Below are 115,343 nucleotides of genomic sequence, written 5' to 3'. Positions count from 1 at the left end.
GTCAAATATGAATCCTTTTTTATGCATTTGTTTCTGAAAATTCTTATTGTTGAAATGAGATTGCGCTTTTATTTGTAATCAATAGGTTACAAAGTCCGGCAATTATTAAACTAATTCCAGCAGTAGTCATAGCATTGATAGGTTTATCCCCCAAAAGTCCAGACACAAAATTAACACCTCCAACTGCTGCAATAATTTGTGGAATAACAATAAACATATTGAAAATCCCCATAAACATTCCCATTTTTTTTGGGTCTACAGAGCTAGATAACATTGCATAAGGCATAGATAAAATACTTCCCCAAGCGAAACCTATAAGAACAAAACACCATTTTAAATTTTCTGGAGACGAAAAATACATCATAATAAATCCAAGACCGCCAATTATCAATGAAACCATATGGACATACTTTCTATTGATATTTCTCTTAGATGTATAAAAAACTAATAGTAGCGCAAAAACCATTGATGATAGACCATATACTCCCATCGCCGAACCTACTAAATTTGATGACTTTTGAAACGCAGTATTAGCCACATCAAATGCCTCAGCTTCTACAACATTAGTCATATCATAAAGAGACTGAACTGGAGCAGGTGTATTAAACACATGTTCGGTCAAGGCTGGATTAGCCAAACTCCACATTGTAAAAAAAGCAAACCACGAAAAAAATTGAATAATTCCAAGTTTTTTCATTGTTAGTGGCATTTTTCCAATATTGTTTAATATGTCTGGAATAAATTGATTCTTCTTTGCCTTCTCTCTTTCGAATTCTTCCATATCTTCTGGAGGATATTCCGAAGTTGTAAAAATGGTATATAGAATACTAATCAAAAAGACAAATGCTCCTATTGCAAATGCCACCTTAACCGAATCAGGAATTACTCCAGAATCTGCAGAATCACTAACTCCCATTTGTGATACCATCCACGGCAAATTACTTGCAATCCAAGTACCAATACCAATAATTAAAGTTTGAACTACAAAACCATACGTTCTTTGTGATTCAGTGAGTTTATCTGCCACCAAAGCCCTAAATGGTTCCATGGAAATATTAATTGAAGCATCTAAGACCCAAAGGAATCCAGCTGCCATCCATAACGCGGACGAATATGGAACAAAAAATAAAGCTAAAGAACTCAAAATTGCTCCAATTAAAAAATAAGGTCGACGACGTCCTAATCTTGAATGCCAAGTTCGGTCACTCATGTAACCAATAATAGGTTGAACTAGCAAACCTGTTAAAGGTGCAGCAATCCACAATAACGGAATAGAATGCTCATCAGCACCTAGGGTTTGAAATATTCGAGACATAAAGCCTCCTTGTAATGCAAAACCAAATTGGATTCCTAAGAAACCAAAACTCATGTTCCAGATTTCCCAAAAACCTAGCGTGCGCTTTTTCATAATAGTATGTTTAAATTAATACTATTGACAAGCGATAAAACTTATCAAAACTTAAATGTAGAAGTGAAAATATAAGTTCTGATTAGGTTGTAAATATAGTAAAGTTTTTAAATAATCAATGTTAAAACTATTTTTTGGTCGATTCTCTTTCAATCAATTCGGTCTCAATAACAACAGTTTCATACACCTCTTCCTCCTCTTCATCGGTCTCTTCCAATTCTAATCTATTGATTAATAAATCTGCCGCTTTTTCTCCAATTTCTTGACCATGTTGACTCACCGTTGTTAAGCTTGGTGTTGAGTGTTTAGATAGCACACCATCAGTAAAACTAATTACTTGTAGCGATTTCGGGATTTCTAACCCAAGTTTTCTAGCTACTTTAATTGCTGTAACCGCATAGAGTTCATTTACGGCAAAAACACCATCAATAGATTTATTTGATTTAAATAATAATTCAATCTCTTTTTCTAATTTATCTAAATCTTCATCTGACAAAAGTTTATCTTCAATTTTTAAAATCAATGATCCTTTAGGATGAATTTTATGATCTTCTAAGGCTTCTAAATACCCTTGAGTTCTTAATTTCCCTACACTAACATAATCTCTAGTAGTAATAATAGCAATGTTTTTACAGCCATTATCGATTAGCTTTTTAACAGCCTTCTTTGCGCCTTTTACATCATCAACAATAACCTTGTCACATGGCATATCGTTCACCACACGATCAAACATCACTATTGGCATGCCTTGGTTGATCGTTTCTGTGAAATGGTGATAATCTTGTTGTTGCAAAGTTTCTTTTGAAATTGATAATATAAATCCATCTATGCTTCCATTAGCAAGCATTTGCATGTTAATCACTTCTTTATCAAACGATTCATTAGACAATCCAACAATAACATTATAACCTCGTTTATTAGCTACTAACTCAATCCCAGTAATTACTTTTGAGAAAAAATGATGTACAATTTCAGGAATTATAATACCTATTGTCTTCGTTTTTCTATTCTTTAAACTAAGTGCAATATTATTCGGCCTGTAGTTATATAGTTTAGCAAATGCCTGAACTTTTTGACGTGTATCCTCACTAATTTCAATACTATTTCTTAGTGCTTTTGATACCGTAGAAATTGAAACATCCAGTTCTTTGGCAATTTGTTTTAGGGTTACTTTTCGTCTCATTAATTAGGTGTATTACGAATGTTTTGTTGTTTAAATAACAAAGGTTAAAACTAAACAATCATTTGCGATTTTGATGAAAAATTAATATTTTAAAATTCCGAAGTTGACAAAAAATGTAACTTTTTATTATCGAAACCCTAATTTAAGCTCAATTTAAGCATACGACTGTTAAAATTTAAAAAGTTTTTAACACGAAAACGTTTGCGTTGCCCAAATACAAAGGGATTACAAAAAATACACATAAATTTTACATAGATTTAACCCAGAAGTGAAAATATAATCAAATTTAACTAAAGCAACTAACTTTAAAAATATTTTATGAAGACATTTTTAAATAGCTTATTGTTACTCGTTTTTTTAATACCTGCGACGATTTTTGGTCAAACCACAGTCACAGGTGTAGTAACAGATGAAGCTAACGCATTACCGCTTCCTGGAGTTAATATTCTTATTAAAGGAACAACAACAGGAGCATCTACCGATTTTGATGGTAATTATTCTATCATAGCAAATGAAGGCGATATCATCGTATTCTCTTATTTAGGATATGCTACCAAAGAGGTAACGTTCACTGGACAAACACCTCTAAATGTTAGTCTTGCAGAAGATGCCGGGCAATTAGATGAAATTGTCTTAATTGGTTACGGTACAACAACAAGAAAAGATGCAACAGGTTCTCTTGAATCTGTTACTGCTGAAGATTTTACTAAAGGTAATATCGTAACTCCAGAGAACTTATTACAAGGACGTGTAGCTGGTGTTACAGTAAATACTAGTGGAGCTCCAGGTTCTGGATCTGAAATTAAAATTAGAGGTGGATCCTCTATCAATGCAACCAACAATCCTTTAATTATTATTGATGGATTACCAATAGCCACTGAAGGTGTTGGGGGCTCTAGAGGTATTTTAGCTAGTATCAATCCTAACGATATTGAGTCGTTCACTGTATTAAAAGACGCCTCTGCAACAGCTATTTATGGTTCTAGAGCATCAAATGGTGTAATTATCATTGTGACTAAAAAAGGAAAGTCAAACTTTAGTGCAGATTATGATGTGCAATTTACGTTTGGTAGTATAGATGAACAAGTAGACGTATTTTCTGCTGACGCCTTTAGAGATCTAGTAAACTCACAAAACTTACCTGAAGCATTTAGCTCACAATTAGGTAACGCAAATACGGATTGGCAAGATGCAATTTTTAGAGAAACTGTTTCTGCTATTCATAATGTAACTTTAAGAGGCTCTCTATTTGATGTGTTACCAGCACGTTTCTCATTTGGTGTCACTAATCAAGAAGGAGCTCTTTTAACATCTAAATTCAATAGACGTAACTTATCGGTAGCCTTAAACCCAACATTATTTGATAATCATTTGAAGGTTAGTGTTAACGCTAATTTAGCATTTGAAGATAGTAGATTTGGTGACTCTGGGCAAATTGGTGCTGCATTACGTTACGACCCAACACAGCCTATCTATGACCCAAGTTCCCCATTTGGAGGTTTCTATCAACATAGAGACGGAAATACTTTAGCTAGCGGAACAACAAACCCTGTTGCCTCTCTAATACAAACGAACAATCAAGGTGATGCTAATAGGTTTTTTGGAAATATAAACTTGGATTATAAGTTTCATTTCTTACCAGAATTAAGAGCAGTCCTAAATTTAGGTTTTGATCAAACAGATGGTAGAACTGATAATTTTTCTCAGTTTGCAACTAATGATGATATTACTGCAAATATTTCTAACAGTTTTCAAACCAGAAAAAATCAATCTCTCGATGGTTATTTAAATTATAAGAAAACATTTGGAGACATTGGCACAGATTTCACTGCAGGTTATTCTTACCAAAGGTTTACGAATAATGGTCGCTTTTCTGGAAACACCTTAGATCCATTAAGTATTGGTGACACTTTTGCCGACCCTGATGTTGTTTTAATAGGCTTTTTTGGTAGAGCTAATTTTTCATTCTTCGACAAATACTTAGCGACATTTACCTATAGACGAGATGGAACTTCTCGTTTTAGTAAAGACAATCAATTTGGTAACTTTTATGCTGGTGCCTTGGCATGGCAACTTAGTGATGAAGATTTCTTAAAAGATTCTGAAACGATTTCTAACTTAAAATTAAGAGCCAGTTATGGTATTACTGGACAACAAGAAATTGGAGAACGTGATTTATTCTTAAGTCGATACAGAGCTGGAAATGAAAACTCTCAATTTCAGTTTGGAAACAGTGTTATTAGATCTCTAATTCCATCAGAAATTAATCCAGATTTAAAATGGGAAGAAACAAAAACCATTGAACTAGGATTAGATTACGGATTATTTGACAACAGAATTAATGGTAGTATCAATGTATTCCAAAAGGATTCTGAAGATTTATTATTTAATGCTCCTGTTCCTGATGGATCAAACTTCTCAAACAGTATTGTACAAAACATTGGTAACTTAAGAATTCAAGGTTTAGAATTTACAACTAATGTTGACGTGATTAGAAAAGAAGATTTTAACTTAAACTTCAATTTTAATGCTACATTTTTAGATAGAGAGATGACAGAATTAGCATTTGGTCAAGACGTAACTACAGGTGGAATTGCTGGTGGTACTGGAAACTTCATTCAATTATTTAGAGAAGGAGAAGCACCAAATGCATTTTATGTATTTAAGCAATTAAGAGATGCACAAGGCAATTATATTGAAGGTGCTTATGTAGATGTAAATGGCGACAATATCATTAATGATGAAGATCGTACCCTTAAAGCTAGTCCAGACCCAGATGTTATTTTAGGGTTTCAAACTAATTTAGAATATAAAAATTTCGACTTTGCTTTTAACTTGAGAGCAAACATAGGAAACTATGTATATAACAATGTTAATTCTGCAAGAGCTCAATACGATTTATTGCAAGATAATTCCGTTTTAGGAAACATCCCAACTTCAGTATTAGAAACAAATTTCCAAACCACATCTGATGTAATTGTCTCTGATGTCTATGTCGAAAATGCTTCTTTTTTAAAGATGGATAACATTACTCTTGGATATACATTTGGAAACCTATCAAACGTAATAAAATCAGTAAGAGTTTGGGGTGGTATTCAAAATGTGTTTACAATTACAGAATACAGTGGATTAGACCCAGAAGTATTTAATGGAATTGACAATACTATTTACCCTAGACCTCGCAATATATTAATTGGTGCTAATATCAAATTTTAAGACTATGAAAAACAAAATTAAAAACATTAGTGTCCTAGCATTGTTAATGGTATTTGCATTTGTATCATGTACAGATGATTTAAATATCACACCAAATGATGATGACACCTTATTAGGCGAAGAACTTTTTGAAGACGAAGGTGCCTACAGACAAGTCATTGCTGGAGTTTATGCTAATCTTGCCTTAACTGGTACAGAAGGCGCTGGAAACTCTAACATTGAAGGTATTGATGCTGGTACGAGCCAGTTTGGTCGTGTACTATTATACATGCAAACTTTAGCTGCAGATCAAATGATTTGGTCTTATGAAAATGATCCTGGAACTCGAGAACTTCAAAGAAATATTTGGACTGCTCAAAATCCGTTAATCTTAGGAATGTTTAGTAGAACGCATCTAACTATTGCCTTAGCCAATAATTTCTTAAGAGAAACGACTGATGAAAAATTAAACAGTAGAAATGTATCTGAGTCTGTTCGTGCAGATATTGTAGAATATCGCGCCGAGGCAAGATTGCTTCGAGCTTTATCATATTATTATATGATGGATCTCTTTGGTAAAGCCAATTTCGGAACAGAAGCTGATCCTGTAAATGCTGTATTGCCTGTTGCAGATAGAGCACAGTTATTTACATTTATTGAAGACGAATTATTAGCCATCGAATCTGTTTTAGTGCCAGCTGGAGATAACGAATATGGTAGAGCAGATAGAGGTGTTGCACAAATGATTCTTGCAAAAATTTATTTAAATGCAGAAATCTATATTGGACAAGACAGATATGCAGATTGCTTAAACTATTGCCAACAATTATTAGATTCTGGTTATAGTTTAGCTGATGATTACAGAGATAATTTCTTAGCAGACAATAATACAAATTCAGCTATAAATGAAATCATTTTCCCAATCATTTCCGATGGGTTTACTACACAAAACTTTGGTCCAACAACCGTTATGGTCAATGGCGAAGTAGGTAGTTTTGAAGCTAATGGTGCATCTTTAGGTGTATCTGATGGCGGTTGGGGCGGTGCCCTTAGAGTTCGTAGAGAATTTGCCGAATTATGGCAAGGTGGTGATTTCATTGATGATGATAGAAACACAATAATCTCACAAGATCGACCAATTGGTATTGTAGATATTTCTGATAGAGACACGGGCTACATTATTACTAAATATGCAAATATTACATCAAATGGAACTCCTGGAATTGACCAAACGTTTGTTGATGTTGATTTTCCATTATTTAGATTGGCAGACGTGCATTTAATGTATGCTGAAGCACACCTTAGAGGTAATGCTGGTTCATTAGATACTGCTATTGACTTAGTTAACGACCTAAGAACACGTGCTAATAATCCTAATTTAATTTCTAGTGATGAACTTACTTTAGATTTCATTTTAGATGAACGCTCTAGAGAATTACACTGGGAAGCGCATAGACGACAAGATTTAATTCGTTTTGGACTATATACTGGTGGAAACTATAACTGGGCTTGGAAAGGAAATGGAAGTAATGGAATTGCGATTCCATCTAACTTTAATTTATATCCAATTCCTAATTTAAGTTTGTCATCAAATCCTAATCTTACTCAAAACCCAGGATACTAAAACATAACACAATGAAAAACATATTAAAATTTAAAGTTGTATTAATTGCTGTTTTATCTTTAGGTATTTTCACGACCTCTTGTGAAGATGATACTTCTGAATTTACAGCAACAGAAACACAACCAATAACACTTTCTGAACTTCCAATCACAATGATTGAGTTAGATGCCTCTAACCCTGGCAACCCAGCCATTACATTCAATTGGAACGAAGCAGATTACGGACAACAAGCTTCAGAAAATTATGCGGTGCTTGTATCTTCAGATGAAGCATTTACTAACCCAATATTAGCAACCTCAGTTGTTGGAACGACGTCTGCGACCTTATCGGTAAGTGAATTAAATGGAGCAGCTGGAGCAGCTGGATTACCACCTTTTGCATTTAATACCTTATATGCTAAAGTTGAAAGTTCAATTGGAACTCAAAATGGATTACCTGTAAGTTCTAACACGATTAATTTTATGGTTCAACCCTACTTCAACTATGTATTTGAAGATTTCTATTTGGTTGGAAATGGAACATTAGCAGATTGGAATAATAACAATAATAACCCTCCTTTATTTAGAGGCGCTGAAAATGGGAATCTATATACGTATACTGGTTTCTTCACCAAAGGTGGTGGAGGTGAAGGTGATGGCCGTTTTAAACTTTTAGAAACTAGAGGACAGTGGCAGCCACAATGGGGAACTGATTACCCAGATGGTAGCGACCCTATCGAATCATCTGGTAATATCGCTGGTAATCCCGGAACGCAAGACAGTGATCCTGGTCGATTTGGTGTTACTGCAGATGGATACTATACATTCTCTATCGACTTTTCGTCTAACACATATATGGTAAGTCCATTTAATGATGCTGGTGCTTCCACATTTACTGGAATGACATTACAAGGTTCTGGGGTTGGATCTGATACTGCTTTTACGCAATCTAGTTTTGATACTCATCTATGGTACATCACAAGTGTAAACCTTCAACCAGGAGATTTACAAATCATGACCAATACTGGATCTACTTGGGCTGGATCTACATCATTTTCTGGTGTAGCTACTGAAGGCGGAGGAAATATTCCTGTTGTTGTTCAAGATGACTATGAAGTTTGGTTCAACGACTTAACTGGAGATTATATTATGATCCCTCTTAACTTATAAAAATTAACACTATGAAAATCAATAAAATCAGTGCGTTCATATTAAGCTTGTTCTTAGTATTAGTAGCGTGCGAAACTGAAGAAAGTATTGATATTACATCACCTGAAGCTTCATTTACACTTTTGGAGCCATCAATTTCTAATATCAACTTAAATTACAATTTACCAGATAATGAAGCTTTCACTATCGTTTGGAATGATCAATTATCTACTGGAGGGAATTATATGATTGAATTATCTCCAGACACCTTGTTTGAAAATCCAACTGTAATTGGTTCGTCTACAACAGATAGATTTACAATGACAGTTGCTGAATTCAATAATGCTGTTTTAGGAGCCGGAGCTGATGCCTTTGAGCCATTCACTGTATTTATGAGAGTTGTGTCGGGTGCAAACATTACTAATAGCGTGAGCTTTAGTGTATCTTCTTATTCTGAAGCAGTACCAGTTATCTCTAATCCTGATAGCACATTCTCTTTAGTATTACTTGAAACCACGCCAACTGATGAAGCCATTAATGTGACTTGGGACGATCCAGATTTTGGAGACAACAGTTCTGTTGATGTCATATATGAAGTACAATTTGCTGAAGCAGGAACTGACTTTGCTGGTGCAGTAACTGTTGGTGCTACTGGTATGTCTTTCTCTAGTACTCATGAAGATTTTAACATCACAGTTCTTGATGCTGGTCTTACCGCTGAAGAAGCTGGAGATTTAGATTTCAGAGTCAAAGCTACTATTGAAATGGAAGCTGGCAACTTAGAACGTTTTTCTGATGCCGTTACAATTTCTGTAACACCTTATAGTATTGAATTAGCACCTATATTATATGTTGTTGGTGCTGGTGCTGTAGATGCTGGTTGGTCTTGGGATACGCCAATTGAATTGCCATTACAAGGCACAAAATACTCTGGAAATATTAACTTAATTAATGATGCATTTAGATTCTTTACTGTGAATAATGATTGGGGATCTGGAAGAAATTATCCTTTTTATGAGTCAGCAGGTTATACTATAGATTCTAACTTAGCTAATGCTATGGATGGTGATAGTAATTTCCAATTTGTTGGAACTCCAGGAGAATACTTTATTGAAATAGATACAGACGCAAAAACAATCACATTAGGACCTCCAGTTATTGGACCTAACTGTAACTTCGATCAATTATGGTTGGTAGGAGCTGGTATTGTTGATGCTGGTTGGTCTTGGGACACACCTGTTGCATTACCTTGTACTGGAAATGGAACTTATTCAGGTAACGTAGCATTAACAAATGATGCCTTCAGATTCTTCTCTGTAAATAACGATTGGGGAACAGGAACAAACTATCCAACATACGAAGGAAATGGTTACACTATTGATTCTAATTTTAACGATGCTATGGATGGTGATAATAATTTCTTCTTCAATGGAACACCTGGAACATACTTCCTAACGGTTGATGACATTAATAAGACCATTACTTTAGGTCCTGAACAACTACAATGTGATTTTGAACAATTATGGTTAGTAGGCGCAGGAGTTGTAGATGCTGGTTGGTCTTGGGACACACCTGTTGCTTTACCATGTACAGGGGCTGGTGTATACTCTGGATCTGTAGCATTAACAAATGATGCTTTTAGATTCTTTACCGTAAATAATGATTGGGGAACTGGAATCAATTACCCAACATATGAGAATGATGGTTACACTATTGATTCTGATTTAATCAATGCTATGGATGGGGATAGTAACTTCTTCTTTAATGGCACACCAGGCACTTATACAGTTACAGTAGATACTGGTAACTTAACAATTACTGTAGAATAACGAATAATTTTCAAATCAAAGGCTATGTGTAACGCATAGCCTTTTTTTTCAAAAAACAATCATATTGCTATGAAAAAAATTTTACTCAGCTTAATAGCGCTTGTCTCAATACATTCATTTGCACAAGTGACACTTGATGTTGGTGCAATAGAAGTAGATCAGCCTGTTACAATTACCTTAGATACCAATAGTTCTGACACCAATTGCAATGGATTTAATAATCCTACAAATGTTTATATGCATTCAGGAATTGGTGATAATTCAAATGCCTTTGGGTTTAGTGTTATTGGTAATTGGGGGCAGGATGATGGCGTTGGTCAAATGACCTCAAATGGAGATGGAACATACAGTATCACAATTACACCTCAAGCCTATTATGGCCTTACCCAAATGGAAGCAGATGCTGCCACTCAAATTGGTATGGTGTTCAGAAATGAAGACGGAACTCAAGAATTAAAGGCCGATGGTTGTAATGATTTTATTTTTCCTATTGGAAGTGTACTAATTAATATTTCTCAACCTTCAAGCGATATTGTTGTTATTAATTCTGGAGACGATTTATCTATAAGTGCTACCATAATTTTTCAAGGTGGAACCACAGTTCAAGGAAGTTTTGAAATATTTTATAATGATGTTTCTGTAGCAACTGGATCTTGTGGCTTCCCTGCTTGTAATTCGACAATTACTAATATTACTGAAAGTGGAACTGTGAAATTTGTAGGTACTCCTCCAGGTGGTGGCACCGAAACTGGTGAAGCTAGTTTTGAGGTTGTAGTTGCTCCAACAGTAACTGTCGAAGACCTACCTTCTGGAATGGAAGACGGCATTAATTATGGTGTAGATGCAACCAAAGCTACCTTGGTACTCACTGCTCCTAATAAAGATTTTATTCAAGTTGCAGGAAGCTTTAATAATTATACGCCAACAAATGCTCATGTCATGAAGCGTGATGGTTCTACAGGAAAATACTGGATTGAATTGACAGGGTTAACTCCAGGTCAAATTGAAACGTATCAATATTGGGTATATGATACCAACCCGATATCAAATTCTCCTTCATTAGTAAAAACCGCAGACCCTTTTTCGACTTTAGTGTTATCTCCTTTTGATGATCCATTTATTCCATCATCTAGTTATCCTAATTTACCTGCATATCCGGCGGGTCAAGAACGTGAAGTGACTGTACTTCAAACAGGACAAACGCCTTATCCTTGGCAAGTAACTAATTTCCAAAAACCAAAGAAAGAAGACTTAATTGTATATGAGGTTTTGGTAAGAGATTTTGACGCCAATAGAAATTATCAAGATTTAATTGATAGAATTGATTATTTCAAAAACCTAAATATAAACGCCATTCAATTAATGCCAGTAATGGAATTTGATGGTAATGAAACATGGGGTTACAATACATCGTTTCATATGGCATTAGATAAATACTATGGTACTCCTGATAAATTTAAAGAGTTTATTGATCTGTGTCATCAAAATGGTATCGCTGTAATTTTGGATATCGCACTAAACCATGTCACTGGAAGAAATCCTTTAGTGAGAATGTGGATGGATGATCCCGATAACGATGGTTGGGGTGGACCTTCGTCTGAGAACCCTTACTTAAATACTGTGGCTCAGCATGCCTATAGTGTGTTTAATGATTTTAATCATCAAAGTACCTTAACTCAAGATTATACCAAACGAGTAATTCGTCAATGGATTGAAGAATTTAAAATTGACGGTTTCCGATGGGATCTAACCAAAGGGTTCACACAAAATTGCGGACCAGGTTCTGCTGGTAATTGTACAGACGTTTACCAACAAGATCGAGTTGATGTACTCCAATCTTATGCTGACTACTCTTGGTCATTAGATGAAACCCATCATGTTATTTTTGAACATTTAGGAACTGATGGTGAAGAACAGCAATGGGCAAACTACCGTATTGGCGAAACTGTCCCTAAAGGGATTATGATGTGGGGTAAAATGACAAATGAATACACAGATTTGGCACAAGGATTTAGCAACAATATTAATCGAATGGGACATGTTAGCCGAAACTTTAATGCACCACGATTAATGGGATACCCTGAAAGTCATGATGAAGAACGTATGATGTTTGAAAGTGTTGAATTTGGAAATAATTCTACAGGATCTCATAATGTAAGAGATTTAAATACAGCGCTATCAAGAATGTCTGCTATTGGAGCTGTTAGCTTAACCATTCCTGGACCAAAAATGCTTTGGCACTTTTCGTCTCTTGGTATGGATGATTCCATTTGGACATGTAGTGATGGTAATGTAGATATTGGAAATGATGGTTGTAAATTAGATACTAAACCTCAGCCTCAGTGGAGTGAAAACTGGCTAGGAGATGCTAATAGAAAACAAATTTATGATGATTGGGCTCGTTTAATTGCCTTAAAAATTAATGAGCCTGTTTTTGAAGGTGATTACGCTATTACCTCTGGAAATCTAACACCTAGAATTGATGTATTTGACACCTCAATTCCTACAACAGACTTAAGAAATGTTATTGTTTTGGCAAATTTTGATGTCGTTGACCAAACTATTAATACAAGTTTTCCAACTGGCGGAACTTGGTATGACCTTATGGACAATACTGGCAGCACAACATATAGTGCCTCAACAATAAATATTCCTGCTGGGCAGTTTAGAATTTTTGGAAACCAACCTGCTACATTAAGCACTAATGTTTTTAATGCGAATTCGACCTTTAATATTTATCCTAATCCTGTAAACACCTCATTTAAAACCAACAAAACTATTAGTAGTTTGCAAATTTTTGATATTACAGGAAAACTGGTAAAATCGTTCAATGGAGATTTTACTGAAGCTGACACTTATGATATTTCAGATTTAACACAGAGTATCTATCTCGTTAAAATTGAAAACTCAAATGGTCATACTTTTACTTCGAAGCTTATTAAACTTTAATATAGATTAATTAGTGATTTGAATTAGCCCGAACCTCCTTGAAAAACAAGGAGGTTTTTTTAAAGCCATAAAAAAGCCTCTCAAATTGAGAGGCTTTTTTTGTACAGGCGGCGAGACTCGAACTCGCACACCTCGCGGCACTAGATCCTAAGTCTAGCGTGTCTACCAATTCCACCACGCCTGCAACTTTCCATTTCATAATGGGATGCAAATATAAACAATACTTTCAATATTCAAATAACTTTAATTGGGAAAAAATACATGTCATTTTTGTACTTTTGAAAGAACTAAAAATCAAACTCCAATGCAACACATTCAATCTTACATTGAAAACCATAAAGACCGCTTTTTAAATGAGCTAATAGAACTTTTAAAAATCCCATCAGTAAGTGCAGATCCTGCTTTTAAAGATCATGTCTTTCAAACTGCTGATGAAATTAAAGATAGCTTACTTAAAGCGGGTTGTGATCATGTGGAAATTTGCCAAACTGAGGGCTTTCCAATTGTATACGGAGAAAAAATAATTGATGAAAACCTTCCAACAGTTTTGGTCTATGGGCATTACGACGTACAACCTGCAGATCCTTTAGAATTATGGACCTCACCTCCTTATGAGCCTGTTGTTAAAAAAACAGATATTCATCCAGAAGGTGCGATTTTTGCTCGAGGTGCTTGTGATGATAAAGGGCAAATGTATATGCATGTAAAAGCCATGGAGTTTATGACTTCTACCAATCAATTACCATGTAATGTAAAATTTATGATTGAAGGTGAAGAGGAAGTTGGAAGTGTTAACTTATCAAAATTTGTAAAAACAAATCAAGAGAAACTTAAAAATGATGTCATTTTAATTTCGGATACAGGAATGATTGCCCAAGATGTCCCGTCAATTACGACCGGTTTACGTGGATTAAGTTATGTTGAAGTTGAAGTTACGGGACCAAATCGTGACTTACACTCTGGATTATATGGTGGTGCAGTTGCCAATCCTATAAATATTTTGACAAAGATGATCGCTTCATTGCATGATGAAAATAATCATATTACAATACCAGGGTTTTATGATAAGGTTGAAAATCTTTCGGATGCCGAAAGACAAGAAATGGCTAAAGCTCCTTTCTCACTTGAAAATTATAAAAAGGCATTAGACATTGATGCTGTCTATGGAGAAAAAGGGTACACGACAAATGAGCGTAACTCCATACGTCCTACTCTAGATGTGAATGGTATTTGGGGTGGCTATATTGGTGAAGGTGCTAAAACTGTTATTGCAAGTCAGGCTTTTGCAAAAATATCGATGCGTTTAGTACCAAATCAAGATTGGGAAGAGATTACCGAATTATTTAAAACACATTTTGAGAGCATTGCTCCTGCAAGTGTAAAAGTAAAAGTAACTCCACATCATGGCGGACAAGGCTACGTAACACCTATTGATAGCATTGGCTACAAAGCAGCATCAATGGCTTATAGCGAAACCTTTGGCAAACCCCCTATTCCACAGAGAAGTGGAGGTAGTATTCCAATAGTTTCTCTTTTTGAACAAGAATTAAAAAGCAAAACAATATTAATGGGGTTTGGCTTAAACAGTGATGCCATTCATTCTCCTAATGAGCATTTTGGTGTTTGGAATTACTTTAAAGGTATTGAAACTATTCCTTTATTTTATAAATACTTTACTGAGTTAAGTAAATAAATGTTGTTATCTCAGGAATATAAAGCGCAGTGGAGTTTATTGAGTAAATTCTTCTTTAGGGTAGTATTCACATACATTGTGCTGTATATCATCTTGATGTTTATTAGTCACTTTTTAGAAGCTCCATTTAGATGGATTGGTAAATCAATACTTAATATTAATTATGACTATGATGTTAGTGGATTTGGAAGTGGAGATCATACTTATGCTTATATAACACTTTTTGTAAATGCCTTATTAACACCTATAATTGTTAGCATATGGACATTTATAGATAAAAAACGTCAAAGTTATAACCAAGCATTGTATTGGTTTTTAATTTTTTTAAGGGTTGTTCTTATACTATTTATGTTCCTTTATGGATCTGTAAAAATCTATCAAATTCAGTTCCCTCAACCAAGTTTAGTACGCTTATTACAACCCCTTGGAGAGTTTTCTCCGATGGGATTAGCATGGACATATATGGGTTATTCGGAGGGGTTTAATATGTTTACAGGATTCATGGAAATACTGGGTGGACTATTACTAATTCCGAGACGTACTCAAACTATTGGAGCTTTTATTGTAATGGGAGTAATGACCCATGTAGCTGTTATGAACTTTATGTTTGATATTCCAGTAAAACTACTATCAACACATTTAGTAGTAATGGCTGGTATAATTTTTATAACCGATTATAAACGATTTACGAATGTCTTTTTTAAAAACAAGAGTACCGAAGCAATAAACTATTATCACCCAATAAAAGACCGCACCTATTTTAAAGCTATTTTTTGGCTAAAAACAATAGCACTGGCTTTCATAATTGTTGGAGTTTGTATCACAGGTTATATATCTGAAAGAAATCTAGGACATAAAAGAGAAAAACCATTTTTATATGGGATTTGGGAGGTTTCTCAATTCATAAAAAACAAAGATACTATTCCACCTTTGATTACAGATTATAAAAGATGGCGTTATTTTGTTTTAGATCATAAAGGTAAGGTTGTGATAAAAGCCATGAGTGACAAAAAATATGCTTATGATATTTCAATAGATTCTACTTCTCAACAAATAAAGCTATATCGCGAACTTTCAGAATTTCATGATTTTAATTTTAAATACAAACATCCCAATTCTAATTATCTTGAACTTGAAGGCACTCTGCAAGGCGATAAACTAAAAATCATTTTAAGCAGAAAAGACCTAAATAATTTCAATTTGATATCCAGAGGATTTAATTGGATAAATGAGCGACCTTATAATAGATAAAGTAGCTTACTCCTTTACAATTTTGTAAGCTCCACTTTTTTCTGAAGATATTAAGTTTAAAAAGTAAACACCTTGTGGTAAGGCTTTAATGTTTAATACCGTTGAACTTTCCGAAGTTATTGTATTTAAAACCAATTTACCTGAGACATCATATAACTTAATCTCAATATTTTTTATAGACTCGTTAACTTCTATAAAAAGATCAGATTGTACAGGGTTTGGAAAAATATTAATATCATCATCTAAAAAATTATCTAAACCTAAAGTATTAAATCGGATACACTCACTACGTTCTGTGCAATTCCCGGAGGTCACCTCTACTGCATAATTACCATTTGATGGTGGTATAAAAGATTGACTTGTTGCACCAGAAATTGCAGTATTAGTAGTGCAATTAAACCATTGATATGATGCTGAAGACTCATTAGACATCAAAGTTGTTGTTGTTACTGTAAGCGTATTATCTACAGCAACCAATCCGCCTTTAGTCGTCATAAAACCTGCAACCAATTTCACAATTTCATGATAGTAGGGTAAGTCTAGTGTAGACACACGATCCCCAGAAGTATGATAAAAAGGTGTTTGGTCATCTGTTTCCCAAGACTCACCTATTAAAATGGCTGAAATAGCATCAGAAGTACCATTACCAGCAAACCAAAAGCTTGCATGATCACTAAATGTGGTTCCTGGATTGACTACAATAGCATTTAAATCAAACACATAGGCATTTAAAACCGCTAACATATCGTCTTTCAGTTCGGCTGAATTAGCTATATTTCTATAATCTATATCAAAATCGTTATCTCCTGGTGTACCAGGATTGTTTCCATCATAACCTACCATATCCATATTGACTACGCCGAGTATATTGTCACCATTGGCTGCAGCTAAATTGGCATAAAATTCTGAGCCTCTTAATCCAATTTCCTCCTCATCCCATAATGCGTATACGATGGTATTATCCAAACATTGCTCAGATAAAATTCTCGCTATTTCTAAAACAGCTCCAGTACCTGTTACATTATCATCCGCACAATAATCATCTACTGAGTCATAATGTGCACAAACAATATAAATATTATTGGGGTTGGTTTTACCAACTTGAGTAGCGATAATGTTACGACCATTGGTATTAAATGATTGACTTGTAACCGTAATATTATTTAGGGCTTGAAATCGTTCAACTAGATAATCTCCAGCTAATTCATTGTTTGCTTCTTGCCTATTAAGAATCGTCACCATATTCCCATTCACTGTAGTTGTTTGTTCTCCTGAAAATTCATTCAGTGTTAAGGTTAATGCATCAATATCAACTTGATTAATAATATCTTGAACAGTCTGCGCGTAAGAAAAAATAGTACACAAAAAGACACATACTAAAGTAGATCTAACCGTTTTCATAGTAGGCAATTTTTCAATTGGTTTTTATCAAATATAGTGGATTTTAGTAAAATAGGTCTCTAAGCTATTTGCAATTTCAATTTTTTTATTCTACATTTGTAGAGTTAATTCTAAAAGCGTAGAACAATGCAATTATCAAAAACCGAAGAACAACTCATGCAACATCTTTGGAAGTTAGAAAAAGCTTTTATGAAAGACTTACTAGAAGCTTATCCAGAGCCAAAGCCTGCAACTACAACGGTTGCAACTTTATTAAAACGCATGATCAACAAAGGTTTTGTAGCTTATAAACTCTATGGGAAGTCTCGTGAATATTATCCTTTAGTAAAAAAGAAAGATTATTTCTCGAAACATGTAAATGCTTTAATTAAAACATTTTTTAATGATAGTGCGTCGCAATTCGCTTCCTTTTTCACTAAAGAAACAGATTTAACTAAAGAAGAATTAGAGGCCTTAAAAACTTTAATCGATAAGGAAATAAAAAATAAATAGTTATGCTTATCTACATCTTAAATTTTAGCGCATGCTTAGCCATATTTATGCTCTTCTATAAGTTAATTTTAGAACAGTCAAGCATACATCAATTTAAACGTTTTTATTTATTAAGTAGTGTTATTTTAGCACTTATCATCCCGTCAATAACTTTAGTAGAGTATATAGATCCTATAATGACAAACCCACTGGATTTAAGTACTATACCAACTTTAGATACAATTGAATCATTACCTAAAGAAACGCCATTAGATTTTTTATTAAATATTTTATGGAGTATTTATAGTATAGGCGCCTTGCTTTTTTTAATAAAATTTGGCTTCAATTTATATCGGATCATTTCAAGAATACAAAATAACCCTAAGCAAAAATCAGAGCATTTTATTAATGTCTTAGTAGAAAACTTAAAGATTCCACATACCTTTTTTAGTTTCATTTTTTTGAACAAAAAAAAGTTTGAGCATAATACAATTCCTCAAGAAATATTACTTCATGAACAAACACATGCTAAACAAAAGCACAGTATTGACATCTTAATTTTAGAAATCTTACAAATCCTGTTCTGGTTTAACCCACTAGTCTATTTACTAAAAAAAGACATTAAACTAAATCATGAGTTTTTAGCAGATCAAGCAGTACTGAATAGTGGAATTCAACCTGCAACATATCAAACAATGTTATTAGCTTATTCATCAAAAGCACCTGATCAACAGTTAGCAAATGCTATTAATTATTCATCCATCAAAAAACGATTTACAATTATGAAAACACAAACACCAAAACAATCCGTTTGGGTTAGAACTTTATTTCTACTCCCATTAGTTGCCATCCTTTTTTACAGTTTTACACAACGAGAAGAGGTCATTAAAGAAGATACTCCAACACCTCAACAGGCAACATACACTAGTGAGGGCATCTCAGACGAATTAATGTCTGAATACAATAGTTTTATGATGACATATAAATCAACTAATATCGTAGATGGTTCCAAATATGATAGAATCGTATCTATTTATAATATGATGTCTAAGTTACAGCAATCTACTGTTGAAAAGTATCCAGAAACCCCAAACATTGACTTATCACAAATACAAGGAAAAGTACCATCTCAAAAAGAGTTTGATTCATGGAAAAACAATACAGAATATGCGATTTGGATAGATGGAGAACACGTTTCAAATGCCAAACTCAATTCATTAACACCTAATGATATTGCCTATTACTCTGGAAGCTTTGTTCATAAAAATGCGAGAAGTAAAACATTTCCACAATCACATCAGTTTAAATTATATACTATTGAAGGCTTTAAGAAAACATTTCAATTGTCAAAAGTAATGAAATACCACCTACTTACAAAACGCTATTCAGACGCTATACAAGAGTATTTAAAAGGAAGTCAAACAGATAATTCTGAGTTAAAACTACAAAAAGAGCATATTGATCGCGTTTATAATTCTTTTACCAAGAAAGAGTTAAAACAGCATAAAATCTTACCTGCACCTCCAATTCCGGCTCAAAAAAAACAAAAAGGAGCTACCGCTAAACAAGTGGCCGAGTATAATAAATTAGCCAAATATTATAACGACAATTTAGATCGCAAACATATTACTATTAAAATGAAAGATGTTGAACGTCTAAAATATTTATATGGAATTATGTCAAAACCACAACAGAAAAATGCTGAACCTTTCCCTGATTTTCCGAATCCACCTCCTCCTCCACCAGCTCCAGTTTCAATAGAAGTGGTAGAAACCAAAGATGTACCTCCACCACCTCCAATTTCGGAGAATGCAACATTAAAAGAAAAAGAAAAATATAAAAAGGCCATAAAAAATTATAAAACCAAAGCTAAAGCAAAAGTCTCCAAACATAAAAATGAAAAGGGAGAACTTATCGAAATTGTTGAAGTGGTTGAAGTTCCACCACCACCGCCACCTCCTCCACCACGAATGCCATTAGACTTTATAATTGATATGGCGAAAGTGAACGCCAACTTTTATTATGAAGGAAAAAAAGTATCTTCAGATAAGGCTATTGAATTGATAAAAAGCAACAAAGACCTTAATATTGAGTCTAAAAACTCAAATGAAAAGCAGCCAGATGTTTACATTACAAAAGCTCCAATTATTAAAGAGACTAAAACAAAGCAAAATTAGTAATCAAGAGAAATATTCAATGTAACTTCCATCAAATATTGACATTCAATCTTTAAAAATTAAAAGCCTCAATTATTGAGGCTTTTACCATATAGGTAAATCTACGTGGTATAGTTTATGGGTAAAAAACTTCTGAAAATGCTCTAAAATGAATGGTATATTTAAATTATTAACTAGACCAATCACCAATGAAGGCATCAGATAAACCTAAACTAAGAATCGTTCAATCACTGCTCTTTTTTATTGTTTTAGCAATCAATTTGACTATGTGTCAAGCAGCCGAAGCTCAAGAAAACAATCAAGCTCTAAAAGAACATTCATATCCGTTTGTTAATAACATCATTTAAACAAAAAGCTCTTTTCTGTTAAAAAATGTAACAAAGTGAGTGATTTAGCGTTCTAATAGGCAACCAATCAAAAAACACTCATCATGTTAAAAAAATTCTTCATCATCTGTTCTGGATCAGACACAGACATTCTCAACAATTGTGCAATAGGCGAACAAAATAAATATGCTGGTATTGGAGCTACTGTTTTTTTCACAGCAGTTATGGCATTTATAGCCTGTAGTTATGCTCTTTATACCGTATTTGACAATATCTATACAGCATTAGGGTTTGGCTTTGTTTGGGGGTTATTAATATTCAACTTAGATCGTTTTATTGTATCTACTATTAAAAAAAGAAACAATATTATCGACGAAATTATACAAGCATCTCCTCGTTTAATTCTAGCTGTGATTATTGCCATTGTAATATCTAAGCCATTAGAGCTTAAAATCTTTGAAAAGGAAATTAATCAAGTGTTACTAGAACAAAAAAATGATTTAACATTAGCAAATCAAAATCAAATTGCCGAACAATTTACACCTAATGTTCTAGCGTTAGAAGAGACTATTTCTAATTTACAATCTGAGATTATCACTAAAGAAGCTGAAGTGAATGCACTTTATGATATTTATATTTCCGAAGCTGAAGGTACAGCTGGAACACAATTATTAGGAAAAGGTCCTGTTTATAAAGAAAAAAGAGAAAAACACGATGCCGCTCTTGCCGAGTTACAGCAATTGAAATCAGATAATAAAGCCAAAATTACAGCTACTGAAGCACAAATAAACCAATTAAAATCTGATTATGATACTCAAGTAAGCGCTTCGCAACCAATTATTGATGGATTTGATGGTTTGATGGCAAGAGTAAATGCCCTTGGAGAATTACCTTGGTTACCATCATTTTTTATTCTACTATTATTTTTAGCGGTTGAAACATCTCCAATTTTTGCAAAACTTTTGTCTCCTAAAGGAGAATATGATTACAAGTTAGAAGATGCTGAAACAGCTGTTAAAACATGGGTTGAACAAAAAGTGAGCGAACGTAAGATTCTTTTAAAAACTGATCAAACACTCAATAACAAAATCTACAGTGATATTGCAGAAGAAGACGAGCTATATGCTTATAAGCGTAAAAAAGCACGCGAACTCATGCAACTGCAAGCTGATGCTTTTTTTAAACATCAAAAAAATGCCTTATAATAATCAATATTAAACCAATATTTATGCTGCTACTTCTTTGGTCTTAAAATGGTTGTATATATTCCCATGACCAAGACCAATAATAGATAAGCGTTTATTTTTAACCAAAGCCTCATTATGTAATTGTGCAATAGCACTAACCCCATAACGATCGATACTGGTTAATTGCTCTATGCTTACTGTTATTGCATTAGCGCTTTCAAAAACATTTCTGAATTCTTTCTTAAACACATGAAGATTGTGTCTATCTAATACTCCTTTTACTTTAAAGAAGTTATTTGCTTGTGTAATTTCTAGGTTCATAATAATTCGATTTAGGATTATGTAATAACTCTATTTTGCTATTAATCAATATTATGATGTTATAAATATCTAAAATATAAAAGGCAATCTATTATATAATCGATTAAATGTATAATTGGTTGGTTTTAGATTATAAACTGACTTTTTTAATCGATAAACAACACATTTCGAATAGGTTGCGCGCACCAAAATTGTATGATATTATATAATTTTCTAAATAAGGATAGCTAAAAAGTGTTTCTAGATTAATAGACTTCTAGACCATTATCAATTATTTAATAATAGTTATTTTTACTTGACATTACTATTTTACGAGAATGAGAAAAAGAGGTTCCACATTGTTACACGTTCCAATTAAACAAAATAACTTAATTTATCTTATAAGTTGTCTGATATTTTTGAGTTGCACTCAAGAACATATTATAAAAAAAGAGTACTTAAAATTGAGTAAAAACATACTCGATTATCATATTACTCCAAAAGATTCTACTGATAAATCTGGTTTAATGTTCTCTGACAAAGGAGCATGGTTTGCTTATGGTATGCAAAAAAATGACAATAGTAGTGTTGGGTTTTCTGGACCATTTTTAATGACGCAACAAAATGGTATTTGGGCTAGTAGCTCATTATCAAAATTACATCTTTCATTTGGGCCACAAAACACATCTTTAGTTAATTATACTAAAGACTTAGTCGAACAAAATAGTTATGCAAGTCATTTAGAACAACTTTTTAGAAATGACACTATTCAATTAAAACAAGAACTGCTTTTTTTATCGGGTCATACTGTACTTCAGCGCACGACCATTCAAAACACATCAAAATCAACTATAGAAATTCATCCTTCAATCTTTGGTGACATTTATGATGTTGGAATAAAATTCAATAAAGGCAGTAATTATATTAAACTACTTTCTGAACATTCTCAAGCAACAGGTTATATTAAAACAAAAAATGAGGTAGAGCACATAGAAATTTTAGACAATAAAAAAAGGTATTCAATCCAATTACAAGAACTAAAACTAAAACCCAATGAATCTAAAGATATTATAATTTCTCACACGTTTATATTCCCAGAATATTCTTGGGATGCTGAAAAAACACAACTAGAAAAAGCTAATTTTGATGCTATCTTACACTCATTAAAGTCTCAAAAAGACTTAGAGTTGGCTTCTTTAATAGATCAAAAAAATCAAACTTTCCACGACGACAAATATGCAAGAGTATTAGCGAAAGCTTATATGACTTTACAAAACAATTGGCGGATTCCTGCTGGAGAAATAAAACACGAAGGATTATTCCCTAGCTATCATTACAAATGGTTCAATGGGTTTTGGTCTTGGGATTCGTGGAAGCATGCTGTAGGTTTATCATATTATAATACCAACTTAGCAAAAGCTCAGATAAAATTAATGTTTGAGTTTCAGAATGAAGATGGATTTGTCGCCGATTGTGTGTTTAGAGACACGCTTATTGAAAAACACAATTATAGAGATACAAAACCACCGCTTTCAACATGGGCTGTTTTAAAAATTTACAAAAAAGATAATGACATATCCTTTGTTAAAGAATTATATCCTAAGTTAAAAAAATATCATAATTGGTGGTATCAAAAACGTGATCACGACAAAGATGGTTTATGTGAATATGGCTCAACTGATGGTAGCCTAATAGCAGCAAAATGGGAAAGTGGAATGGATAATGCTATTCGGTTTGATTTTTCAGAAATCTTAAAAAATGATGATGGTGCTTATTCTTTAAACCAAGAAAGTGTTGACTTAAATGCCTATCTCTATGCAGAAAAACTATATTTAGCCGAACTAGCTTTAGCATTGCAAAATCATGACGATTATAACATATTCTCAACTGATGCAAAAACCTTAAAAACAAAAATTCAATCTCAATTTTATGACAACCATGATGGATGGTTTTATGATACAAGTATTGATGGAACACAATTTATAAAAGGAGAAGGAAGTGAAGGATGGACAGCACTTTGGGCTAATGCAGCTTCACAAAAACAAGCTGAAAATATAAAAACAAAGATGATGAATCCTAAAAAATTCTTCACTAAAGTTCCATTTCAAACCATGAGTGCCGATCACCAAAAATTTGACCCATTAAAAGGGTATTGGCGAGGTCCAAATTGGTTAGATCAAGCGTATTTAGGTGTAAAAGGTTTGCGAAATTATGGATTCCACAACGAGGCCGATTTAGCTACAAAACAAATTCTTGAAGGCGCTCAAGGATTATTAAAAAAAGGGCCTTCTATTAGAGAAAATTATCATCCATTGACTGGAGAAGGCTTGCATGCTCAAAATTTTAGTTGGAGCGCTGCCCATACTATCATGTTATTGCTTGAAGATTAGTTAAACTAAAAACGTCTATCTGGATGAAATGAATTCAAATCGAGTGAAGGTTTCATGTCAGAAATGACTTCAGAAACGAGTTTCCCTGTAGCCGTAGCCATGCTCCACCCCATCATAGCATGACCTGTGGCTATAGTTAAATTATCACATCTTTCTGACCTTCCGATATATGGCAACCCATCTGGAGATACTGGTCGTAAACCAGCTGCCGCATTAGATTTCTCTTCAGAATTCACTCTAATTTCTGGATAGTATTTTGTAACAGCTTGAGCAATAGCTTCGACTCTAACCGGATTGATATCATGGTTAATACCCGCAATTTCCATTGTTCCTGCAAATCTTGTAAAACCATTCATTGGTGTTACAGCTACTTTTGATTCGGCTAAAATGGCTGGTATAGAAATTCCTGTGTTTCTGGTAGAATTCATTCGATACCCTTTACCTGCTTGAAGTAAAAGCTTTAATCTTATTTTTTTACTTAATATATGCGACCACGAGCCAGCAGCTAAAACAAATTCATCAGCTTTTAAAGCTTGTGAACTAGTTTTAATGGCTGAAATGTGTCGATTTGAAACTTCTAAATCTTCAACTTTTTCATTTTTTAAGAATTTAACTCCGTTTGTTGTTAAATAGGTTTTCATTTCGTCCATAAACTCATGAGGTGTTGTATGAGAGTCACATTCATAATAGGTTGCTCCTTTGATATTCATAGTCACATTTGGTTCTAATGCCTTAATATCTTTTATACTCAATACCCTTGCGGCTAATCCTTCCTGAGTAGCCAAATTAACTGTCTTAATTTCTTCATCTAGCATCTTTTCAGTTTGACATAACATGAACAATCCTTTTTTCTCATATTGAAATGTAAAAGATTCATCACGTTTAATATCATCGTACAATTCTTGGCTTAAGACTGCAATAGATTTGATGGCTGGAATTGCTTTAGAGACATGATTTAAATTACACGATTTATTAAACGCCCAAACCCATCTTAGGAAATCGGGTTCTAGTCGAGGTTTAATATATAATGGACTCGAACGATCAAACATCCATTTGATGCCTTTTTTCATGACACCTGGAGCCGATAACGGAATGATATGACTTGGCGACAAATAACCTGCATTGACGTAAGACGCTCCAAAATCCATATTAGATTGATCGACAATTGTGACATCATGCCCAGCTTTTTGAAGATAATAAGCAGAGCACAACCCGATGACTCCTCCTCCTATAACGGCTACTTTTTTATTCATTTATTCCCAATTAAAATTCCAAATTGGTGTATCACCTCTTAAATGTTCTATAAAATAATTCCATCGCTTTTTAGTAAAGTATTTCCTATAATCACCCTGATAACCATGACGCTGGCTTGGAAAAATAACTAAGTCAAAATCTTTATCGGCTTTGATTAGGGCTTCGGCCAACTTAAAAGTGGCAGAAGGGTTTACATTATCGTCCAAGCTTCCATGAGTTAATAATAGTTTCCCTTTTAGTTTATGCGCATTAGTTATATTAGAGACTTCATGATAGGTAGAATCTACAGGCCATCCTTGATACATTTCTGGCCACCATGCTTTTTCCATTCTAAAATCATGATCTGCAGAGCTAGCGACCCCTACTTTATACGTTTCTGGAAACGCGAACATAGCTCTCCCTGTATCATAACCTCCTGCTGAATGCCCGAAAATTCCAACTTTATCTCCATCAATCCAACTATACTTATCACTTAAAAATTTTATTGCTCGCACATGATCTTCAAGGTTATTTCCCATATTTTTATAGGAGTGGTTTAGAAATTCTTTAGAACGACCAGCAGTACCCAAACCATCTACCATCATTACAATAAATCCAAGTTCTGCAAGTGCTTGGTTCCACAAAATTCCTGTATATCGATTAGGAAATACTTGAGTGTGAGGTCCTGTGTAGGTATGATCTATTATTGGGTAAGATTTGTTTGGGTCAAAGTTGGTGGGTTTCCATAGAGCACCATAAATTGTGGTTTTTTCATCTTTTGCTGTTAGACTAAATACTTCAGGAGCTTGCCACCCAGTTGAACTAATTTCGGATATATCTGCTTGAGTTAATCCTGTAATTATTTTTCCAGTCGCTGCTTCTCGTAATACTGTTTTAGTAGGAATGTTAACTGTAGAATAGTTATCTACAAAATACTTTCCGCCTTCAGAAAAACTCACTTGATGGTTTACAGGATCTGGGGTTAACAAGGTTTCTTTACCATCAAAATCAACTTTATACAATTGCTGATAGTAAGGGTTATTATTTTCTTCTTTTCCTGATGCTAAAAAATAAATGATTTCATTTTTTTCATCTGAATGAACAACTTCATTAATATAATAATTGCCTTGAGTTAGCGCTTTGGTATTTCCAGTTTTTAAATCGACTATATACAATTGACGCCAACCACTTCGCTGCGATAAAAAAATCACTTTTTGTTTTTTGTCAAACGTTCTGTGCCAGAAATTGTCAATATTAGTATCGCTAGTTTCTTCAATTATTATTTTTTCTGTTCCGTTGTTTAAATCTACTAACTTAAGATATCCCTTTTGATAACCACGCTCTGGGTAATCTGCCAATAATTTTCCAGACTCTTCTAACCACTCAGTACGAACAGAATTAATATGTGCGCCCTTTGGCAACTTTGTTTTAATCTCTTTTTTAGATTCTACATTGTAAAACGCTGGTTCTATATACACCATAGTTGTATCGCCTGGAGAACCACGATAATAGGATAATAATTTTGGTCTATAAAGGGAATCAATACTATAATCTAAAAGATACATTTTTTCTGCATTTCTAGTATCAACAATGGAAGCTCCAATCCATTTAGAATCTTTACTCCACTGAACACCAAACCGCCTTGGACGCTCACCGTTTTCACCTTCCATTTTATCATACCAGCCGTACCATGAGGCATATTCATAACCTTTTTCACCTTTAGTACTTAGTTGGTATTCTTCTTTATTTTCTGTAGATTTTATAAATAGATTATAATCTCTTGTAAAAGCAATCCATTTACCATCTGGGGATTTGCTTTCGAATTTATTTTCCTCTTCCTTTTTTTTTCCCTCTAGTTCAGATAATGCATAAGATTGTATATCTAGAGTATATAATTTATTATTTACTTTTATAGACAAATTCTCGTCTTCAGTTTTCTCTATATTAGAAATCGAAAGGTCATTTGGCTTAATATCTTTCTCTAAAAGTGTACCCAAAGCACCAGCTAGCTTATCTTGGTTAAATAAAGGTTTAACCTTAAAATCTGAAAAAGACACCGTCTTATATGCCTTTCCTTTTTTGGAATAATCAATAAACCAAAGCCCCGATTTATCTTTAAACCAATGTACCGTTGTATGAAGATTATACACCTTTTTATTATTGCTATTATCATACATAAAACTGACAGCACGTTTATAGTCTTCTTTTGTTATTTCTTGTGCAGTTATTATTCCTATTGAAAGAACGGAGGCAATTAGTAAAGCATAAAATCGTTTCATATTTCTTGTTTTAAATATTTCTTATCACCATTAAGATTGCTAATTAATTTAGAAATAATTTGAATTTTTAACTTCAAATTACCTGAAAACCATAAGCGTAGGGATCATCTTCAGGGTCTATAGTTATTATATTTTGCCCATATATTTTTGCCCAACCTTGAATGCTTGGTATAATCGCTTTAATACCATCTAAAGAAGTGACTTCTTCTACACGACCAATAAACTTAGAACCAATAAAACTTTCATGAATATACGGGTCTCCAATGTTTAATTTTCCTTTGGCATGCAATTGCGCCAAACGTGCCGAAGTCCCTGTACCACACGGACTTCGATCTATAGCTTTATCTCCATAAAACACAGCGTTTCTTCCTGAAGACGATTGATCTAAGGGATTACCAGTCCAAAGCATGTGCGTCACATCTCTGATCGTCTCATTTTCAGGGTGAACAAATTGATTTGGAAACGTATCATTTATTTTGTCTCTAAGAATTTGAGAATACCTAATTATCTCACTTGCCGTATAATCTTGTATTCCAGAAAAGTTATCTTGAGGGTCTACTATAGCATAAAAATTTCCGCCATAGGCCACATCAAAAGTAATGCGTCCTAAATCTGGGCAATCTATAGACAAATCTTGAGCAGCCAAATAGCTTTTTACATTAGTAAGCTTAACCCAATCCACCTTTTCTCCAGTTTGCTGGTAATCTATGTTTACCAAGCCTGCAGGAGCTTCCATTTTAATTTTTCCAGGTGTTTTAGGCCTTATTAAACCTTCTTCAATAGCGATTGTAATTGTTCCAATAGTTCCATGTCCACACATTGGCAAGCAACCAGAAGTTTCGATAAACAAAATAGCAAAATCATGTTCTGGATTATGGGGAGGATACAAAATGCTGCCACTCATCATATCATGGCCTCGAGGTTCAAACATGAGTCCTTTTCTAATCCAATCGTATCGTTCAAGAAAGTCCTGACGCTTTTCACTCATAGTTTCGCCTATGAGTTCTGGCCCGCCTTCTTTTATAACTCTAACAGGATTCCCACAAGTATGGGCATCTATACAAACAAATGTTGATTTACTCATTAGTTTTTGAATATTAAAAAAATACCTATAGGCAATAAAAACATACTACCAATAAAAAAAAGTATAAATCGTAATCTATTAACCATTGGATAAAATCTATGAATTAAAATTATTGGTGGGTTGTCTTTACTATATTGTTCTACTAATTTATACTTTGAATGATGTGTTTTAAGGTATTTATATTCTGAAATAATCATTTTAATGGAACATGATCTATCTATCACAAACTTGAAGATATTATTATAGAACTTTTGCTGATATCTATTTTTTAATTTTAAATGCTCAATTGGTTCGAACTCTACATTTAAGTTGTTTTTTAGATCATTCAACACAACCATTTCTTTGGTTATTTGACCATGATTTACACCTTCAACACTAATAACATAATCTCCTTCGATGTCTATGCTAAAAGACGTTTCAATTGTGTTTGATATATTAATTGGAGAAATTCTATTGTATTTGTTATATGACTTAATTGTAAGTCCTAAACATAGAACTCCAATTAAAACATATATCACCCCAACAACTAATGTCATTAATCCTTATTTTTTAAAATATAGTTATTCACTCGTTTTTCAAGAATTGACAAGGTCACGGTTCCTTGCTCTAATATAACTTCATGAAATGCTCTTATGTCAAAATTAGGCCCTAACTCTACTTCTGCTTTTTTTCGAAGTTCTCTAATTTTTAATTCCCCAATTTTATAGGATAATGCTTGTCCTGGCCAAGAAATATAGCGATCAGTTTCAGTATTAATTTCATGCAGAGATAATGCTGTATTTGACGACATATAATCTACAACTTGTTGTCGGGTCCATCCTTTTGCATGTATTCCAGTATCAACCACCAATCTACAAGCACGCCACATTTCATAGGTGAGTTTACCAAATTGCTCATAAGGTGTTCTATACATGCCCATTTCATCGGCTAAAAATTCTGAGTATAAACCCCAACCTTCACCGTAAGCTGATAGATATAAATTTCTTCTAAACTGTGGAATACTATCTCCTAATTCGTTATTTAAGCTCCCTTGAAGATGATGTCCAGGCACAGCTTCATGAACTGTTAGTGCAGGCAAGGTATACAAGGTTCTACTTGGTAAATCATAAGTATTTACCCAATAGTAACCAGGCTCTGTACTTTCTTTGGAGGTTCCAACATAACGTCCACCTGTATATTTAGGTGCAATGGCATCAGGAACAGGTGCAACACCATAGGGTTTTCTTGGTAAAGTTTTGAAAAAACGTGGTAATTGAGCATCTGCGCGTTTGGCCATATCTCTAGCAATCATCAATAGTTGCTCAGGTGTTTTAGCGTAAAACTGTTCATCTGTTCTTAAAAAATGAAAGAAGTCAGCAAAACTACCCTTAAAGTTCAAATCTGAGATGATCTGTTCCATTTCAGCTTTAATTCGTGCAACTTCTTTAAGACCTATTTGATGTATATCATCTGCTGTGTATTGTGTACTTGTAGTATAAAAATTAATTCGATCTTGATAATACGCTTTTCCATTAGGAGTTTCAGAAACACCCAAAGTGGTTCTTGTTTTTGGCAAATATTCTGTTTCAAAAAAAGCTTTTATTCGCTTAAATTGAGGAGTAACATTAGTCTCTATGGCTTCTTTAGCAGCTGCTAATATTGAGTCTTTTTGAGTTTGAGTTATATCTGAAGGTAAATTCTTAAATGGAGAATAATAATAACTATCTTCAAAATTTTCGACGATATTATCATCATAGGTAGACTCGTATCCTTTGAAAATAACTAAAGGCTGTGATACTCCTTTTTCTAAACCTTCACGGAGGTTTACTAAGTGTTGATCAACAAATATAGGAATAGCATTCAGCGTATTTAAATAATTTTTAACCTGAGCATAGTCATTTAAAGGACGTACTTCATAAGTTAAATTACTATGAAATCCAGTGTCAGACAGTAACGGGTTTAAATACTGTTCGAACTCATAATAGTTAATCTGATCTTGTAATACAAATTTCAAAAGTTCTGCTGAAATTTGATCTGTTTCACTTAAATCCTCTATTTTAATTTGAGCAAGCTCATCTAGCTTTTCTTGAGCAAACTCAGCTTGAGACTTATAGTATTCTTTAGTGAAAAGACCCAAAGGATATGAATTTCTATCATATCCTTCGTTGTCTTGATAGCTATTAATTATTTGGATTAAATCTTTTGGTTTGTCTTCAGATTTTTCTTTTTCACATCCAAAAATAAATAGCATTACTATTAGTATAGGGACTATCTTATCATATTTCATATAACATTATGTGTTTGTTTATTATCTACCAGCCTAGAAATCCCTAATGGATTTTCATTTTTAAGCGCGTCAGGCAGTAATTCATTTGGCCAATCTTGATAACTAAATGGTCGTACCCAACGTTTAATGGAATGAATACCAACAGCAGTGAAACGACTATCAGTTGACGACGGATATGGTCCTCCATGTACCATTGACGGACACACCTCAACGCCTGTAGGAACACCATTATAAATGATACGACCAACTCTATTTTGCAACGCTGAAATCACTTCTTCATAATTTGAAGCTTCATTGGGTTCGGCAATAACAGTTCCTGTAAGCTGTCCTTCTAAATTTGAAATTACTAGTGCTAGTTGTTCTTTATTGTCGCATTGCACTACCATTGAAAATGGCCCAAATACTTCTTGATGAAGCGACGTGTTTTCCAAAAATGCTTTACCATCAACCGTTGTAATTGCTTGCCTTGCATAATTGGTTTGTACCTCAGACGTATAGTCCATCACCACTGACAAATCTGAATGCGCAATCACTTTAGCCTTATTCGTTTCATAAGCACCTGCAATATTTGGGTGCAACATACACATAGGTTCAATAGTCTTAATATTTTCAGACAGTTGGCTTATAAAATTATTTAAAGCTTCACTTTTAATCCCTAAAATTAAACCGGGATTTGTACAAAACTGACCTGTTCCTAAAGTAATCGAATTCGCATAAGTTTTAGCCAAAGCACTTCCTCTATTCTCTAAAGCATTTGGTAACATCACTACAGGATTAATACTTCCCATTTCAGCAAATACAGGAATTGGCTCTTCTCGCTGTGACGCCAAATCATATAGAGCGCGACCTCCTCTTATACTACCAGTAAAACCGACAGCTTTTACTCGAGGATCTTTGACCAGTTGCGTCCCTACTTCTATTCCGCTACTGTTTAGATTAGAAAACACACCATTAGGCATTCCAGTTTTTTCGGCAGCTTTTATAATGGCAGAAGCCACCAATTCTCCAGTTCCAGCATGCATTGGATGTGATTTTACAATTACAGGGCAGCCTGCAGCTAAAGCCGCAGCGGTATCTCCACCTGCCGTAGAGTATGCTAAAGGAAAATTGCTAGCACCAAATACCACAACAGGACCTAAAGGGACCATCAATTTCCGAATATCAGATTTAGGCATCGGCACTCTTTCAGGTTGAGCGGTATCAATTGTTGCTTCTACCCAAGAGCCCTCAGCCACTAATTCAGCAAAAGATCTCAATTGCCCAACCGTTCGACCTCGTTCACCTTTGGCTCTACCTTCCGGCAATCCAGTTTCAGAACAATAGGTTTTAATAAGTTCATCATCGAGTGCTAGAATTTCATCGGCTATAGCATTTAGAAATTGAGCTTTATCTTCTCCAGAATAGTTTTTATAGCGATGAAAAGCGCGATCTGCGATGATGCATGCCATTTCTATCTCACTAGAGGACGCTTCAATAAACGTATTTGAATTATCTATGTTAAGTTGTGGATTACATGTTTTAAAGGTAACATTTCCTTTATCTGACAATGCATTTCCGATATAATTTTTTCCTGTTATCATTTGTTAAGTATTCGTTTTTGATGGGCTTCAATATCTACTGGTTTATGAACAATTTGGGTTGATACTGGATATTTTTCTAATAGCGTTTCTGGTCGGATTGGTCGTTTTTCAAATCCACCTCCACAGTTAGGACAAACCTGCTGTAAAACAGTATCCACACAATGCTTACAATAAGTACACTCGAATGTACAAATCATTGCGTCTTCCGAATCAAAGGGCAAAAGCTTATTGCAATGCTCGCATGTTGGTCTAATTTCTAACATTTAACTATTATTAAACAAGCTCAGATTGGCGTCGCAAACTTTTATAATCAGGCAAAGTTGGTCTACTTTTTAACCCATCTTCTATGACTTTAAGTACCTGTTTACGCTCTTCGCCATGAAGAGGCAAACGAGGTGCACGTACATTTTCGGTACCAATTTTAGTTGCAACTTCTGCCAATTTAATATTCTGTACTAATTTAGAATTTATATCTAACTCTAGCAATGGTAAAAACCACCTATAGATATTTAAGGCTTCTTGAATACGTCCAGCTTTTTGAAGTTCATAAATAGCTACTGTTTCAGCAGGGAACGCACATACTAAACCAGCAATCCAACCATCTGCTCCCATTAACAAACTTTCTAATGCTAAAGTATCTACTCCAGTCATAATTTTTAAGCGATCTCCAAAACGATTTTTAATACGTGTAACGTTAGAGATATCTCTGGTAGATTCTTTTACAGCTTCAATATTATCACACTTTAAAAGTTCTTCGAACATATCTAAAGTAACTTCAACTTTATAATCTACTGGGTTGTTATACACCATTATTGGTAATGACGTATTGTTTGCAACTGCTTTGAAATATTCTACAGTTTCTCTATCACCAGATTTGTAGCGCATTGGTGGCAACATCATCAATCCCTTTGCACCATCGTCTTCAGCTTTTTGAGCAGCTTCAATAGCTCCTTTGGTTGTTTGTTCTGCAATATTAATTAATACTGGAACTTTACCTTTAACTATATCAACAGTTGTAGTTGTAAGTGTTCGCTTTTCAGAGTCACTTAACGTACTGGCTTCTCCTAAAGTACCTCCTAATACAATTCCATGAACACCAGCATTTAACTGGGCATTGATATTAAGTTCGAAATTTTTTAAATCTAACCTATCGTCGTCTGTAAATTTTGTGGTTACAGCTGGCATGACGCCTTTCCATTGTATGCTCATAAATTTTATTTTTTGATACTGTAAAACTAACTTGTATTCTCAATATTGAATAATGGCTATTTATCCAATATTGATACTATATTATTCATTAATATAAAAATTACACTTTATTAGAATAGTATTTGCACATAAATATAAGATAACTTAACTTCGGATTCATGAAAGTATTACCTTTTAAAATACCAAAACCAGATTTTGATGCTTTGATTTTTCAGGAAGACAAAGCCACTTTCTTTTTTGATAAATTACACCAACATGAAGAAATTCAATTGAGTTTAATTCTAGAAGGTGAAGGCACCTTAATTGTTGGTGATACGATTAATTATTATGAAAAAGGCGATGTTTTAGTAATTGGAAGTAACCTACCACATGTCTTTAAAAGCGATATCTCTAGTTATAACATATCCCATATGTTGACTCTTTTTTTTACCAAAAACTCATTTGGAGAACAGTTTTTCAATCTTGAAGAATTAAAAACTCTCAAATCTTTTTTTAAGCGTGCTAAACAAGGATTTAAAGTGACATCTCATAAAAAGACAATAACACCAATATTTCAACATTTAGAAGAATCATCTAAACTAGAACGTTTTATTTCGCTTTTAGAATTACTCAAACTATTATCTAAGTGCAGTTATGAGAGTTTATCCTCTTTTATTTACGATAAAACATATACAGATATTGAAGGAAAGCGCATGCGAGATGTATTTGAATACACCATGAATCATTACAATGAACAGATTAGTCTATCAGCTATTTCTGATGTAGCCAATATGACCAAAAATGCCTTTTGCAAGTATTTTAAAAAGCGAACAAATAAAACCTATATCACTTTTTTAAATGAATTACGCATCGAACATGCATGTAAGCTATTATCAACTAATAAAGATTTATCTATAGCTGAAATTGCTGAATTAACAGGTTTTCAGAATATTTCAAACTTCAATAGACAGTTCAAAACAATAAAGCAGATGAGTCCGTCAAACTTTAGAGTTTCTTGACATATTGGGTAATGATAACAATATGTTGGCCATCGACTTTTCCTTCGATATATTCTTCATTTTCATGATCTAAACGAATATTTCTAACGGCAGTACCTTGCTTTGCAACCATACTTGACCCCTTGACTTTAAGGTCTTTGATGAGCACCACAGCATCTCCAGATTGTAGGATGACACCATTAGAATCGCGATGTATAATTTTAGAAGATTCTTCCTCATGCTCACCAGTTGCTCTTGCTAATGCCAGTGCTTCATCATCGAGATACATCATATCTAACAAATCTTGTGGCCAGCCTTCATTACGTAATCTTTGAAGCATACGCCAAGCCATAATTTGAACCGCTACGTGTTCACTCCACATACTATCATTGAGACACCTCCAATGATTCAGATCCATGTCTGTTTCACCTTCAATTTGATCATGACAAAAACCACAAACCAATACATCATTAGCTACATTTTCGTTTAATGATGGTGGAATGGTATATTGTTTTAAGTCCTGATTAGAAGCGCATAATTCGCATGAATTGTTACTGCGTTCTTGAAGGGTTTGTAGTACGCTCATTTATCTTTTTTTGCAATGATAAGGAAAATTAAATTGACGACTATTCTAAAAGTGAATCGCGCATTTTTTTTGTCATTTTTTTAACGACCATGTCATAAGAATGGTCAATTAATTCCATGATTAATTTTGGAGGCAAATCACCTTGATGCAAATACACACTGTTCCATTGTTTCTTATGCATATGATATCCTGGCTGAATACTACTATACTCTGTTCGGAGTTCCTGAGCATAATCTGGATCACACTTAAGGTTAATAAAGGCATTACCTTCTTCCCATTTTTTAAGCGATGCTAAAGCGAACATTTTACCTAGTACTTTAAACACGAGAGTGTCTTCATCAAATGGAAAATGTTCGGTGACTGCTTTTTTACTCAAGCAATACTCTCTGTATTGTTCTATATTCATAATAGTATACGTTCCATTAGCTTTTCTGGACACTTCAAATGAGTATACCCAAATTGTTTATATAAGCCGTGAGCATCCGAAGTTTTGAGCATCCATATCTTACAAGATTGTAATTTAGGACACTTATGAATCGTTTCCACCAATTGCTTTGAATAACCTTTTGCTCTATACTCAGGTAATATAAATACATCCATAAGGTAGGCAAACACAACATAATCTGTTGCAACTCTAGCGAATCCAATTTGCTTATCACCCTTATAAACCCCAAAACATAAGCTATGCTCTATTGATGTTTTCACTTGATCAAATGTACGTCCTTTAGCCCAATAGGCATCTTTTAAAAACTCATGAATCAAGTTTATGTTTAACCGATTTTTATCTGTGGAAACTTCAATCACTCTTCAAGTTGTTTTGGTGCAGTGTCTTCAATTTTCAAAGCAGAATAATCTAATTTCCAACCAATAGTTTCAACAATACTTTCAATAAGCAATACTGAATCCAAAGCTTCACGTTTGGCAATTTCATACAAACCACTTTCAGGGACTTTATTCATAATATGGAGCTTAGCTTCGTTGTGGAGCTCGGTTAAATCAGACGCTTCAAATTTGTTAAACATCCCATCAGATTTATCGTAGTAATTTAAATTCGTTTCAATACTCAACACCTCAGGTTGAGGAAAGTGAAACAACTTTACCGTTTTTGTTTTGAGATCAGAATCCATTTGAATCTTAGACAAGTCAAAACCAACATGTGCTTTAGCATTGATGACAACGAGCGCTTTCTTTTTACTTGTAATTAATTTTAAGAATCGTTCTTTGACATCTTCATAATGGTAAATCTCAGCAAAATCACCTTCAACTGTAATAAATTTACAAACTTTCTTAATCTTGTCTAATAAAATTACGGATTGTGAGTTGGTTTGTTTTTTTAATCTGAATTGTTTGATTAGCGTCACTATACCTAGTGTCACTAATATGCTCAAAATGATTATAAAAAATGTTTCCATAGTTAGTTATTTGTATTCAATTTTAAGTATTCAGAAAACAGTATTCAAATTTTAAGCCAGAATCTAAATCTATATCATTTCCAAATAAAAATTTAAACTATTTTCATTCTAAAACCTTGTATAATACAGGCTTACTAGGTGATGCATCATTTTCAAAAGGCGCAATTTGAAGGTTTAAAAAATACTCGCCATCCTCAACATGATTTGGTACATAAATTAATTCTGTAATCGTTGCATCTTTTCGAAGTTTGCCATGAATATTCCAAAAGGCTTTATGACCTCTTAACTCTCCTCCATCTTCTTCCCTATCTATACTAGGCAAATCGACTAACAAGTGCTTAATCCCTTTTTTTACTAGGAACTGGATGGCATCTTCTTTAAAATAGGTCCAATTTGTATTAGAATATTGTTGTGATAATTTATCTGTTAAATTAGGCATTGTTCGTATCACAATGGCATCTCTCTTTTTATTACCAAGTGCAAATTGCAGTTGAGCTTTAGAGATTACAGTATCATCTTGAAACTCCTCTGGAGCTACTGTAACAACTTCAGCTAAAAAGAAAAACTGTTTTAAATTTTTATTTATAGAATGTACTTCTTCAGTAATATGTCCTACACATTCGGTATGTGTACCATGAGCATGTGGATTAAAATGTATGTTGCGAAAATTAACAGCAGCACCTTCAGATACACTAATAATATCGTTATCAAACCTAACGGCTTCAATTTTTGGCTCGTCAATATACCATGCGTTCACATTAGATTTTGAAGCTCTCATCGGTATTGAGATATCTAAAGGTTGTTTTAAGTCTATTTGTAATTTCCTAGAATTATACTGAATGGTGGTTAGCATTATAAATTGAGTTTAAATAAATCTGAAGCTATACCGTCACTCAAAAATTTACCTTTTTTTGTAACCAATAGCTTTTCATCATCAATATACAATAATTGTTGATTTATAAAAGGCTTGGCTTGCAGTAAAAGATAATCTTTAAAGTTAGCTCCAAAGTCATTTGCAACTTTTTTAAGAGAGACACCCCAAATGGTTCGTAATCCAGTCATTACATATTCATTGTATTTATCTGTGGTCGTCAAAGTTTCAGTTTCTAAAGGCAATATATCATCTTGAATAGATTTAATATAAATTGAATTATTACTCACATTCCAACTGCGCTCATTTCCGTTAAAAGAATGTGCTGAAGGACCTATTCCTATATATGGTTTACCTTTCCAATAGGCCGAATTATTTTTACTGAAGTAAGTTTTCTTTCCAAAATTTGATAATTCATAGTGTACAAAATCATGATGCTCTAAAGTCTCTACCAAGATATGAAATTGCTCCTGTGCCAAATCATCATCTACCTTATCAATTAGCCCTTTTTTGATGAAATTTTCTAAGGCAGTTTTTGGTTCAACGGTTAAGGCATAACTGGAAATATGTGGGATATTATAACTTAATACTGTTTCAATGTTTTGTTTCCACTGCTCATGTGTTAATCCGGGAATACCATAAATTAAATCGATTGAAATATTATCAAAGTATTGTATTGCTTCTTCTAAGCATGCTTTAGCTTCTTTTCCATTATGCGCGCGATTCATAAGCTTTAAATCGGCTTCAAAAAAGGATTGAATACCAATTGACAGACGGTTTATACCAATAGCTCGATATTGCTTGAATATTGAATGATCAGACATCTCGACTCCGCTCAGTGTGACACTATCATTTTGCACAATAGTATGTATAAGATCATCTGGATTAGCTTCTAGTGTAATTTCTGGAACTTCGGAAACCTTATAATGTTCATAAACCACATCAATGATACATTTTAACTCCTCAATAGTTAATAAAGATGGTGTCCCTCCACCAAAGTAGATGGTGTTTACAGTTGTGTCTTCAAACTCTGTTTTTCGAAGTTGTAATTCTTTAGTTAATGCCTGGATAAGCTCGTCTTTCTTTTTTAAAGATGTAGAAAAGTGAAAATCACAATAATGACAAGCCTGTTTACAAAATGGTATATGAATGTAAATGCCGCTCACTTTTTAACACGATCTTCATTTTGTTTGACAAAGGCGCTCCAGCCAGAATAACTTTTACCAACATCAACGCGGCCTTGATTATAGAAATGACAAACCGCAGCTGCTAAACCATCCATAGAATCTAGGTTTTTGGGTAAAGTTTTTAAATTTAAAAGGCTCTGAAGCATTTTGGCAACTTGTTCTTTACTCGCATTACCGTTTCCAGTAATGGCCATTTTTATTTTTTTAGGCGCATATTCCGTAATGGGAACTTCACGTGATAATCCGGCAGCCATAGCAACACCTTGTGCTCTGCCAAGCTTAAGCATACTTTGTACATTTTTTCCAAAGAAAGGAGCTTCAATTGCAATTTCATCGGGATGATGTGTATCTATAAGTTCTGTAGTACGTTCAAAAATGAGTTTTAATTTAAGGTAATGGTCAGAATATTTTTTGAGATCTAATTCATTAAGCTGAAGAAAGGACATCTTTTTTCCTACTATTTTAATAAGCCCAAATCCCATAATTGTGGTTCCTGGATCAATGCCTAATATGATTTTTTCGCTATTCATTAATCGCAATATTGGCATCCACTAATTGAGAATGTTAGTCCGAAAGATATGGTTAAAAGATTTCCGTTAAATGACCCAAAGCCTTCGGTTACTGGGTCAAAATCCTTTCCAAAGCCTAAAATATAAGAAGTATCCATAAAAGCAGACATGCGTTGCGTAATACCATAATGAATTTCTAATCCAGTCATGAGGTTAAAAAAGGAGGTTTTATTTCCTCCAAAATTACCCAAAGGTTTCACAAAAGAATAGCCTGGCCCAGCATGTGCAACTAGTCCTATTCGCTGTGGCAAAAACGAAATAGATTCGGTAGGGTCATATACGATTTGGGCATTTAATCGTGTGTAATTAGCTTTGAACTCTATCGACGCATCATCACTTGAAAATCGGTTATAGCCAAAATCTAATTTGGCTCCCAATTGAGGTTTAAACATATGCTGAATTCCAAGATTAACCGTTGGGAAATTTACCGACTTAGACTGAAACCCTTCAACAAATCCAGATTGTGACGGACTGTTTACGCCTAAGGCAATTTGGGCTTTCCATTTATTGGTGTCTCTTTGAGCATAAGTATTTACAAAGCATGTTAATGCTAATAATAAAATGCTAAACTTTTGAAGTCTATAATTTGAGGTCATAACAATATATTAGTTATTTTGGGGCATGCATTTTGGCAGCCTTCCTTACAAAACTAAACAATTCTTTTTTGTACTTATTAAATTAAGTATCGTTGTGGGTGCTTTTTATTTTATATATCGGAAATTGGTTACTAATGAAGATTTAGATTTTCATCAATTTTGGTCTTTTTTAAGAGACAACAACACATTTTCTCCAAAAAACATTAGTTTTTTATTCATTTTAAGCATATTCAACTGGTTTTTTGAAATTATAAAATGGAAAGTATTGGTAGCTTATATCAAAACGATTTCATTTAAAAATGCTATGGAGCAAAGTTTAGGCTCTTTAACCGCTTCTCTAATTACACCAAATCGCATTGGAGAATATGGAGCTAAAGCTGTTTATTATAATGCCGCTAAACGTAAACCAATAATGCTCCTTAATTTGTTAGGTAATATAAATCAAATGGGAGTTACAATACTATTTGGCTGTATAGGCCTATGGCTAATGCACTCAAAATATGATCTCAATATTAATTATTACAAGGTATCTCGATTTTTAATACTTATTGTCGTCGTGGGTATTTTTACACTATTTGGTGTGAAGCAGAATAAATTCCGAATAAAGGGATTTTCGATTGAAAAGTTAAAGTCCTTTTTTAAAAACTTGCCGAATAGAATTCACATTTCAGTCTTTTTACTATCGCTATTGCGCTACTTCATATTTTCATTTCAGTTTTACTACTTGCTTGGTCTTTTTGGCATAACTGTGAGTTATTACAATGCTATGATTGTCATCATCTCAATGTATCTATTAGCATCGATAATTCCATCTATTTTTATATTTGATGTCGTTATCAAAGGAAGTGTTGCCGTTTATTTATTTTCTTTGGTTGGAGTTAATGAATTTACTACACTAAGTGTTATTAGTATTATGTGGCTGTTAAATGTTGTAATCCCGAGTGTTTTTGGGAGCTATTATGTGTTAAACTTTAACTATCAAAAAACAGAAAATTAATGCTCATTATTATTTTAATCATAAGTTCGGTATACCTTATTTTAATAGGAAGCCTAGTATTTGGATTTGATAAGATTACCGAGTTTCAGTTAACCGATTCAGCTCCAAAAACACACTTTTCTATTATCATTCCTTTTAGAAATGAAAGTCATAATTTATCAACATTATTGAGTTCTATAGCTCAATTACATTACCCTAAATCACTATTCGAAATCATTTTTGTGAATGATGACTCTACTGATGATTCAGTAAAAAAAATCACATCAGTATTGATTGACACTCATAAACTAAATAATATTTCGATTACAGATAACATTCGCCAAACTAATTCGCCAAAGAAAGATGCTATAACAACGGCAATTTCTCTAGCAAAATATGACTGGATAGTAACCACAGATGCAGATTGCGAATTACCAAAATATTGGTTGGATGTATATGATAGCTATTGCTTAAAAAATAATTGCAATATGTTAGTTGCACCAGTAACATTTAAACTAGCAAATTCTTTTTTTCAACGCTTTCAATTGTTAGATATACTAAGCTTACAAGGGGCTACTATTGGTGGTTTTGGAATTAAAAAACCGTTTTTATGTAATGGTGCTAATCTCGCCTATAAAAAAGAAATTTTTCAAGTCATTAAGGGATATGATGGCAATTCAGATATCGCAAGTGGTGACGATATTTTTCTTTTAGAAAAGGTTCTTATACATAACAAAGACAGTGTTCAATATGTAAAAAACAATCATGCTATTGTATTTACAAATCCTCAACCAAACTTTATAAATTTAAAAGAGCAGCGCGTTCGATGGGCCGCGAAAACCACAAGTTACAACAATGCTTTTGGGAAATTAGTTGGTTTTATAGTGTTACTAATGAATGCGCTTTTAATTTGTTTGCCATTGCTTTATGTACTTCACATTATCAATTCAAAAACTTTAATATATACTTTCGCTATAAAGTTTTTAATCGATTTTTTGCTTTTGTTTAAAAGCTCTCGTTTTTTTAATCAAGACCAATATCTTCCATCATTTTTGTTTTCTAGTTTTATATATCCACTTTTTAGTGTTTATATTGCTTTTATTGCAATGTTCAAGGGCTATAAATGGAAAGGAAGAGTGTATAACAAATAGGCTTTTCATTTATTTTTGTTAGATTTACCTAAACTGAAACCCATATCGTAATGCGAAAAATTATCTGTTTATTTTGTCTTTTGTTAAGTTGTTCTTTTTTAGAAGCACAAGACACCTACGTTATTAATGGTGAGGCTCTTCAACTTAAAAAAGAAGTTGATGGAAAACTTGATTTGTTTTGGAATATTATTGACGGCAAGTATCGCTATTTTGTAAAAGCAGAAACTAGCCCAATTATGGAACTTACTAACACAAAAAAAGATGGCAAGTATCAGGAAGAATATAAAGATTTATTGAATGAATTAACTAATGGCTCTCTATCTACCAAACGTCTAAACTTAACGCTTTTTAGCTTGAAAGAATTTATAGACAGTTATAATAGTTCTATTGATAGTAATTATGTATCTGTCGCTAAACGCAATAAATTATTGTTCAGAGCTGGTGTCTTTGGAGGACTTACTAATAGTCCGTTTATTACAAATCCGGATAATTTAACGACACCATTTTTTGGTGGCGAGCTTGAAGTATTGGATGTCGATCAAATATCAAGACACGCTGCTTTTTTGCAACTCAAACATGTCGTTGAACAAGATGAATTACAATATTCTACAACCGAAATTGCTTTAGGGTATCGTTTTCGAGTTATCAATCAAGCTAAGTTTAGTCTCTACGGAAACATGAAATTTGCTACGCTCAACTTTTCTAATGCTATAGTAGTTACAGATAATAATGGTACAATAACCACAGAAGAATTTAACGAAACTGCTTTTGACGTGCCATTTATTTTTGGTGTAGGTGCAGATATTAGAGTCTCAGAAAATAGTTTTATAACACTTGCCTACAACGAACTATTTGCTTTACTTCTTGATAATCAAGGTAATTTTTCAACCGATTTTTCGATAGGTTACAAGTTTAATTTATAATGAGATTATCAAATTATAAAACTAATAATCCAGTATTTTCAGGCTATTTTTGGAACGGTTCAAAATCATCTGCAAAACGAATGACCGTTACTGGCATTTTTATAAAATCTTTGGGATGTATTTTGGTCATTGCAGGAATCACTGCTTATTTATGGAAACTCAATGAAGAAGGCATGTCACTCAAATGGTTTACATTAGGTGGAATGCTTGCTGCAATTATTATTAGTGTTGTAATTTCCGTTAGGCATCATTGGGCTCCTTTTTTAGTGCCATTATACACCATTGCCAAAGGACTTTTTCTCGGTGGATTTTCAGCCTTTGCCCATAGAAATTATCCCGAATTACCATATCAAGCCATTGGTGTAACCATTGTGACTTTTTTCGTAATGCTACTTCTCTATCAAACTCGAATAATCATCGTTACAAAAAAGCTTCGTAGTGTTATTATCACATCTGCAGTAAGTATATTTGTGGTATATATAATATCATGGATTTTAGGTTTTTTCGGAATCAAAACTTATATATGGGGAACGTCATGGTTTGCAATTATTTTTAATTGTATTGCTGCTATAGTAGCGTCGTTTTCTCTTTTACTCGACTTTGATTATATAGAACGATTTAAAAATCGCGCACCGAAATGGAAAGAATGGCTGGCTACTTGGGGCCTTTTAGCTACACTCATTTGGTTATATGTAGAAACACTACGGTTAATGCAAAAATTAGCGATTCGGTTTTAACTTCGACTGACCGGTTTCGATTACCACAATCACCAACCTTATTCAATTTTGATAATTACTGGCAGGACAAATTCTGTTTTTACTTGCTGACTTCGTTTTATTGCTGGGTAAATTTTAGGCAAAGACGATAAACTATGTCGCAATAAACTATCTATTTGAGGAATTACAGCTTTAGTTTTTTCTTTGCTTACAATATCATTTATAGAAAATTGACCTTGATTATCAATTGAGATTTTAAGCTTAATAGTATCATTAATTTCTTCTGAAACCACAATTTGGTGTTGGGCAAGATTTTCATTTAAAATGCCGCGTAAGGTGTTTTCAAAACAGATTTTTTTGTTCTCTTTTCCACTAGTAGATTCGCAGGATTTAAAGGATGGATATTCATCGACATCTTTCCAATTAAAAGTTTGTAGTTCTTCTTCAAGAATATCCTCTGAATAGACTTTTTGCTTATCGAAATAATCGCAAGAACTTACAAAAACAAAAACAATGAAAAGATAAAAGCGGTTCATTAGGCTATAACTGATACCGAAAAGTACAATTTTTTTAAATATAAAAAGCCTTTAGTCTTGTGCCTTTAAAAATTTCTCCTCTTTTAATTCTGAAATACGTCCTTTAGCAAAGCGTGCATAAAAACTCTCAGGATACTTTTTGATAAAATCTTCATAGAGTGTAATCTTAGTATCTATATCTGCATAATATTTGTCTTTGGTAGAAATAATAAAAAATTCAGATCTCATATTATCTGGCTTCTCTTTTAAAGACTTCTGAAACATCTTAATGGCCTGATCGTGTTTATTTTGCATGTTTAAAATCACTCCTAATTTTTGATATTCTTCATCAAGTGGAACATCCTTCATGGTGATAGCTTGTTTGACATATTTTTCTGCATTAACATAATCTCTTAACTGCTGATAATACAAGCCAATCATATACACGCTATTACTATCATAAGGATTATATTTTAAAACTAAATTACGTTGTTCAATAGCAAGTTCATAATCATAATTATCTGCATGACAAATGCTTAATTTTTCATGAATAAATTCTGATGATTCACCCAAATCTATTAACTTTTGAAACCAATCTCGAGCCTTAGTATAATACTCTTGCAAAAAGAAACTTTGAGCTTTCAAGCTTATCAATTCTACATTATTAGGGTAGCTTTCAAGGCCTTTATCTATATATTTTTCAGCTTGAGCATGTAAACGTTTTTTCAAAAAATGTTTTGCAATTTTATAAATCGCTTTCTGATGAGTTTGATCTAAATCATATGCAGACCTGAACCTATTAATTGCTGTAGAATCTTTCATCCGCTCCATAGCCAAGCCCATTTCATAATGATAATTAGGGTTGCGATAGTCAATATTCATTAAATTATTAAACGCCTCGATAGATGCTTCAAATTTTTTAGTCTTAGACAGTAACTTCGCATAATCATAAAGTACCAAAGCATCTTTAGGGTGCGCAGTAACACTTAGCTTATAATAGTTTAAAGCCAAGTCATAATTACCTATCGCCACGTAGGCTTTTGCAATTTTGGCATAGACTTCGGTTTGCTCTTCTAATGTTTTATAGGTGTTGATAGCTTTAGTATAATTACCATTGACATATAAGCTATCTGCCTGATTTAAAACCGAAAATTGGGCCTCAGTTTTATTTACAAAGCATAAGACTATTAGTACACTAAGTATTCGCATTTAGTTTTTCTTGTCGTTATTTGATGGATTTGCAATTTGAAAGATTATTGGCAACGAATAATTAACAATAACAGGTTTACCATTCATTTCACCTGGTGAAAACTCAGGAAGGCTATTAATAACTCTTAAAGCTTCTTTTTCCAAATCAGGATGTGGTGCTCTAGCTCTGGCTCCAGTAACATGCCCTTCTTTATCAACTTTAAAAAGCACATTAATACGTTGCCTACCTTCTAATCCTAATTTGGTAGCCAAATCGATATTAAAACTCTTATTCACATACATAGAAATAAACTTACTAAAACACGCTTTTGACTCTTTCTCTGTTGTCATATTATTACAGGTTTCTGTTCCAGGAGCTCTATCTAAAGCCATAAATGGTACTTCATCTGCATTTTTAAACTTCTCCTTGAGTTCTTGTACTCGTTCAGTACTTAGAGGATTAGATGTTTTTTTGCTATCAGTTTTTCCTTGTACTTGGAATACAATAGGTAAACTATATGGTACAACTACTGCTTTCCCTTTATGTTTACCTGGTACAAATTGAGGCAAGGATTCTACGACTCTTTTTGCTTCTAATTCTAATTTCGGGTGAGGTGCTCTTGCTCTTACACCTGTAACATACCCTTGTTTATCAATTTTAAAGGCTACCATGATACGTTGTTTACCTGTTAGACTCAGACTATCGGCAATACTCGTATTGAAATGTTTATTGACATGCTTAGAAATTTGCTCACTAACACATTTCTTACGATCTACATTAATTTGGAGACCTTCACACGATTTATAAACCGGAACTTGATCAACCACAGCAAATGGCACTTCAACTTTTTCTAAGACACTTGTTTCAGTGGTTACCTCAACTTTATCATTCTTCTTTTTAAATATTGAACATGAAGTATACACTAACATTCCTAATAATAATGGTACAATAATTAAGTACTTTGATAGGTTAATTTTTTGTGATCTTGATTTACTCAGCATAACGATTCTTTTTTTGATTAATGATTGTTTAAAAAACGGATTTACAAATGAAAACTGTTGCGTATCAAAAACTTGTGATAATAAATTATCATAGTATTTTGAGGTATCATGATATTTAATTGCTTTTGCATCTGCGATATATTCATGTAGGGTTGCAATTCTGTTTTGATATAGATAAACTAACGGATTGAACCAAAATACAATTCGAAGCATTTCAAAAAGCAACAAATCTAAGCTGTGCTTTTGTTGTACATGAACCATTTCATGTTTTAAAATCGATTCTTTTTCATTTGCTTTGAGTTGTTCTCCCAAAAACACATAATTGAAAAATGAAAATGCTTTAGTGCTATTATTTAGTGTAACAATGTGCACATTAGCATTCCACTGCTTTTTAGATTTAGAGACTAACAATAGTAATTTGGAAATTTTAAGAACGAGCATTGTCAATGCAATACATACGCCTAAAAAGAATATTATAGTCCAGATTGAAATAGAATCCTCACCTAGAAAAACTGCCGGTTGCATTATACTATCCAAACTCAAAGTATTACCACTTTCCGAAGTACTTCCAATGAAAACTTCAGGAAGCGTTATACCTAAATCTAATGTCACAACCTGTTCAAACCATTCAATTTTTATAAAAGGTATTATAAATGAAACTATAGCTGTACCTAATAGATAGACTCTATTTAAATTAAAGAACGTTTCTTTTCGAAATAAAACGTCATAAATCACTAAAAATAATAATTGAAATGCTATGACTTGTATGATATAATGTTCCATAACTACTCTTTCGTTTTGTTAATATCCTTCATAATGGCTTCCATATCTTTTAAATCGACATCATTTTTCTTAACAAAAAATGACACCATACTTTTAAAAGATCCTTGAAAGTAATTATCTACCAAGTTATTTATAGATTGATTACTATAATCTTGCTTTTTAACAAGAGGAAAATAGAGATGACCTTTCCCTTGTTTTTCATAATCTACAAACCCTTTATTTTCTAGTATTCTTACAATCGTAGAGACTGTATTATATGCTGGTTTAGGCTCTGGAAGTACGTCAATAATCTCTTTGACATTAGCCTTTTCTAGTTGCCATAAAATCTGCATGATTTCTTCTTCGGCTTTTGTGAGTTGTTTCATTTCTTCCTACTTATTGTTTTAATATTGTTAGAGGTGCATTCACAAACTCACTAATACAACCAAATATTAAACTTTGAGTCTGTGAATGATTCACCTGTTTTTTTAGTACTATTCAGTTCCTAACCAGAACATTAAATTTCTAATAAAATCAATATTGTTTGGTGCATCATCAGAATTAAATCCTATTGAAAATGTACCATCATTATTTGTAACTTGTTGAGCTGTAAATTGAGCTGCTTCTCCAAAAACTGATAATTTTCCTTTACCAAAATCCATGATAGCACCTTGATAACTATCTGTTAAATCTTTAGCTTGAGTTTGGTCATCAAATTGCCAAGCAATCTGTGGCTGTAAGCACTCATCTCCTTTTAAGAACTTTAAAATTCCAATAGCATTTGGCGGTATTTGAAAAGAAGACCCTGTAAATGTGGTTATACTTTGTATTGAGTTTCCTATTGAACCGTTAGTTAATTGGGAAGGAATAAGTCGCTTATTCTCTTCGGAAAAAATATCTGGTTGATTGCCTTCTTTAGTCAATTGTGCAAATCCGTCACAAAAGTCAAAACCGAATGCATTAGCCAAACTATTCGTAGCTCCAGAAAATGGCATGTGATCAGCAATAATTAAAAGCCTACCTCCTTGAGTAACCCAAGTCTTCAAACGCTTAATTTCTTCGGCTTTAAAGGCATCATAAATAGGCTGTTGCCAATTACCGATGTTTTTAGAATTCAAGGCATTAGAAATAACGAGTATATCTGTTGTATTTAAATTTTCATAATCCTTTAAGGACTTAACACGATACCCATCTTTTTCCAAAAGTGAGCAAAACGGTTTAAATCGACCAGCCTTAGTATGAAAGTTATGATGCAATTCGTCAATATAGACAGTTGGTCCATTACCCAATTTAAAGTTTGGATTTTTAATTTCTGGCACTAAACTTATGGTATCTGCTACTTGTTGAGAAAAACAGGCAAAAGAAATCCACAAAATACAACTACAGCATATGTGTTTAATATAAGACGAGAACATAAAATTATATTTTAAGCAATCAAATATAACTAAAAGTTTAGTTTAAACTAAATTTTTAGTTTAAAAATGTAACAATCTTACTATTTTTTCGTCTTACTAATAGAATTTTAATTTTATTTAATGGACATATTTTTAGTCGTATTAGCTGCATTTTTTATGGTGTTAGGCATCATAGGTAGCTTTCTTCCTGTTTTACCAGGACCTTTAACCAGTTGGGTAGGGTTACTCATTTTCCATTTGGCAGATGTTGTACCAATGAACTGGACATTTTTAATCATCACATTTATTTTTGCCTTAGCTATTTGGATACTAGATTATATTATCCCAGCTATGGGTACCAAACGCTTTGGAGGCACAAAAGCAGGAATGATAGGTACCTCTGTTGGACTTATAATTGGTTTACTCTCTCCTATTCCAGGTGGTATCATTATTGGTCCGTTTTTAGGAGCTCTTATTGGAGAACTTATCAATAAAAGTGAATTTGACAAAGCACTTAAAGCTGCATTTGGATCTTTTTTAGGATTTATTGCATCAACTTTTATCAAGTTTTTTGTCGCTGTAATATTTCTAGGTTTCTTTATCGTGAAGTTTTTTGAATACAAACAAGTATTATTCTAAATCAAGTTTAAAAACAATACAACAAAGAAAAACCTAAAGCCTGTTGAGGAGCTTTAGGTTTCAATTCTTTGCTATTAATTCAACAAATTACTTAGAGGGATTAATTAATTTTGTTGACACTTCAAATATATTTATTGTTAATAACTTTTTGTTACGGAAAAACCGTAGACTTGATGCGGAAAAACCGTAGTTTCCATAAACTACAAGGGTTACAGCTTGTTACATAAATGAAAAAAAACGCAATTTTAACAGTATTTTTTTAGAGAAAGCCTTTTTTTCTAGCTTCACTTATCAACGATTCATCTTTTCCGTCGGAAATAGAGAATAAAATTTTAAGCTGTTTTTTTCGTTTTTCTATTGCACTCATAGACAAATCGATATACTCTGTAAGACTTCTAGTCTTAATCCCTTGAGATAATAAATGAAGAATTTTGCGATTAATTTCATCTACATAGATTTCATTAATCACCGATTTGTTTAAAAAGTTACTTACAGTACTACTATAGTATGGAGGATCGATTAAAATATGATGAAAAGCTTCGGCCAACTCACTAGATGTTAAATCACTTTTAATTAAAAATCCATCAGGATTTATTTCTTTTACAATACTATGAATTCTATACGACTCATTAAACATTGTTAAAATAATGACTTTAGCATCAGGTAAAATATTACGTGAAATCTTGGCTAAATCTTCCCCAGAAGTAATTTTCCCATCGGAAGAAGCAGGCAAACTAATATCAAAAAAACAAACATCGTAAGGTATGCCATTAGCAGCTTTCTGCATTAATAAATTGGCAGCATCACACGTATTAGCAGTATCAATAACTAAGGTTTGGTTATCCTTCTTAGTAGCCATTAATGTATTTTGATAGCCTTCGATAATGATTGGATGATCATCAACCATTAAAATTCGAATTTCTTGCATGATATTAATTTTTATAAGGTATAGCAATGCTAACCTCTGTCCCTTCTTTTAGTGTAGAGTTAAATATGGCCTCACCATGAACTTCATTAACTCTAGAATTTATGTTTTTAAGGCCAATTCCTTTTTTACTTTTATTGACATCAAACCCGTCTCCATCATCAATTATCAACAAGCAAATTACATTATTTTTTAGTTGAATACTAATTTTTACGCTGTTTGCATTAGCATGTTTGTAAATATTTTGAAGTGATTCTTGTATAATCCTGTAAATGTTGATTTTAGTTTTATTAGGTACACCTTCCCAATTAATATCATCAGTATAATCAAAAGACGATTTAAGCTGATATGCCTTAGTTTGTTTTTCAATAAGTTCAGAAACAATATCCATAAAACCAGAACCTGAGACAAAATCGGTATTTAAATCGTGAGAAATCTTGCGAATATCATTCTCAATCGTCATGAGTTCTTTGATGTATGATGATCTACTTTGCATAGCTTCTTTTCCTTCTGAAAAGTTTAAGCTATCCAAACTGAGTCGTGTCCCAAATAATCGTCCTAAAACACCATCGTGAAGTTCTTCGGAAATTCGTTTTTTCTCATTCGCTCTAGCCTCATCAACTTTATCTTGCTGAGATAACATGAGGTTATAAATTTCTTCATTAGCTTTTTGTTGATCTTGCTCAAATTGTAATTCTTTATTTCTGGCACGTTGCGTGATAATGATATAAAGAAAAAATAAAGTCACCAATAACGCCGCAGAGATGATGAGTAGCCACATTTTTTGTTGTGAAATACGCTCATTCTCTGCTTCTAATTCATCCGTTTCTAGCTGGATACGAGCAAATTTATTTCTTACATTACGTTCAATAGTTAATAAACTATCTTTTAATTTTATATGTTCTTTTAGATAAGCCTTCCCCTCTTCACCTTGTTTTAATTCTGATAATAGTATTAACGACTCTAATAGCAAATCGTTCATTTCTATCTCTCTTGAAATATTATAAGTTTCTTTTGCAAATTTTATAGCTTCATTTTTATCACCTAACTGTTGATAAAATTTAGACATACTAACTGTAACACCAACTTTAGTTACTGGGTCATCTAAACTATCACATATTTTATAGGCTCTTTCGAAAAAATGTTCGATTTTATTAATATCCTTATCATCATTAATAAATCGTGTATAGGCCAAATTTTCTAATATTAATGCATAAAAAGTTGGATCCTCTTCAAATAAATTTTTCTTATTTAGCATATTCTCCCATAGAGAAATGGAAGTGCTTAAATCTCCTATTTCCCTGTATACTAAAGCCTGATTATTAATAGAATATAGCTTATTGTACACTCCATCTTTCATTTCATTACCAATATTAACAGCTTTTTTATGGTAATCTAAAGACTTGTCATAATTTTTCAAATCAAATGAATTAAGTCCTATCAGGTTGTAAAGAATCCATAAATCATCTAGAACATCTTCGCTTCTAGGAAGTTTCTTTAAGACCTCTATTGCTTTGATGGCATTGTCCTCTGAACCAATAAAATCATTCTCAATTTGCTGTATTGTGGCAATATTAATTAGTACTGACGATAATTTCCGCTCAGCCTGTATTTTATCATAAATTTCGACAGCATTAGAATAGTAGTAATATGCGCTATCATTTTGTTGTTGTGCATGATGATAATAACCTAAATTATAATTCACACTTGCGATTGATAGCGAATCGCTTATTTTTTTTGCTAATTCTAAGTTATCAAGATTCAGATTCCTATACGTTTTGAAATCATTTGTCATCATATAGAAAAATGACAAATTTTTATTACTCATCAAAATGGTAGAATCTACACCTAAGACATTTGAAAGCTCACTTGCTTTCTGAGCATATAAAAAACGTTCATGCAGAGAAAGGTTTGTATTTGCCGAATATTCTCTAAGTTTAATAATACTATCAATAGTTGTTGTTCGAGAATTATTCTGAGCAGTAATTAAAAAGCAACTGCAAAAGGTAAAAAAACAAACAAGTATAACTCTCAAAATAAAAATAGATTAACAATATAAAATCAAATTTAGAATAATTTATTTTATCTATTGGAATATCTATTTATTAAAACAAGAAAACCTCTATTCTATTAAGAATAAAGGCATCTAGTATTATTTCTAATCTAGTATTATTTCTGTTAGTGTCTTATCCGTTTTGAGTTGGCACTTTCAACTTTGCTTTTTTGTGAGCAATAAGGTTAACATCTGTCGAATTAGGGTCTTTTTTATCTGTTTTTACAGCATCGCTGCTTAATCCAGAAACAGTTAACATCAATACAGCCAATAGTAGGAACGTAATTTTTAGAGCTTTCATAATTTAATCAATTTTAGGGATTTATAGTTTCAATTTTAATTTGTTAATCATAAAACAGCATCAAAAAATGCCAATCGAGGGAAGAATGGATTATTAACGTTTTGGCATAACTATGCCTATAAAAATTGAGGGAAATCTAAATACCAAAACGGTATTTACATCTAAAATGGATTAATAAAATTCCTTGATAAGTGATTTTAGGGGCTCAAGAAGGACTTCAAACATACTACAATTTATGCGATAAACAAAAAAATATACGATTAAATGTGTTTTTTTATCGTTGAAATGCATTTATTATCATCTTTGTTCATTACCTGTTGATAAGTATGATAGATTTAACTTCTTCAAATAGTTATAAAACAAAAAAGCATCCCGATTTTCAATTAAGAAAAAAGGAAAGCTTCTCATCGGTAAGATCTCAAATAGTATTGAGCGTCTTACAACTCTCAGGTTTCCCTGAGAACAACACAACTATCGTCGTTGCAAAAAAAAGCTCCAATCTCTTGAAGCTCTTTGCAATTTTGCGGTCTGGACGGGACTCGAACCCGCGACCTTCGCCGTGACAGGGCGACATTCTAACCAACTGAACTACCAGACCGTTGCTTAATTGCGAGGGCAAATATACATTCGATTTTTAATATCACAAACAATTTTGAACAATTTTTGACAAAAAACTTCAAATAAATTTTTGTCGCTCTACCATATAGGTTGTTAAAATTTTATCAAAGGGTTTATTAATATCAGCCTCTACATATTTAATTTGATATTGACCACATTTTAATCGAATACTCTTAAAGTAATCATCTACAGCACTTTCGTAGCCTTCTTTAATCGTATCTGGATATAAATTAATGTATTCATTCGTTTCTACATCAATAAAACGTTTAGGTGTATTATCAAAATCAAACTTTACTTCTTTAGCTTTATCTATTACATGAAATAATACCACTTCATGCTTATTATATTTTAAATGACGTAGGGCTTCAAATAGCTTTACATCATCTGTAGACGTTTGAAACATATCTGTAAAAAAGAATATCAATGATCGCCTATGCATATTTTCGGCGATTTGATGTAAATAGGTATACGTCTCTGTTTGCTTGTTCAATTGTTTTGAAATGACCATTTTTCCTAATTGACCTAGCAACATCTGGTGATGACGTTCACTCCCTTTCTCAGGAGCATAATAATCGTAAGCATCACTATAAATACTTAAGCCTACAGCATCTCGTTGCTTTTTTAAAATATGCATCAATGATGCCGAAGCTAGGGCAGAAAATGCAATCTTATTTAAATTGGAAATATTGAAATCCCTTAGCTCGGGGTAATGCATCGAACTACTGTTATCCACAATAAGATGACACCTCAAATTGGTTTCATCATCATAACGCTTAGTGTACAGTTTATCTGTCTTTGCGTATAACTTCCAATCAATGTGCCTCGTACTTTCTCCTTGATTGTAAATCTTGTGTTCGGCAAACTCTGCTGAGAATCCGTGAAACGGACTCTTATGCATTCCAGCTATAAAACCTTCAACTACTTGCTTTGCTAGTAGTTCTAAATTTTTAAAGCCTCCTGCTTTATTAAGTTCTGCCTGTAAGTTCATCAATTTACTTTAGAATACCATCGACAATACCGTAAGCTTTAGACTCCTCTGCTCCCATCCAATGGTCACGATTAAAATCTTTCATCACCTTGTCAACATCCTGACCACAATTATCTGCTAATATTTGAGCACTTAACTCTTTAGTTTTTATAATTTCTTGAGCCGTAATTTCAATATCGCTCGCTTGTCCTCGTGCTCCTCCACTTGGTTGGTGAATCATTACTCTCGCATGTGGCTGAATAAATCGCTTACCTTTAGTCCCTACAGACAGTAAAATAGACCCCATTGAAGCTGCTAATCCTGTACAAATTGTCGATACGTCACTGTTTAAAGACTTTATACAATCATACATCGCAAATCCGGAGGTAACATAACCTCCAGGGCTATTAATATATAACTGAATATCTTTCGTTTCTAAAGCATCTAAGTATAATAATCGATCAATGACATGTTTGGCCGAATCGTCATCTACCATTCCCCAAAGAAACACTTTACGATCTTCTAATAATCTACTATCAATTTTATCTTGCGTTTTTGCTGTATCGCTCATAGTATCATTTAATTTTGATTAAAAATAAAAAAAGGTTTACCATAATGGCAAACCTTTTATCATTTCTTTTAGAATATATCTTATAATAAAGAATCGATAGCTTCAGCATAAGCAGCTTTAGGAGCTACACCTACTTGACGTCCAACAACTTCTCCGTTTTGAAAAATCAAAACCGTTGGGATGTTTCGTACACCATATTTAGCAGCAAATTCTTGATTTGCATCTACATCTACTTTACCAACAACAGCTTTACCGTCGTATTCTGTACTGATCTCATCAATGATTGGCCCAACCATTCTACATGGCCCACACCAAGCAGCCCAAAAATCAACCATAACTGGCTTATCACTATTTAATACTGTTTCTTCAAATGTTGCATCTGTTATTTCTAATGCCATAATTATATTATCTATGTGTTTAACTTCGTTTTTTTGTAATACACAAAATTAGTCAAAAATTTTGCCAAACCTTACAAACGCAGTATTTGTTTTGATTATATAGTTATAGATTCATTATATACCCTTTATTTGGGCGTAACCCTTTTCCGCTATAGCTCCAAACGGTCAGGCTTTTCGTTATATCTTTTTTTACAAAAAAAGGATGTCACTACAATCCTTTACGCAAAACAGCTTGCTCAATACGCAACCAAAAAGTTGCTTATTGAATATATTTACACTACATTAGCAACCCAAAAGTTGCATATTAATCAAAAAACGAATATAACATGAAAGACAAAATCTCAAAAGAAAAAGTATTTAATCATCCTATCGACAAAGTATGGGACGCTATTACAAAAGCAGAAGAAATTTCAGCTTGGTTCATTCAAGCCGACTTTAAAGCAGAAAAGGGTTATCAGTATCTTTTTACGTCTGAACCAAACGAAAAAGGCTGTACAACCATTAGCGGAATCGTTAAAGAAGCTAATCCTTATGTATTAGTCTATACTTGGATAGTTGCAGACACCGAAATTGAAACCACAGTCACCTGGAAACTCGAGTCAGTTTCAGAAGGTACAAAACTGTATTTAGAGCATTCAGGTATTTCAAACTATGCTGGAGATACGGCAGTTGCTATGTTTGAAAGTTTTAATGGCGGATGGGACAACTGTATCAACGAATTAATTGCTTATTTAAAACAAGAAGTAAATGCAAGATAGAATAACCACCTTATTTAAAGCTGTTTCAGACCCAACTAGGCGTGAGATTTTTCACGCCTTAGTGATTGCAACATCAGCATTGTCAATCACACAAATATCAAATCAATTTGATATGAGTAGACAAGGAGTTACTAAACACATCAAAACTTTGGAAAATGCTGGACTAGTACAGCTCGATCGTCAAGGTCGTGAACGCTTTTGTAATGCCAATGCTAAACCTTTACAAGAATTGAATACGTGGATCAAATTTTATGAGCAATTTTGGGATGATTCTCTAGATAGCTTAAGTGATTATTTAGATAATAAAGCAATTTAAGAATTTGCAATATCGTATACTCATATTTTAACTAAAGTTTCAGTTAATTCAATTTATACATCACATTATTGTTTTCCAATTCGTTAAGCAATTCTTGTGATATCTTGACTTTCTGCTTACGACTAGGCATATTCAATTTTATCTTATCATCATTATCATAAATGATAAAATTTAAGGCTTTTTCTCCCTGATGTAATCTAAATAAATCTTGAAGAATAGCAATACGTTGTTCTTCCAAATCTCTAATATTTAATTGTATCGACAACTTTCTAGCATATGCATCCATCACATCATGCAACAATTGAAAACTATTAAATTGTAATCTAGGATCACTCTTTTTACCTGTATCACGATTCACCCAACCTTCTCTTATAAACGTTTTGACATAGACAAAACTATTTTTTACTAAGAAATGTCGAAACTTTAAATACTCTTCTCCAAAGATTCTAAACTCATAGCTATCGGTATAGTCTTCAACCATAAATAAAGCCCATCCTTTACCTTGTTTACTTACTCGATGCTGTATATCTGTAACTACACCTCCAAAAGTAATTTCGCGATTCACATAGTTTTCTAACTCATTAAAAAGCGCTAGACTTCCATTACAAAAAGTTTTCATTTCCACTTTAAAATCATCTAAAGGATGTCCAGAAATATAAACTCCAACAACTTCTTTTTCTTGTGCGAGTTTTTCCATGGTTCCCCATTCTTCACATGGCGGGACGATAGGCTCTGCAATTTGAACGTCGCTCGTAGCACCAAACAAGCTTACCTGAGCTGAATTCTCATTTTCCTGATGTTTGGCTCCATATTTTATCGCTTTCTCTAAAAAGGTAATGCCATCACCTTCATCATGAAAATATTGTGCTCTGTGTGTATCTCCAAATCCGTCAAAACCACCAGCCAAAGCTAAATTTTCAAAGGCTTTTTTATTAGCTGCTCGTAAATCAATCCGTTTAGCCAAATCAAAAATAGATTTATAATGACCATCTTCTTTTCGGTTAGCAACAATCGTTTTAACGGCTCCATGTCCTACACCTTTTATTGCTCCCATTCCAAAACGCACAGCACCATCTTGATTTACAGAAAACTTATAATAGGATTCATTCACATCTGGCCCCAAAACAGCTAAACGCATACGTTTGCATTCTTCCATAAAAAAGGTCACTTGCTTAATGTCATTCATATTATTAGACAATACAGCTGCCATATATTCAGCAGGATAATGAGCCTTCAAATACGCTGTTTGATAAGCAATCCAAGCATAGCAAGTTGAATGCGATTTATTAAATGCATAACTCGCAAAGGCTTCCCAATCTTTCCATACTTTTTCTAAAACTTTTGCATCATGCCCATTTGCACTCGCCTGTTCTATAAATTTAGGTTTCATTTTGTCAAGTACAGCAATCTGCTTTTTTCCCATTGCTTTTCTCAAAACATCGGCTTCACCTTTAGTGAAATCAGCTAGCTTTTGGGACAGTAACATCACCTGCTCTTGGTAGACTGTAATTCCGTAGGTCTCTTTTAAGTACTCTTCCATTGCAGGAAGATCATAATCTATCTCTTCATCACCATGTTTACGACGTACAAAACTTGGAATATATTCCATAGGACCTGGACGATAGAGTGCGTTCATAGCAATCAAATCTTCAAAAACCGTAGGCTTTAAATCGCGAAGATGTTTTTGCATTCCAGGAGATTCATATTGAAATACACCTACTGTTTCTCCTCTTTGGAATAAAGCATAAGTATCTTCATCATCTAAAGGAAAACTTTCTGGATCTAGTTCAATACCATGTTTAGCTTTCACAATTTTAACTGTATCCTTTATTAAGGTTAAGGTTTTTAGTCCTAAGAAATCCATTTTGAGCAGTCCAGCATCTTCAACTACAGAGTTATCAAACTGAGTAACGTATAAATCGGAGTCCTTAGCTGTTGCAACAGGAACAAATTTGGTGATATCATCTGGTGTAATAATCACACCACAAGCATGAATACCTGTATTTCGAACAGAGCCTTCGAGTGTTCTTGCTAAGTTAACTGTTTCAGATTCTAAATCGTCACCATCAGCTATATTTAGTAGTTGGTTGACTTTTTCCAAATCTTCAGCCCTAAACTTCTTACCTAGTTGTTTTTCATCAAGACCAAAAATCTTATTCAATTTTGACATAGTCGGAATCAACTTTGCAATACGATCAGCATCAAACAGTGGTAAATCTAAAACTCTAGCAGTATCACGAATAGAAGACTTTGCAGCCATGGTTCCATAAGTAATAATTTGCGCTACTTGATTAGCACCATACTTTTCTATTACATAATCCATCACACGACTACGGCCTTCGTCATCAAAATCGATATCAATATCTGGCATACTAATACGATCTGGGTTTAGAAAACGCTCAAAAAGCAAATCGTACTTTAAAGGATCAATATTGGTAATCCACAAGCAATAGGCTACAACCGAGCCTGCTGCCGAACCACGACCTGGTCCAACAGACACATCCATATTACGAGCTTCACGAATAAAATCTTCAACAATTAAGAAATATCCAGGATAGCCAGTATTTTCAATAACGCTAAGCTCAAAATCTAAGCGTTCAATAATCTCATCGGAAAGCTCGCCATAACGTTTTTTAGCACCTTCAAAGGTTAAGTGTTTTAGATAGGCATTCTCGCCTCGTTTTCCTCCATCGGCTAAATCAGCATCATCTTTAAATTGATCGGGAATATCAAAAGCAGGTAATAAGACATCTCTTGCTAATTGAAACGCTTCTACCTTATCAACGACTTCTTGAATATTTGTAATTGCCTCTGGTATATCCCGAAATAAGGCTTTCATTTCTTCAGAGGATTTAAAATAATATTCTTGATTTGGTAGTCCATAACGATAGCCTCTCCCACGACCAATAGGCGTAGCTTGTTTCTCTCCATCTTTTACACACAATAAAATATCATGTGCATTTGCATCCTCTTGCTTACAATAATAAGTGTTATTTGTCGCTACAATCTTTACATCATGCTTTTGAGCTAATTTTATCAGTACTGGATTAACACGATTTTCATCTTCTTGATTGTGTCTCATCAATTCAATGTATAAATCATCTCCAAAAGTACTTTTCCACCAAATCAAGGCTTCTTCAGCTTGATTCTCCCCTACATTCAATACTTTACTTGGAACTTCACCGTAAAGATTGCCAGTTAAACAAATCAAATCCTCTTTATAGGTTTCAATAAGTGTTTTATCAATTCTTGGTAGATAATAAAATCCATCTACAAAGGCATGAGATGATAGTTTAGCCAAGTTATGATAACCTTTTTTATTTTTGGCAATCAACACTATTTGATAGCCATTATCTTTTCTGGTTTTATCAGTATGATCTTCACAAACAAAAAACTCACAGCCAATGATGGGTTTTATTTCTTTTAAGTCTAAAGTTTCTCCTTGCTCTTTGGCTTCGGCAAGTTTAGCTTTAACTGATTTATTATGATTATTTACGGCTTTTACAAAATGAAAAGCTCCCATCATATTCGCATGGTCAGTTAACGCAACAGCAGGCATTTGATGTTTGGCAGCTACGTCAACTAAATCTGAAATACTAATTGTTGATTGTAACACCGAAAATTGAGAGTGGTTATGTAAATGCACAAAATCAACATCGACAAGACCAGAGATATTTTGTTTGATTTCTGCTTCGGAAATCTCATTTGTTTGGAGCTTTTGAAGACGTTCATTAATCTTCGCACTTTCCTTTTTTAAATTAATATGTTTTAAGCCAATAAGCTGAATCGGTTGTGGATTATTCTCATTAAAATTTTGAAAATAATCAGGCTCAACATCTAATTGTTCATTAGTATACTCTCCTAAACGAATCAATTCAAAAAAGCAGCGTGTCGTTGCTTCTACATCGGCTGTAGCATTATGTGCCTCTGCAAAAGGTGTATTGAATAAAAATTGATGAAGTTCTGTTAAAGTTGGTAATTTAAATCGTCCTCCTCTACCACCTGGAATTTTACACAATTCAGCAGTGTGTTCAGTACAAGTATCTAAAACTGGAAGTTCTTGTAACTGATTTGCTAGATCTTCTCTCACAAATTCGGCTCCCATTATATTTAAATCAAATTTTACATTTTGACCAACTATAAATTTTGTTTTTGAAAGGGCCTCATTAAATTTTCCTAATACTTCCTGAAGCGTTACACCTTGTTCCTCTGCTAACTCTGTAGAAATGCCGTGAATTTTTTCGGCATCATAAGGAATATTAAAACCTTCTGGTTTTACCAAATAATCTTGATGGTCAATACAATTCCCCAACTCATCATGAAGTTGCCAAGCAATTTGAATACATCTTGGCCAATTATCAACATCAGTAATTGGAGCATCCCAGCGTTTTGGAAGCCCTGTAGTTTCGGTATCAAAGATTAAATACATGTAATTCTATTTGAATTTTCAAGTCAGCATTTTCCGAAGAAAACTAAAAAAGTAAGTCCATAAAATTACGAAGAAAGTATGCTTTTAGAAAAGGAAAGTTATAAACAGTTTTGAACAAAAAAACGCAACCAATGTGGTTACGTTTTTCTTAGTTGTTATGTTAACACATTTATGGAATACAATCTCCAAGAGCATCTACAATAGCTTGAGCACTCCCATCATCACCACAGGTGTCAATTTTATTTATTAAAGCTGTTTTGTAGGCATTACAAAGATCTGTATACTCAGGCATAGTTTCATCAACTGCGCTGAAAGCAGCACCTGTATTGTCTACTAATTGAGCAAGTTCTAAACAAAGATTACCATTACCAATAGCAACTAATCCTCCAAGTAGTGATACGCGATGAAACACGCCCTCATTAATATTTACAGATTGTAACCCATCAGCTGTGTAGGCATAAAACCAAAACGTGCCAGATATTTTTTTTGGCGTTGTACCTATAATATCACTCACTATAATTTGTCCTTCAGAAGGATAAAGAGAAAGGCTTGGATGAGGACTATTAGCAGTAGAATACACAACCCCATTAGCATCTTTAACAATAGCGACATTTGAAGAAATATCACCTCCTAAATTATAGGTTCCAGATGTATCATTATTAGTAATTAACTGTATGGTCTCAATATTATTACTTCCTTGGATTAAAAACCCTCCAAAGTCTATATCAGCAGCATATGAAGACGCTCTCCATGCCTCTCCATTATAATTTCCTTGCATAGCAGGAGAATTAAATTCTACTTCATCACCACAACTTAATATCGTCAATATTGTTATAAATAATAAGGCTAACTTTTTCATTTTAATTTGGTTTCGTTACTGCTTTCGCAAAATAAATAACGGTTTAAGAGTACCAAAAGTATAATAAAATTTCAATATTACTTAATTTCAAATAAAATGTTGAGAATTAAATTATTGTATTATCTTTGCGCCTCATTAATAATCGAGGTCGTGAACCTCACAAATTAATTACACATATGCCTGTAAAAATTAGATTACAAAGACACGGTAAAAAAGGGAAACCTTATTATTGGATTGTTGCAGCAGATGCACGATCAAAAAGAGATGGTAAATACTTAGAAAAACTAGGTGCTTACAATCCAAACACTAATCCTGCAACTATTGAATTAAATGTTGACGGAGCAGTTCAATGGCTTCAAAACGGTGCACAACCAACTGATACAGCCAGAGCAATTTTATCTTACAAAGGTGCATTGCTTAAAAACCACTTAGCTGGTGGTGTTACTAAAGGTGCTTTAACTGAAGAGCAAGCTGAAGCTAAATTCAACGCTTGGTTAGATGAAAAAGCAGCGAAAGTTCAAGCGAAAGAGGCTGGTTTATCTGAAGCTCAAGCAAAAGCAAAAGCTGAAGCATTGGCAGCTGAAAAAGCAGTTAACGACGCTAGAATAGCAGCTGCAGCTCCTGTTGTTGAAGAAGCAACAGAAGAAGCTCAAGCAGAAGGTGACGTTGCCGCTTCAAACGAAGAAGAATAGAAATTTATTTTTTTATACTTTTAAACCCTGACAGTATTGTCGGGGTTTTTTTGTCAACAATATTAGGCTGAGCGTAGTCGAAGCCATAATCTAAAGTATACGTCAACACTTCGACTGCGCTAAGTGTGACATAAGAGTTATGAATAAAAAGGATTGCTTTTTTTTAGGTAAAATTGTTAAAAAATACAGCTTCAAAGGGGAAGTATTAGTAAAATTAGATACTGATGAGCCAGAACTTTATGAACACATGGAATCGGTCTTTGTAGATCTTAGAAATAACCTTGTACCATTTTTTATTGAGTCTTCTCAACTCCACAAATCTGAACTATTGCGAATAAAATTTGAAGATGTTGACACTGAAGAAGACGCAGATACTCTTATTAAAAGTGGATTATACCTACCACTTGAATTTTTACCAAAACTAGACGATGATAAATTTTATTTCCATGAAATTATTGGCTTTAAAGTAGAAGATAAAAATTTTGGTCATGTTGGAATCATAAAGTCAGTTAATGATTCTACAGCACAATCTCTTTTTGAAATAGATCGAAATGGTATCGAGGTATTAATCCCTATGAATGATGAATTCATCTCTAAAGTTGATAAAAAAAATGAGACCATTTTTGTTCATACGCCTGAGGGATTAATTGATTTATATCTAGATGAATAAGCCTTTCCAATTCAAACAATTTTCTGTTAATCAAGATCAATGCGCAATGAAAATTGGTACAGATGGTGTATTGTTAGGTGCATGGACTTCCTTAGAGACTAATCCTTTTTCAATTTTAGATATTGGAGCCGGAACAGGTGTTTTATCCTTAATGCTAGCACAACGAAGCCATGCAGAACTTATTGAAGCTATAGAAATTGATGACAACGCTTATGAGCAATGTGTTGATAATTTTGAACAATCACCATGGAATGATCGTTTATTTTGCTATCATGCATCATTAGAAGAATTTGCAGAAGAAATTGATGACAAATACGACTTAATTATCTGTAATCCTCCTTTTTATTCTGAAACTTATAAAACCGAAAACAAACAACGAGATTTAGCTCGTTTTCAAGATGCCATGCCGTTTAAGCACCTCTTGGAAAGCGTCGTAACTTTATTATCAAAAAACGGATCATTTTCAGTAATAATCCCATTTTCTGAAGAATCTTTTTTTATAGATCTTGCCCAGAAATTGGCCCTATTTCCGAAACGCATAACACATGTCAAAGGAACTTCTTCAACCAACATAAAAAGAAGTCTTATTGAGTTTTCTTTTATAGAATCAAAATTTGAATCTGTTGAGTTAATTATTGAAACCGAACGTCATCAATACACAGATGACTATATCAATCTGACTAAAGATTTTTATTTAAAAATGTGACTAATAACTTCTTAACAAAGGACGTGTTAAGCAGGTAGGACCTCCTCCTCCTTTTACACTAATATCAACCCCTTGATACGTAGCAACCTCACATCCTTTTTGTTCTAATAACTGTTTTGTTATTGGGTTACCGTCAACCATTATGCATTGTCTTGGCGCAATAGCAAGAACGTTACATCCCATCGATTCGAATTCTTCTTCAGGAACTTCAATAAATTTAAATCCTCTATCTAATAATTCATTTCTGAATTTAATCGGCATTAATGGTGAATAAACAACTGCTAGGTCTTTAGCTATCGGACTTAAAATTGACATTAAATGAAACACATCTTCTTTTCCTTTATAGTGTGGTAATTCTACAACTATGATTTCGATTCCATTAGGTTCGAGAAACTGTTTTAATTGCTTTATTCCATTTTCATTAGTCCTATAGGTATGCCCAACAGCTAATGTTTTTTCATCTAACCAAGTTACATCACCTCCTTCTAAAGTTCCTGGAGCAACTATTTCGCCAAGAATTGGAATATTATTTTCAATGAATTGTGTTTTTTGCGATTGCGGTTCATTAACACGTCCACCTTTTCCCATATTACAAATGATCATTCCAAAATCTGTTGCAATTGAAGCATCTCTACAATAAATAGAATCAATAGTCACAGAGGCATCTTCTAGGAAATATCTCAATTCTGTTTCCGAATATTTCAATAATTTCAGGAATATGTTATACTCAAAAACTGCTTGATTAAAATCTGGCGGCTCTAAATAGTTAAGCTCATGCCACTGTTCGTTTATATTGTTTTGAGAGATAAAACCGTTAGCAACAGATTTAATATATACAGTTTGTAATTTCAAATATTCAGAATGATGAGTTGTATTCATAAACCTATTTTATACGTTTATTCCATTGCATAATAACATAGACAGGAATGCCACATAATAATAAAATTAATCCATAAAGTGTACTTTCTTCTCCTGCCCCATAAATAGCCCAAATTGAGTAGGCAATACCCAGCAAGCTTAAAGTTAATGCTTTTATCCAGTTTTTAACTGGAATCTGCCTTTCAATTAAAACAAGAATATATGCCGCAGATACAAACAAATATGGAATAAGGTTAGAAAATACAACAATGTTAGCAATAAATGTAAATTGGTCTACAAGTCCATCAGATAAATTCATTAACATTATAAAAGTGGTAAGTAAACTTCCAATAATCAATCCAAATACAGGAGCATTTTTTTTGTTTTTTCGTCCAAATATTTTAGGAAATAGTTGGTCTTGAGAAGCTGCCATTGGGATTTGTCCCGTAAACAATATCCCTACATTAAGACATCCAACTGCAGAAACTACAATTCCTCCAGCCACAAAATACCCGCCAGAATCTCCTCCAATAAGTCTTGCGGCATCGGCAAATGGCGAGGGAGACGAAGCCAAAACATCCATTGGTAAAACACCAAAAAGTACAAACGTACTTAATATATAAACCAAAGCTACAATAATTGTCCCTATCTGAGTTGCCTTGGGAATGATCTTCTCTGGATTGCTAATATCTGCCGCAGGAATAGATGCAGATTCTAGACCTATAAAAGCGTATAAAGTTGCAGCAGCAACAATAGGTATTATTGAAAAATCACTTTCACCAGTTAAATTAAATGCTGGAAAATTATTAATATCAAATAAAAACAAACCTGCTATAATTACAAAAAAAAGCGGCAATAGTTTTAATACAGTTGTTATCACTTGAAACCTGCCAGAATCCTTAATCCCTCTTGAATTTATCCATGCAAGAACCCAAATTAAAGCCACACCTGTCAATACCCTAATTATACTGTGGCTTTCAAGTATAGGAAAAAAGAAACTTAAGGCACCAACAACAGTAATGGCAAGTGCTGCATTACTAACCCAAAGTGATATCCAATAACCCCAAGCTACTAGAAACCCTATGAAATCACCAAACCCAGCTCTAGAATAGGCATATGGACCTCCACTTTTATCCTTAATGATTCTACTAAAATTACCAAATATCTTTGCCAATATTAACGCACCAACGGTTGTTAACAACCATCCAAAAAAGCTTATACTTCCGTAAGGAGCGAGAACTGCAGGTAGGACAAAAATTCCAGCACCAATCATACCGCCTATTACGTATGATGTTGTCGTTATTAAACCTATTTTTTGTGATTTTGAACTCATTTATATTCATTTAAAAAGATAGATTTAATTATGTAAATTAGGTGCACGAACGAAAGTACAACTATATTTTTTATGAAAACGAATTATTATATTGATCCAGATATCAAAAAAGCTGAGACATTACCAGCTTCTTTTTATAAAGATAAAGCTGTATTTGAAGCTACGAGAGATCATGTGTTTTTAAAGTCTTGGCAATGGATTGGTGACGAAAACTTAGTTCCTTTTCCTCAGTCGGTTCATCCCTTTGTACTATTAGATGGCTACCTCACAGAACCACTAGTATTAACGAAAAACAAACAAGAACATATTAATTGCCTTACAAATGTTTGCACACATAGAGGAAATCTTGTTGCTTTACATTCTGGCAAATCAAAAAAACTAACTTGTTTTTATCATGGCAGACGATTCAATCTCAAAGGTGAGTTTGAATATATGCCTGAATTTGAAACTACAGAAGATTTCCCAAGACCTTGTGATAATCTACATCAATTTCCATTAAAAAAATGGGGCCCTTTTTTATTTGCTGGACTCAATCCTACATTTGATTTTCAACAAGTCATTAATAAAATGAATGAACGTGTGGATTTTCTACCATTTGATGATTTTAAATACAACTCATCCCTCTCACAAGACTATTTAGTACATGCCAATTGGGCGTTATATTGTGATAATTATCTCGAGGGATTTCATGTTCCTTTTGTCCATCCAGATTTAAATGCCGTATTAGATTATGGAACTTACAAAACAGAAGTTTACGAGTATTGCAATTTACAAATTGGATATACCGATAATGCAGAAGAAGTTTTTGATTTACCGAAAGACCATATAGACTATGGGAAAAATGTTGGCGCCTATTACTATTGGGTATTCCCTAATATGATGTTTAATTTCTACCCTTGGGGTTTATCTGTAAATATTGTAAAACCAATTGATATAAATAGAACAAAAGTGTCTTTTCTGTCGTATGTATTAGATCCCTCAAAATTAAATCAAGGTGCTAGTCAAGATTTGGATAAAGTACAGAGAGAAGACGAGTTTGTTGTTGAGAATGTTCAAAAAGGTGTTCAGTCTTCTTTTTATAAAGCTGGACGATTTTCTCCAACGAGAGAACAAGGTGTGCATCATTTCCATTATTTATTGGCTAAGTTTTTAAATTCATAAAAAGCACTTTAAATTACAATATTTATCTACTAAAATCTTCTCTTTAAATTGTCAACTGAAAACGTTTTCGTTACTTTTGTAACTCAAACAAATTAAACATCAAACTGGCTTAAGCGTAACGACAGTATTTGATTTTTACAAAACAATAAAATTCCACAGATGAAACCAGATTTATTCGAAGCACCAGATTATTACAATCTTGATGATTTACTTTCTGAAGAACATAAATTAGTACGTGATGCTGCAAGAGACTGGGTAAAACGTGATGTTTCACCCATTATTGAAGAGTATGCACAAAAGGCAGAATTCCCAACTCAAATCATTGATGGCTTAGCAGAAATTGGAGCTTTCGGACCTTATATTCCTGTCGAATATGGAGGTGCTGGATTGGATCAGATTTCCTACGGATTAATCATGCAAGAAATTGAACGTGGTGATTCTGGAGTAAGAAGTACTGCTTCGGTTCAATCCTCTTTAGTAATGTATCCTATTTGGAAATATGGTAACGAAGCACAGCGCCAAAAATATTTACCAAAATTAGCTTCTGGAGAGTGGATAGGATCTTTTGGATTAACAGAACCTGATCATGGTAGTAACCCAGGAGGGATGACTACCAACTTTAAGGATATGGGAGACCATTATCTTTTAAATGGAGCAAAAATGTGGATTTCCAATGCGCCTTTTTGTCAAATCGCTGTCGTTTGGGCAAAAAATGAAGAAGGCCGTATCCACGGACTTGTCGTTGAGCGTGGTATGGAAGGTTTTACAACTCCAGAAACACACAACAAATGGTCATTGAGAGCGAGTGCTACTGGAGAGCTCATTTTTGACAATGTAAAAGTACCTAAGGAAAATTTACTTCCAAATAAATCAGGTCTTGGTGCTCCTTTAGGATGTTTAGATTCTGCTCGTTATGGAATTGCTTGGGGAGCTATTGGTGCTGCCATGGATTGTTATGATACTGCTTTGCGTTATAGCAAAGAACGTATCCAATTTGGAAAACCGATTGGTCAATTTCAATTACAACAAAAGAAACTCGCTGAGATGATTACAGAAATCACAAAAGCGCAAATGCTTACATGGCGATTAGGTGTTTTACGTGAAGAAGGAAGAGCAACATCAGCGCAAATCTCCATGGCGAAACGAAACAATGTAGATATGGCAATTACTATTGCCAGAGAAGCACGTCAGATGCTTGGTGGTATGGGTATTACTGGAGAGTACAGTATTATGCGTCATTCAATGAATTTAGAAAGTGTAATTACTTATGAAGGCACACACGACATCCATTTATTAATTACTGGATTAGATATTACCGGTTTAAATGCTTTCAAATAAAACACGTTCTATTTAGTTTTCTGAAATTGATAACATATTTTAAGAAAATATAAGATTTGCAAAATGCTTCTCATTATTGGGAAGCATTTTTTGATTACATTTACTTTATGTCTTCGAAATCTAGATTAGATCGTGCTTACAAACATGCTAAAGTTGTCTCGTTTGATAACTCTAGTAAATTTGTTCTATTTAGTGATTGCCATAGAGGAGACAATAGCTTTGCAGACGATTTTGCAAACAATCGAAATATTTATTTTCATGCTTTAAAACACTATTATGCTGAAGGCTTTAGCTATTGTGAACTTGGTGATGGCGATGAACTTTGGGAGAACTTATCCTTTGAATCCATTTTTAATGCGCACAAAAATGTCTATATGCTCATGAAACTTTTTCATGAACAAGATCGCTTACATATGATTTGGGGAAATCATGATATGGTTTATCGTGACCCTAAATATGTAGAAAAATACTTGTCCACCTATTTTGATCCTAAAATTGGCGAAGATGTCGAATTGTTTTGTGATATCAAATACCACGAAGCCGTTGTTTTAAAGCATACCGAAACAGGGCAAGAGTTATTCTTAACACATGGTCATCAAGCCGATTGGTGGAATTATCTCTTTTGGAAATGGAGTCGTTTTATGGTTCGAATTCTATGGAAACCTTTGAATGTTATGGGAATTGCAGATCCTACAAGTCCAGCGAAAAACTACAAGGAGTTGATAAAAGTAGAACGCCGCACTAAAAAATGGATTACAGACAATAATAACCTTATTACTGTTGTAGGTCATACACACAGACCGCGGTTTCCTGAACCAGGTGATATCGCATTTTTTAATGATGGAAGTTGTGTTCACCCAAGAAGTATTACAGGTATTGAGATCGAAAATGGAGAGATTTCACTCATCAAATGGCAAATTGCTACAACTGACGATGGAACTTTAAAAATTGTAAGAATTTTATTGGAAGGGCCTCGAAAATTAATAGATTATAAAACAGATTAACTCTCTGGAGCCAACTCCACTTCTAAGCCTTCCATATCAGACGTCATTTGAATTTGACAACCTAATCTAGAATTATCTTTGACATAAAATGCTTCGCTTAACATTGCTTCTTCATCGTCTAGCATTTCAGGAAGTTGATGTTCTGAATTGACATAACACTGACAAGACGCGCACATGGCCATACCACCACAAATACCGATAGTTCCTTCAGGAGCTAACTCGTACGACCGAACAACTTCCATCAAATTCATTGCCATATCTGTTGGTGCCACTACTTCATGTGTTACGCCATCACGATCTGTAATTTTTATGTTTATATCTTTCTCCATTGTAAAGACTATTAGATACTACTTAAAGTGATATTTAGTTTATTCTATTTTTTTAACGACTGCTTTAGGAGCTTCTTTTCTAGTACCATCAAATCCATCAATACCACTTACAGTTGTATATTTTAACACATAGCGTTTACCTGGATTTATAATCTGGTAAGCCGCTTGACACATTAAAGTCGCTTCATGAAATCCGCATAAAATTAACTTTAATTTTCCTGGATAGGTGTTCACATCGCCTATCGCAAAAATACCTGGGATATTTGTTTGATAATCTAACGCATTGTTGACTACAATGGCATTCTTTTCTATGTTTAAACCCCAATTAGCAATTGGTCCTAATTTAGGTGACAATCCAAATAGAGGCACAAAATGATCACATTCTATTTCAAATTCTTTTTCGATATGCTGAGCCTGTTTAACAACCACTGCTTTTACTTTTCTATCACCAACAATACCAATAACTTCAGCGGGCGTAATTAAGTTAATCTTATTCTCATTCTTTAATTCTTGAACTTTCTCAACAGAATCGAGATGTCCGCGAAATTCATTACGTCTATGAATTAAGGTCACTTCACTAGCTACATCACTTAGAAAGATACTCCAATCTAACGCAGAATCTCCTCCTCCAGCTATAACCACTTTCTTATCTCTATAAATCTCAGGATCTTTGATAATGTACTCTACACCAACATCCTCAAAATCTGAAATATTATGAATAAGAGGTTTACGAGGTTCAAAACTACCCAATCCACCTGCAATAGCAACTACTGGAGCTTGGTGTTTAGTCCCTTTATTCGTAGTAACAATAAACATACCATCATCTTGTTTATCTATAGTTTCGGCGCGTTCTCCTAATGTAAATCCTGGTTCGAATTGCTTACACTGTTCTAATAGTTTATTGGTTAAATCACCAGCAAGAATTTCTGGATATGCAGGAATATCATAAATTGGTTTTTTGGGATAAATCTCAGAGCATTGTCCGCCAGGTTGTGGCAATGCATCTATTAAATGACATTTTAATTTGAGAAGACCCGCTTCAAATACGGTAAATAATCCTGTAGGGCCTGCGCCAATTATGAGTATATCTGTTTTAATCATTTTATGTGTCTTCATAAACTTTGCAAGGACAAAGTTCTCATAATAAAATACTTTATTTTATGATTTTTATCAGTCTGCGTGAAGCATTACTCATCCATTTCTATTTTAACAAATCTGAAATCGTAAACACTTCGTATTTGAGACTCTGTTTAAGCTCCCCTGATTATAATCGGGAAGCGAGTAGTGAAGGCCTGACCTTAGTGGTCACACCCAACTAAACCTCAATATTAACGACTTGTTCTATTTGAGGAGCATATTTTTTGATGGTCATTTCTACACCCGATTTAAGTGTCATTTGGTTAACACTGCAACCAACACAGGCACCTTGTAATTGTACTTTCACCAACTTATCGTCTTCAATAGACAATAATGAGATATCACCTCCATCACTTTGCAAAAATGGTCTTATTTCCTCTAATGCTTTTTCTACGTTGAGTCTTAATTCTTCTGTACTCATCTATTTTTTATTTACGGCTGAACATCCAGCCATGGTCGTTATTTTAATTGCTTCTGTTGGTGGTAAATCATCATTACGCCTCACGACCTCTTCAACCACATTTTGAGTTAATTTCTCAAAAGCAAGCTCTAAAGGTGTTGCTGATTGTAATGCTGCTGGTCTTCCAACATCACCTGCTTCTCTAATACTTTGTACTAAAGGCAACTGTCCCAAAAATGGCACTTTTAAATCATCTGCAAGGTGTTTAGCTCCTTCTTTTCCGAAGATATAATATTTATTTTCAGGTAGCTCAGCTGGTGTAAAGTAAGCCATATTTTCGATAATACCTAACACAGGTACATTGATGCTATCTTGTTGAAACATTGCAACACCTTTTTTGGCATCGGCCAATGCAACATTTTGAGGTGTGCTTACAACCACTGCTCCTGTAATAGGAAGGGATTGCATAATGCTTAAATGAATATCTCCAGTACCAGGAGGCAAATCGATGAGCATAAAATCAAGTTCGCCCCAAGCTGCATCAAAAATCATTTGATTTAATGCTTTTGCAGCCATTGGTCCTCTCCAAACAACAGCTTGATCTGGTTTAGTAAAAAATCCAATAGACAATATTTTGACGCCATAGTTTTCTACTGGTCGCATTTTAGATTTTCCATCGATATTAACAGCTAATGGCCGTTCTAATTCCACATCAAACATAATAGGCATTGAAGGTCCATAGATATCGGCATCTAAAATTCCTACTTTAAATCCCATTTTAGCCAAAGTCACTGCAAGGTTTGCTGTAACTGTAGATTTTCCTACACCTCCTTTTCCAGAAGCAACGGCAATGATGTTTTGTATACCAGGAATTGCTTTACCTTTTATAACATTAGGAGCAGATTTTACTGCTGCATCAACCTTTACATTCACTTTTATTTTTGCCTTTTCATACACCAAATCATGAATGGTTTTCATGATTTCAACTTCTGTTTTCTTTTTGGCTTGTAAACTAGGGTTTGTAATCGTAATATCTACAATAACCTCATCTGCAAAAGTGACAACATTTGTCACCGCACCACTCTCTACCATATTCTGACCTTCACCAGGTGCTGAAATAGATTCGAGTGCCTTAAGTATATCTTGTTTATTTAACTTCATAGTCTGTTTTAATCATTTAGAATGATTCTAAATGCAAAGGTACTTAATAATGCTTGAAGTTTAAAGTCTTAGGATTGCTATTTCTTATAGTGAGATTTGGGAAGGTTATTGGCATAAAAACATCCTATTCATTTCAATTTAGCTAATTGATATTCAGTATTATAATTCCTTTGCAGGATCCCAATAAATCGCATCAAAATCTTGAATTTGATTATCAATAACAGCAATACCTTCATTTTCTAAAAGTTGTTGCATTAAGTAGGTGCCATCAAAATGATGTTTTCCTGTAAGCAACCCTTTTCGGTTAACAACACGGTGGGCAGGGACATCTTTCCCAACAGAACCATTCATTGCATACCCAACCATTCTCGCGCTTCGTTTTGCTCCTAAATAATTAGCGATAGCACCATAGCTAGTGACCCTTCCATAGGGTATTTGTCTAGCAACATTATACACTCGGTCGAAAAAATTGAGAGTTTCTGGTTTCATTACATATCCATTATAATATTAATCAAGGTGATGCCAGCAACAATACCAGTAATGGCACCAATGAGATAATTCATGTTTTTTTGCGATGTGAATTTTTTATTCTTGATTTTATCAAAAAAGAAAATATAAATATATAGCATCACAAATGTTCCCATTGCAGCACCAGAACAATAGGTTAACATACTTGTAGCATCAAAAGCAAACCAACCAAATCCTGCAATAGTAATTGTCATATAAGCATGGTAGGGAATTGGAAAGACATTAATGGCAGATAAAAATATCCCTTGAAAAAAGCGACTTTTTTTGCTTTTCGCATGAGGTTCAATATTAGGTTTTGTGGTTGCCTTAGCTAATAATAGAAAATAGATAGAAATTAGAACAAAAATAACAAAAGCAACACGTTGCAAAATCTCAACAACGTTATGATGGTTACTCAAGTAACGTGCTAACAATGCAGCAATGTAGGTTTGTAAAAACACGATTAAACACACTCCAACAGAAAATATAATCCCTCTTCCGTATCCCTCTTTAAGACTAACTTTAGCCGCTGTCATATTTAATAAGCCGGGAGGAATAACACCAATAAGCGCTATAATTAATCCGAGAAAAAAGATGACAGTAATATTCAAATCTATTTAATTTTAAATCTAATATACGTAATTGGTTTGTTAAGCTCGAGGTATTGAGATTCATAATAAGTTTGAATGCTAGTCACTTCTTTAGGACTTCCTTCCTGTTTATAAACATTGTGATTTGCATATAACACTTCATGCCCTTCTCCATGTAGAAGCCCAAGTGTATACCCATGCATGAACTCGCTATCAGTTTTAAGATTTACAACACCATCAGGTTTCAAAATGGTTTTATATCGCTTTAAAAACTCAGAATTAGTCATTCTATGCTTAGTTCGTTTATACTTAATTTGAGGATCAGGAAACGTAATCCAAATTTCATCTACCTCATGCTGTGCAAAAGCAAAATCTACAAGTTCTATTTGTGTTCTCAAAAATGCAACATTAGGAATATTATCTTCAATTGCTGTTTTGGCTCCTCTCCAAAAACGTGCTCCTTTAATATCTATTCCTATAAAATTTTTATTAGGGTTCTGTCGCGCAAGTTCAACAGAATATTCGCCACGACCGCAGCCCAACTCAAGAACTAAAGGGTTATCGTTTTTAAATACTTTGGTATTCCAATGACCTTTTAATTGATAATTTGCATTGACTAATTCATCTCTTTTAGGCTGAAAGACATTATTAAATGTCTCATTTTCTTTAAATCTTTTGAGTTTGTTTTTACTTCCCACTTTAAAAATTTAACAATTTCTTATTTTTACTTTCACAGCGGTAAAATTAATGAAACATTTTAAGCTTTAACTTTCTTTTCACTGAAATTGAAAAAACGAATACTTATAGCGCCTTTAAATTGGGGATTAGGTCATGCAACTCGATGCATCCCAATCATCAATAATTTGATACAACATCAATTTGAGCCTATAATTGCGAGTGATGGTAATGCTTTAACCCTTTTACAAAAAGAATTTCCTAACCTTGAATCTATCGAGCTGCCATCATATAACATCACCTATCCAAAAAAGGGTCAATATTTTAAACTAAAGATGCTAAAACATTTGCCAAAAATGTTGAGAGCAATACAATCAGAAAAAAAAGCTACAACTGCTATAATTAAAAACTATAAAATTGATGGCATTATCTCTGACAATCGTTTTGGAGTTCGAAATAAAAATCTGCCTTGTGTATTTATAACGCATCAACTTCAAGTATTAAGTGGGATTACAACTTGGTTAAGCACAAGGTTACATCAAAGAATTATTAAACGCTTTGATGAATGTTGGGTGCCCGATAATTTTGGAGATTATAATTTAAGTGGAAAATTAAGCCATATACCAATTCAAGGTGTTCTTATTAAATATATTGGTCCGTTAAGTCGGTTTACAAAAAGTGAATTACCTATTAAGTATGATGTTATGGTGCTTTTATCTGGTCCTGAGCCACAGCGAACTTTAATAGAACATCTACTCCTAAACGAGTTTAAAAATTATGATGGTAAAGTTGTATTTATTAGAGGTGTTATTGAGCAGGAGCAGCATATTTCAGAAGAACATGGTATGCTCATTTACAATTATATGACTAGTTCACAATTAGAACGGACTATAAATGAAAGTAATTTGATAGTATCAAGATCAGGATTCACGACGCTATTAGATTTAACAAAATTGAGTAAAAACGTATTTTTTATACCTACACCTGGTCAATTTGAACAAGAATATCTGGCAGAACGCTTAACAAAACTTAAATATGCTCAAAGTTGTAAGCAAGAAGATTTTAACATCAAAATGCTTGAAAACACATCCAATTATAAAGGGTTAGGCTCTATAGAATATGAAGTGAATTATAAAAAGTTATTTCGCCTTTTCAAGGGTAAATGAGAATTCGCTACCAACATTAATTTCACTTTCCACATATATTTTTTCGTCATGTGCTTCTATAATATGCTTAACTATAGATAAGCCTAAACCAGAGCCTCCTACTTTACGAGACCCACTTTTATCTACTCTAAAAAAACGTTCAAATAAACGCGGTATATTAGCATCTGAAATGCCTTCACCATTATCGGTTACTCTGACAATAACCTTATTTTTTATAAGATTTTCTATACTAACCTCAGTAGTTCCTTTTTCTTCTCCGTATTTTATAGAATTTACAATGAGGTTTGTTAACACCTGTTGAATACGTTCACGATCTGCAGAAACATATATAGGTGTTGTATAATCCATATCAAACATTAGAGTAATCTTTTTCTTAGCAGCTTTCATCTCTAATAAATCAAATACATTTTGAACCAATTCAACGATATCAAAAGTATCGATGTTTAGTCTCAGATCCCCAACTTCCAATTTGGTAATCATATCTAAATCTTTTACGATATAAATAAGACGTTCTAGCCCTTTATTGGCTCTATTAAGGTACTTTTCACTTACATTTCTGTCATCAATTGCGCCATCAAGTAAGGTTAAAAGATATCCTTGAACAGTAAATAGTGGCGTTTTAAGTTCATGAGACACATTTCCAAGAAATTCTTTACGATATTCTTCTCTTACTTTAAGTGTTTCAATCTCAAATTTCTTGTCTTTGGCATATTTATCAATCTCTTCTGTTAATGTTGCCATATCTGTAGTAATAGGCTGATTGCGCAATGTTGAAGATTCTAACAAGGTTAAATCATCGTATATTTTTTTCACTCTACGATAAATAAAACGTTCAACTCTATACTGAATAACTACAAAAGATAAGACATACGTAAATACAGCAAAAGTTATAAGATAAATAACATCAACAGAATGTAATACATATAAAAAAACACTCGATAAGAGCGTTAAAAAAATGGTGATATACAAAGACGTTTTAAAGGCGAACTTGTATGTTTTTTTTAATTTATTTTGCATCAATCTACAAACTTGTACCCAACTCCTTTAATAGTTTTAAATTTATCATCTCCAATTTTCTCACGAAGTTTTCTAATATGCACATCAATTGTACGACCTCCAACAACAACTTCATTTCCCCAGACCTTATCCAGAATTTCTTCGCGTTTAAAAACTTTGTTAGGTTTTGTTGCTAACAAAGATAATAATTCAAACTCTTTTCTAGGCAATACTAGTTCTTGCCCTTTAATCGTAATTTTGTATTCTTCTCTATTAATGGTAAGATTTCCAATTTTTATAACCTCATCTACTTTCTCTACATCTTTAAGTCGTCTAAGTAACGCCTTTACTTTACTTACTAAAACTTTTGGTTTTATTGGCTTTGTGATATAGTCATCGGCTCCTGCATCAAAGCCGGCCATTTGAGAATAATCTTCTCCTCTCGCTGTAAGAAACGTAATGATAGTTTCGCTTAAATCTGGGAATTTTCTAATTTGTTCACAAGCCTCTATTCCATCCATTTCTGGCATCATTACATCTAAGATTACAAGTTGAGGCTTTTCTTTCTTTGCTTTTTTCACTGCTTCAACTCCATTTTCGGCAGTAATAATTTGATAGCCTTGAGTTGATAAGTTATAACCCACAATTTCTAAGATATCAGGCTCATCATCAACCAAAAGAATTTTAATATCTCTTTTTTTCATTTTTTAAATGGAAACACTTTCGATTGTAAAGATAGGATTAATAACAAAAATTTATACTGACAAATTGATTAATAACATTAAGTTAACCTTGGCAAGTAATTATCAAACATAAAAACATAATTCTCCATCAATGTTATAATAATGTAAAATCCTTATTTATTGGTTAAATTATTCTTGAAAACTACAAAAACTCAGTATATTTGTACGTTAATTTTTTAAACTCTCTTAAACAAGATAATTATGAAAAAACTTTACTTTTTACTATTTACTCTATTTGCACTTACAAGCTATGCACAAAATTTAGCTGTAAATGGTAGTTTTGAAAACTGGACTGCTGGAGTTCCAGATGGCTATACAACTATCGACTTTAGTGACACAGATCTTACTGAAAACACTAATGCCTCGTTTGTTTCTGATGGTACAAGTTCAGCAAGCGTAAATGTACTTACGACAAGTCAAGGCGACACGGACATAAGACAAACTATTGCCTTAACTGGAGGTGTAACATATACAATGAGCTTAGATGTATATGCTACTAACAATCAAGCTAGAGCACGTATTTTTAATGGTTCTGGTTTTAGCCCATCACAATACTCTGATCCAGATGTTTTGAACCAATGGCAAACTATTTCTTTTGAATATACTCCTGCCGCTGACGAAGATTTCGATATGGGAATTCGTTTTTATGATATTTCAGCAAATTGGGTTGATGGGTCTTTATTTTATATAGACAATCTTCAAGTTACTGCTGCTGTTGATCCTAGTATTGCTGTAACATCTCCTGCAGACGGTTCTACTGTTCCTTCTGCTGATGTTGATGTTACAATTTCAGTACAGAACTTTAGTGTAGCTGCAGGTGGAGCCGGAGATGGTTACATTATCTACTCTGTTGATGGTGGTTCATTTACTGATAAATTTGATACTGCTGCACTTAATTTAACAGGTCTTGCCGAAGGTGCGCATTCTGTTGATTTTGAATTAGTTGACAATAGTGGTCAATCATTACCTACAGCAGCTACAGCTTCTGTTAATTTTACGGTATCTACTATCTCTCAAGTTGCTAATATCGCTGCGCTTAGAGCTGGTACTGAAGGTGATTTTTATGAGCTTACTGGTGAAGCTGTGATTTCATATATAGTAACTGACAACAATAGAAACCAAAAATATATTCAAGATGCTACTGGCGGAATTTTAATTGATGATACTGCTGGAACTTTGTCTACAGCTTTTAATATTGGAGATGGTATTACTGGCTTACAGGGACAACTAAGTGCGTTTGCTGGAGTATTACAATTTGTACCTTCTGCAAATGTTGCTACTGCATCATCTACAGGAAACACAATTACTCCTCAAGATGTTTCAGTTACTGACTTTTTAGCTAATGCTGAAAACTATGAAAGTGAATTAATTAGAATTACTAATGTAACTTTTGGTGTCACTGGTGTATTTGAAAACAATACAAATTATGATATCGCTGATGGTCCAGATACAACTGTTGCAAGAGTTTCTTTTGCTGATGAGGATTTAGTTGGAGCTAATATTCCTACGATGACATCATCTGTAATTGGTTTAGGGGCTGAATTTAATGGTACATATCAAGTATTACCAAGATATGTAAGTGATGTTGAAGGAGCTACACTTTCAACTAATGATTTAGATAGCTTATCTTTTTCTGTATACCCTAACCCAACATCAACAGGATTTGTTAACATCGTAAGTGTAAATAACGATGAAACATCTGTTGCTGTTTATGATATCTTAGGAAAAGAAGTGATGAATAAAACATTAACAAACAATCGTTTAAATGTTGCTTCATTAAATACTGGAGTTTACATCTTAAAGATTTCTCAAAATAACGCATCTGTTACTAAAAAATTAGTGATTAAATAAACCGTTATTTTTAACGACTTTAAAAGCGTCTTGATAATTATTATCGAGACGCTTTTTTTATTTTTGTACTAATGATCGATATAGAGCGTATATTTTCTATTTCTTCCGAAGAAGAATTCAATACAATAGCATTTGAAGTTTTTAAATTTCAGTTTGAGCACAATACTGTATATCGTTCATTTTGCGATCTACTATACAAAAATCCAAGTGATGTACTTTCTATTGAAGAGATTCCGTTTTTACCCATACAATTTTTTAAAAGTCATCAAGTTTTAAGCTCAACTAATTCAATTGAAAAAACATTTTCCAGTAGTGGAACAACAGGTGCAATAACTAGTAAGCACCATGTCACCAATATTTCTATATACGAACATAGTTTTCGTAATGCTTTTGAACAATTCTACGGAAATATAAAGGATTATATTGTTCTAGCCTTATTACCTAATTATTTAGAACGTCAAGGCTCTTCACTCATCTACATGGTGAATGACATGATTAAAGCATCAAAACACCCTGAAAGTGGGTTTTATCTCAACAATCTAGATGCACTTGCAAAACAACTCAAAGCTTTAGATTCTGAAGGACAAAAGGTCTTACTTATTGGTGTGTCTTTTGCGTTATTAGATTTAGTTGAACAATCACAATTCAACCTAAAAAACACTATAATTATGGAAACTGGCGGCATGAAAGGTCGCAGAAAAGAACTCGTGAGAGATGAGCTTCATGCGATTCTTAAACAAGGTTTTGGTGTCTCAAACATTCATAGTGAATACGGAATGACCGAATTATTAAGTCAGGCATATTCTAAAGGTAATGGTCTATTTAACTGTCCCAATTGGATGCGTGTTTTAACTCGTGACCCTGAAGACGCACTTACTCTTCAAAAGACTCAAAAAACTGGAGGCATTAATATCATAGATTTAGCGAATATTAATTCTTGTTCATTTATTGCCACTCAAGATTTAGGTCGTGTTTACACAAACAACAGTTTTGAGGTTATAGGTAGGTTTGATTCAAGTGATATTAGAGGTTGTAATTTAATGGTCTTGTAAAGTCTGTAAACTTTAACCGACTACAAGGTCATGAAAACACAAATTTTAACAGTTCTATTGTGCTTTGGGATACTGAACACATTTGCACAATCTATAGACTATAACACCAAAAAAGGCTATGTTGCCAAAGGGTATGATGTTGTCGCCTATTTTAATAATCAAGCTATTGAAGGTAACAAAGAATTCTCAACAACTTATGATGGAGTGGTATTTAAGTTCGTTTCAGAAGGCAACCTCAACACATTTACATCAAATCCTGAACAATATATACCACAATATGGAGGCTATTGTGCTTATGCTATTGCCGTGAATTCAAAAAAAGTGGATATTAATCCAAAAACTTTTGAAATAAGAGATGGTAAGCTTTATTTGTTCTATAATTCTTGGGGCAATAACACTTTAAAAACTTGGAAAAAAAATAATGTGAAAGGTTTACAAAAAAAAGCCGACAAAAACTGGGAAGTAATTAAGTTAGAATGAAAATTCTATGAAAAAGAAACTATTACTTCAATAATAATAGTTGATTGGTTAATGTTAAGCGTCCCATCTCTCGATGGGACGTTTTTCTTTATGCTACCTTAATGATATAAGTATTCTTCTTTCCTTTATTAAGGATAATATACTTCTCATTAATCAAATCATCCTCAGATAATTGATAATCCTCTTTTACTTTTTCTTTATTAACTGAAACAGCATTTTCTTTCAATGCACGTCGTGCTTCACTATTAGAGTCTAAGAAATTAGTTTTTGCAGCCAGAGCTCCTATCATATTTAGTTCAGATAATTCAGCTTTAGAAATTTCTGCTTGTGGCACACCTTCAAACACATCTAAAAACGTTTTTTCGTCTAGTGTTTTAATATCTGCTTTAAAGGTTTTACTGAATAAAATATTTGAGGCTTTTTCGGCATTTTCAAATTCAGACTTAGAATGTACCATAGTCGTAATTTCTTCAGCTAAACGCTTTTGAAGTCCACGTTGATGTGGTGCCTCTTGATGCGTTTTTATAATAGAATTAATCTCATCTTCAGTTAAAAACGTAAAGATTTTGATATACTTTTCGGCATCTTCATCACTTGAGTTCAACCAGTATTGATAGAATTTATAAGGCGAGGTTCTATTAGCATCGAGCCATACGTTTCCACCTTCAGATTTTCCAAATTTAGAACCATCACTCTTCGTTATTAAAGGACATGTAATGGCGAATCCTTTACCTTGAGCAATACGTCTAATTAATTCAGTTCCAGTTGTAATATTTCCCCATTGATCACTACCTCCCATTTGAATACTACAATTATTAGCTTTATATAAATGTAAAAAGTCATAACCTTGAACTAGCTGGTATGTAAATTCTGTAAATGACATCCCATCTGATGATTCTGAAGAGATTCTATTCTTTACAGAGTCTTTTGCCATCATATAATTTACCGTAATATGTTTCCCAACATCTCTAATAAATTCTAAGAATGAAAACTCTTTCATCCAATCGTAGTTATTTACTAAAACTGCTGAATTAGGTGCATTACTTTCAAAATCTAAGAAATGAGCTAATTGCTTTTTGATAGCCTCTTGATTATGACGCAAAGTAGTTTCATCTAATAAATTTCGCTCACTAGATTTCCCTGAAGGGTCTCCAATCATTCCTGTTGCGCCACCTACTAAAGCAAAAGGTTTATGACCACAACGTTGATAGTGTGCTAATAACATTATAGGTACAAGATTACCAATATGTAAAGAATCGGCCGTTGGATCAAACCCTACATAAGCCGAACGCATGGTTTCCATTAAATGTTCTTCAGCTCCAGGCATAGTTTGATGTACCATACCTCTCCATTGCAATTCTTCAACAAAATTCTTTATCATAACCTTTAAATTAGTAATCGTTTCGCAAAGATAGATTTATAGCTCAAAAGACAAAAGACAATTAGAAAAAAGACTAATTTTACACTATGATACTCGTAACAGGTGGCACAGGTTTAGTTGGTTCGCACTTATTGTTCAAATTAGTGAGCAATTCCATACCTGTTAGAGCCATTTTCAGGAGAACTCATAAGCTTGAATCTGTTAAAAAGGTTTTTGGGTATTATACTAATGATATAGAACCTTTCTTCAATAAAATTGATTGGGTTGAAGCAAATATTAATGACATTCCAGCTTTAGAGCTTGCCTTTAAAGATATAACTCATGTGTACCATTGTGCCGCTTTTATTAGTTTCGAACCCGACAAATATCATGAACTGCGTAAAACAAATATTAAAGGTACGGCAAACATTGTTAATCTCTGTATTTCTAATCATATCAAAAAACTCTGTTATGTAAGCTCGATTGCTGCTATTGGCAATGAGCCAAATTCCAATACATTAATCACAGAAAACACCGAATGGAATTCAGAACTGGATAATAGCGTTTATGCGATAACAAAATATGGTGCCGAACTTGAGGTTTGGCGTGGTACACAAGAAGGTGTTGATGCTATAATTGTTAATCCAGGCATTATTTTAGGACCAGGGTTTTGGAAAGGTGGAGGCAGTGGAAGTTTATTTAGACAAATCCACAAAGGCTTAAAATATCATCCTCAAGGGTCATCTGCTTATGTTGATATTTGGGATGTTGTTCATAGTATGATTCAACTTATGGATAGCTCATTTCGAAACGAACGTTATATTGTAATTTCTGAAAATATTTCATTTAAGGACTTTCAACATAAGGTTGCAAAAGCACTCAGTGTAAAACCATCTTATAAAGAAGCTAATTCATTTTTATTAGGATTAGTGTGGCGACTAGATTGGCTCAATCATAAATTTTTTAGGAGGCGAAGAAAGTTATCTAGACAATTAGCTAAATCTATTAACGATAAAGCATTATATGATAACTCTAAACTTAAACGCGATTTAAATTTTGAATTCAAACCTATTGATGATTCAATAAATCAGGTCGTTACATTTTATTTGGAAGACGTATCAACATCTCGATAGTCTTTATAATCTACCTTTTCTTGCTTATCAAGTTTTTTTGTTTTCTTGACTTTTATAGAATCACTTAATGCTCTAATAGAATCTCGTTTTCTTTGTTTATCTTTTTCTTCTTGGTCTGCTAATGCTTTGTATTTGACTCTGTCATTTTCAATTCTCTTTTCTACTCGATCAACAATAGACTCATAGTCTTCAACAAAAAAACCGTAATATTCATTACTCTTTGCAAACTGTAAGCTATCTATTTTATATTTTTCAAAAATGAAATCTTCCGGAAATATACCTTTATCTTCTAAAACCTTTTTATTGGCACCTTTAGCTGCATTTAATATAAACACATCATAGAGTATATTAACCATTTGGTCTTTTGGAATCAAATCGTCTGGCTTTTTGGGTTTCTTTGAAGAATCACAACCAAAACACAATACTACTAAAACACAGATTAGAATACGTTTCATCGGTTAAAAGTTAATCGTTTAGCTGCTTTTACATCTAGTACTTTAAAATTATTATATACTAAAGTACCATTTAAAAATGTATGGGTAATTCTAGATTTAAATGTGGTACCCTCAAATGGGGACCAACCACATTTATATAAAATATTGTCCTTTTTTACAGTCCAAGGACTATTAATATCCACAATCACCAAATCGGCAAAATATCCTGGCTTGATATACCCTCTTTTTTCAACATCAAATAAAATTGCTGGATTGTGAGCCATTTTCTCAGCAATTTTTGGTAGAGAAATTTTGTCTTTGTGATACATTTCTATCATTGCAACCAAAGCATGTTGTACCAAAGGTCCTCCAGAAGGTGCTTTTGTATAACTACTATTTTTCTCTTCTAAAGTATGTGGTGCATGATCTGTTGCAATAACGTCTATACGATCATCTAACAAGGCTTTCCATAATAGATCTCTATCTTTAGCTGTTTTTACAGCAGGATTCCATTTGATATGAGTCCCTTTTTTTGAATAATCCTCATCACTAAACCATAGATGATGAATACAAACTTCGGCAGTAATTTTTTTGTCTTTTAAAGGAATTTTATTGCTAAATAACTTTGTTTCCTTGCCAGTTGACAAATGAAACACATGCAAACGTGCACCTGTTTTTTTTGCAAGTTCGATAGCCTTGGAAGATGATATGTAACATGCATCTTCACTTCTAATTATTGGATGTTTTTCAATAGGAATATCGTCTCCAAATTCATCTATATGGTCTTGTAAATTCTTTCTAATTGTGGCTTCATCTTCACAATGTACAGAAATGACCATATCTGTACTACTAAATATTTTTTCCAGTACTTTTGGATTATCAACCAACATATTTCCAGTAGAAGAACCTAAAAATAATTTCAGACCAGCAACTGTTTTAGGATTGACTTTTAAAATTTCATCTAAGTTATCGTTAGTACCACCAAACATAAACGAATAATTAGCATACGCTGTTTTTGAGGCAATATCAAACTTCTCTTCTAACTTCTCTACAGTCGTTGTTTGCGGATTAGTATTAGGCATTTCAATAAAAGACGTAATCCCACCAGCAATTGCTGCTCTAGATTCAGTCTCTATATTCGCTTTGTGAGTTAAGCCTGGTTCTCTAAAATGTACTTGATCATCAATACATCCTGGAAACACATAATTACCTTCAGCATCAATTACAGTAACATCTGCCGATTTAACACTTATAGACGATGACACCTCTTTAATAATATCATCTTCAATGCGTATATCACCTTCAGTAACTTTACCTTCATTTACAATCCTAGCATTCTTGATAAGTATGGTTTTGTTTTGCATTTTATTTACTTAATAAGCTTTTTAATTTCATATGTATTACCCCAAAAATGGCTTCAGAAATAATACTTCCACTCATTTTAGATTTTCCTTTTGTTCTATCAGTAAAAATTACCGGAATTTCAACAATTTTAAATTTTTTGAGATAGGCTTTAAACTTCATTTCAATTTGAAATGCATATCCTACAAATTTAATATTATTCAAATCAATACGTTCTAACACATGTCTTTTATAACAAACGAAACCTGCTGTAGTGTCACAAATCTTCATTCGCGTAATTAACCTAACATATTTTGAAGCTCCATAAGACAACAGCACTCGACTCATTGGCCAATTAACTACATTAACGCCATCTACATATCGAGATCCAATTGACATATCGGCACCTCCCTCTAGACAAGCGTTATAAAGAAATATGAGATCATTTGGGTTATGCGAAAAATCGGCATCCATTTCAAAAATAAAATCATAATGCTTTTGCAAACACCATTTAAAACCTTCAATATATGCTGTTCCTAAACCGGTTTTATTTGCCCTAGTAATTAGATGCAACTGATCTGGAAACTCATTTTGAAGCGTTTTTACCTGCTCACCTGTACCGTCCGGAGAGCTATCATCTACCACTAAAATATCAAAGTCTTTATCCTGATTAAAAACAGCTTTAATAATAGCTTCAATATTTTCTATTTCATTATACGTAGGTATGATGACAATAGCGTCTCGCATATCGTTTAATTGTTAGTTTTTTTCTTAGTTATCAACAAAAGTAAGTGTTTTATCATTTAAATTGTAGCCTAAAATCATAAACAATGTTAATCTATTAAGAATGTCTTGTAGTTAGATATAGAAGATAACTATTTCATCAAATATTCTTCATAGTTTTGTAGTATGCTTAGAGACGTAATTTCAAATGATTGGTTTACCATATTTCTCTTACTGGGTTTGGTTTGTATTACGCTGACCAAATACATATTTACACATAGATTTAAAGACTTTTTAGCTGTAATTGGAAATTCAAAATATCTTAAGATTTATGCTAGAGATCAAAAATTTATAGATGGCTTTGATGCCTTACTCTATTGTAATGGTATCATCTCTATTTCAATTTTTGCATTTATAAGTTATTCGACGCTTGTAAATCCTGCTGAATTTGATCTCAATCAGTTTTTTAAATTACTCTTTGGTATAGGTGTATTGTTTTTAATTAAAGTCCTTTTAGAGCGATTAATTGCTAGTGTGTTTGACATCGATGAACTTGTAGATTCTTATCTATTTCAGAAAACAACATTTAAAAACTACACTGGTTTTGTATTATTCCCTATTAACTGCATCATAATCTACGCTTTAAACCCCTCAAAACCTGTCATATATACAGTTTTTGGGCTTATTGTTTTAATAAACCTTATTGGATTTATCACTTCATTTAAGAATCATCAAAAATTACTTTTAAATAACATATTCTATTTTATTTTGTATCTTTGCGCACTTGAAATTGGGCCCTATCTAATTTTATATAAGTTAATTAAAGATTTCAACGCTTAAAAACACTTTAAGGAATATGACGAAAGTGAAGACCATTTTAGTATCTCAACCAGAGCCTAAAATAGAAAACTCTCCCTACTTTGATCTTCAAGAGAAGCAAAAAGTAAAAATTGATTTCAGACCATTTATTCACGTTGAAGGTGTAGAAGCCAAGGACATTAGACAACAAAAAGTAGACTTGTCTAACTATACTGCTATTATATTAACCAGCAGAAATTCTGTGGATCACTTTTTTAGAGTAGCAGATGAAATGCGCTTTAAAGTTCCAGATACGATGAAATATTTTTGTCAGTCTGAAGCTGTGGCTTACTATCTTCAAAAGTATGTAGTGTACAGAAAACGTAAAATTTATGTTGGTAAACGTACATTTGCTGACTTATCTCCTTTAATAAAAAAGTATAAAGAAGAGTCATTTTTATTACCAACTACTGATAAATTAAAACCTGAGGTTCCTGAAATATTAAACAATTTAGGGGTACAGTGGAAAGAGTCTGTTTTTTACAGAACTGTGATAAGTGACTTATCTGATTTGGCTAATGTGTATTATGATATTTTGGTATTCTTCAGCCCTTCTGGGATTGAATCCTTATTTCATAATTTTCCAGAATTTAAACAAAACAATACACGCATTGCGGTATTTGGAAATACCACAATTAAAGCTGTTGAATCTCGTGGATTAAGAGTTGATATTGCTGCTCCAACTCCTGAGACACCATCTATGACAATGGCATTAGATAAATATATTGATCAAGTCAATAAAGGAAAATAAGGTTTTTAAAACCTCTAAAACAAAAAAAAGCGTCCTATAAAATTAGGACGCTTTTTTTTGTTTTAATTTATGTGTTACCTAAAAGGCATAACGCTGCGGACCTCCTCTTCGGATTTCCTCACTTGCATTCTCTTCAAACTTTTTAAAGTTCTCTCTAAAAGCATTAGATAATTTAAATGCTGTTTTATAGTAAGCTTCGTCATCATTCCATGTTGTTCTTGGACTCAATACTTCTTTTGGCACACCAGGACAACTTCTTGGTTGTGCTACTCCAAAAACAGAATGAATATGATAATCGTCATAATTATATAATCCAAGATCACCATTCAATACTGCATTAATCATAGCGCGAGTATATTTCAGTTTCATACGTGTTCCAACGCCATAAGGCCCACCAGTCCATCCAGTATTCACTAACCAAACATTCACACCTGCATCTTGCATTTTCTGGCTTAACATTTCAGCATATTTTGTTGGATGTAAAGGCATAAAAGGAGCTCCAAAACAAGCAGAAAAACTTGGTACTGGCTCAACTACACCTGCCTCTGTACCAGCAACTTTAGCAGTATACCCAGAAATAAAGTGATATGCTGCTTGGCTTGGTGTTAATTTTGAAATTGGAGGCAAAACACCAAAAGCATCTGCTGTTAAGAAAAATATATTCTTTGGGTTTTTACCTGCAGAAGGGACTCTAATATTCTCAATATGATGTATTGGATAACTTACTCGTGTATTCTGAGTTATTGAAGTATTTTCAAAATCAACAACGCCTTGATTATCCATAATTACATTTTCTAGAATAGCTCCTTTTTTAATGGCATCATAAATTTCTGGTTCTTGTGCTCTTGATAAATTAATCACCTTAGCATAACAACCACCTTCAAAATTAAAAACTGTATTCTCATTGGTCCAACCATGTTCGTCATCACCAATCAAACTACGCTCAGCATCTGTAGACAATGTTGTTTTACCTGTTCCAGAAAGCCCAAAAAAGATAGCAGTGTCACCATCTTTCCCAACATTGGCACTACAGTGCATTGGTAATGTGTTTTTAAATACAGGAAGAATAAAGTTTAGTGCAGAGAAAATTCCTTTTTTAATTTCTCCAGTGTATCCTGTTCCACCAATTAAAGCAATTTTACGTGTAAAATCTAGAATCGCAAAATTATGCTGTCTTGTTCCGTCAATTTCTGCATCTGCCATAAATCCTGGCGCATTTATGACTGTCCACTCAGGAGTAAAATCTTTGAGTTCGTCTTCAGTAGGGCGCAAAAACATGTTATACGCAAACATATTGCTCCAAGGATATTCATTAATCACTCGAATATTCAATCTATAATCATCATCTGCACAAGCATAACTATCTCTTACAAAGACCTCTTTATTTGATAAATAATCTGTGACTTTATCATATAACTTTTGAAACTTTTCAGACTCGAAAGGAATATTGATATCACCCCACCAAACACGATCTTTTGTTATATCATCTTTAACAATAAATCTGTCTTGAGGTGAACGCCCAGTGAACTCTCCTGTTCTTACAGCTAAAGCACCTGAAGAGGCTTCTTCTCCTTGGTTTTTTGAAATTGTAAGCTTATGAAGTTCATCAGCAGATAGCTGGTATCTTACTTGAGCATTTTTGATACCATAGGCATCTAACGAAATCGTTTTCGTAACATCTGTATGGTTTACCATAATTTGTTTATGTTGTTTAAAGTGCAAAATTAAACATTATTTTAATGTAGCGTAATAAATTATGAATTATCACCCTTCGTTTTTAAAAAGTTTATTAACAAAACTAACCATGCTATAATTAGTAGTAATCCGCCTATTGGAGTGACAAAGCCAATGGTCCTAAAATCAAAGTTAGTAAGCTCATTTGTTGCTAATCCATAAATAGATCCTGAAAAGCACAATACACCTAATATAACTACATATAGAATGATACGTTTTACATTCTCACTAAGTATTGAAACATTTCCTAAGAATAAAAGAAATAAAGCATGATACATTTGATAGCGTACACCTGTTTCAAATGTGTTTTGAGATTCGCTCGAAATTAAGGACTTAAGTCCGTGAGCACCAAAAGCACCAAGAACGATTGCGATAGCCCCTAAAACACATGCAACGATAAGAATTTTTTTGTTCATATATAAATTGAATTTTGGTTTTTATAACCCTTTCTATTTAGTAAATTCGTCATTACAAAATTACTCAACTCAACCCATTATGCGAAAGATTTTAGTTATTGGTTCAGGAAAATCTACGTCCTACCTTATAAAATATTTACTTGATAAATCTAAAGAAGAAGAGCTCCACATTATTGTTGGAGATATTAATATTCAAAATGCTAAGGCATTAATTGGCAATCATGAAAATGCAAATGCTATTACTTTAGACGTCTTTGATAAATCATCTCGACAAGAGGCTATAGAAAATGCAGACATAGTTGTCTCTATGCTTCCAGCAAGATACCACATAGAAGTTGCTAAAGATTGTATCACGTTTGGCAAAAATATGGTAACTGCATCTTATGTAAGTGAAGAGATGCAAAAACTGAATAAAGCAGTGACAGAAAAAGGGCTGGTATTTATGAACGAAATTGGTGTTGATCCAGGTATAGACCACATGAGTGCCATTAAAGTTATAGATACTATTAGAGAGAAAGGTGGACAAATGGTTTTATTTGAATCTTTTACTGGCGGACTTGTTGCACCTGAAAGCGATAATAATTTATGGAATTATAAGTTTACTTGGAATCCAAGAAATGTTGTTGTTGCTGGACAAGGAAGTGCGGCAAAGTTTTTACAAGAAGGCTCGTACAAGTACATTCCTTATAATCGATTATTTAGACGAACTGAATTTTTAGAAATTGAAGGTTTTGGTCGTTTTGAAGCCTATGCTAATCGAGATTCATTAAAATATCAATCAGTTTATGGATTAGACGCTATTGAAACCTTATATCGCGGTACTATGAGGCGAGTTGGCTTCAGTCGCGCATGGAATATTTTTGTTATTCTTGGAATGACAGACGATAGCTACATCATAGATGATAGTGAAAATATGAGTTATCGTGATTTTGTAAATGCATTTTTGCCTTACAGTCATACTGATTCTGTGGAATTAAAATTAAGACATGCCTTAAAAATTGATCAAGACGATATAGTTTGGGATAAATTAGAAGAGCTAGACATTTTCAGTAAAACAAAAATGGTAGAGCTTAAAAAAGCTACACCAGCTCAAATACTTCAAAAAATATTAATGGATAGTTGGACGCTAAAAGCTGACGATAAAGATATGATAGTAATGTATCATAAATTTGGATATGAGCTAAATGGAGAGCGCTACCAAATTGATTCTACTATGGTTACTATTGGAGAGGATCAAACCTATACGGCTATGGCAAAAACTGTAGGGCTACCAGTAGCGATTGCCACCTTAGCTATTCTTAACGAAAAAATCACTAAACCAGGAGTTCAAATTCCAATTACAAAAGAAGTATATGAACCCATTTTGGAAGAATTAGAAAGTTTTGGAATTCAATTTACAGAAAAAGAAGTACCCTATTTAGGTTATAATCCATTGAATAATTAATTTTAATTTATCAAAAAAATGGAAAGCATACATTAAACACATCATGAAAATAGTTAATCAAAACATACAAATAGATGGTATTGATAAAAAGATACTGCGTGCTTTAATGGCTGATGCTAGAACTCCTATTTTGGAAATCGCTCGATTGGTTGGTATTTCTGGTGCTGCAATACATCAACGCCTTCGGAAATTAGAAAAATCTGGGTTAATATCTGGATCTAAATTTGTAATTAATCCGAAAGTTTTAGGATATACCACAATGGCTTTTATAGGAATATATTTAGACAAAGCTATTAGCAACCCTGAAGCTGTGAAGCAACTACAAAAAATACCTGAAGTTTTAGAATGCCATTACACCACAGGAAACTGGAGTATTTTTATTAAAATATTATGCAAAGACAACGAGCATCTTATGCATGTTCTCAATAGAGATATTCAGTCTATTACAGGCGTTTCAAGAACAGAGACTTTTATCTCATTAAATCAACAAATTGATCGACAGATAAAAATTTAAACATAAAAAAGCAACCAAAAAACGTGGTTGCTTTTTATTTTATTTTAGTTGGTTATTACTTAATTGTAAGCTTTTTAGTAATTGATACTTTTTCCGAAGAGATTGTCACTAAATAAACTCCTGTCGACAAATCTCTACGCATGTCTAAAGTTTTATTTTGGGTTATACCTTCTAAATCATAAGACACAATGATTCGTCCATTTAAATCTGAAACAAAAACTCTATCCAATACTAAACCTGTATTTTTAATCGTAATTTTTCCATCAGAAGGATTTGGAAATATGTCGATATTATTGTCTAAGAGTGTGTCATCTTCAAGTCCCAAGGTGTCAACAATTTCAACATTGATATTATGAAATCCAAAGTCATTTAGATCATCATCATCATTAGGTATTATATTAATTTGAGTAATACTTAATGCATTAGCGGGATTTGTAATTGTTAATGCCCCTCCTCCTGAAGCATAATTAGTTGGACTTGAAATCACATCACTATCTTGATTAGTTATAGAAATTATTCCAGCTTCAATTGCATCATAATCAATTCCTAACAAATTAAAATCTACTGGATTACCATTTTTTGTAATTGATAACCGATGTGGAGTTAAAGGATCTATTGCACTTAAAAAGAACACAAGATCTCCTCCTCCAAGGTTATCTAATTCTTCATTACCAGAATGATCAACAGTAAGCACAAAGGTATCTGGACCACTAACAATAGTTTCGGTTATTGTTGTTCCATTATCAACAGCCGTATCAATAGTAAAATTTAATGTTTGAGCAGTTATATTAAGATTAATTAATATTAAAAAACAACATAGTACTACACGCATTATCATTTTATTAAATAAAGAGTAATTTTTTTTCATTATAACAGATTTAGAGTTAGTTTCAATTAATGATTAGTTTTTTTGTTATTGAAGTATTCTCTGTTGAGATTGTCATCAAATACATTCCTGAGTTTAATACTGAGTACATTTCCATATCTAAATTTCCTATAACTCCATTTAGATTATAAGAAACAATTTTGCGCCCATTAAGATCTGACACTAGAATTTGCTCTAATAAAACTACTGAGTTTTCTATTGTAATATTTCCGTTAGAGGGGTTTGGGTATATAGATACATGCTTATTTAGTAAAGCTTTTTCATCAACACCTAGGGTATCGAGTATATCAATATTGATATTGTGAAATCCGAAATCATTTAAATCATCAGTATCTGTTGGAAAGATTTTAATTTCAGTAATATCAAAGCCATTTGATGGATTAGATATAAATAATGTCCCAGCTCCAAAAGGATATAATGTTGGGGCAGAGATAATTTCATCATTCTGGTTTCGAACAGAAATTGTACCTGCTCCAAGAGTATCATAATCTATACTATTTAATTTAAAACTTGTTGGTTCACCATTTTTTGTAATAGTCAATACATGAGGAGTGAGTGGATCAATGGCACTTAAGAAAAATACAAGGTCACCACCTCCCAAATTATCTAACTCTTCATTACCAGAATGAGCAACTGTAAGTACATATGTGTCTCCTTCATCAATTATAGTTTCGGTAATAACATTGCCATTATCTACTGCAGTATCAATTGTAAAATTTAGATTTGGTTGGGCTATACTATTTAAGCTGGTTAAGAGCAATAAACACCAAAACATGATGCTAAATAGTAATTTTTGCGAATAATTGTAATATTTTTTCATAATAAGAGATTTTAATAAGAAAGCAGAAGCTTTTGCTAGAATCTTCTGCTTTTCAATATAATGGATTAACTTCTAGGAGGATAAAGTCCTTCTAGAGCAATAATATAGTATACTCCTAAAGAAGGTTGCATATTATCATGAGATTGATTACCTCCAGTATTACTTATTTCTACTGAATCTGTTGCCATCTTAACATTTTTAGCAGTTGCATAAGATCCTCCCTCAGCAGGATAAGCTCCTGTTGGATCAGTAGTTCCTTCTCCACGACCAACTGGGTTTGTTGCTTGAACAAGTCCAGCATGATTATGAGCTGGGATTTGAGTAACATTTAAGGTTACTCTATTCTCTCCAAGTTTTTCACCACGAGTGACTGGATTAATCCCTGGGCCATTACCAGCATGTATTGGCACTCTACCCCTTAAATCTGGCAACCCAAATGTTGTTCTTCCGTCTCCGCCATACGTTGTTCCTAAAATAGAAAACAATGATGTATAACTTGCAATTGGTAATAATTGTCCGTCACATAATGCCCAACCTCTTGGTGCAAAATTCCCTCCAAACATCATTATTTGTCCGATGTACTGTTCCATAATAGTCTAATTTTTAAATTGATTAATATGGTTCAAATGTCAGTTAAACCCTCGGAAAATTTAAGCGCAAAACCACTACAACTTAAAAACAGGTAGAATTACCTGTTTTTAAAATTCATCACTTTTTTTTGATACATTTTAATTAGCTTTAAACATTATTAATCAACAAAAATTAGATATTATGAGTAACGAAGCACCTTCAACACCCCTAACTAGAACAATTGATGAAGCCAAAAGATGGACCTTAGCTTGGCAAACTAAACACTCTAAACTTAGTAAGGCTTTTAAAATTCCTATTGATGATTTATTAGCTTGTTTTAATGAGATGGATGTGAAATTTTCAATAAATGCCAATGGAGAATTATCTCTCATTCCAGAAACATTTGAACCAGCAGTTAGATCTTATTTGGCCATTGATGATCAAGGCGGAGAAAAACTATTAATCGTCGGAACCACAACCGATGATGGTATACTATATAAAGATATTGTGAAAGACGAACGTCAATTAGCTGCTGTTGGAGATCCAAGTCCAAATGGAAGTGGTGTATATGATTTCACGACACCTTGTCCTGATGATTGTGATCCAGGTAGTCCATTAAATCATCATTTAGGATAGTTAAATTTGAATGGATTTTCTTAATTCGATATTTTTATATGCAGGACTTATATTAATTTTTATAAATGCATTATTATTCCTTATAGGCTATAAGCACAATGCAAGCTCAATAGCCTATAAGTATTTTAGTTGGTATTTATTTATTTCTGTAGTTGTGTCATTATCGTCTTACTATCTGGCCAAAAATAAATTAAACAATTTGTATTTATCACATGTCTATTTTATAGGTCAATTTGTATTCTTGTCATTATTTTACAGATCATTGTTTAGAAAACACCAAAGAAAAATTATTTTGATTGTTTTATGCCTTGTTCTTATAACTTTAGGGGTTCAATATACACTCAAACCACATTTAATTTATAAGTTTAATCTGTTCGAAATATTTATAACCTCATTTCCTCTAGTTATTTATGCGATTACTCATTTGTACAATTCATTGAATGCAACAAGTAATTATTTAATAATTAATGCAGGTGTTTTAATCTATATTACCTCAAGTACGCTTATATTTATATTAGGGAATTATTTATCATATGAAGACATAAATAGCGATCTTAAAAGAAATATATACATGATTAATAAAATCCTATATGTAGTTTACTTAACTTTAATTTTAATACAATGGAAACGGAATTTCCAGCCCATCAAGAGCAAATCATAGGCGCTCTTGTTTATAGTATTATTTTCTTAGTCCTTGTTACTTTGGGTCTAATTTTATTTTTCTATTATTCAAGAAAAAAAATCATTGAAAAAGAAGTTGAGAAAGTAAACATCAAACTAGACCATCAAAAAAAAATATTACAAACCACTATTAAAGTTCAAGAAGAGGAACGCAATCGTATTGCTCAAGATTTACATGACGCTATTAGCTCCAAGCTTAATGTCGTAAGCCTAACCACTAATGTCTTAATAGATGATGATTCAATAAGCAGTGAACACAAAGCATCTTTAAATCATATCTTAGATATTACAACAAGAACCTTAAAAAGCTCAAGAGATATAGCACACAAATTAATGCCTCCAATTTTAGATAAATTTGGACTAAAAGTGGCATTAGAAGAGTTATTTGAAGAGTTCACTTCTAACACATCAATAAAAATACACCATGATATCGAATCTATTGATCAACTTAATAAAAGTGACGAGCTTCATGTGTTTAGAATTGCACAAGAGCTTATCAATAACGCCTTAAAACATGGCAAAGCTGACCAGCTACAAATGACGCTTAAAAAGGAGGCAAAGGGATTTAAATTAGCTTTTAAGGATAATGGCTCTGGGTTTGATGTCAAAAATTTAAAAAAGAAATCTGGTATAGGATTACAAAATATAAAGAGCAGGGTTGCCATATTAAATGGTCAACTTTTTGTTGAGAGCTCAAAGAAAACAGGAAGTATATTCACTATTAATTGTCAGTCTTATGGATACTAAAATAACACTTGCAATAGCAGATGATGAATTATTGTTTAGACAAGGGCTCATCTCTATTTTAAGTAAAGAAAAAAACCTAAATATTCTTTTTGATGCCGAAGATGGCAACCATCTTATGGAACAATTAAGAACTTCAGAAAATTTACCTGAAATTGTAATTACCGATTTAAAAATGCCAGGTCTTAATGGTGTTGAAACTACTAAATTGATTCGTAAAGAGTTTCCAGATATCAAAATCATTGCACTCACTAGCTATTTCAGCAAACCATTTATTATCAACATGATTTCTATTGGAGCTGTTGCCTATTTAGCAAAAAACAGCACGCCAAAACTCATGCTAACTACCATTAATGAAGTTGCAGATAAAGGCTTTTATTATGACGAGCAGGTCATGAAATTTATTCATGAAGGATTGCTTAGTAATAATGAACAAAAAAAGTCTAGTTTCGACACCACCTATTTTACAAAGAGAGAAAAAGAAGTTTTAGAACTCATTTGTAAGCAGCATACTACTAATGAAATTGCAGAAAAGTTATTTATAAGCCCGAGAACTGTTGATGGTCATAGAAACAATCTACTTTTAAAGACTGAAGCGAAAAATTTGGCTGGACTTGTAGTCTATGCCATTCAAAATAAACTCGTGAATTTAGAGGAATCTTTTTAAAACAAAAAAGCATCCAAATTGGATGCTTTTTATTTTTATATAAAGATGTTTAGTCTCTAGACATAAAGATTTGTAATACGTACCAGAATAATAACATCAATGATGCAAACAATCCTAATGATGCTGGTATATATTCATCTTCAGAATATTTATGAATCAAATTAGAGGTTTGATATAAGATAGACCCTCCAGCTAATAGACACATTCCAACAGAAAACCATAATCCAAGATTAAAACCAAATAAAGTTCCCGCTACAATTAATCCAATTGCGATAAAAAAACCAATTGTCAATCCTGTTTTTAAGAAAGAAAAGTCTTTTTTGGTTACAAATACTACCGCAGACAACCCTGTAAATAAAGCCAGAGTAACAATGGCTGCTTGATTTAAAAGTTCTGGACCAGACTCCATATAAAATGCCGCAATATAAATTAGAGGAACAAATATGAATGCTTCGGCTAAAATATAAAGGCCGTAAGCCAAATATTGCATATTCTTATCCGATGTTCGCAGGGCCATACCCTCAGCATAATTGGTTATAAACATAAAGCCTCCCAGCATAATCAACCAGCGCCAGCCTTGAGTCATTGACATTGCAAAATTTACAATAGTATCACTTTGCAGCAATAGCCATTCAAACAAGATGAAAACTAATACTCCACCAGCAACATGGGCATAGGTTTTTTTATAAAAAGCAACACGATCTACGTCAGATAATGTACTGACTAAAACTTTAGGCTCTTCGAAATTCTCGAAAGGATTTAGATTTGAATTTTCCATAAGTATAATTGATTTAGTTAAATCGAAGGTAATAAAAAGAAAACCGAAATACGTGTAAATTATCGTATTTCGGTTATGATTCTAAAATGTATTCTATACTAATCTCGCCCACCAAAGACTTGTAAAGCCCAATATAAAAGTGATGCTAAGGCTCCAATAGCAGCGACTAAATACGTTCTTGCTGCCCATTTAAGGGCTTCTTCAGAACCTTTATACTCTTCTGGTGTAACAACATTCTTGTTTTTCAACCATGCTAATGCTCTATTACTCGCATCATATTCTACAGGTAAAGTGATGAAGCTAAATAAGGTTGCGAAACCCATAAATACTAAACCTGCAACTGCTACCCAATATCCTAAACCTACACCTGCTGCAGCACCAAGAACTAAGCCTCCAATAACTAACCATTGTGACATACCGGAAGTCACACTTACAATTGGCACCAATGCGGAACGCATTCCTAATGCACTATAGGCTTGCGCATGTTGTACAGCATGACCAACCTCATGAGCAGCAACTGCAGCGGCAGCGGCATTACGTTGATTATATACAGCTTCGCTTAAGTTTACAGTTTTATTTTTAGGGTTATAATGATCTGTTAACTGGCCTCTTACAGAAATGACCTCAACATCAAAAATACCGTTATCTGCAAGCATTTTTTCTGCGATTTCTCTTCCACTCATCCCATTGCGCAATTGCACTCTAGAATATTGAGCAAATTTTCGTTTTAATTGACTACTTACTAACCAACTCACCAAAGCTATGGCGCCAATTAGCATGTAATATCCCATCATTCCATTCATATTTTATAAGATTAAATTTATTACTTATGTAATATCAAAAAGTAAGCCATTTTTAGAATAGGAAAAAATGTCAGTTTCATAGTATAACATACGCTCAAAAAGGCTTATTCTTTGAGATGAAATACCTTATCCACTCTCTCATCTTTAAAGATGATAACTAGTTGATTAGTCAAGTCTCTGTTAAAACTAGGTGCTTTTCCTAAGTAATATGTAATTTGATTTTCTGAAGTTTCATTAAAAAACTCAGGCTGTCCTAAAAGAGAGAATACCTCATCTTGGGTTAATCCAATAAGCAGTTCATTGTCAATAATATCATCAACCATTTTATAACGCAAAGTAGGTTCTGAATGCCATCTCGATGCATTAAAACGTTCTTCAAAAAGCCAAATAAGAGAACTCGCTGCAATAGCCGCAACAAAAAAAAACAATAATACTTTGTCGTATTTCTTTAAACGCAATTGTTAGTCCTTAAGTTCAATGGTTTGTATTTGAAAGCGATTATCAACAATATCTCCTGAAACTTCTGCAGTTCTAATGACCTCGCAAAACCCTGTATTTTTATCATGAGCATCTCCAAAATCGTCAATATCAGCACCATCAACAAAATAAGCGGTATCATTAATACGAACAGCTAGATCACATCCTTCTTGAGTAGTTAATCCAAACTGACATTGTCCACAAGAAACTTCGACCATTTGTTTTTCATTTTTAGATTCTGCACAACTAAGGGCAAAAAGCAGTAGACAAATAAGGCTTATCTTTTTCATAGTATTATCCAACAATATTGACAATTTTTCCAGGAACCACAATCACTTTCTTAGGTTCACGACCATCTAATTGCGCCATGGTTTTTTCATGAGCCATTACGACCTTTTCGATCTCATCTTTTGTCATATCTAAAGGCAATTCGAGTGTAAATCGCATCTTTCCATTAAAGGATATTGGATAATTTTTAGCACTCTCTACCAAATGTTTTTCTTCAAACTTCGGAAAAGGAGCAGTCGATATCGATTCATTATTCCCTAGACGACTCCATAGTTCTTCAGCAATATGAGGTGCATAAGGTGAAATTAATATAAGTAAAGGTTCTAAAACAGCCCTACTTGTACATTTTTGAGCAGTCAGTTCATTACATGCTATCATAAACGTTGACACTGAAGTATTGAATGAGAAATTCTCTATATCCTCCTCAACTTTCTTAATGGTTTTATGAAGCGTTTTTAAATTCTCTTTAGTAGGCTCGGCATCGTTGACTTTTAAACCATTGTCATCCACATATAATTTCCATAGCTTTTTCAAAAAGCCGTGTACTCCAGTAATACCAGCTGTATTCCATGGTTTAGCTTGTTCTAATGGCCCAAGAAACATTTCGTAAAGACGTAAGCTATCTGCACCATATTGCTCACAAATAGCATCTGGATTAACGACATTGTATTTGGATTTGGACATTTTTTCGACTTCTCGACCAACTTTATAGACACCATCTTCTAAAATAAATTCGGCATCTTTAAACTCAGACCTCCAATTTTTGAAAGCTTCAATATCTAATTCATCCGAAGCATTTACAAAAGAGACATCAGAATGTATAGCTTGCACTTTCTTTCCTGAAATTAATCCTTTAGATAAAAATCTATTAACACCTTCTTCTCTGTAAACAAAAGCACTCGTCCCCAAAATCATCCCTTGGTTAATCAACTTTTTAAAGGGTTCATCCACACCAACAAAACCTCTGTCTTTCATAAACTTCACCCAAAAACGCGAGTACAATAGATGTCCTGTTGCGTGCTCACTTCCTCCAATATATAAATCGACATTCTCCCAATACTTCAACGCCTCTTCACTAGCAAAAGCTTCATTACGCATAGCATCTTCCATATATCTAAAGAAATACCAAGAACTTCCTGCCCAACCTGGCATAGTATTCAATTCTAATGGATAAATACCGTTGTCTTGAGACCCTTCGACTCCGCTCAGGGTGACAAGCTCGTTAGATACAATCTTGTTATTGTTTGTGTCCCAAGCCCAAACATCGGCACGACCTAAAGGTGGTTCGCCTTCTTCGGTAGGTAAATATTTTTCAACCTCTGGCAATACAATTGGTAGATGTTGCTCATCAATCATTTGTGGTTTTCCATTCACATAATACACTGGAAATGGTTCTCCCCAATAACGCTGACGAGAAAAAACTGCATCACGTAATCTATAGTTGGTTTTACCCTCACCTTGACCCAATTGTTCCAATTCATAAATGGCGCGCTTGGTTGCTTTTTTATAGTTCATTCCGTTAAGAAAATCACTGTTTGCAATTTTGGTGTTTTCTTTATCGGCAAAAGCTTCTTCGGAAATATCAACACCTTCAAAAATGTTAGGTATTGGAATATCAAAATGTTTCGCAAAATCATAATCACGTTGATCACCACAAGGCACAGACATTACTGCTCCTGTTCCATAACCCGCTAATACATAATCACCAATCCAAATTGGAATAGGTTCTTTTGTAAATGGATGCTCAGCATAAGCTCCTGTAAATGCTCCAGAAATGGTTTTGACATCTGCCATACGATCACGCTCACTACGTTTTGCTGTGGCTTCAATATAGGCATTAACCTCATCTCTTTGCTCCTCGGTTACAATTTGAGATACCAAATCATGTTCTGGTGCTAAAGTCATAAACGATACTCCAAAAATGGTATCTGGTCGTGTTGTGAAGACTTCTATTTTGTGAGACGCTTCGACTGCGCTCAGCGTGACATTTGGCAATACATTAAAACTCACTGAAGCACCAACCGATTTTCCAATCCAATTGCGCTGACTTTCTTTTAAGGAATCTGTCCAATCTATAGTATCTAAACCTTGAAGGAGGCGTTCTGCATAAGCAGAAATTCGCATACTCCATTGGGTCATTTTCTTTCTAATTACAGGATGACCTCCACGTTCAGACACACCATTGACGATTTCATCATTAGCTAATACTGTGCCAAGAGCTGGGCACCAGTTTACTTCAGTTTCAGCTAAATAGGTCAATCTGTATTTAAGTAATACATCTTGTTGAGCTTCAGAAGTCATGGCATTCCAATTTTCCGAAGAAAACGCGATAATATCTTCATCGCAAGCTGCATTAATTCTTGTATTTCCTTCAGCTTCAAATACAGAAACCAATTCAGAAATCGGTCTTGCCATATCAGAATCTTTACAATAGTAAGACTCAAACAACTGAATGAATATCCACTGTGTCCACTTGTAATACTCAGGATTACTCGTACGCACTTCTCTACTCCAATCAAAAGAGAATCCAATTTGGTCTAACTGACGTCTATAAGTTTTTATGTTAGCTTCTGTTGTAATCGCAGGATGCTGCCCAGTTTGAATTGCGTATTGCTCAGCGGGCAAACCAAAACTATCATAGCCTTGAGGATGTAATACATTAAACCCTTTATGACGTTTGTAACGTGCATAGATATCACTGGCAATATAACCTAACGGATGACCCACATGTAAGCCTGCACCACTAGGATAAGGAAACATATCTAATACATAATATTTAGGCTTGTCGCTGTAATTTTCAGCTTTAAATGTTTGATTGTCTGCCCAATATTTTTGCCATCTGGCTTCTATCTCGTTGAAATGGTATTGCATTTGTATGATTTTATTCTATTTTAACCTTTCGACTGCGCTCAAGGAGACAGCAGAACTAAATTTTAATCTAAAAACTGTTGTAACTATTTGCTAACAATTATTGCCTAGTTACTTATTTTAAAGGCACAAATTTACAGGTATTACAACACAATTAAAAGTTTAAGCGTTGTAAACCTTATACAAACAAATTGTTTTTTATTTTTACAGCATTAATCCCATTCTTTTATGAGTACTTCTTTTGACAGATATCAAAAACGAAAATTAATTTCTTCATACTTCTCTGTAGTGATTAGTATTGCTTTGGTATTGTTTTTACTAGGGAGTTTGGGTTTATTGGTATTGAATGCCAAAAAAGTTGCCGATCATTTTAGAGAGCAAGTGGTCGTGACTATTTATTTAAATGATTCGGCTAAAGATGTTGAAGTGAAACAACTTCAAAACAGCTTAGCTATGGCAGAGTATACTAAAGAAGCAAATTATGTATCTAAAGAGGAAGCTGCTCAAATTGTCAAATCAGATATTGGCGAGGATTTTATGGAATTTCTAGGAGCCAACCCTTTACAAAACTCAATTGATGTTTACTTGAAAGCTGATTATGTGACTAATAAAACTTTAGATGATATTACTGATGAATTATCAAATAAAGCCTTTATTGAAGATATTAAATATGATAATGATTTGGTAGAAATCATGAACAATAATGTCAAGAAAATCACATTTTGGGTACTTATTTTAAGTGCTGTATTTACATTTATTGCTGTATTGTTGATTAATAGTTCAATCCGACTAGCTGTATATTCTAAACGCTTCATTATAAAAACCATGCAAATGGTTGGAGCTACCAAACGCTTTATTAGAAAACCATTTGTGTTTAAAAGTATTCAACTAGGAATTATTGGTGCTATAGTTGCGCTTATTGGAATGGGTGTTGTATTATATTACCTCAACAAAACTTTTCCCGAACTTGAACTCACACAAAAACCAATATTAATAGGCGCTTTATTTGTTGGGATATTTCTGTTAGGTATTGTCATCACATGGATTAGTACATTTATTGCAACACAACGCTTCTTAAATTTAAAGATCGATCAATTATACTATTAATATTTAATTAAGAACAAAGCTTAAAAAAACCTATATATTTACACTTTTAATTACCATCATGGGAGAGCAAAAACGTAAAGAAACAGCTAAAGGCGAATTTATCTTCGGAAAAAAAAATTATAAGTTCATGTTAATAGGCTTAGCCGCTATTGTACTAGGTTTTATTTTAATGTCTGGTGGCGGAAGTGATGACCCTAATGTATTTAATCCTGAAATTTTCAATTTTAGACGAATTCGTTTAGCACCAACTCTTGTATTACTTGGGTTTGGAATTCAAGTCTATGCCATCTTATTAAATCCGAATAAAGATTCGAAATCTTAATAACAAAACTACTAACTTATTATTGTTGGTACATCAATTTTGATATTTTTGCTCCATGGATATTATCGACTCAATTGTATTAGGAATTATTCAAGGGCTTACCGAATTTTTACCTGTATCTTCTAGTGGACATTTAGAATTAGGGAAAGCCATCCTTGGTGACAATTCATTACCAAAAGAAAGTCTTTTATTTACAGTTGTTTTACATTTTGCCACAGCCTTAAGTACAATCGTAGTATTTAGAAAAGATATCATGTTACTTATTAAGGGTATTCTGAAATTTGAGTGGAATGAAGATTTACAATTTGCAGCAAAAATTGCATTATCAATGCTTCCAGCTGTTGTTGTAGGGCTATTTTTTGAAGAACAGCTAGAACAACTTTTTGGAGGCAATATTCTACTTGTTGGCTGTATGCTTATTGTTACTGCAGCACTTCTATTTTTAGCAGATAAAGCCAAAGACACTAATAAAAAAGTAAGCTTTCCAAATGCATTTATTATAGGTATATCTCAAGCCATAGCAATGCTACCTGGGATTTCACGTTCTGGCGCCACAATTTCAACTTCTGTATTATTAGGAAACGACAAAACTAAAGCCGCTCGATTTTCATTTTTAATGGTGGTTCCATTAATCTTCGGGAAGATTGCTAAAGATGTTTTGAGTGGAGATATCAGTTATGAAAGTGCAAATTTCACAAACTTAGGAATAGGATTCATAGCAGCTTTTGTAGCAGGACTATTTGCATGTACATGGATGATAGCTCTGGTAAAACAAAGTAAACTCTCTTACTTTGCTATTTACTGTCTTGCTGTAGGTGTTACGGCTATCATTTTTGTGTTATTAAACTCCTAAATCATGACTGCTGAAGATTTTCAATCTGGACAAGTATTACTTATTGATAAGCCTTTGACTTGGACTTCCTTTCAAGCAGTTAATAAATTGCGTTGGGAAATAAGACAAGCTTTTAACATCAAAAAAATTAAAGTCGGTCATGCAGGAACATTAGACCCATTGGCTACTGGACTATTGATTATCTGTACTGGAAAAATGACCAAACAAATCAATACATTTCAAGGACAGGATAAAGAATATACAGGCACTTTTGTTCTAGGAAGCACTACGCCCTCTTACGATTTGGAAACTGAAATTAACAAAACCTATCCAACCGAACATATTTCTGAAACCTTAATTCACGAAACTACGACTCAATTTATAGGCGACATAGAACAATTTCCACCTGTATTTTCAGCTTTAAAAAAAGATGGCAAACGCTTATACGAATATGCTAGAGCTGGTGAGAATGTTGAGATTACACCTAGAACCGTTCACATTTCAGAATTTGAAATTACCAATATCAATAACCTACATATCGACTTTAGAGTTGTATGTAGTAAAGGCACTTATATTAGATCATTGGCTCATGATTTTGGTAAAGCTCTAAATTCTGGAGCTCACCTTTCAGTATTACGACGCACAAAAATTGGTGATTTTGATGTTAATGATGCTATTGCTCCTGAAGAATTTATTATATCCTTGTCTTCGGAATAATTATTGATACTTGTTTTGCTTCTAAACTAAACGACTATGAAGCAACTCTCTACATTACTTTTCTTAATATTTATTACATCACTTTATGCTCAAGATCAGGAAAAAACAAGTGGCTTTTTCTATAAACCTTCAATTTCATTTACATTAACAACCAATGACAATTACACCATTGCTAACGACAATGATGAGACCTTTTTAAATCCGAATGGCTTATTTTTTAATAATACTATTGGTTATCAATTTGATACACGGTCTAGTATTGGTCTTAATATTGAATATGACCACTTCTTGGATCAAGATTTAAATTTTTTTCCTATTTATTTAGATTTTACTTATAACATCTTTGATTTTGATGATCAAGTATTTATTCGTGGTGGTTATGGCAAGTTAGTTGACCTTGGAAAAGCTTTTGAAAATGGTACTATATATAAACTTGGAATTGGCTATCGTGCATTTGATGACAATTTTAAAAACTCGTGGTTAATTGGCTTTGATTTTAGCCGAAGACGCTTTGGTTTTAGACAAACTGAAAGGTTGTCAAGCTTTGCTATTTTCCTCGAATTTAAGCTCTTTTAATCCAATTTATGTATATTGACCGTATATAAAAGACCAACTTTAATTAAATATATACCTACTTGACCTTTATTGAAAAACATAAAGCACTTTTGATTACGTCCTTAATTACAGGAACGTTAGTACTTGCTGTGTTTAGTCTTAGCATCAAGAAAAAATCGGAGTTTATTGCTGAAAGTTACTATGAAATTGAACCTCAAACCGAAGAGGAAATCAAAGAATTAGAACGTTTAAAAGCTTTAGAAGAACTCAATAACCTAAACCCAAAAACCAATCAAGCGTTTAACGAAGATGAAGAGTTCAAAGAAATGATGCGAAATTTTAAATCGATGAGCTCTCATCATGAAGACGATGTTCAAGATAAATCTGAAGAACCTACTGAAGACGCTTCTGAAACTCCTGAAAATATACTAACGTCTAACTCTTCTTATAATAGTTCTAAAACCTATGCACTAAAAGAGCAAGATCGTAGCACTTTTAATAAAGCCAAAGATGTTTTAGCCATGCATTCTCCAAAAAAAGAGGCCAAAAACACGAAAGGTAATTCTGCAAGTAGTGTATCTTTTTCGTTATCTAATAGATCTAAAGTTAAGCTACCTCCACCAGTATATTTGTGCGAAACTTCAGGAAAAATAGTCGTCAATATTACGGTGAATGCTCTCGGGCAAGTTACAGACACGTATATTAATGGGTCGTCATCTAGTGATAATGAGTGTCTTATTGATGCTGCTTTAGAATATGCGCAAAATGCCTTGTTTTCTAAAGCAGAACGTAAAAGTCAAATTGGCTCAATTACCTATTATTTTCAAGGGAAATGAAAATAATTACACCCCTAAAAGCGTCATTAAATCTGAAATGATATTCTGACCTTTATTTTTATTATACCAACCTTGTAAATCTTCTTTAAACTCTGGAGTGAGTGTTCCATGCTCTGCTTTATAATTGTTAACCATTTGTGTAGCTTCACTTGGTCTTGGCCCAAATGTATTTACAACCTCATCAGAGGTATTATCAATCATAATAAGTTTTGCAATTGCTCGTCCACCATTAGTTAAAAACTGATCCATTAAGGCCTCATTCTCATCCCTAAAAACGAGTTTTAAGGTGATATTTTCAGAAAACTCAGCAATTTTATTAAGCACAGGAATCACATGTGCCGCATCACCACACCAGCTTTCGGTAATAACCAACCAAGTTATATTTCCCTTGAAATTTGAAACACGCGCCTTAATATCGTCAGAAATCTTAATTGTTTTATCCCAACGCTTCATCCGTCTATCATTAAGCATCGTATAATTTACTAAAGCTTCTGTTTTTTCATGTCCTGAAGTGGATTCGTCTTCAACAAGTTGACGTACAAGCGTACGATAGTCTTCATATGAAATGGCTTTTTTTAAGCTATCATTAATGATGTTGTTTACTGATATATGTTCCAAAGTTGTCATAAGTTTAGGTTCGCAATTTAATTTAATCTATTATTCTATAAGATGATTTTAATCATAAAATCAAACGCATGAATTTTATAGTCTAGGATTAAGACGAAATGTTATATAAAAACTTACTATTTTTAAGGTTCAATTGATGCTTATGGAAAAACACAGATGTGGTTGGTGCCTCGGCAGCGACCTTTACGAAGCTTATCATGATAAAGAATGGGGTGTTCCTGTTCGTAATGATGACACCTTATTTGAATTCTTGATTTTAGAGACATTCCAAGCAGGTTTAAGCTGGATCACAGTTTTAAAAAAGCGAGATAATTTTAGAAATGCCTTTGATCATTTTGATTATAAAAAAATTGCAAATTATTCTCAAAGCAAAGTAGAAGAGCTACTTCAAAATGAAGGTATTATTAGAAACAAATTAAAAGTACATGCTACAATTACTAATGCTCAAGCTTTTATGAAAGTACAGGAGGAATTTGGATCTTTCTCAACTTACATTTGGGGATTTGTTGACAATACACCAATTAAAAATGCATTTAAAGATTATAAAAAAGCACCTGCAAACACACCTTTAAGTGATGCCATTAGCAAGGATTTAAAAAAACGCGGATTTAAATTTGTTGGTTCAACAGTAGTTTACGCTCATATGCAAGCAACAGGAATGGTAAATGATCATGAGGTAAACTGCTTTAGATATGACGAAGTGTAACCATTACTCTAAAAACGATAAGAACTCGTCTCTTGAGATATCTTGAGCACCTAAACTTTCTAGGTGATTAGTGTACACTTGGCAGTCAATTAGCTTATAATCTGTGTTTTGAATAAACGTAATAAATGCAACTTTACTGGCATTACTTACCAAACTAAACATGCTTTCGCCACAAAACACGCCATTATTAAGGTCAACACCATATAATCCGGCAACAAGTTTGCGATTTAACCATACTTCAACAGACTTAGCATAACCTAATTTATGGAGTTTTATATAGGCTTCTTTCATATTTTGAGTTATCCAAGTCCCTTGTTGTCCATCACGTTTAATCGAGGAGCAATGCTCTATCACAGCCTCAAAATTTTTATTAATAGTAATTTCAAAATCACTATTACGGAGCACTTGTTTCATACTTTTAGATATTTTTAAATGCTTCGGAAAAAGTACAAACCGAGGGTCTGGAGACCACCATACAATAGGCTCTTCATCATCAAACCATGGAAAAATACCACTTTTGTACGCTAGTAATAAACGTTCGGTAGATAGATCACCTCCAATAGCTAAAATACCTTCTTTTGAAGCTAATGACACTGGAGGAAACACGATGTCTTTGTTTAAAAAATGCATTTAACTAACAACATAGATTACAATGGATAGTATGTTAAATCTAAGGATTAACTTTGAAAATTTTTCAATTTTCGCCATATTTGAGATGACCTTTGTAAAATAAATTTTGTTCATCATTGCTTTTTTTTGAGTTTGTTTTAAAGGTCAAACCTAAAACCACAATACTAAGTCCCGAAGAAATTTGGGACTTTTTTAATAAAAAAACCTCAATAATATTGAGGTTTTTTTATTACATCTACACGTCGATTATACTCTGTGTATAAATTGATACTCTTAAAATGGTAAATCGTCGTGATCTTCTTCGTTTAAGTTTGTTGCAGGTTCAAAAGCTTCCGTTGGAGCTACAGGAGGCATATTGTTTCCTTCAGATTGTAAGGCTTCAATTCTCCATCCTTGAACAGAATTAAAATACTTTGTTTCTCCTTGTGGATTAACCCATTCTCTACCTCTTAAATTGATATTCACCTTTACAGCTTGTCCAACCTGATAGCTATTTAATAAATCTGTTTTGTCTTGAACAAATTCAACCAAAATATGTTGTGGATATTGCTCCTCTGTTGTTACTACCAGTTCTCTCTTTCTAAACCCATTACTTCCAAACGTTTGAGTTTCTCCAATCATTTTGATTTTTCCTTGTACTTCCATTGTTATATTACTTAATATTTAATTTTAGATTGTTTTTTCTTTTTATGATAGCAATAATTTCCATGCACTATCAACATCACCATAACTCAAATAGTTTCTGGCAATTTTATGTTTTTCGTGATGCGCCATGTCCTTAATGTTAGGATAACGCTCACTCACATTGTTTATAAATTCATCTATCTCAACTTGACTAGGTAAGGCTTCAACATTTCCTAACATGCCCAAGTCATTACCTGTGAGCACCATACTATTCTTCACATAACTTGGCATGGCATCTACACCTATTCCTAAAGTGGAAATTGGTTTCGGGATTTCAAAAAATCCTTTTTTTGCTCGATTATAATAACTACCACCAGCTCTGGCTACCAAATCTAATTTTTCTTGACTAATAACAGCTTCATCATCTAATACATCATCAGAAATATGAAGTTTTATCACTTCACAAATCACTAAATTTCCTGCACCTCCTTCAGTTCCTAATTGGATAACTTCATTAACTTTACATTCAAATTGAACTGGTGACTCAGCCACTCTAAATGGTTTTACAACATCAGATGCCAACATAGTTAGACCTGCTTTTTCGAACTCATTAACCCCTTTGGCGTATTCAGTACTACTCAATGACATCTGTTGCACGATATCATAATTAACAACATTAATAACCACTTCTTTTGTTGCTTCAACATTTTCTAAAGTGTGTTTTATGGTATTATTTCTTACACGACGTGCAGGAGAAAATATCATAATTGGCGGATTTGCACTAAACACATTAAAAAAGCTAAACGGTGATAAGTTTGGGGTTCCATCAACATCCACTGTGCTTGCAAAAGCAATAGGCCGAGGTGCAACAGCACTTAATAAGTAACTATGTAATCGTGCGGTTGATAAATCTTTTGGGTTAAAGGATGCCATTTGTGATATAACTGATACCTTAAACGTATTTGTTTTGAGATATTGAATTGCAAATGTAACTATATTGCTAATGTTTTAAAAATGAATTCATGAGTTGTTAAGACAATATTATTAACAGATTTACATTATATTTAAAATTGAAAAAATTACACTATGGCATTAACCATAAATCGCAATATGTCGCGATGGATAATTATCGTTGCTTCCTTCATCATTATCTCACTAATTCTATGGAATACCTATGCGTTTTTTCAAAACTTTAAAGCTGAAGAACGCAGCAAAATGGAAATTTGGTCGTTTGCTCAAAGAGACGTACTTAAAGCTTTGGAAGAATCGGACATCAATAACACCGATGATGTTTTAGCCGACTTGGATCTCGCTTTTGAAATTCTCAATAACAACAATACAACACCAATGATTCTGATGAATGCTGATTCTACAGTTCAGAATTATAGAAATATCATCAAAAAAACGGAAATAGATTCTATTCATGATATTAAAGAATTGAAATATGTAAATGACAACCTTAAAACTCTCATTTCTAATTACAGTAAAGAAAATACTCCTATCCAAATTCAAAATAACAGCCAGACCTTATACTACGGAAATTCACCACTTCTCAACAAGCTTAAATATTATCCTTTAGCTCTTTTATTAATCATCTTTTTATTTGCTGCAGTAGCATATTTCTTTTATAAGAGTTCTAAAACCGCCGATCAGAATAAACTATGGACAGGTATGGCTAAAGAAACAGCACATCAGATAGGAACGCCGTTATCATCTTTGGTTGGTTGGACTGAAATATTAAGAAGCGAACAAGTGAATCCAGACTATTTAACCGAAATTGAAAAAGACATTTCTCGCTTGCAAACCATAACGGACCGTTTCAGTAAAATTGGATCTATCCCAACTTTAAAAAAGGTAGATGTTGTAAAAGAAACATTAGACTCTTATGACTACTTAAAAGCAAGGTCTTCAAAATTGATAAATTTTGAAATTACTACTCCTGATAAGGTTCTTAATGCCAATTTAAACAACCAATTATACAGTTGGACTATCGAGAATTTGGTAAAGAATGCGATAGATGCGATGAAAGGTAAAGGCTCACTAAAACTAGTCATTACTAATGATGATAAGTACGTCAAAATAGCCATCCAAGATACTGGAAAAGGTATTTCGAAGCAGAACTTTAATTCTGTATTTCAACCTGGATTTACAACTAAGAAACGCGGTTGGGGTTTAGGACTATCCTTAGCAAAACGAATTATAGAAGATTATCATGATGGAAAAATAAAAGTACTTCATTCTGAAATAGGAAAAGGAACTACTATGCAAATTTCATTGAAATTAGTAACTTAGTTGTGTACCATGAAACAACAACACTTTACATTAAAAGAGGTCTCACTCAACAATAATTGTCCTGAGTGCTATTCTAATGAAGGCTTGGTATTGACGTTTAAACAACGATTTGTCGAAAATGCATTGTATAAAGCTATAACCCAAGATACAATTCATGAAATGCATTGTACTATTTGCAATACAGATATATTTCCTATTCGTTGGACCAATAACATTGAACAAGTGGTAGCTTATCAAGAGCGTGCTATTACTCCCAAACCTAAATCTCTAAAACTTAAAAAACTTGCTTGGATTTTAATCTTAGTGGATGTTATTTTAATTTTGATTGTGCTTTTATTCGTGACGGGAATTCTATCCTTCTAACTATAAAAATGAAGCAATTTTCTTAGCTGTAGCCTCAAATTCTTCAGAGCTCATTTTAGATTTATTAATAAATCTTGCGTCTTCCATAGTATGTAGAGGAATTAAATGCACATGTGTATGAGGCACTTCTAATCCTATCACAGTCATTCCTATTCGTTGGCATGGCACTGCTTTTTCTAAAGCAATTGCCACTTGACGTGAAAATGTCATTAGTTTAAGATAAGTTGCTTCGTCTAAATCAAAAATCTTATCAACTTCTGTTTTAGGAATACAAAGCGTATGTCCCAAAGTATTAGGGTTAATATCTAAAAATGCCAAGAAATCTTCCGTTTCTGCAACTTTATAACAGGGAATCTCCCCATTTATAATTTTTGTAAAGATTGATGCCATGGCTTTAAGTATTAGAGTCTATGTAAATATAAAAAGATTCCTCATTCGAAGGAATCTTTTTGTTATATATTAATGTGTTTGTAGTGTTATCTAGAAATTTCTAATACATCAAATTTCATAATACCATTAGGCACTTGCACTTCAGCAACTTCACCTACAGATTTCCCTAAAAGGCCTTTACCAATAGGAGAATTTACAGATATTTTCCCAGAAGCAAGGTCAGCTTCACCATCAGCAACCAAGGTATAAGTCATTTCCATACCATTGGTTTGGTTTTTTATTTTCACTTTAGACAAAACTAATGCTTTAGAGGTGTCCATTTGCGATTCATCAATTACACGTGCACCAGCAAGCGTCTCTTCTAGTTTTGAAATTTTCATTTCTAACATCCCTTGAGCTTCTTTGGCTGCATCATATTCGGCATTTTCACTCAAATCGCCTTTATCTCTAGCTTCAGCAATTGCTTGAGACGCTCTTGGGCGTTCTATATCCTTTAAGTGTTGTAGCTCGTCTCTTAACTTTTTTAGTCCTTCCGCAGTATAATAAGATACTTTACTCATAATTCATTCGTTTAATAATAAAAACATGCTATAAACTAAGATTTAGCAAGTGCTAAACTTGTTTGGCACAAAAAAAATCTCGCTATCACGAGATTGAAATACAAAGATACAAAATATTTAATTCAACCTTTAAAATATTGTACATTGCAACAAATTTTTAACACGTCTATGAAAAAAATTATTATCGTATTATCTCTCTTATTATTAACAAATTGCGGAGATGACGATCGTATTAACAATTGTAATTTTCTATTTAATGTAGGAGTTAATGCTAGCTTAAATTTAAACTTACCCGAATATAGCCAGTTAATGTTTACAAGTAATACAGCTTTTATTCCTAATCAAGGAAACTTAGGAATATATGTAATCAATGTTGGAAACAACAACTATAGAGCTTGGGATGCTGCAGATCCAAATCATAGCGTATCTTCATGTTCTTTTTTACAAATAGATGGTGTTAATGTCACTTGTGGATGTACAGATCAAAATGAATATAGCCTCTTTACAGGTCAAGCTATTGGCGACCCTTTACCTTGTGGACTTAAAGAATATCGTGCAACGCTTTCGGGAGCAAATTTGGTGATTACTAACTAGAATTTGTATAGCATATAATTTTAAAAAACTCCCAAAGTTATTTTGGGAGTTTTTGTTAATCATATAACAATGCTTGTTAATCTCAATATCTTAAAATTTCATAGTTACACCAACTAAAAAATTAGTGGTCGCTTGAGGATAAAATCCTGAAAAATATCCCGTTGAAATACCTGTTGAGCTTTCTGTATTGGGAAAATCGAATGAACCAAAATACCCGTTAGACACATATTTCTCATTGAATATGTTATTAACTAAACCTGAAAATAGTATAGATTTAAAGATAGATTTTGGTTTCCATTCATAAGTAATATTGAAGTCGTTTACTAAATAGCTATCTAATTTTGAATCTAGATTTTCGGTATTACTCATAAATTGTTCTCCAACATATTTACTCAAAATTGACACCTGAAACCCTTCTTTGGGCTGAAACACAAATGCATTAGCTGCTATAAACTCTGGTGAGAATGAAATATCTGTTTTACCCAAATTGTTTAACTCTCCATTAACCGACTCAAACGTTTCTTTGTTTTTGTTTGAACTTAGAGTAAAATTAGGTTGTATAGAAAATTTATCAGTAATTGCTACAGCAGCATCAACTTCTAAACCTAATCGATAACTATCTCCATTATTGGCTCGTATAGGATCTCCTGTTGTATCAATTTGACCTGTTAACACAAGTTGTTCATTGTATAACATATAATAACCATTGACATTTAATCTAAATCTTGGAGTTAGATGTCTCCAACCTAATTCAAAATCATTAAGTTGTTCAGGTTTTACATTAGCATTATTTTCGAAGTCACTTCTATTTGGTTCTCTATTTGCTCTTGCATAAGAAAAGTAAATACTATTATTAGTATTCAAACGATAAGTTATTCCAGCTTTAGGGTTAAAAAAATTATAGTTTTCGTCTATATTCAACGGAATTCTATCTGAGGTCAATCCAGAAGTTTCATAACCTACCAAACGCAATTGTAAATCGCCATAAAAACTTAGATTATCATTAAGGCGATAGGTTGCTTTTGTAAAAAAACTTAAGTCAGATTTTTGTCCATTGCCTTCATAATAACGATCTCGAATCTCACTATTACTAGCAAACTCAGACCAAATAATCTCTCCAAAATGGTCACCATCATAGAAACTATATGAGCTTCCGAATGTTAAATTTACTTCAGTATTCTTATAATTCGCATTGGCATTTAATACATAAAAATCATTGTCTAACCAACGGCGTCTAATTAAATCGGTCGTGCTAATGGTTTCTCCTCCAATCTCTAAGGGAGTTAAATCATAATCAGCAAAATTTTCATCTTCTTTATATTGTTCAAAATACCCTCTCCCATAAGTATAATTTAATCCAATATTTGTTGACCATCTATTATTATAGCGTTGATTCCAGTGTAATTGATAATGATCTTGATTATAATTATCAACTTCATTGTCATAGAAACGAGTATTTCCATCTGCATCTGTATACATTCCGGATGGATTAAAGGTGCGATCTGTTGCTAAGGTTTCGGCATCAATACCGTTCCATGCCTGATACGTTACTTCTTTACCTCCAAAAGTAATAGCCTTAATTAAAGTGTTATCATCAATATAAGACGCTTGCAAAAAATAAGATTTTAAATCAGTTTCTGCACGATCAATATATCCATCTGAATTAATTTTAGACAAACGACCTGCAATTTCAATATTGCGATTAGATTCAGGGTCAACACTCATCAAACCTGTACTAAACTTCACTGTATGCTTTCTCGTATTGAAACTTCCGAAGGAATTTGAAATTTGGCCGTAAGATTGGGTTGAGACCGCGTCGGTTAATACATTGATACTAGCTCCAAAAGCACCAGACCCATTGGTTGAAGTTCCGACGCCTCGTTGAAGTTGTAAACTTTCCACAGATGATGCAAAATCTCCTAAGTTTACCCAAAATGTACCCAAAGATTCTGCATCATTATACGGAATTCCATTTATGGTAATATTTGTTGATTGTGCATTAATTCCTCGAACTCTTATTCCAGTATACCCCACTCCGGCTCCAGCATCTGTAGTTGTTACAACAGAGGGTAAAAAATTAAGAAGCACAGGAATATCCTGTCCTAAATTACGCTTAGCAAGGTCTTTTTTAGTGACATTACTATGCGTTATTGGTGATGTAGCATTTACTCTTACGGCTTTAACAAATACTTCATCTAACACTTCAGTTTTGGTAGAATCTTGTTTTTTTTCTTGAGAAAACACACTAAAAGACAGTGTAAAAACACATAAAAAAACGAATACATTTTTCATACGACTATACGTAAATAATCGAATAAAAAGAGGTCATTATTCTTAGTTAATAATTGATAACATAAATTATATACAGTTTAAAACACATAGACTACTACGTCTAGTCTAACATTAATAAAACTACAATAATTCTAAATTCCTTAGCAGCATTACCTGCTCAGGTTCAATGGGTATGATCTCAGCCGATATAGGCACCCCTTTTTTGAGAACGCTGCAAAGATAATCTAGTTTTTTAATTTCACATACCTGTTTCTAAAATTTCTATAAAAAATCGTTAAAAGTGAGGCAGTCTATTTTAAT

The 115,343-nt window shown here is 33.3% G+C and carries 115 protein-coding genes and 2 tRNA genes (2 of these 117 running past the window's edge); 48 read left to right on the top strand and 69 right to left on the bottom strand.

Features of this window, described 5'->3' with window-relative positions; all coding sequences use genetic code 11:
- The 3 genes from pgmB to ACTU6T_RS08315 form a co-directional block, all read right to left on the bottom strand.
- Nucleotides 1-27: the start of a beta-phosphoglucomutase gene (pgmB, locus tag ACTU6T_RS08325; RefSeq protein ID WP_460217748.1), read on the bottom strand. 666 nt of this gene lie to the left of the window's left edge; 27 of the gene's 693 nt are visible here — the first part of the coding sequence; the start codon lies at nt 25-27; its stop codon lies beyond the left edge, outside the window.
- 16 nt (nt 28-43) lie between these two features.
- On the bottom strand, nt 44-1,408 hold the full coding sequence (locus ACTU6T_RS08320) for an MFS transporter (RefSeq protein ID WP_460217747.1): 1,365 nt from the start codon (nt 1,406-1,408) through the stop codon (nt 44-46).
- Between the two features lie 127 nt (nt 1,409-1,535).
- The gene (locus ACTU6T_RS08315) at nt 1,536-2,591 is read right to left on the bottom strand and encodes a LacI family DNA-binding transcriptional regulator (protein WP_460217746.1); all 1,056 of its coding nucleotides are present in this window, start codon (nt 2,589-2,591) and stop codon (nt 1,536-1,538) included.
- A 318-nt stretch (nt 2,592-2,909) separates the two neighbouring features.
- Here ACTU6T_RS08315 and ACTU6T_RS08310 point away from each other — a divergent pair, with 318 nt between their 5' ends.
- From ACTU6T_RS08310 to ACTU6T_RS08290, 5 genes are all read left to right on the top strand, one after another.
- Nucleotides 2,910-5,807 carry a SusC/RagA family TonB-linked outer membrane protein gene (locus ACTU6T_RS08310; protein WP_460217745.1) on the top strand — a complete coding sequence of 966 codons (2,898 nt, stop codon included), beginning with the start codon at nt 2,910-2,912 and terminating at the stop codon, nt 5,805-5,807.
- Nucleotides 5,808-5,811: 4 nt separating this feature from the next.
- Entirely contained in the window at nt 5,812-7,410 is a 1,599-nt protein-coding gene (locus tag ACTU6T_RS08305; RefSeq protein WP_460217744.1) for a RagB/SusD family nutrient uptake outer membrane protein, read from the top strand.
- Between the two features lie 11 nt (nt 7,411-7,421).
- Nucleotides 7,422-8,558, top strand: a complete 1,137-nt coding sequence (locus ACTU6T_RS08300) for a SusE domain-containing protein (protein WP_460217743.1) — start codon at nt 7,422-7,424, stop codon at nt 8,556-8,558.
- Nucleotides 8,559-8,569: 11 nt separating this feature from the next.
- A complete protein-coding gene (locus ACTU6T_RS08295) occupies nt 8,570-10,366 on the top strand; it encodes a SusE domain-containing protein (protein ID WP_460217742.1) in 1,797 nt (598 codons plus the stop codon).
- A gap of 69 nt (nt 10,367-10,435) precedes the next feature.
- Nucleotides 10,436-13,315 (top strand): alpha-amylase family glycosyl hydrolase, encoded by a 2,880-nt coding sequence (locus ACTU6T_RS08290; RefSeq protein WP_460217741.1) that lies wholly within the window; start codon nt 10,436-10,438, stop codon nt 13,313-13,315.
- A 102-nt stretch (nt 13,316-13,417) separates the two neighbouring features.
- Here the strand turns inward: ACTU6T_RS08290 and ACTU6T_RS08285 are convergent.
- Nucleotides 13,418-13,499: transfer RNA gene (locus ACTU6T_RS08285), tRNA-Leu, on the bottom strand.
- A gap of 120 nt (nt 13,500-13,619) precedes the next feature.
- Here ACTU6T_RS08285 and ACTU6T_RS08280 point away from each other — a divergent pair.
- The gene (locus tag ACTU6T_RS08280) at nt 13,620-15,008 is read left to right on the top strand and encodes a dipeptidase (protein ID WP_460217740.1); all 1,389 of its coding nucleotides are present in this window, start codon (nt 13,620-13,622) and stop codon (nt 15,006-15,008) included.
- On the top strand, nt 15,009-16,259 hold the full coding sequence (locus tag ACTU6T_RS08275; protein ID WP_460217739.1) for a DoxX family protein: 1,251 nt from the start codon (nt 15,009-15,011) through the stop codon (nt 16,257-16,259).
- Nucleotides 16,260-16,265: 6 nt separating this feature from the next.
- Here ACTU6T_RS08275 and ACTU6T_RS08270 read toward each other — a convergent pair whose 3' ends face one another.
- Entirely contained in the window at nt 16,266-17,660 is a 1,395-nt protein-coding gene (locus ACTU6T_RS08270; protein WP_460217738.1) for a M28 family peptidase, read from the bottom strand.
- Nucleotides 17,661-17,786: 126 nt separating this feature from the next.
- Here ACTU6T_RS08270 and ACTU6T_RS08265 point away from each other — a divergent pair, with 126 nt between their 5' ends.
- The 4 genes from ACTU6T_RS08265 (at nt 17,787) to ACTU6T_RS08250 (ending at nt 21,839) form a co-directional block, all read left to right on the top strand.
- Entirely contained in the window at nt 17,787-18,152 is a 366-nt protein-coding gene (locus ACTU6T_RS08265; protein ID WP_460217737.1) for a BlaI/MecI/CopY family transcriptional regulator, read from the top strand.
- A 2-nt stretch (nt 18,153-18,154) separates the two neighbouring features.
- Complete coding sequence (locus ACTU6T_RS08260) at nt 18,155-20,308, top strand: M56 family metallopeptidase (protein WP_460217736.1); 2,154 nt, start codon at nt 18,155-18,157, stop codon at nt 20,306-20,308.
- A 188-nt stretch (nt 20,309-20,496) separates the two neighbouring features.
- On the top strand, nt 20,497-20,655 hold the full coding sequence (locus ACTU6T_RS08255) for a hypothetical protein (RefSeq protein ID WP_460217735.1): 159 nt from the start codon (nt 20,497-20,499) through the stop codon (nt 20,653-20,655).
- Nucleotides 20,656-20,738: 83 nt separating this feature from the next.
- On the top strand, nt 20,739-21,839 hold the full coding sequence (locus ACTU6T_RS08250; RefSeq protein ID WP_460217734.1) for a DUF4407 domain-containing protein: 1,101 nt from the start codon (nt 20,739-20,741) through the stop codon (nt 21,837-21,839).
- Between the two features lie 21 nt (nt 21,840-21,860).
- Here ACTU6T_RS08250 and ACTU6T_RS08245 read toward each other — a convergent pair whose 3' ends face one another.
- On the bottom strand, nt 21,861-22,142 hold the full coding sequence (locus tag ACTU6T_RS08245) for an STAS domain-containing protein (RefSeq protein ID WP_460217733.1): 282 nt from the start codon (nt 22,140-22,142) through the stop codon (nt 21,861-21,863).
- Between the two features lie 443 nt (nt 22,143-22,585).
- Here ACTU6T_RS08245 and ACTU6T_RS08240 point away from each other — a divergent pair, with 443 nt between their 5' ends.
- A complete protein-coding gene (locus ACTU6T_RS08240; RefSeq protein WP_460217732.1) occupies nt 22,586-24,511 on the top strand; it encodes an MGH1-like glycoside hydrolase domain-containing protein in 1,926 nt (641 codons plus the stop codon).
- Nucleotides 24,512-24,516: 5 nt separating this feature from the next.
- Here the strand turns inward: ACTU6T_RS08240 and ACTU6T_RS08235 are convergent, their stop codons facing one another.
- The 8 genes from ACTU6T_RS08235 to ACTU6T_RS08200 all read right to left on the bottom strand — a co-directional run bounded on the left by ACTU6T_RS08235 (nt 24,517) and on the right by ACTU6T_RS08200 (nt 34,162).
- Nucleotides 24,517-25,764, bottom strand: coding sequence for an NAD(P)/FAD-dependent oxidoreductase (locus ACTU6T_RS08235; protein WP_460217731.1), 1,248 nt, complete (start codon nt 25,762-25,764; stop codon nt 24,517-24,519).
- Complete coding sequence (locus ACTU6T_RS08230) at nt 25,765-28,023, bottom strand: S9 family peptidase (RefSeq protein WP_460217730.1); 2,259 nt, start codon at nt 28,021-28,023, stop codon at nt 25,765-25,767.
- Between the two features lie 73 nt (nt 28,024-28,096).
- On the bottom strand, nt 28,097-29,107 hold the full coding sequence (locus tag ACTU6T_RS08225) for a 4-hydroxyproline epimerase (protein ID WP_460217729.1): 1,011 nt from the start codon (nt 29,105-29,107) through the stop codon (nt 28,097-28,099).
- Nucleotides 29,107-29,643, bottom strand: a complete 537-nt coding sequence (locus tag ACTU6T_RS08220; protein WP_460217728.1) for a hypothetical protein — start codon at nt 29,641-29,643, stop codon at nt 29,107-29,109. Before ACTU6T_RS08220 ends, ACTU6T_RS08225 begins: the two co-directional genes overlap by 1 nt.
- A complete protein-coding gene (locus tag ACTU6T_RS08215) occupies nt 29,643-31,373 on the bottom strand; it encodes a DUF885 domain-containing protein (RefSeq protein WP_460217727.1) in 1,731 nt (576 codons plus the stop codon). Before ACTU6T_RS08215 ends, ACTU6T_RS08220 begins: the two co-directional genes overlap by 1 nt.
- Nucleotides 31,370-32,953, bottom strand: coding sequence for an aldehyde dehydrogenase (NADP(+)) (locus tag ACTU6T_RS08210; RefSeq protein WP_460217726.1), 1,584 nt, complete (start codon nt 32,951-32,953; stop codon nt 31,370-31,372). The genes ACTU6T_RS08215 and ACTU6T_RS08210 overlap by 4 nt, the downstream gene beginning before the upstream one ends.
- Entirely contained in the window at nt 32,950-33,216 is a 267-nt protein-coding gene (locus tag ACTU6T_RS08205) for a DUF1272 domain-containing protein (RefSeq protein ID WP_460217725.1), read from the bottom strand. The genes ACTU6T_RS08210 and ACTU6T_RS08205 overlap by 4 nt, the downstream gene beginning before the upstream one ends.
- 10 nt (nt 33,217-33,226) lie before the next feature.
- Entirely contained in the window at nt 33,227-34,162 is a 936-nt protein-coding gene (locus tag ACTU6T_RS08200; RefSeq protein ID WP_460217724.1) for a dihydrodipicolinate synthase family protein, read from the bottom strand.
- Between the two features lie 158 nt (nt 34,163-34,320).
- Between ACTU6T_RS08200 and ACTU6T_RS08195 the strand changes: the two genes are divergently transcribed.
- The gene (locus ACTU6T_RS08195) at nt 34,321-35,160 is read left to right on the top strand and encodes an AraC family transcriptional regulator (RefSeq protein WP_460217723.1); all 840 of its coding nucleotides are present in this window, start codon (nt 34,321-34,323) and stop codon (nt 35,158-35,160) included.
- Here ACTU6T_RS08195 and ACTU6T_RS08190 read toward each other — a convergent pair.
- From ACTU6T_RS08190 to ACTU6T_RS08155, 8 genes are all read right to left on the bottom strand, one after another.
- Complete coding sequence (locus tag ACTU6T_RS08190; protein WP_460217722.1) at nt 35,147-35,725, bottom strand: PhnA domain-containing protein; 579 nt, start codon at nt 35,723-35,725, stop codon at nt 35,147-35,149. The two genes, ACTU6T_RS08195 and ACTU6T_RS08190, sit on opposite strands and share 14 nt — an antisense overlap.
- A 40-nt stretch (nt 35,726-35,765) precedes the next feature.
- Nucleotides 35,766-36,131 (bottom strand): MmcQ/YjbR family DNA-binding protein, encoded by a 366-nt coding sequence (locus ACTU6T_RS08185; RefSeq protein ID WP_460217721.1) that lies wholly within the window; start codon nt 36,129-36,131, stop codon nt 35,766-35,768.
- Nucleotides 36,128-36,529: a GNAT family N-acetyltransferase gene (locus tag ACTU6T_RS08180; protein WP_460217720.1), complete on the bottom strand. Its 402-nt coding sequence runs from the start codon at nt 36,527-36,529 to the stop codon at nt 36,128-36,130. Before ACTU6T_RS08180 ends, ACTU6T_RS08185 begins: the two co-directional genes overlap by 4 nt.
- Nucleotides 36,526-37,137 (bottom strand): DUF4230 domain-containing protein, encoded by a 612-nt coding sequence (locus ACTU6T_RS08175; RefSeq protein WP_460217719.1) that lies wholly within the window; start codon nt 37,135-37,137, stop codon nt 36,526-36,528. The genes ACTU6T_RS08180 and ACTU6T_RS08175 overlap by 4 nt, the downstream gene beginning before the upstream one ends.
- Nucleotides 37,138-37,240: 103 nt before the next feature.
- A complete protein-coding gene (locus ACTU6T_RS08170; protein ID WP_460217718.1) occupies nt 37,241-37,990 on the bottom strand; it encodes a cyclase family protein in 750 nt (249 codons plus the stop codon).
- Nucleotides 37,990-39,174: a radical SAM family heme chaperone HemW gene (hemW, locus tag ACTU6T_RS08165; protein WP_460217717.1), complete on the bottom strand. Its 1,185-nt coding sequence runs from the start codon at nt 39,172-39,174 to the stop codon at nt 37,990-37,992. The genes ACTU6T_RS08170 and hemW overlap by 1 nt, the downstream gene beginning before the upstream one ends.
- Nucleotides 39,171-39,725, bottom strand: a complete 555-nt coding sequence (gene ruvC, locus ACTU6T_RS08160; RefSeq protein ID WP_460217716.1) for a crossover junction endodeoxyribonuclease RuvC — start codon at nt 39,723-39,725, stop codon at nt 39,171-39,173. The genes hemW and ruvC overlap by 4 nt, the downstream gene beginning before the upstream one ends.
- A complete protein-coding gene (locus tag ACTU6T_RS08155; RefSeq protein ID WP_460217715.1) occupies nt 39,725-40,360 on the bottom strand; it encodes an outer membrane beta-barrel protein in 636 nt (211 codons plus the stop codon). Before ACTU6T_RS08155 ends, ruvC begins: the two co-directional genes overlap by 1 nt.
- A gap of 25 nt (nt 40,361-40,385) precedes the next feature.
- Between ACTU6T_RS08155 and ACTU6T_RS08150 the strand changes: the two genes are divergently transcribed.
- The 4 genes from ACTU6T_RS08150 to ACTU6T_RS08135 are packed head-to-tail and all read left to right on the top strand — an operon-like array spanning nt 40,386 to nt 44,147.
- The gene (locus ACTU6T_RS08150) at nt 40,386-41,357 is read left to right on the top strand and encodes a lysylphosphatidylglycerol synthase domain-containing protein (protein ID WP_460217714.1); all 972 of its coding nucleotides are present in this window, start codon (nt 40,386-40,388) and stop codon (nt 41,355-41,357) included.
- Nucleotides 41,357-42,487 carry a glycosyltransferase gene (locus ACTU6T_RS08145; RefSeq protein ID WP_460217713.1) on the top strand — a complete coding sequence of 377 codons (1,131 nt, stop codon included), beginning with the start codon at nt 41,357-41,359 and terminating at the stop codon, nt 42,485-42,487. The genes ACTU6T_RS08150 and ACTU6T_RS08145 overlap by 1 nt, the downstream gene beginning before the upstream one ends.
- 50 nt (nt 42,488-42,537) lie before the next feature.
- Nucleotides 42,538-43,410: a hypothetical protein gene (locus tag ACTU6T_RS08140; RefSeq protein WP_460217712.1), complete on the top strand. Its 873-nt coding sequence runs from the start codon at nt 42,538-42,540 to the stop codon at nt 43,408-43,410.
- A complete protein-coding gene (locus tag ACTU6T_RS08135; protein WP_460217711.1) occupies nt 43,410-44,147 on the top strand; it encodes a Bax inhibitor-1/YccA family protein in 738 nt (245 codons plus the stop codon). The genes ACTU6T_RS08140 and ACTU6T_RS08135 overlap by 1 nt, the downstream gene beginning before the upstream one ends.
- Before the next feature lie 38 nt (nt 44,148-44,185).
- Here the strand turns inward: ACTU6T_RS08135 and ACTU6T_RS08130 are convergent, their stop codons facing one another.
- The 5 genes from ACTU6T_RS08130 to ACTU6T_RS08110 all read right to left on the bottom strand — a co-directional run bounded on the left by ACTU6T_RS08130 (nt 44,186) and on the right by ACTU6T_RS08110 (nt 49,008).
- Entirely contained in the window at nt 44,186-44,662 is a 477-nt protein-coding gene (locus tag ACTU6T_RS08130; RefSeq protein WP_460217710.1) for a hypothetical protein, read from the bottom strand.
- Between the two features lie 51 nt (nt 44,663-44,713).
- The gene (locus ACTU6T_RS08125) at nt 44,714-45,850 is read right to left on the bottom strand and encodes a tetratricopeptide repeat protein (RefSeq protein ID WP_460217709.1); all 1,137 of its coding nucleotides are present in this window, start codon (nt 45,848-45,850) and stop codon (nt 44,714-44,716) included.
- Nucleotides 45,851-47,614, bottom strand: coding sequence for an energy transducer TonB (locus tag ACTU6T_RS08120; protein ID WP_460217708.1), 1,764 nt, complete (start codon nt 47,612-47,614; stop codon nt 45,851-45,853).
- A gap of 2 nt (nt 47,615-47,616) precedes the next feature.
- Nucleotides 47,617-47,979, bottom strand: a complete 363-nt coding sequence (locus ACTU6T_RS08115) for a BlaI/MecI/CopY family transcriptional regulator (RefSeq protein ID WP_460217707.1) — start codon at nt 47,977-47,979, stop codon at nt 47,617-47,619.
- Between the two features lie 108 nt (nt 47,980-48,087).
- A complete protein-coding gene (locus ACTU6T_RS08110; protein WP_460217706.1) occupies nt 48,088-49,008 on the bottom strand; it encodes a hypothetical protein in 921 nt (306 codons plus the stop codon).
- 120 nt (nt 49,009-49,128) lie between these two features.
- On the opposite strand from ACTU6T_RS08110, the gene ACTU6T_RS08105 reads away from it, so the two are divergent.
- Entirely contained in the window at nt 49,129-49,626 is a 498-nt protein-coding gene (locus ACTU6T_RS08105) for a DUF456 domain-containing protein (RefSeq protein WP_460217705.1), read from the top strand.
- A 259-nt stretch (nt 49,627-49,885) separates the two neighbouring features.
- Here ACTU6T_RS08105 and ACTU6T_RS08100 read toward each other — a convergent pair whose 3' ends face one another.
- From ACTU6T_RS08100 to trxA, 7 genes are all read right to left on the bottom strand, one after another.
- The gene (locus tag ACTU6T_RS08100) at nt 49,886-50,554 is read right to left on the bottom strand and encodes a response regulator (protein WP_460217704.1); all 669 of its coding nucleotides are present in this window, start codon (nt 50,552-50,554) and stop codon (nt 49,886-49,888) included.
- 4 nt (nt 50,555-50,558) lie between these two features.
- Nucleotides 50,559-52,586, bottom strand: a complete 2,028-nt coding sequence (locus ACTU6T_RS08095) for a tetratricopeptide repeat-containing sensor histidine kinase (RefSeq protein WP_460217703.1) — start codon at nt 52,584-52,586, stop codon at nt 50,559-50,561.
- A 151-nt stretch (nt 52,587-52,737) separates the two neighbouring features.
- Entirely contained in the window at nt 52,738-52,905 is a 168-nt protein-coding gene (locus ACTU6T_RS08090; protein ID WP_460217702.1) for a hypothetical protein, read from the bottom strand.
- 524 nt (nt 52,906-53,429) lie between these two features.
- Nucleotides 53,430-53,503 (bottom strand) — tRNA-Asp (locus tag ACTU6T_RS08085).
- Nucleotides 53,504-53,581: 78 nt separating this feature from the next.
- Entirely contained in the window at nt 53,582-54,511 is a 930-nt protein-coding gene (locus ACTU6T_RS08080; RefSeq protein ID WP_460217701.1) for a DUF58 domain-containing protein, read from the bottom strand.
- A 4-nt stretch (nt 54,512-54,515) separates the two neighbouring features.
- Nucleotides 54,516-55,061, bottom strand: a complete 546-nt coding sequence (locus ACTU6T_RS08075; RefSeq protein ID WP_460217700.1) for a ClpP family protease — start codon at nt 55,059-55,061, stop codon at nt 54,516-54,518.
- Between the two features lie 80 nt (nt 55,062-55,141).
- Complete coding sequence (gene trxA, locus ACTU6T_RS08070) at nt 55,142-55,474, bottom strand: thioredoxin (protein WP_460220754.1); 333 nt, start codon at nt 55,472-55,474, stop codon at nt 55,142-55,144.
- Between the two features lie 311 nt (nt 55,475-55,785).
- Between trxA and ACTU6T_RS08065 the strand changes: the two genes are divergently transcribed.
- On the top strand, nt 55,786-56,217 hold the full coding sequence (locus tag ACTU6T_RS08065; protein ID WP_460217699.1) for an SRPBCC family protein: 432 nt from the start codon (nt 55,786-55,788) through the stop codon (nt 56,215-56,217).
- A complete protein-coding gene (locus ACTU6T_RS08060; protein WP_460217698.1) occupies nt 56,207-56,533 on the top strand; it encodes an ArsR/SmtB family transcription factor in 327 nt (108 codons plus the stop codon). Before ACTU6T_RS08065 ends, ACTU6T_RS08060 begins: the two co-directional genes overlap by 11 nt.
- A 43-nt stretch (nt 56,534-56,576) precedes the next feature.
- Here ACTU6T_RS08060 and dnaE read toward each other — a convergent pair whose 3' ends face one another.
- Nucleotides 56,577-60,962 carry a DNA polymerase III subunit alpha gene (gene dnaE / locus ACTU6T_RS08055; RefSeq protein WP_460220728.1) on the bottom strand — a complete coding sequence of 1,462 codons (4,386 nt, stop codon included), beginning with the start codon at nt 60,960-60,962 and terminating at the stop codon, nt 56,577-56,579.
- Nucleotides 60,963-61,131: 169 nt separating this feature from the next.
- Nucleotides 61,132-61,821 carry a DUF6252 domain-containing protein gene (locus tag ACTU6T_RS08050; RefSeq protein ID WP_460220727.1) on the bottom strand — a complete coding sequence of 230 codons (690 nt, stop codon included), beginning with the start codon at nt 61,819-61,821 and terminating at the stop codon, nt 61,132-61,134.
- Nucleotides 61,822-61,997: 176 nt separating this feature from the next.
- Between ACTU6T_RS08050 and ACTU6T_RS08045 the strand changes: the two genes are divergently transcribed.
- The 3 genes from ACTU6T_RS08045 to ACTU6T_RS08035 all read left to right on the top strand — a co-directional run bounded on the left by ACTU6T_RS08045 (nt 61,998) and on the right by ACTU6T_RS08035 (nt 63,889).
- Complete coding sequence (locus ACTU6T_RS08045; RefSeq protein ID WP_460220726.1) at nt 61,998-62,513, top strand: 30S ribosomal protein S16; 516 nt, start codon at nt 61,998-62,000, stop codon at nt 62,511-62,513.
- 139 nt (nt 62,514-62,652) lie between these two features.
- On the top strand, nt 62,653-63,183 hold the full coding sequence (gene rimM / locus ACTU6T_RS08040) for a ribosome maturation factor RimM (protein WP_460220725.1): 531 nt from the start codon (nt 62,653-62,655) through the stop codon (nt 63,181-63,183).
- Nucleotides 63,176-63,889 (top strand): tRNA1(Val) (adenine(37)-N6)-methyltransferase, encoded by a 714-nt coding sequence (locus tag ACTU6T_RS08035; protein WP_460220724.1) that lies wholly within the window; start codon nt 63,176-63,178, stop codon nt 63,887-63,889. Before rimM ends, ACTU6T_RS08035 begins: the two co-directional genes overlap by 8 nt.
- Here ACTU6T_RS08035 and ACTU6T_RS08030 read toward each other — a convergent pair whose 3' ends face one another.
- A complete protein-coding gene (locus ACTU6T_RS08030; protein ID WP_460220723.1) occupies nt 63,890-64,768 on the bottom strand; it encodes a dimethylarginine dimethylaminohydrolase family protein in 879 nt (292 codons plus the stop codon).
- Nucleotides 64,769-64,772: 4 nt separating this feature from the next.
- A complete protein-coding gene (locus ACTU6T_RS08025; RefSeq protein WP_460220722.1) occupies nt 64,773-66,080 on the bottom strand; it encodes an amino acid permease in 1,308 nt (435 codons plus the stop codon).
- A gap of 72 nt (nt 66,081-66,152) precedes the next feature.
- Between ACTU6T_RS08025 and ACTU6T_RS08020 the strand changes: the two genes are divergently transcribed.
- From ACTU6T_RS08020 to ACTU6T_RS08010, 3 genes are all read left to right on the top strand, one after another.
- A complete protein-coding gene (locus tag ACTU6T_RS08020) occupies nt 66,153-67,241 on the top strand; it encodes an aromatic ring-hydroxylating oxygenase subunit alpha (RefSeq protein ID WP_460220721.1) in 1,089 nt (362 codons plus the stop codon).
- Between the two features lie 159 nt (nt 67,242-67,400).
- Nucleotides 67,401-68,579, top strand: a complete 1,179-nt coding sequence (locus tag ACTU6T_RS08015; RefSeq protein ID WP_460220720.1) for an acyl-CoA dehydrogenase family protein — start codon at nt 67,401-67,403, stop codon at nt 68,577-68,579.
- Between the two features lie 107 nt (nt 68,580-68,686).
- A complete protein-coding gene (locus ACTU6T_RS08010) occupies nt 68,687-69,583 on the top strand; it encodes a metallophosphoesterase family protein (protein ID WP_460220753.1) in 897 nt (298 codons plus the stop codon).
- Here the strand turns inward: ACTU6T_RS08010 and ACTU6T_RS08005 are convergent.
- The 7 genes from ACTU6T_RS08005 to trmB form a co-directional block, all read right to left on the bottom strand.
- Entirely contained in the window at nt 69,580-69,912 is a 333-nt protein-coding gene (locus ACTU6T_RS08005) for a 2Fe-2S iron-sulfur cluster-binding family protein (RefSeq protein WP_460220719.1), read from the bottom strand. The genes ACTU6T_RS08010 and ACTU6T_RS08005 overlap by 4 nt on opposite strands.
- Nucleotides 69,913-69,951: 39 nt before the next feature.
- Nucleotides 69,952-71,013, bottom strand: a complete 1,062-nt coding sequence (locus ACTU6T_RS08000) for an NAD(P)/FAD-dependent oxidoreductase (RefSeq protein ID WP_460220752.1) — start codon at nt 71,011-71,013, stop codon at nt 69,952-69,954.
- Between the two features lie 214 nt (nt 71,014-71,227).
- Complete coding sequence (locus tag ACTU6T_RS07995; RefSeq protein ID WP_460220718.1) at nt 71,228-71,470, bottom strand: NifU family protein; 243 nt, start codon at nt 71,468-71,470, stop codon at nt 71,228-71,230.
- A complete protein-coding gene (locus ACTU6T_RS07990; protein WP_460220717.1) occupies nt 71,471-72,610 on the bottom strand; it encodes an Mrp/NBP35 family ATP-binding protein in 1,140 nt (379 codons plus the stop codon). It abuts the gene before it with no gap.
- Nucleotides 72,611-72,769: 159 nt separating this feature from the next.
- Nucleotides 72,770-73,099, bottom strand: a complete 330-nt coding sequence (locus ACTU6T_RS07985) for an MGMT family protein (protein WP_460220716.1) — start codon at nt 73,097-73,099, stop codon at nt 72,770-72,772.
- Nucleotides 73,099-73,728 carry a LysE family transporter gene (locus tag ACTU6T_RS07980; protein WP_460220715.1) on the bottom strand — a complete coding sequence of 210 codons (630 nt, stop codon included), beginning with the start codon at nt 73,726-73,728 and terminating at the stop codon, nt 73,099-73,101. Before ACTU6T_RS07980 ends, ACTU6T_RS07985 begins: the two co-directional genes overlap by 1 nt.
- Nucleotides 73,729-73,730: 2 nt before the next feature.
- On the bottom strand, nt 73,731-74,405 hold the full coding sequence (gene trmB, locus ACTU6T_RS07975) for a tRNA (guanosine(46)-N7)-methyltransferase TrmB (RefSeq protein WP_460220714.1): 675 nt from the start codon (nt 74,403-74,405) through the stop codon (nt 73,731-73,733).
- Nucleotides 74,406-74,492: 87 nt separating this feature from the next.
- On the opposite strand from trmB, the gene ACTU6T_RS07970 reads away from it, so the two are divergent.
- Nucleotides 74,493-75,548: a glycosyltransferase gene (locus ACTU6T_RS07970; protein WP_460220713.1), complete on the top strand. Its 1,056-nt coding sequence runs from the start codon at nt 74,493-74,495 to the stop codon at nt 75,546-75,548.
- Here the strand turns inward: ACTU6T_RS07970 and ACTU6T_RS07965 are convergent.
- Together ACTU6T_RS07965 and ACTU6T_RS07960 are read right to left on the bottom strand one after the other, a co-directional pair.
- Nucleotides 75,522-76,565 (bottom strand): sensor histidine kinase, encoded by a 1,044-nt coding sequence (locus ACTU6T_RS07965; protein ID WP_460220712.1) that lies wholly within the window; start codon nt 76,563-76,565, stop codon nt 75,522-75,524. The genes ACTU6T_RS07970 and ACTU6T_RS07965 overlap by 27 nt on opposite strands.
- Nucleotides 76,565-77,248: a response regulator gene (locus ACTU6T_RS07960; RefSeq protein WP_460220711.1), complete on the bottom strand. Its 684-nt coding sequence runs from the start codon at nt 77,246-77,248 to the stop codon at nt 76,565-76,567. Before ACTU6T_RS07960 ends, ACTU6T_RS07965 begins: the two co-directional genes overlap by 1 nt.
- A 240-nt stretch (nt 77,249-77,488) precedes the next feature.
- Here ACTU6T_RS07960 and ACTU6T_RS07955 point away from each other — a divergent pair, with 240 nt between their 5' ends.
- From ACTU6T_RS07955 to ACTU6T_RS07945, 3 genes are all read left to right on the top strand, one after another.
- Complete coding sequence (locus ACTU6T_RS07955; RefSeq protein ID WP_460220710.1) at nt 77,489-79,138, top strand: T9SS type A sorting domain-containing protein; 1,650 nt, start codon at nt 77,489-77,491, stop codon at nt 79,136-79,138.
- A gap of 71 nt (nt 79,139-79,209) precedes the next feature.
- Nucleotides 79,210-80,190, top strand: a complete 981-nt coding sequence (locus ACTU6T_RS07950) for a LuxE/PaaK family acyltransferase (protein ID WP_460220709.1) — start codon at nt 79,210-79,212, stop codon at nt 80,188-80,190.
- Between the two features lie 30 nt (nt 80,191-80,220).
- Nucleotides 80,221-80,670, top strand: coding sequence for a YHS domain-containing (seleno)protein (locus ACTU6T_RS07945; protein WP_460220708.1), 450 nt, complete (start codon nt 80,221-80,223; stop codon nt 80,668-80,670).
- 88 nt (nt 80,671-80,758) lie between these two features.
- Here the strand turns inward: ACTU6T_RS07945 and tyrS are convergent, their stop codons facing one another.
- A complete protein-coding gene (gene tyrS, locus ACTU6T_RS07940) occupies nt 80,759-82,051 on the bottom strand; it encodes a tyrosine--tRNA ligase (protein WP_460220707.1) in 1,293 nt (430 codons plus the stop codon).
- A gap of 86 nt (nt 82,052-82,137) precedes the next feature.
- Here tyrS and ACTU6T_RS07935 point away from each other — a divergent pair, with 86 nt between their 5' ends.
- Nucleotides 82,138-83,163: an NAD-dependent epimerase/dehydratase family protein gene (locus ACTU6T_RS07935; protein WP_460220706.1), complete on the top strand. Its 1,026-nt coding sequence runs from the start codon at nt 82,138-82,140 to the stop codon at nt 83,161-83,163.
- Here the strand turns inward: ACTU6T_RS07935 and ACTU6T_RS07930 are convergent.
- From ACTU6T_RS07930 to ACTU6T_RS07920, 3 genes are read right to left on the bottom strand one after another with little or no spacing between them, the layout of a single operon-like run.
- Nucleotides 83,133-83,618 (bottom strand): DUF4296 domain-containing protein, encoded by a 486-nt coding sequence (locus tag ACTU6T_RS07930; RefSeq protein ID WP_460220705.1) that lies wholly within the window; start codon nt 83,616-83,618, stop codon nt 83,133-83,135. The two genes, ACTU6T_RS07935 and ACTU6T_RS07930, sit on opposite strands and share 31 nt — an antisense overlap.
- Nucleotides 83,615-84,961, bottom strand: a complete 1,347-nt coding sequence (locus ACTU6T_RS07925; protein WP_460220704.1) for a dihydroorotase — start codon at nt 84,959-84,961, stop codon at nt 83,615-83,617. Before ACTU6T_RS07925 ends, ACTU6T_RS07930 begins: the two co-directional genes overlap by 4 nt.
- A gap of 1 nt (nt 84,962) precedes the next feature.
- Nucleotides 84,963-85,685, bottom strand: coding sequence for a polyprenol monophosphomannose synthase (locus ACTU6T_RS07920; protein ID WP_460220703.1), 723 nt, complete (start codon nt 85,683-85,685; stop codon nt 84,963-84,965).
- Between the two features lie 162 nt (nt 85,686-85,847).
- Here ACTU6T_RS07920 and ACTU6T_RS07915 point away from each other — a divergent pair, with 162 nt between their 5' ends.
- Nucleotides 85,848-86,501, top strand: a complete 654-nt coding sequence (locus ACTU6T_RS07915) for a DUF4271 domain-containing protein (RefSeq protein ID WP_460220702.1) — start codon at nt 85,848-85,850, stop codon at nt 86,499-86,501.
- A 16-nt stretch (nt 86,502-86,517) separates the two neighbouring features.
- Entirely contained in the window at nt 86,518-87,270 is a 753-nt protein-coding gene (locus ACTU6T_RS07910; protein ID WP_460220701.1) for a uroporphyrinogen-III synthase, read from the top strand.
- A 78-nt stretch (nt 87,271-87,348) separates the two neighbouring features.
- Here ACTU6T_RS07910 and pckA read toward each other — a convergent pair whose 3' ends face one another.
- On the bottom strand, nt 87,349-88,965 hold the full coding sequence (pckA, locus tag ACTU6T_RS07905) for a phosphoenolpyruvate carboxykinase (ATP) (RefSeq protein ID WP_460220700.1): 1,617 nt from the start codon (nt 88,963-88,965) through the stop codon (nt 87,349-87,351).
- Nucleotides 88,966-89,024: 59 nt separating this feature from the next.
- On the bottom strand, nt 89,025-89,420 hold the full coding sequence (locus tag ACTU6T_RS07900; protein ID WP_460220699.1) for a DUF423 domain-containing protein: 396 nt from the start codon (nt 89,418-89,420) through the stop codon (nt 89,025-89,027).
- A gap of 79 nt (nt 89,421-89,499) precedes the next feature.
- Between ACTU6T_RS07900 and ACTU6T_RS07895 the strand changes: the two genes are divergently transcribed.
- Both ACTU6T_RS07895 and ACTU6T_RS07890 read left to right on the top strand, forming a co-directional pair.
- Nucleotides 89,500-90,864 (top strand): saccharopine dehydrogenase family protein, encoded by a 1,365-nt coding sequence (locus ACTU6T_RS07895; RefSeq protein ID WP_460220698.1) that lies wholly within the window; start codon nt 89,500-89,502, stop codon nt 90,862-90,864.
- A gap of 43 nt (nt 90,865-90,907) precedes the next feature.
- A complete protein-coding gene (locus tag ACTU6T_RS07890; RefSeq protein WP_460220697.1) occupies nt 90,908-91,378 on the top strand; it encodes an Lrp/AsnC ligand binding domain-containing protein in 471 nt (156 codons plus the stop codon).
- Nucleotides 91,379-91,433: 55 nt separating this feature from the next.
- Here ACTU6T_RS07890 and ACTU6T_RS07885 read toward each other — a convergent pair whose 3' ends face one another.
- The 3 genes from ACTU6T_RS07885 to ACTU6T_RS07875 all read right to left on the bottom strand — a co-directional run bounded on the left by ACTU6T_RS07885 (nt 91,434) and on the right by ACTU6T_RS07875 (nt 93,674).
- Complete coding sequence (locus ACTU6T_RS07885; RefSeq protein ID WP_460220696.1) at nt 91,434-92,246, bottom strand: T9SS type A sorting domain-containing protein; 813 nt, start codon at nt 92,244-92,246, stop codon at nt 91,434-91,436.
- A 22-nt stretch (nt 92,247-92,268) separates the two neighbouring features.
- Nucleotides 92,269-93,084 (bottom strand): T9SS type A sorting domain-containing protein, encoded by an 816-nt coding sequence (locus ACTU6T_RS07880; protein ID WP_460220695.1) that lies wholly within the window; start codon nt 93,082-93,084, stop codon nt 92,269-92,271.
- A 65-nt stretch (nt 93,085-93,149) separates the two neighbouring features.
- Entirely contained in the window at nt 93,150-93,674 is a 525-nt protein-coding gene (locus tag ACTU6T_RS07875; RefSeq protein WP_460220694.1) for a phage tail protein, read from the bottom strand.
- A 181-nt stretch (nt 93,675-93,855) separates the two neighbouring features.
- Here ACTU6T_RS07875 and ACTU6T_RS07870 point away from each other — a divergent pair, with 181 nt between their 5' ends.
- The 3 genes from ACTU6T_RS07870 to ACTU6T_RS07860 all read left to right on the top strand — a co-directional run bounded on the left by ACTU6T_RS07870 (nt 93,856) and on the right by ACTU6T_RS07860 (nt 96,382).
- A complete protein-coding gene (locus ACTU6T_RS07870; protein ID WP_460220693.1) occupies nt 93,856-94,290 on the top strand; it encodes a hypothetical protein in 435 nt (144 codons plus the stop codon).
- Nucleotides 94,291-94,911: 621 nt separating this feature from the next.
- A complete protein-coding gene (locus ACTU6T_RS07865) occupies nt 94,912-95,718 on the top strand; it encodes a sensor histidine kinase (protein ID WP_460220692.1) in 807 nt (268 codons plus the stop codon).
- Complete coding sequence (locus ACTU6T_RS07860; RefSeq protein ID WP_460220691.1) at nt 95,708-96,382, top strand: response regulator transcription factor; 675 nt, start codon at nt 95,708-95,710, stop codon at nt 96,380-96,382. The genes ACTU6T_RS07865 and ACTU6T_RS07860 overlap by 11 nt, the downstream gene beginning before the upstream one ends.
- 49 nt (nt 96,383-96,431) lie before the next feature.
- Here the strand turns inward: ACTU6T_RS07860 and ACTU6T_RS07855 are convergent, their stop codons facing one another.
- The 5 genes from ACTU6T_RS07855 to leuS all read right to left on the bottom strand — a co-directional run bounded on the left by ACTU6T_RS07855 (nt 96,432) and on the right by leuS (nt 101,599).
- Nucleotides 96,432-97,160, bottom strand: coding sequence for a Bax inhibitor-1/YccA family protein (locus ACTU6T_RS07855; RefSeq protein WP_460220690.1), 729 nt, complete (start codon nt 97,158-97,160; stop codon nt 96,432-96,434).
- A 98-nt stretch (nt 97,161-97,258) separates the two neighbouring features.
- Nucleotides 97,259-97,954 (bottom strand): zinc metallopeptidase, encoded by a 696-nt coding sequence (locus ACTU6T_RS07850; RefSeq protein WP_460220751.1) that lies wholly within the window; start codon nt 97,952-97,954, stop codon nt 97,259-97,261.
- 113 nt (nt 97,955-98,067) lie between these two features.
- Nucleotides 98,068-98,421: a hypothetical protein gene (locus tag ACTU6T_RS07845; RefSeq protein WP_460220689.1), complete on the bottom strand. Its 354-nt coding sequence runs from the start codon at nt 98,419-98,421 to the stop codon at nt 98,068-98,070.
- Between the two features lie 3 nt (nt 98,422-98,424).
- Nucleotides 98,425-98,730, bottom strand: a complete 306-nt coding sequence (locus tag ACTU6T_RS07840) for a DUF6370 family protein (RefSeq protein WP_460220688.1) — start codon at nt 98,728-98,730, stop codon at nt 98,425-98,427.
- Nucleotides 98,731-98,734: 4 nt separating this feature from the next.
- Complete coding sequence (gene leuS / locus ACTU6T_RS07835) at nt 98,735-101,599, bottom strand: leucine--tRNA ligase (protein ID WP_460220687.1); 2,865 nt, start codon at nt 101,597-101,599, stop codon at nt 98,735-98,737.
- 225 nt (nt 101,600-101,824) lie between these two features.
- Here leuS and ACTU6T_RS07830 point away from each other — a divergent pair, with 225 nt between their 5' ends.
- The 6 genes from ACTU6T_RS07830 to ACTU6T_RS07805 are packed head-to-tail and all read left to right on the top strand — an operon-like array spanning nt 101,825 to nt 105,965.
- Entirely contained in the window at nt 101,825-102,703 is an 879-nt protein-coding gene (locus tag ACTU6T_RS07830; RefSeq protein WP_460220686.1) for a cell division protein FtsX, read from the top strand.
- A 58-nt stretch (nt 102,704-102,761) separates the two neighbouring features.
- Nucleotides 102,762-103,025 carry a DUF3098 domain-containing protein gene (locus ACTU6T_RS07825; protein WP_460220685.1) on the top strand — a complete coding sequence of 88 codons (264 nt, stop codon included), beginning with the start codon at nt 102,762-102,764 and terminating at the stop codon, nt 103,023-103,025.
- Between the two features lie 55 nt (nt 103,026-103,080).
- A complete protein-coding gene (locus tag ACTU6T_RS07820; RefSeq protein WP_460220684.1) occupies nt 103,081-103,878 on the top strand; it encodes an undecaprenyl-diphosphate phosphatase in 798 nt (265 codons plus the stop codon).
- A gap of 3 nt (nt 103,879-103,881) precedes the next feature.
- Nucleotides 103,882-104,574, top strand: coding sequence for a tRNA pseudouridine(55) synthase TruB (gene truB / locus ACTU6T_RS07815; protein ID WP_460220683.1), 693 nt, complete (start codon nt 103,882-103,884; stop codon nt 104,572-104,574).
- A gap of 36 nt (nt 104,575-104,610) precedes the next feature.
- The gene (locus tag ACTU6T_RS07810; protein WP_460220682.1) at nt 104,611-105,150 is read left to right on the top strand and encodes a hypothetical protein; all 540 of its coding nucleotides are present in this window, start codon (nt 104,611-104,613) and stop codon (nt 105,148-105,150) included.
- 59 nt (nt 105,151-105,209) lie between these two features.
- Nucleotides 105,210-105,965 (top strand): energy transducer TonB, encoded by a 756-nt coding sequence (locus ACTU6T_RS07805; RefSeq protein ID WP_460220681.1) that lies wholly within the window; start codon nt 105,210-105,212, stop codon nt 105,963-105,965.
- A 6-nt stretch (nt 105,966-105,971) separates the two neighbouring features.
- On the opposite strand, the gene ACTU6T_RS07800 is transcribed toward ACTU6T_RS07805, so the two are convergent.
- The gene (locus ACTU6T_RS07800; RefSeq protein ID WP_460220680.1) at nt 105,972-106,592 is read right to left on the bottom strand and encodes a thioredoxin family protein; all 621 of its coding nucleotides are present in this window, start codon (nt 106,590-106,592) and stop codon (nt 105,972-105,974) included.
- Nucleotides 106,593-106,734: 142 nt separating this feature from the next.
- On the opposite strand from ACTU6T_RS07800, the gene ACTU6T_RS07795 reads away from it, so the two are divergent.
- Nucleotides 106,735-107,298: a DNA-3-methyladenine glycosylase I gene (locus ACTU6T_RS07795; RefSeq protein ID WP_460220679.1), complete on the top strand. Its 564-nt coding sequence runs from the start codon at nt 106,735-106,737 to the stop codon at nt 107,296-107,298.
- A 3-nt stretch (nt 107,299-107,301) separates the two neighbouring features.
- Here the strand turns inward: ACTU6T_RS07795 and aat are convergent, their stop codons facing one another.
- The 3 genes from aat to ACTU6T_RS07780 form a co-directional block, all read right to left on the bottom strand.
- On the bottom strand, nt 107,302-107,928 hold the full coding sequence (gene aat, locus ACTU6T_RS07790) for a leucyl/phenylalanyl-tRNA--protein transferase (protein WP_460220678.1): 627 nt from the start codon (nt 107,926-107,928) through the stop codon (nt 107,302-107,304).
- Nucleotides 107,929-108,201: 273 nt separating this feature from the next.
- Nucleotides 108,202-108,573, bottom strand: coding sequence for a DUF3127 domain-containing protein (locus tag ACTU6T_RS07785; RefSeq protein WP_460220677.1), 372 nt, complete (start codon nt 108,571-108,573; stop codon nt 108,202-108,204).
- 42 nt (nt 108,574-108,615) lie between these two features.
- The gene (locus ACTU6T_RS07780; protein WP_460220676.1) at nt 108,616-109,485 is read right to left on the bottom strand and encodes a flavin reductase family protein; all 870 of its coding nucleotides are present in this window, start codon (nt 109,483-109,485) and stop codon (nt 108,616-108,618) included.
- Nucleotides 109,486-109,638: 153 nt separating this feature from the next.
- Between ACTU6T_RS07780 and ACTU6T_RS07775 the strand changes: the two genes are divergently transcribed.
- Nucleotides 109,639-110,844 (top strand): sensor histidine kinase, encoded by a 1,206-nt coding sequence (locus ACTU6T_RS07775; protein WP_460220675.1) that lies wholly within the window; start codon nt 109,639-109,641, stop codon nt 110,842-110,844.
- A 9-nt stretch (nt 110,845-110,853) separates the two neighbouring features.
- On the top strand, nt 110,854-111,207 hold the full coding sequence (locus ACTU6T_RS07770; protein ID WP_460220674.1) for a hypothetical protein: 354 nt from the start codon (nt 110,854-110,856) through the stop codon (nt 111,205-111,207).
- Here the strand turns inward: ACTU6T_RS07770 and ACTU6T_RS07765 are convergent, their stop codons facing one another.
- Together ACTU6T_RS07765 and greA are read right to left on the bottom strand one after the other, a co-directional pair.
- Nucleotides 111,208-111,597: an HIT family protein gene (locus ACTU6T_RS07765; protein ID WP_460220673.1), complete on the bottom strand. Its 390-nt coding sequence runs from the start codon at nt 111,595-111,597 to the stop codon at nt 111,208-111,210.
- 86 nt (nt 111,598-111,683) lie between these two features.
- Nucleotides 111,684-112,157, bottom strand: a complete 474-nt coding sequence (gene greA, locus ACTU6T_RS07760) for a transcription elongation factor GreA (RefSeq protein ID WP_460220672.1) — start codon at nt 112,155-112,157, stop codon at nt 111,684-111,686.
- A 168-nt stretch (nt 112,158-112,325) separates the two neighbouring features.
- On the opposite strand from greA, the gene ACTU6T_RS07755 reads away from it, so the two are divergent.
- The gene (locus ACTU6T_RS07755) at nt 112,326-112,751 is read left to right on the top strand and encodes a Rieske (2Fe-2S) protein (RefSeq protein ID WP_460220671.1); all 426 of its coding nucleotides are present in this window, start codon (nt 112,326-112,328) and stop codon (nt 112,749-112,751) included.
- A 90-nt stretch (nt 112,752-112,841) separates the two neighbouring features.
- On the opposite strand, the gene ACTU6T_RS07750 is transcribed toward ACTU6T_RS07755, so the two are convergent.
- Nucleotides 112,842-115,043, bottom strand: a complete 2,202-nt coding sequence (locus ACTU6T_RS07750) for a TonB-dependent receptor (RefSeq protein ID WP_460220670.1) — start codon at nt 115,041-115,043, stop codon at nt 112,842-112,844.
- Nucleotides 115,044-115,342: 299 nt separating this feature from the next.
- Nucleotide 115,343, bottom strand: partial view of an alternative ribosome rescue aminoacyl-tRNA hydrolase ArfB gene (gene arfB / locus ACTU6T_RS07745; protein WP_460220669.1) — a 1-nt sliver only. 407 nt of this gene lie beyond the right edge of the window; just 1 of its 408 coding nucleotides falls inside the window; the start codon falls outside the window, past its right edge; only part of the stop codon is in view: it crosses the right edge, with 1 base visible at nt 115,343.

This window comes from Psychroserpens citreus, assembly GCF_055686305.1.
The sequence above is the reverse complement of the archived record's forward strand: the minus strand, read 5'-3'. Positions and strand labels throughout refer to the sequence as shown.

Bases quoted from the DNA above. Each gene is read 5' to 3' on its own strand.
- ACTU6T_RS08320 (WP_460217747.1), bottom strand. From the start codon at position 1,408: ATGAAAAAGCGCACGCTAGGTTTTTGGGAAATCTGGAACATGAGTTTT.
- ACTU6T_RS08315 (WP_460217746.1), bottom strand. From the start codon at position 2,591: ATGAGACGAAAAGTAACCCTAAAACAAATTGCCAAAGAACTGGATGTT.
- ACTU6T_RS08310 (WP_460217745.1), top strand. From the start codon at position 2,910: ATGAAGACATTTTTAAATAGCTTATTGTTACTCGTTTTTTTAATACCT.
- ACTU6T_RS08305 (WP_460217744.1), top strand. From the start codon at position 5,812: ATGAAAAACAAAATTAAAAACATTAGTGTCCTAGCATTGTTAATGGTA.
- ACTU6T_RS08300 (WP_460217743.1), top strand. From the start codon at position 7,422: ATGAAAAACATATTAAAATTTAAAGTTGTATTAATTGCTGTTTTATCT.
- ACTU6T_RS08295 (WP_460217742.1), top strand. From the start codon at position 8,570: ATGAAAATCAATAAAATCAGTGCGTTCATATTAAGCTTGTTCTTAGTA.
- ACTU6T_RS08290 (WP_460217741.1), top strand. From the start codon at position 10,436: ATGAAAAAAATTTTACTCAGCTTAATAGCGCTTGTCTCAATACATTCA.
- ACTU6T_RS08280 (WP_460217740.1), top strand. From the start codon at position 13,620: ATGCAACACATTCAATCTTACATTGAAAACCATAAAGACCGCTTTTTA.
- ACTU6T_RS08275 (WP_460217739.1), top strand. From the start codon at position 15,009: ATGTTGTTATCTCAGGAATATAAAGCGCAGTGGAGTTTATTGAGTAAA.
- ACTU6T_RS08270 (WP_460217738.1), bottom strand. From the start codon at position 17,660: ATGAAAACGGTTAGATCTACTTTAGTATGTGTCTTTTTGTGTACTATT.
- ACTU6T_RS08265 (WP_460217737.1), top strand. From the start codon at position 17,787: ATGCAATTATCAAAAACCGAAGAACAACTCATGCAACATCTTTGGAAG.
- ACTU6T_RS08260 (WP_460217736.1), top strand. From the start codon at position 18,155: ATGCTTATCTACATCTTAAATTTTAGCGCATGCTTAGCCATATTTATG.
- ACTU6T_RS08255 (WP_460217735.1), top strand. From the start codon at position 20,497: ATGAAGGCATCAGATAAACCTAAACTAAGAATCGTTCAATCACTGCTC.
- ACTU6T_RS08250 (WP_460217734.1), top strand. From the start codon at position 20,739: ATGTTAAAAAAATTCTTCATCATCTGTTCTGGATCAGACACAGACATT.
- ACTU6T_RS08245 (WP_460217733.1), bottom strand. From the start codon at position 22,142: ATGAACCTAGAAATTACACAAGCAAATAACTTCTTTAAAGTAAAAGGA.
- ACTU6T_RS08235 (WP_460217731.1), bottom strand. From the start codon at position 25,764: ATGAATAAAAAAGTAGCCGTTATAGGAGGAGGAGTCATCGGGTTGTGC.
- ACTU6T_RS08230 (WP_460217730.1), bottom strand. From the start codon at position 28,023: ATGAAACGATTTTATGCTTTACTAATTGCCTCCGTTCTTTCAATAGGA.
- ACTU6T_RS08225 (WP_460217729.1), bottom strand. From the start codon at position 29,107: ATGAGTAAATCAACATTTGTTTGTATAGATGCCCATACTTGTGGGAAT.
- ACTU6T_RS08220 (WP_460217728.1), bottom strand. From the start codon at position 29,643: ATGACATTAGTTGTTGGGGTGATATATGTTTTAATTGGAGTTCTATGT.
- ACTU6T_RS08215 (WP_460217727.1), bottom strand. From the start codon at position 31,373: ATGAAATATGATAAGATAGTCCCTATACTAATAGTAATGCTATTTATT.
- ACTU6T_RS08210 (WP_460217726.1), bottom strand. From the start codon at position 32,953: ATGATAACAGGAAAAAATTATATCGGAAATGCATTGTCAGATAAAGGA.
- ACTU6T_RS08205 (WP_460217725.1), bottom strand. From the start codon at position 33,216: ATGTTAGAAATTAGACCAACATGCGAGCATTGCAATAAGCTTTTGCCC.
- ACTU6T_RS08200 (WP_460217724.1), bottom strand. From the start codon at position 34,162: ATGAGCATACAATGGAAAGGCGTCATGCCAGCTGTAACCACAAAATTT.
- ACTU6T_RS08195 (WP_460217723.1), top strand. From the start codon at position 34,321: ATGAAAGTATTACCTTTTAAAATACCAAAACCAGATTTTGATGCTTTG.
- ACTU6T_RS08190 (WP_460217722.1), bottom strand. From the start codon at position 35,725: ATGAGCGTACTACAAACCCTTCAAGAACGCAGTAACAATTCATGCGAA.
- ACTU6T_RS08185 (WP_460217721.1), bottom strand. From the start codon at position 36,131: ATGAATATAGAACAATACAGAGAGTATTGCTTGAGTAAAAAAGCAGTC.
- ACTU6T_RS08175 (WP_460217719.1), bottom strand. From the start codon at position 37,137: ATGGAAACATTTTTTATAATCATTTTGAGCATATTAGTGACACTAGGT.
- ACTU6T_RS08170 (WP_460217718.1), bottom strand. From the start codon at position 37,990: ATGCTAACCACCATTCAGTATAATTCTAGGAAATTACAAATAGACTTA.
- ruvC (WP_460217716.1), bottom strand. From the start codon at position 39,725: ATGAATAGCGAAAAAATCATATTAGGCATTGATCCAGGAACCACAATT.
- ACTU6T_RS08155 (WP_460217715.1), bottom strand. From the start codon at position 40,360: ATGACCTCAAATTATAGACTTCAAAAGTTTAGCATTTTATTATTAGCA.
- ACTU6T_RS08150 (WP_460217714.1), top strand. From the start codon at position 40,386: ATGCATTTTGGCAGCCTTCCTTACAAAACTAAACAATTCTTTTTTGTA.
- ACTU6T_RS08145 (WP_460217713.1), top strand. From the start codon at position 41,357: ATGCTCATTATTATTTTAATCATAAGTTCGGTATACCTTATTTTAATA.
- ACTU6T_RS08140 (WP_460217712.1), top strand. From the start codon at position 42,538: ATGCGAAAAATTATCTGTTTATTTTGTCTTTTGTTAAGTTGTTCTTTT.
- ACTU6T_RS08135 (WP_460217711.1), top strand. From the start codon at position 43,410: ATGAGATTATCAAATTATAAAACTAATAATCCAGTATTTTCAGGCTAT.
- ACTU6T_RS08130 (WP_460217710.1), bottom strand. From the start codon at position 44,662: ATGAACCGCTTTTATCTTTTCATTGTTTTTGTTTTTGTAAGTTCTTGC.
- ACTU6T_RS08125 (WP_460217709.1), bottom strand. From the start codon at position 45,850: ATGCGAATACTTAGTGTACTAATAGTCTTATGCTTTGTAAATAAAACT.
- ACTU6T_RS08120 (WP_460217708.1), bottom strand. From the start codon at position 47,614: ATGGAACATTATATCATACAAGTCATAGCATTTCAATTATTATTTTTA.
- ACTU6T_RS08115 (WP_460217707.1), bottom strand. From the start codon at position 47,979: ATGAAACAACTCACAAAAGCCGAAGAAGAAATCATGCAGATTTTATGG.
- ACTU6T_RS08110 (WP_460217706.1), bottom strand. From the start codon at position 49,008: ATGTTCTCGTCTTATATTAAACACATATGCTGTAGTTGTATTTTGTGG.
- ACTU6T_RS08105 (WP_460217705.1), top strand. From the start codon at position 49,129: ATGGACATATTTTTAGTCGTATTAGCTGCATTTTTTATGGTGTTAGGC.
- ACTU6T_RS08100 (WP_460217704.1), bottom strand. From the start codon at position 50,554: ATGCAAGAAATTCGAATTTTAATGGTTGATGATCATCCAATCATTATC.
- ACTU6T_RS08090 (WP_460217702.1), bottom strand. From the start codon at position 52,905: ATGAAAGCTCTAAAAATTACGTTCCTACTATTGGCTGTATTGATGTTA.
- ACTU6T_RS08080 (WP_460217701.1), bottom strand. From the start codon at position 54,511: ATGAACTTACAGGCAGAACTTAATAAAGCAGGAGGCTTTAAAAATTTA.
- ACTU6T_RS08075 (WP_460217700.1), bottom strand. From the start codon at position 55,061: ATGAGCGATACAGCAAAAACGCAAGATAAAATTGATAGTAGATTATTA.
- ACTU6T_RS08065 (WP_460217699.1), top strand. From the start codon at position 55,786: ATGAAAGACAAAATCTCAAAAGAAAAAGTATTTAATCATCCTATCGAC.
- ACTU6T_RS08060 (WP_460217698.1), top strand. From the start codon at position 56,207: ATGCAAGATAGAATAACCACCTTATTTAAAGCTGTTTCAGACCCAACT.
- dnaE (WP_460220728.1), bottom strand. From the start codon at position 60,962: ATGTATTTAATCTTTGATACCGAAACTACAGGGCTTCCAAAACGCTGG.
- ACTU6T_RS08050 (WP_460220727.1), bottom strand. From the start codon at position 61,821: ATGAAAAAGTTAGCCTTATTATTTATAACAATATTGACGATATTAAGT.
- ACTU6T_RS08045 (WP_460220726.1), top strand. From the start codon at position 61,998: ATGCCTGTAAAAATTAGATTACAAAGACACGGTAAAAAAGGGAAACCT.
- rimM (WP_460220725.1), top strand. From the start codon at position 62,653: ATGAATAAAAAGGATTGCTTTTTTTTAGGTAAAATTGTTAAAAAATAC.
- ACTU6T_RS08035 (WP_460220724.1), top strand. From the start codon at position 63,176: ATGAATAAGCCTTTCCAATTCAAACAATTTTCTGTTAATCAAGATCAA.
- ACTU6T_RS08030 (WP_460220723.1), bottom strand. From the start codon at position 64,768: ATGAATACAACTCATCATTCTGAATATTTGAAATTACAAACTGTATAT.
- ACTU6T_RS08025 (WP_460220722.1), bottom strand. From the start codon at position 66,080: ATGAGTTCAAAATCACAAAAAATAGGTTTAATAACGACAACATCATAC.
- ACTU6T_RS08020 (WP_460220721.1), top strand. From the start codon at position 66,153: ATGAAAACGAATTATTATATTGATCCAGATATCAAAAAAGCTGAGACA.
- ACTU6T_RS08015 (WP_460220720.1), top strand. From the start codon at position 67,401: ATGAAACCAGATTTATTCGAAGCACCAGATTATTACAATCTTGATGAT.
- ACTU6T_RS08010 (WP_460220753.1), top strand. From the start codon at position 68,687: ATGTCTTCGAAATCTAGATTAGATCGTGCTTACAAACATGCTAAAGTT.
- ACTU6T_RS08005 (WP_460220719.1), bottom strand. From the start codon at position 69,912: ATGGAGAAAGATATAAACATAAAAATTACAGATCGTGATGGCGTAACA.
- ACTU6T_RS08000 (WP_460220752.1), bottom strand. From the start codon at position 71,013: ATGATTAAAACAGATATACTCATAATTGGCGCAGGCCCTACAGGATTA.
- ACTU6T_RS07995 (WP_460220718.1), bottom strand. From the start codon at position 71,470: ATGAGTACAGAAGAATTAAGACTCAACGTAGAAAAAGCATTAGAGGAA.
- ACTU6T_RS07990 (WP_460220717.1), bottom strand. From the start codon at position 72,610: ATGAAGTTAAATAAACAAGATATACTTAAGGCACTCGAATCTATTTCA.
- ACTU6T_RS07985 (WP_460220716.1), bottom strand. From the start codon at position 73,099: ATGAAACCAGAAACTCTCAATTTTTTCGACCGAGTGTATAATGTTGCT.
- ACTU6T_RS07965 (WP_460220712.1), bottom strand. From the start codon at position 76,565: ATGCAAAATAAATTAAAAAAAACATACAAGTTCGCCTTTAAAACGTCT.
- ACTU6T_RS07960 (WP_460220711.1), bottom strand. From the start codon at position 77,248: ATGAAAAAAAGAGATATTAAAATTCTTTTGGTTGATGATGAGCCTGAT.
- ACTU6T_RS07955 (WP_460220710.1), top strand. From the start codon at position 77,489: ATGAAAAAACTTTACTTTTTACTATTTACTCTATTTGCACTTACAAGC.
- ACTU6T_RS07950 (WP_460220709.1), top strand. From the start codon at position 79,210: ATGATCGATATAGAGCGTATATTTTCTATTTCTTCCGAAGAAGAATTC.
- ACTU6T_RS07945 (WP_460220708.1), top strand. From the start codon at position 80,221: ATGAAAACACAAATTTTAACAGTTCTATTGTGCTTTGGGATACTGAAC.
- tyrS (WP_460220707.1), bottom strand. From the start codon at position 82,051: ATGATAAAGAATTTTGTTGAAGAATTGCAATGGAGAGGTATGGTACAT.
- ACTU6T_RS07935 (WP_460220706.1), top strand. From the start codon at position 82,138: ATGATACTCGTAACAGGTGGCACAGGTTTAGTTGGTTCGCACTTATTG.
- ACTU6T_RS07930 (WP_460220705.1), bottom strand. From the start codon at position 83,618: ATGAAACGTATTCTAATCTGTGTTTTAGTAGTATTGTGTTTTGGTTGT.
- ACTU6T_RS07925 (WP_460220704.1), bottom strand. From the start codon at position 84,961: ATGCAAAACAAAACCATACTTATCAAGAATGCTAGGATTGTAAATGAA.
- ACTU6T_RS07920 (WP_460220703.1), bottom strand. From the start codon at position 85,685: ATGCGAGACGCTATTGTCATCATACCTACGTATAATGAAATAGAAAAT.
- ACTU6T_RS07915 (WP_460220702.1), top strand. From the start codon at position 85,848: ATGCTTAGAGACGTAATTTCAAATGATTGGTTTACCATATTTCTCTTA.
- ACTU6T_RS07910 (WP_460220701.1), top strand. From the start codon at position 86,518: ATGACGAAAGTGAAGACCATTTTAGTATCTCAACCAGAGCCTAAAATA.
- pckA (WP_460220700.1), bottom strand. From the start codon at position 88,965: ATGGTAAACCATACAGATGTTACGAAAACGATTTCGTTAGATGCCTAT.
- ACTU6T_RS07900 (WP_460220699.1), bottom strand. From the start codon at position 89,420: ATGAACAAAAAAATTCTTATCGTTGCATGTGTTTTAGGGGCTATCGCA.
- ACTU6T_RS07895 (WP_460220698.1), top strand. From the start codon at position 89,500: ATGCGAAAGATTTTAGTTATTGGTTCAGGAAAATCTACGTCCTACCTT.
- ACTU6T_RS07890 (WP_460220697.1), top strand. From the start codon at position 90,908: ATGAAAATAGTTAATCAAAACATACAAATAGATGGTATTGATAAAAAG.
- ACTU6T_RS07885 (WP_460220696.1), bottom strand. From the start codon at position 92,246: ATGAAAAAAAATTACTCTTTATTTAATAAAATGATAATGCGTGTAGTA.
- ACTU6T_RS07880 (WP_460220695.1), bottom strand. From the start codon at position 93,084: ATGAAAAAATATTACAATTATTCGCAAAAATTACTATTTAGCATCATG.
- ACTU6T_RS07875 (WP_460220694.1), bottom strand. From the start codon at position 93,674: ATGGAACAGTACATCGGACAAATAATGATGTTTGGAGGGAATTTTGCA.
- ACTU6T_RS07870 (WP_460220693.1), top strand. From the start codon at position 93,856: ATGAGTAACGAAGCACCTTCAACACCCCTAACTAGAACAATTGATGAA.
- ACTU6T_RS07865 (WP_460220692.1), top strand. From the start codon at position 94,912: ATGGAAACGGAATTTCCAGCCCATCAAGAGCAAATCATAGGCGCTCTT.
- ACTU6T_RS07860 (WP_460220691.1), top strand. From the start codon at position 95,708: ATGGATACTAAAATAACACTTGCAATAGCAGATGATGAATTATTGTTT.
- ACTU6T_RS07855 (WP_460220690.1), bottom strand. From the start codon at position 97,160: ATGGAAAATTCAAATCTAAATCCTTTCGAGAATTTCGAAGAGCCTAAA.
- ACTU6T_RS07850 (WP_460220751.1), bottom strand. From the start codon at position 97,954: ATGATGGGATATTACATGCTAATTGGCGCCATAGCTTTGGTGAGTTGG.
- ACTU6T_RS07840 (WP_460220688.1), bottom strand. From the start codon at position 98,730: ATGAAAAAGATAAGCCTTATTTGTCTACTGCTTTTTGCCCTTAGTTGT.
- leuS (WP_460220687.1), bottom strand. From the start codon at position 101,599: ATGCAATACCATTTCAACGAGATAGAAGCCAGATGGCAAAAATATTGG.
- ACTU6T_RS07830 (WP_460220686.1), top strand. From the start codon at position 101,825: ATGAGTACTTCTTTTGACAGATATCAAAAACGAAAATTAATTTCTTCA.
- ACTU6T_RS07825 (WP_460220685.1), top strand. From the start codon at position 102,762: ATGGGAGAGCAAAAACGTAAAGAAACAGCTAAAGGCGAATTTATCTTC.
- ACTU6T_RS07820 (WP_460220684.1), top strand. From the start codon at position 103,081: ATGGATATTATCGACTCAATTGTATTAGGAATTATTCAAGGGCTTACC.
- truB (WP_460220683.1), top strand. From the start codon at position 103,882: ATGACTGCTGAAGATTTTCAATCTGGACAAGTATTACTTATTGATAAG.
- ACTU6T_RS07810 (WP_460220682.1), top strand. From the start codon at position 104,611: ATGAAGCAACTCTCTACATTACTTTTCTTAATATTTATTACATCACTT.
- ACTU6T_RS07800 (WP_460220680.1), bottom strand. From the start codon at position 106,592: ATGACAACTTTGGAACATATATCAGTAAACAACATCATTAATGATAGC.
- ACTU6T_RS07795 (WP_460220679.1), top strand. From the start codon at position 106,735: ATGGAAAAACACAGATGTGGTTGGTGCCTCGGCAGCGACCTTTACGAA.
- aat (WP_460220678.1), bottom strand. From the start codon at position 107,928: ATGCATTTTTTAAACAAAGACATCGTGTTTCCTCCAGTGTCATTAGCT.
- ACTU6T_RS07785 (WP_460220677.1), bottom strand. From the start codon at position 108,573: ATGGAAGTACAAGGAAAAATCAAAATGATTGGAGAAACTCAAACGTTT.
- ACTU6T_RS07780 (WP_460220676.1), bottom strand. From the start codon at position 109,485: ATGGCATCCTTTAACCCAAAAGATTTATCAACCGCACGATTACATAGT.
- ACTU6T_RS07775 (WP_460220675.1), top strand. From the start codon at position 109,639: ATGGCATTAACCATAAATCGCAATATGTCGCGATGGATAATTATCGTT.
- ACTU6T_RS07770 (WP_460220674.1), top strand. From the start codon at position 110,854: ATGAAACAACAACACTTTACATTAAAAGAGGTCTCACTCAACAATAAT.
- ACTU6T_RS07765 (WP_460220673.1), bottom strand. From the start codon at position 111,597: ATGGCATCAATCTTTACAAAAATTATAAATGGGGAGATTCCCTGTTAT.
- greA (WP_460220672.1), bottom strand. From the start codon at position 112,157: ATGAGTAAAGTATCTTATTATACTGCGGAAGGACTAAAAAAGTTAAGA.
- ACTU6T_RS07755 (WP_460220671.1), top strand. From the start codon at position 112,326: ATGAAAAAAATTATTATCGTATTATCTCTCTTATTATTAACAAATTGC.
- ACTU6T_RS07750 (WP_460220670.1), bottom strand. From the start codon at position 115,043: ATGAAAAATGTATTCGTTTTTTTATGTGTTTTTACACTGTCTTTTAGT.